This window comes from Algibacter lectus, assembly GCF_004368925.1.
Classification (GTDB): Bacteria; Bacteroidota; Bacteroidia; order Flavobacteriales; family Flavobacteriaceae; genus Algibacter; species Algibacter lectus.
In genome coordinates this window covers 1,342,998-1,458,340 of record NZ_SORL01000007.1, presented here as the reverse complement: position 1 = coordinate 1,458,340, position 115,343 = coordinate 1,342,998, and the positions used below count along the sequence as shown (strand labels likewise).

The 115,343-nt window shown below is 32.8% G+C and carries 109 protein-coding genes (2 of these 109 cut by a window edge); 52 read left to right on the top strand and 57 right to left on the bottom strand.

Annotated features, from left to right (window positions below; all coding sequences use genetic code 11):
* The 5 genes from DFQ06_RS06725 to DFQ06_RS06705 form a co-directional block, all read right to left on the bottom strand.
* Nucleotides 1-2,149 carry the 5' portion of a LamG-like jellyroll fold domain-containing protein gene (locus DFQ06_RS06725; protein WP_133966779.1) on the bottom strand. It extends 4,235 nt beyond the left edge of the window, so only the first 2,149 of its 6,384 coding nucleotides appear in the window; it begins with the start codon at nucleotides 2,147-2,149; its stop codon lies beyond the left edge, outside the window.
* A 182-nt stretch (nucleotides 2,150-2,331) separates the two neighbouring features.
* Nucleotides 2,332-4,998 carry a LamG-like jellyroll fold domain-containing protein gene (locus DFQ06_RS06720; protein ID WP_133966777.1) on the bottom strand — a complete coding sequence of 889 codons (2,667 nt, stop codon included), beginning with the start codon at nucleotides 4,996-4,998 and terminating at the stop codon, nucleotides 2,332-2,334.
* A gap of 559 nt (nucleotides 4,999-5,557) precedes the next feature.
* Nucleotides 5,558-6,577 (bottom strand): UDP-glucose--hexose-1-phosphate uridylyltransferase, encoded by a 1,020-nt coding sequence (locus DFQ06_RS06715; RefSeq protein WP_042498245.1) that lies wholly within the window; start codon nucleotides 6,575-6,577, stop codon nucleotides 5,558-5,560.
* A gap of 23 nt (nucleotides 6,578-6,600) precedes the next feature.
* Entirely contained in the window at nucleotides 6,601-7,749 is a 1,149-nt protein-coding gene (galK, locus tag DFQ06_RS06710) for a galactokinase (protein WP_133966775.1), read from the bottom strand.
* A gap of 17 nt (nucleotides 7,750-7,766) precedes the next feature.
* Entirely contained in the window at nucleotides 7,767-8,645 is an 879-nt protein-coding gene (locus tag DFQ06_RS06705) for an aldose 1-epimerase (RefSeq protein ID WP_052415208.1), read from the bottom strand.
* Between the two features lie 163 nt (nucleotides 8,646-8,808).
* Between DFQ06_RS06705 and DFQ06_RS06700 the strand changes: the two genes are divergently transcribed.
* A complete protein-coding gene (locus tag DFQ06_RS06700; RefSeq protein WP_133967206.1) occupies nucleotides 8,809-10,395 on the top strand; it encodes a solute:sodium symporter family transporter in 1,587 nt (528 codons plus the stop codon).
* Between the two features lie 783 nt (nucleotides 10,396-11,178).
* On the opposite strand, the gene rplS is transcribed toward DFQ06_RS06700, so the two are convergent.
* From rplS to DFQ06_RS06665, 7 genes are all read right to left on the bottom strand, one after another.
* A complete protein-coding gene (rplS, locus tag DFQ06_RS06695) occupies nucleotides 11,179-11,529 on the bottom strand; it encodes a 50S ribosomal protein L19 (protein WP_042502860.1) in 351 nt (116 codons plus the stop codon).
* Between the two features lie 350 nt (nucleotides 11,530-11,879).
* The gene (locus DFQ06_RS06690) at nucleotides 11,880-12,605 is read right to left on the bottom strand and encodes a tRNA-uridine aminocarboxypropyltransferase (protein WP_231961871.1); all 726 of its coding nucleotides are present in this window, start codon (nucleotides 12,603-12,605) and stop codon (nucleotides 11,880-11,882) included.
* Between the two features lie 115 nt (nucleotides 12,606-12,720).
* Nucleotides 12,721-13,353, bottom strand: coding sequence for a hypothetical protein (locus tag DFQ06_RS06685; protein WP_133966773.1), 633 nt, complete (start codon nucleotides 13,351-13,353; stop codon nucleotides 12,721-12,723).
* A gap of 62 nt (nucleotides 13,354-13,415) precedes the next feature.
* Nucleotides 13,416-14,093 (bottom strand): tRNA (guanosine(37)-N1)-methyltransferase TrmD, encoded by a 678-nt coding sequence (trmD, locus tag DFQ06_RS06680; protein ID WP_042498253.1) that lies wholly within the window; start codon nucleotides 14,091-14,093, stop codon nucleotides 13,416-13,418.
* A gap of 138 nt (nucleotides 14,094-14,231) precedes the next feature.
* Complete coding sequence (locus DFQ06_RS06675) at nucleotides 14,232-14,846, bottom strand: tRNA (guanine-N1)-methyltransferase (RefSeq protein WP_133966771.1); 615 nt, start codon at nucleotides 14,844-14,846, stop codon at nucleotides 14,232-14,234.
* 133 nt (nucleotides 14,847-14,979) lie between these two features.
* Nucleotides 14,980-16,428 (bottom strand): glyceraldehyde-3-phosphate dehydrogenase, encoded by a 1,449-nt coding sequence (locus tag DFQ06_RS06670; RefSeq protein WP_133966769.1) that lies wholly within the window; start codon nucleotides 16,426-16,428, stop codon nucleotides 14,980-14,982.
* A gap of 206 nt (nucleotides 16,429-16,634) precedes the next feature.
* Nucleotides 16,635-18,044 (bottom strand): trypsin-like peptidase domain-containing protein, encoded by a 1,410-nt coding sequence (locus DFQ06_RS06665; RefSeq protein ID WP_042502854.1) that lies wholly within the window; start codon nucleotides 18,042-18,044, stop codon nucleotides 16,635-16,637.
* Nucleotides 18,045-18,365: 321 nt separating this feature from the next.
* Between DFQ06_RS06665 and dapF the strand changes: the two genes are divergently transcribed.
* From dapF to DFQ06_RS06640, 5 genes are all read left to right on the top strand, one after another.
* A complete protein-coding gene (gene dapF / locus DFQ06_RS06660; RefSeq protein ID WP_133966767.1) occupies nucleotides 18,366-19,139 on the top strand; it encodes a diaminopimelate epimerase in 774 nt (257 codons plus the stop codon).
* The gene (locus DFQ06_RS06655) at nucleotides 19,136-19,660 is read left to right on the top strand and encodes a GNAT family N-acetyltransferase (RefSeq protein ID WP_133966765.1); all 525 of its coding nucleotides are present in this window, start codon (nucleotides 19,136-19,138) and stop codon (nucleotides 19,658-19,660) included. The genes dapF and DFQ06_RS06655 overlap by 4 nt, the downstream gene beginning before the upstream one ends.
* On the top strand, nucleotides 19,661-20,704 hold the full coding sequence (gene mltG, locus DFQ06_RS06650; RefSeq protein WP_042502850.1) for an endolytic transglycosylase MltG: 1,044 nt from the start codon (nucleotides 19,661-19,663) through the stop codon (nucleotides 20,702-20,704). It begins immediately after the preceding gene.
* 2 nt (nucleotides 20,705-20,706) lie between these two features.
* Nucleotides 20,707-21,615, top strand: coding sequence for a DUF2279 domain-containing protein (locus tag DFQ06_RS06645; RefSeq protein WP_133966763.1), 909 nt, complete (start codon nucleotides 20,707-20,709; stop codon nucleotides 21,613-21,615).
* Nucleotides 21,616-21,725: 110 nt separating this feature from the next.
* Nucleotides 21,726-22,388 carry a hypothetical protein gene (locus tag DFQ06_RS06640; protein WP_042502847.1) on the top strand — a complete coding sequence of 221 codons (663 nt, stop codon included), beginning with the start codon at nucleotides 21,726-21,728 and terminating at the stop codon, nucleotides 22,386-22,388.
* A 12-nt stretch (nucleotides 22,389-22,400) separates the two neighbouring features.
* On the opposite strand, the gene DFQ06_RS06635 is transcribed toward DFQ06_RS06640, so the two are convergent.
* Genes DFQ06_RS06635 through dnaA form a run of 3 tightly spaced genes read right to left on the bottom strand, consistent with a single transcriptional unit; the run spans nucleotide 22,401 to nucleotide 25,014 of the window.
* Complete coding sequence (locus DFQ06_RS06635) at nucleotides 22,401-23,117, bottom strand: SAM-dependent methyltransferase (RefSeq protein WP_074939253.1); 717 nt, start codon at nucleotides 23,115-23,117, stop codon at nucleotides 22,401-22,403.
* 1 nt (nucleotide 23,118) lies between these two features.
* Nucleotides 23,119-23,574 carry a low molecular weight protein-tyrosine-phosphatase gene (locus DFQ06_RS06630; protein ID WP_042502844.1) on the bottom strand — a complete coding sequence of 152 codons (456 nt, stop codon included), beginning with the start codon at nucleotides 23,572-23,574 and terminating at the stop codon, nucleotides 23,119-23,121.
* Nucleotides 23,575-23,586: 12 nt separating this feature from the next.
* Nucleotides 23,587-25,014 (bottom strand): chromosomal replication initiator protein DnaA, encoded by a 1,428-nt coding sequence (dnaA, locus tag DFQ06_RS06625; protein WP_042502842.1) that lies wholly within the window; start codon nucleotides 25,012-25,014, stop codon nucleotides 23,587-23,589.
* A gap of 181 nt (nucleotides 25,015-25,195) precedes the next feature.
* Between dnaA and DFQ06_RS06620 the strand changes: the two genes are divergently transcribed.
* Nucleotides 25,196-25,600 (top strand): acyl-CoA thioesterase, encoded by a 405-nt coding sequence (locus tag DFQ06_RS06620; protein ID WP_042498266.1) that lies wholly within the window; start codon nucleotides 25,196-25,198, stop codon nucleotides 25,598-25,600.
* A 26-nt stretch (nucleotides 25,601-25,626) separates the two neighbouring features.
* Here DFQ06_RS06620 and DFQ06_RS06615 read toward each other — a convergent pair whose 3' ends face one another.
* From DFQ06_RS06615 to DFQ06_RS06600, 4 genes are read right to left on the bottom strand one after another with little or no spacing between them, the layout of a single operon-like run.
* On the bottom strand, nucleotides 25,627-26,235 hold the full coding sequence (locus tag DFQ06_RS06615) for an IMPACT family protein (protein ID WP_074939257.1): 609 nt from the start codon (nucleotides 26,233-26,235) through the stop codon (nucleotides 25,627-25,629).
* Nucleotide 26,236: 1 nt separating this feature from the next.
* Entirely contained in the window at nucleotides 26,237-26,848 is a 612-nt protein-coding gene (locus tag DFQ06_RS06610) for an HAD family hydrolase (protein ID WP_042498269.1), read from the bottom strand.
* A complete protein-coding gene (ribD, locus tag DFQ06_RS06605) occupies nucleotides 26,841-27,872 on the bottom strand; it encodes a bifunctional diaminohydroxyphosphoribosylaminopyrimidine deaminase/5-amino-6-(5-phosphoribosylamino)uracil reductase RibD (protein ID WP_133966761.1) in 1,032 nt (343 codons plus the stop codon). Before ribD ends, DFQ06_RS06610 begins: the two co-directional genes overlap by 8 nt.
* A 2-nt stretch (nucleotides 27,873-27,874) precedes the next feature.
* Entirely contained in the window at nucleotides 27,875-28,330 is a 456-nt protein-coding gene (locus DFQ06_RS06600) for an LEA type 2 family protein (RefSeq protein ID WP_133966759.1), read from the bottom strand.
* Nucleotides 28,331-28,384: 54 nt separating this feature from the next.
* Here DFQ06_RS06600 and DFQ06_RS06595 point away from each other — a divergent pair, with 54 nt between their 5' ends.
* From DFQ06_RS06595 to DFQ06_RS06580, 4 genes are all read left to right on the top strand, one after another.
* Nucleotides 28,385-28,876, top strand: coding sequence for a GNAT family N-acetyltransferase (locus tag DFQ06_RS06595; protein WP_133966758.1), 492 nt, complete (start codon nucleotides 28,385-28,387; stop codon nucleotides 28,874-28,876).
* A gap of 63 nt (nucleotides 28,877-28,939) precedes the next feature.
* Nucleotides 28,940-29,809 (top strand): peptide chain release factor N(5)-glutamine methyltransferase, encoded by an 870-nt coding sequence (prmC, locus tag DFQ06_RS06590; protein ID WP_042502835.1) that lies wholly within the window; start codon nucleotides 28,940-28,942, stop codon nucleotides 29,807-29,809.
* A gap of 160 nt (nucleotides 29,810-29,969) precedes the next feature.
* Nucleotides 29,970-31,973, top strand: coding sequence for an NAD-dependent DNA ligase LigA (ligA, locus tag DFQ06_RS06585; protein WP_133966756.1), 2,004 nt, complete (start codon nucleotides 29,970-29,972; stop codon nucleotides 31,971-31,973).
* Nucleotides 31,974-32,050: 77 nt separating this feature from the next.
* Nucleotides 32,051-32,794, top strand: a complete 744-nt coding sequence (locus DFQ06_RS06580; protein WP_133966755.1) for a hypothetical protein — start codon at nucleotides 32,051-32,053, stop codon at nucleotides 32,792-32,794.
* Here DFQ06_RS06580 and DFQ06_RS06575 read toward each other — a convergent pair.
* The 3 genes from DFQ06_RS06575 to DFQ06_RS06565 are packed head-to-tail and all read right to left on the bottom strand — an operon-like array spanning nucleotide 32,791 to nucleotide 35,265.
* Entirely contained in the window at nucleotides 32,791-33,534 is a 744-nt protein-coding gene (locus DFQ06_RS06575) for a YoaK family protein (protein WP_133966754.1), read from the bottom strand. The genes DFQ06_RS06580 and DFQ06_RS06575 overlap by 4 nt on opposite strands.
* 53 nt (nucleotides 33,535-33,587) lie before the next feature.
* Nucleotides 33,588-34,505 carry a bifunctional metallophosphatase/5'-nucleotidase gene (locus tag DFQ06_RS06570; protein ID WP_133966752.1) on the bottom strand — a complete coding sequence of 306 codons (918 nt, stop codon included), beginning with the start codon at nucleotides 34,503-34,505 and terminating at the stop codon, nucleotides 33,588-33,590.
* A gap of 1 nt (nucleotide 34,506) precedes the next feature.
* Entirely contained in the window at nucleotides 34,507-35,265 is a 759-nt protein-coding gene (locus tag DFQ06_RS06565) for a 5'-nucleotidase C-terminal domain-containing protein (RefSeq protein WP_042502822.1), read from the bottom strand.
* A gap of 58 nt (nucleotides 35,266-35,323) precedes the next feature.
* On the opposite strand from DFQ06_RS06565, the gene DFQ06_RS06560 reads away from it, so the two are divergent.
* The 13 genes from DFQ06_RS06560 (at nucleotide 35,324) to DFQ06_RS06500 (ending at nucleotide 47,859) form a co-directional block, all read left to right on the top strand.
* A complete protein-coding gene (locus DFQ06_RS06560; RefSeq protein ID WP_042498293.1) occupies nucleotides 35,324-35,842 on the top strand; it encodes a DUF6913 domain-containing protein in 519 nt (172 codons plus the stop codon).
* A 1-nt stretch (nucleotide 35,843) separates the two neighbouring features.
* Nucleotides 35,844-36,722, top strand: coding sequence for a 4-hydroxy-tetrahydrodipicolinate synthase (gene dapA, locus DFQ06_RS06555; protein ID WP_042498297.1), 879 nt, complete (start codon nucleotides 35,844-35,846; stop codon nucleotides 36,720-36,722).
* A 137-nt stretch (nucleotides 36,723-36,859) separates the two neighbouring features.
* Nucleotides 36,860-37,660, top strand: a complete 801-nt coding sequence (locus DFQ06_RS06550) for an outer membrane protein assembly factor BamD (RefSeq protein ID WP_074939276.1) — start codon at nucleotides 36,860-36,862, stop codon at nucleotides 37,658-37,660.
* A 14-nt stretch (nucleotides 37,661-37,674) separates the two neighbouring features.
* Nucleotides 37,675-38,004 (top strand): DNA-directed RNA polymerase subunit omega, encoded by a 330-nt coding sequence (locus DFQ06_RS06545; RefSeq protein ID WP_042498299.1) that lies wholly within the window; start codon nucleotides 37,675-37,677, stop codon nucleotides 38,002-38,004.
* A 104-nt stretch (nucleotides 38,005-38,108) separates the two neighbouring features.
* Nucleotides 38,109-39,320 (top strand): bifunctional phosphopantothenoylcysteine decarboxylase/phosphopantothenate--cysteine ligase CoaBC, encoded by a 1,212-nt coding sequence (coaBC, locus tag DFQ06_RS06540; RefSeq protein ID WP_042498301.1) that lies wholly within the window; start codon nucleotides 38,109-38,111, stop codon nucleotides 39,318-39,320.
* Complete coding sequence (gene porD / locus DFQ06_RS06535) at nucleotides 39,313-40,200, top strand: type IX secretion system protein PorD (protein ID WP_042502820.1); 888 nt, start codon at nucleotides 39,313-39,315, stop codon at nucleotides 40,198-40,200. Before coaBC ends, porD begins: the two co-directional genes overlap by 8 nt.
* 57 nt (nucleotides 40,201-40,257) lie before the next feature.
* Complete coding sequence (gene recN / locus DFQ06_RS06530) at nucleotides 40,258-41,910, top strand: DNA repair protein RecN (protein ID WP_133966751.1); 1,653 nt, start codon at nucleotides 40,258-40,260, stop codon at nucleotides 41,908-41,910.
* Between the two features lie 167 nt (nucleotides 41,911-42,077).
* Nucleotides 42,078-42,899, top strand: a complete 822-nt coding sequence (locus DFQ06_RS06525) for an enoyl-ACP reductase FabI (RefSeq protein WP_042502818.1) — start codon at nucleotides 42,078-42,080, stop codon at nucleotides 42,897-42,899.
* A 65-nt stretch (nucleotides 42,900-42,964) separates the two neighbouring features.
* A complete protein-coding gene (locus DFQ06_RS06520; RefSeq protein ID WP_133966749.1) occupies nucleotides 42,965-43,972 on the top strand; it encodes a glycosyltransferase family 2 protein in 1,008 nt (335 codons plus the stop codon).
* Nucleotides 43,969-44,925, top strand: coding sequence for a CdaR family protein (locus DFQ06_RS06515; RefSeq protein WP_162857666.1), 957 nt, complete (start codon nucleotides 43,969-43,971; stop codon nucleotides 44,923-44,925). The genes DFQ06_RS06520 and DFQ06_RS06515 overlap by 4 nt, the downstream gene beginning before the upstream one ends.
* Nucleotides 44,922-45,515 carry a dephospho-CoA kinase gene (coaE, locus tag DFQ06_RS06510; RefSeq protein ID WP_042502814.1) on the top strand — a complete coding sequence of 198 codons (594 nt, stop codon included), beginning with the start codon at nucleotides 44,922-44,924 and terminating at the stop codon, nucleotides 45,513-45,515. The genes DFQ06_RS06515 and coaE overlap by 4 nt, the downstream gene beginning before the upstream one ends.
* A 106-nt stretch (nucleotides 45,516-45,621) precedes the next feature.
* Nucleotides 45,622-47,151, top strand: a complete 1,530-nt coding sequence (locus DFQ06_RS06505; RefSeq protein ID WP_083415833.1) for a sensor histidine kinase — start codon at nucleotides 45,622-45,624, stop codon at nucleotides 47,149-47,151.
* A gap of 3 nt (nucleotides 47,152-47,154) precedes the next feature.
* Entirely contained in the window at nucleotides 47,155-47,859 is a 705-nt protein-coding gene (locus DFQ06_RS06500) for a response regulator transcription factor (protein ID WP_042502810.1), read from the top strand.
* Nucleotides 47,860-48,081: 222 nt separating this feature from the next.
* Here DFQ06_RS06500 and DFQ06_RS06495 read toward each other — a convergent pair whose 3' ends face one another.
* From DFQ06_RS06495 to DFQ06_RS06470, 6 genes are all read right to left on the bottom strand, one after another.
* Nucleotides 48,082-48,750 (bottom strand): hypothetical protein, encoded by a 669-nt coding sequence (locus tag DFQ06_RS06495; protein WP_133966748.1) that lies wholly within the window; start codon nucleotides 48,748-48,750, stop codon nucleotides 48,082-48,084.
* 235 nt (nucleotides 48,751-48,985) lie between these two features.
* Complete coding sequence (locus DFQ06_RS06490; RefSeq protein WP_042502809.1) at nucleotides 48,986-49,639, bottom strand: alpha/beta hydrolase; 654 nt, start codon at nucleotides 49,637-49,639, stop codon at nucleotides 48,986-48,988.
* 82 nt (nucleotides 49,640-49,721) lie between these two features.
* The gene (locus DFQ06_RS06485) at nucleotides 49,722-50,054 is read right to left on the bottom strand and encodes a hypothetical protein (protein ID WP_042498314.1); all 333 of its coding nucleotides are present in this window, start codon (nucleotides 50,052-50,054) and stop codon (nucleotides 49,722-49,724) included.
* A 5-nt stretch (nucleotides 50,055-50,059) separates the two neighbouring features.
* Nucleotides 50,060-51,316: a dihydroorotase gene (locus DFQ06_RS06480; RefSeq protein ID WP_074939292.1), complete on the bottom strand. Its 1,257-nt coding sequence runs from the start codon at nucleotides 51,314-51,316 to the stop codon at nucleotides 50,060-50,062.
* Nucleotides 51,313-53,238: a BatA domain-containing protein gene (locus DFQ06_RS06475; protein WP_133966746.1), complete on the bottom strand. Its 1,926-nt coding sequence runs from the start codon at nucleotides 53,236-53,238 to the stop codon at nucleotides 51,313-51,315. The genes DFQ06_RS06480 and DFQ06_RS06475 overlap by 4 nt, the downstream gene beginning before the upstream one ends.
* A gap of 91 nt (nucleotides 53,239-53,329) precedes the next feature.
* Nucleotides 53,330-54,337 carry a glycosyltransferase family 2 protein gene (locus tag DFQ06_RS06470; RefSeq protein WP_133966745.1) on the bottom strand — a complete coding sequence of 336 codons (1,008 nt, stop codon included), beginning with the start codon at nucleotides 54,335-54,337 and terminating at the stop codon, nucleotides 53,330-53,332.
* A gap of 192 nt (nucleotides 54,338-54,529) precedes the next feature.
* Between DFQ06_RS06470 and DFQ06_RS06465 the strand changes: the two genes are divergently transcribed.
* On the top strand, nucleotides 54,530-56,425 hold the full coding sequence (locus tag DFQ06_RS06465; RefSeq protein WP_133966744.1) for a M61 family metallopeptidase: 1,896 nt from the start codon (nucleotides 54,530-54,532) through the stop codon (nucleotides 56,423-56,425).
* A 385-nt stretch (nucleotides 56,426-56,810) separates the two neighbouring features.
* Nucleotides 56,811-57,188, top strand: coding sequence for a hypothetical protein (locus DFQ06_RS06460; RefSeq protein WP_042498326.1), 378 nt, complete (start codon nucleotides 56,811-56,813; stop codon nucleotides 57,186-57,188).
* Nucleotides 57,189-57,273: 85 nt separating this feature from the next.
* Here the strand turns inward: DFQ06_RS06460 and DFQ06_RS06455 are convergent, their stop codons facing one another.
* Complete coding sequence (locus tag DFQ06_RS06455; protein WP_042498329.1) at nucleotides 57,274-57,798, bottom strand: thioredoxin family protein; 525 nt, start codon at nucleotides 57,796-57,798, stop codon at nucleotides 57,274-57,276.
* Nucleotides 57,799-57,852: 54 nt separating this feature from the next.
* Nucleotides 57,853-58,317: a GNAT family N-acetyltransferase gene (locus tag DFQ06_RS06450; protein WP_133966742.1), complete on the bottom strand. Its 465-nt coding sequence runs from the start codon at nucleotides 58,315-58,317 to the stop codon at nucleotides 57,853-57,855.
* A 157-nt stretch (nucleotides 58,318-58,474) separates the two neighbouring features.
* Between DFQ06_RS06450 and DFQ06_RS06445 the strand changes: the two genes are divergently transcribed.
* From DFQ06_RS06445 to DFQ06_RS06415, 7 genes are all read left to right on the top strand, one after another.
* Nucleotides 58,475-59,359, top strand: a complete 885-nt coding sequence (locus tag DFQ06_RS06445; protein WP_074939302.1) for a chromosome partitioning protein ParA — start codon at nucleotides 58,475-58,477, stop codon at nucleotides 59,357-59,359.
* Nucleotides 59,360-59,515: 156 nt separating this feature from the next.
* Nucleotides 59,516-60,052 carry a hypothetical protein gene (locus tag DFQ06_RS06440; RefSeq protein WP_042502794.1) on the top strand — a complete coding sequence of 179 codons (537 nt, stop codon included), beginning with the start codon at nucleotides 59,516-59,518 and terminating at the stop codon, nucleotides 60,050-60,052.
* Nucleotides 60,053-60,295: 243 nt separating this feature from the next.
* Nucleotides 60,296-60,835, top strand: a complete 540-nt coding sequence (gene pyrR / locus DFQ06_RS06435) for a bifunctional pyr operon transcriptional regulator/uracil phosphoribosyltransferase PyrR (protein ID WP_042498335.1) — start codon at nucleotides 60,296-60,298, stop codon at nucleotides 60,833-60,835.
* A 79-nt stretch (nucleotides 60,836-60,914) separates the two neighbouring features.
* Nucleotides 60,915-61,844, top strand: a complete 930-nt coding sequence (locus DFQ06_RS06430; RefSeq protein ID WP_042502793.1) for an aspartate carbamoyltransferase catalytic subunit — start codon at nucleotides 60,915-60,917, stop codon at nucleotides 61,842-61,844.
* A 2-nt stretch (nucleotides 61,845-61,846) separates the two neighbouring features.
* The gene (locus DFQ06_RS06425; protein ID WP_133966741.1) at nucleotides 61,847-62,179 is read left to right on the top strand and encodes a ribonuclease Z; all 333 of its coding nucleotides are present in this window, start codon (nucleotides 61,847-61,849) and stop codon (nucleotides 62,177-62,179) included.
* Nucleotide 62,180: 1 nt separating this feature from the next.
* Entirely contained in the window at nucleotides 62,181-62,651 is a 471-nt protein-coding gene (locus DFQ06_RS06420) for a DUF3291 domain-containing protein (RefSeq protein ID WP_133966739.1), read from the top strand.
* 5 nt (nucleotides 62,652-62,656) lie between these two features.
* The gene (locus DFQ06_RS06415; RefSeq protein ID WP_074939307.1) at nucleotides 62,657-63,565 is read left to right on the top strand and encodes a ribonuclease Z; all 909 of its coding nucleotides are present in this window, start codon (nucleotides 62,657-62,659) and stop codon (nucleotides 63,563-63,565) included.
* An 18-nt stretch (nucleotides 63,566-63,583) separates the two neighbouring features.
* Here DFQ06_RS06415 and DFQ06_RS06410 read toward each other — a convergent pair whose 3' ends face one another.
* Nucleotides 63,584-64,000 (bottom strand): hypothetical protein, encoded by a 417-nt coding sequence (locus tag DFQ06_RS06410; protein ID WP_042502787.1) that lies wholly within the window; start codon nucleotides 63,998-64,000, stop codon nucleotides 63,584-63,586.
* Between the two features lie 85 nt (nucleotides 64,001-64,085).
* Between DFQ06_RS06410 and pdxH the strand changes: the two genes are divergently transcribed.
* The 4 genes from pdxH to DFQ06_RS06390 all read left to right on the top strand — a co-directional run bounded on the left by pdxH (nucleotide 64,086) and on the right by DFQ06_RS06390 (nucleotide 67,820).
* Nucleotides 64,086-64,733 carry a pyridoxamine 5'-phosphate oxidase gene (gene pdxH, locus DFQ06_RS06405; RefSeq protein WP_074939320.1) on the top strand — a complete coding sequence of 216 codons (648 nt, stop codon included), beginning with the start codon at nucleotides 64,086-64,088 and terminating at the stop codon, nucleotides 64,731-64,733.
* Between the two features lie 174 nt (nucleotides 64,734-64,907).
* The gene (locus DFQ06_RS06400) at nucleotides 64,908-65,402 is read left to right on the top strand and encodes a CAP domain-containing protein (RefSeq protein ID WP_042498346.1); all 495 of its coding nucleotides are present in this window, start codon (nucleotides 64,908-64,910) and stop codon (nucleotides 65,400-65,402) included.
* 501 nt (nucleotides 65,403-65,903) lie between these two features.
* Nucleotides 65,904-67,139: a glycoside hydrolase family 88 protein gene (locus DFQ06_RS06395; RefSeq protein WP_042504487.1), complete on the top strand. Its 1,236-nt coding sequence runs from the start codon at nucleotides 65,904-65,906 to the stop codon at nucleotides 67,137-67,139.
* Nucleotides 67,140-67,304: 165 nt separating this feature from the next.
* Nucleotides 67,305-67,820: a hypothetical protein gene (locus DFQ06_RS06390; RefSeq protein WP_133966736.1), complete on the top strand. Its 516-nt coding sequence runs from the start codon at nucleotides 67,305-67,307 to the stop codon at nucleotides 67,818-67,820.
* 86 nt (nucleotides 67,821-67,906) lie between these two features.
* Here the strand turns inward: DFQ06_RS06390 and DFQ06_RS06385 are convergent, their stop codons facing one another.
* From DFQ06_RS06385 to DFQ06_RS06310, 16 genes are all read right to left on the bottom strand, one after another.
* Nucleotides 67,907-69,322: a purine-cytosine permease family protein gene (locus tag DFQ06_RS06385; protein ID WP_074939327.1), complete on the bottom strand. Its 1,416-nt coding sequence runs from the start codon at nucleotides 69,320-69,322 to the stop codon at nucleotides 67,907-67,909.
* A 50-nt stretch (nucleotides 69,323-69,372) separates the two neighbouring features.
* The gene (locus DFQ06_RS06380) at nucleotides 69,373-70,743 is read right to left on the bottom strand and encodes an FGGY-family carbohydrate kinase (protein ID WP_074939329.1); all 1,371 of its coding nucleotides are present in this window, start codon (nucleotides 70,741-70,743) and stop codon (nucleotides 69,373-69,375) included.
* An 11-nt stretch (nucleotides 70,744-70,754) separates the two neighbouring features.
* Nucleotides 70,755-72,035: a sugar isomerase gene (locus tag DFQ06_RS06375; protein WP_133966735.1), complete on the bottom strand. Its 1,281-nt coding sequence runs from the start codon at nucleotides 72,033-72,035 to the stop codon at nucleotides 70,755-70,757.
* Between the two features lie 168 nt (nucleotides 72,036-72,203).
* Nucleotides 72,204-74,309, bottom strand: coding sequence for a bifunctional aldolase/short-chain dehydrogenase (locus DFQ06_RS06370; RefSeq protein ID WP_133966733.1), 2,106 nt, complete (start codon nucleotides 74,307-74,309; stop codon nucleotides 72,204-72,206).
* A 339-nt stretch (nucleotides 74,310-74,648) separates the two neighbouring features.
* Nucleotides 74,649-75,125 (bottom strand): SRPBCC family protein, encoded by a 477-nt coding sequence (locus DFQ06_RS06365; protein WP_042498351.1) that lies wholly within the window; start codon nucleotides 75,123-75,125, stop codon nucleotides 74,649-74,651.
* 140 nt (nucleotides 75,126-75,265) lie between these two features.
* Nucleotides 75,266-76,378 carry a hypothetical protein gene (locus tag DFQ06_RS06360; RefSeq protein WP_133966732.1) on the bottom strand — a complete coding sequence of 371 codons (1,113 nt, stop codon included), beginning with the start codon at nucleotides 76,376-76,378 and terminating at the stop codon, nucleotides 75,266-75,268.
* A gap of 157 nt (nucleotides 76,379-76,535) precedes the next feature.
* On the bottom strand, nucleotides 76,536-77,159 hold the full coding sequence (locus DFQ06_RS06355) for a toxin-antitoxin system YwqK family antitoxin (RefSeq protein ID WP_159140071.1): 624 nt from the start codon (nucleotides 77,157-77,159) through the stop codon (nucleotides 76,536-76,538).
* Between the two features lie 134 nt (nucleotides 77,160-77,293).
* Nucleotides 77,294-78,280, bottom strand: coding sequence for a Gfo/Idh/MocA family protein (locus DFQ06_RS06350; protein WP_133966731.1), 987 nt, complete (start codon nucleotides 78,278-78,280; stop codon nucleotides 77,294-77,296).
* Nucleotides 78,258-79,970 (bottom strand): sodium:solute symporter family protein, encoded by a 1,713-nt coding sequence (locus tag DFQ06_RS06345; protein ID WP_133966729.1) that lies wholly within the window; start codon nucleotides 79,968-79,970, stop codon nucleotides 78,258-78,260. The genes DFQ06_RS06350 and DFQ06_RS06345 overlap by 23 nt, the downstream gene beginning before the upstream one ends.
* A gap of 116 nt (nucleotides 79,971-80,086) precedes the next feature.
* Entirely contained in the window at nucleotides 80,087-82,612 is a 2,526-nt protein-coding gene (locus DFQ06_RS06340) for a PIG-L family deacetylase (RefSeq protein ID WP_133966727.1), read from the bottom strand.
* Nucleotides 82,613-82,740: 128 nt separating this feature from the next.
* A complete protein-coding gene (gene corA, locus DFQ06_RS06335) occupies nucleotides 82,741-83,808 on the bottom strand; it encodes a magnesium/cobalt transporter CorA (protein ID WP_042504507.1) in 1,068 nt (355 codons plus the stop codon).
* 33 nt (nucleotides 83,809-83,841) lie between these two features.
* Nucleotides 83,842-84,387 (bottom strand): mechanosensitive ion channel domain-containing protein, encoded by a 546-nt coding sequence (locus tag DFQ06_RS06330; RefSeq protein WP_074935723.1) that lies wholly within the window; start codon nucleotides 84,385-84,387, stop codon nucleotides 83,842-83,844.
* 69 nt (nucleotides 84,388-84,456) lie between these two features.
* The gene (locus DFQ06_RS06325; RefSeq protein ID WP_042504514.1) at nucleotides 84,457-85,053 is read right to left on the bottom strand and encodes a Maf-like protein; all 597 of its coding nucleotides are present in this window, start codon (nucleotides 85,051-85,053) and stop codon (nucleotides 84,457-84,459) included.
* Between the two features lie 102 nt (nucleotides 85,054-85,155).
* A complete protein-coding gene (locus tag DFQ06_RS06320) occupies nucleotides 85,156-86,073 on the bottom strand; it encodes a geranylgeranylglycerol-phosphate geranylgeranyltransferase (RefSeq protein WP_074935722.1) in 918 nt (305 codons plus the stop codon).
* A 63-nt stretch (nucleotides 86,074-86,136) separates the two neighbouring features.
* Nucleotides 86,137-86,667, bottom strand: coding sequence for a KdsC family phosphatase (locus DFQ06_RS06315; protein WP_042498367.1), 531 nt, complete (start codon nucleotides 86,665-86,667; stop codon nucleotides 86,137-86,139).
* The gene (locus DFQ06_RS06310) at nucleotides 86,648-87,418 is read right to left on the bottom strand and encodes a Rossmann-like and DUF2520 domain-containing protein (RefSeq protein WP_042504520.1); all 771 of its coding nucleotides are present in this window, start codon (nucleotides 87,416-87,418) and stop codon (nucleotides 86,648-86,650) included. Before DFQ06_RS06310 ends, DFQ06_RS06315 begins: the two co-directional genes overlap by 20 nt.
* Nucleotides 87,419-87,706: 288 nt before the next feature.
* Between DFQ06_RS06310 and DFQ06_RS06305 the strand changes: the two genes are divergently transcribed.
* Nucleotides 87,707-88,093, top strand: coding sequence for a group III truncated hemoglobin (locus DFQ06_RS06305; RefSeq protein ID WP_074935721.1), 387 nt, complete (start codon nucleotides 87,707-87,709; stop codon nucleotides 88,091-88,093).
* Between the two features lie 165 nt (nucleotides 88,094-88,258).
* Nucleotides 88,259-91,447, top strand: a complete 3,189-nt coding sequence (ccsA, locus tag DFQ06_RS06300) for a cytochrome c biogenesis protein (RefSeq protein WP_133966725.1) — start codon at nucleotides 88,259-88,261, stop codon at nucleotides 91,445-91,447.
* Nucleotides 91,448-91,582: 135 nt separating this feature from the next.
* On the opposite strand, the gene DFQ06_RS06295 is transcribed toward ccsA, so the two are convergent.
* Nucleotides 91,583-91,798: a hypothetical protein gene (locus tag DFQ06_RS06295; protein WP_042498369.1), complete on the bottom strand. Its 216-nt coding sequence runs from the start codon at nucleotides 91,796-91,798 to the stop codon at nucleotides 91,583-91,585.
* Nucleotides 91,799-92,124: 326 nt separating this feature from the next.
* Here DFQ06_RS06295 and DFQ06_RS06290 point away from each other — a divergent pair, with 326 nt between their 5' ends.
* From DFQ06_RS06290 to pncA, 7 genes are all read left to right on the top strand, one after another.
* On the top strand, nucleotides 92,125-92,976 hold the full coding sequence (locus DFQ06_RS06290; RefSeq protein ID WP_042504527.1) for a DUF2911 domain-containing protein: 852 nt from the start codon (nucleotides 92,125-92,127) through the stop codon (nucleotides 92,974-92,976).
* A 191-nt stretch (nucleotides 92,977-93,167) separates the two neighbouring features.
* Complete coding sequence (locus tag DFQ06_RS06285) at nucleotides 93,168-93,719, top strand: TetR/AcrR family transcriptional regulator (RefSeq protein ID WP_133966723.1); 552 nt, start codon at nucleotides 93,168-93,170, stop codon at nucleotides 93,717-93,719.
* 51 nt (nucleotides 93,720-93,770) lie between these two features.
* A complete protein-coding gene (locus DFQ06_RS06280) occupies nucleotides 93,771-94,631 on the top strand; it encodes an SDR family oxidoreductase (RefSeq protein ID WP_133966721.1) in 861 nt (286 codons plus the stop codon).
* 9 nt (nucleotides 94,632-94,640) lie between these two features.
* Nucleotides 94,641-94,994, top strand: coding sequence for a DoxX family protein (locus DFQ06_RS06275; RefSeq protein WP_133966719.1), 354 nt, complete (start codon nucleotides 94,641-94,643; stop codon nucleotides 94,992-94,994).
* Between the two features lie 133 nt (nucleotides 94,995-95,127).
* The gene (locus DFQ06_RS06270; RefSeq protein ID WP_133966718.1) at nucleotides 95,128-96,126 is read left to right on the top strand and encodes a metal-dependent hydrolase; all 999 of its coding nucleotides are present in this window, start codon (nucleotides 95,128-95,130) and stop codon (nucleotides 96,124-96,126) included.
* Nucleotides 96,127-96,251: 125 nt separating this feature from the next.
* Complete coding sequence (locus tag DFQ06_RS06265; protein WP_133966716.1) at nucleotides 96,252-97,649, top strand: nicotinate phosphoribosyltransferase; 1,398 nt, start codon at nucleotides 96,252-96,254, stop codon at nucleotides 97,647-97,649.
* A 73-nt stretch (nucleotides 97,650-97,722) separates the two neighbouring features.
* Nucleotides 97,723-98,328, top strand: a complete 606-nt coding sequence (gene pncA / locus DFQ06_RS06260; RefSeq protein ID WP_042498388.1) for a bifunctional nicotinamidase/pyrazinamidase — start codon at nucleotides 97,723-97,725, stop codon at nucleotides 98,326-98,328.
* Between the two features lie 53 nt (nucleotides 98,329-98,381).
* On the opposite strand, the gene DFQ06_RS06255 is transcribed toward pncA, so the two are convergent.
* The 6 genes from DFQ06_RS06255 to DFQ06_RS06230 form a co-directional block, all read right to left on the bottom strand.
* A complete protein-coding gene (locus DFQ06_RS06255) occupies nucleotides 98,382-98,969 on the bottom strand; it encodes a methyltransferase domain-containing protein (protein ID WP_042498392.1) in 588 nt (195 codons plus the stop codon).
* On the bottom strand, nucleotides 98,969-99,265 hold the full coding sequence (gene trxA, locus DFQ06_RS06250) for a thioredoxin (RefSeq protein WP_042498395.1): 297 nt from the start codon (nucleotides 99,263-99,265) through the stop codon (nucleotides 98,969-98,971). Before trxA ends, DFQ06_RS06255 begins: the two co-directional genes overlap by 1 nt.
* Before the next feature lie 13 nt (nucleotides 99,266-99,278).
* Nucleotides 99,279-100,283 (bottom strand): c-type heme family protein, encoded by a 1,005-nt coding sequence (locus DFQ06_RS06245; protein WP_133966714.1) that lies wholly within the window; start codon nucleotides 100,281-100,283, stop codon nucleotides 99,279-99,281.
* Between the two features lie 10 nt (nucleotides 100,284-100,293).
* The gene (locus DFQ06_RS06240) at nucleotides 100,294-100,563 is read right to left on the bottom strand and encodes a heavy-metal-associated domain-containing protein (protein ID WP_042504538.1); all 270 of its coding nucleotides are present in this window, start codon (nucleotides 100,561-100,563) and stop codon (nucleotides 100,294-100,296) included.
* 22 nt (nucleotides 100,564-100,585) lie between these two features.
* On the bottom strand, nucleotides 100,586-100,927 hold the full coding sequence (locus tag DFQ06_RS06235; protein WP_042498398.1) for a rhodanese-like domain-containing protein: 342 nt from the start codon (nucleotides 100,925-100,927) through the stop codon (nucleotides 100,586-100,588).
* A 275-nt stretch (nucleotides 100,928-101,202) separates the two neighbouring features.
* Nucleotides 101,203-102,069 (bottom strand): universal stress protein, encoded by an 867-nt coding sequence (locus tag DFQ06_RS06230; protein ID WP_074935712.1) that lies wholly within the window; start codon nucleotides 102,067-102,069, stop codon nucleotides 101,203-101,205.
* A 593-nt stretch (nucleotides 102,070-102,662) separates the two neighbouring features.
* On the opposite strand from DFQ06_RS06230, the gene DFQ06_RS06225 reads away from it, so the two are divergent.
* The 6 genes from DFQ06_RS06225 to DFQ06_RS06200 all read left to right on the top strand — a co-directional run bounded on the left by DFQ06_RS06225 (nucleotide 102,663) and on the right by DFQ06_RS06200 (nucleotide 112,680).
* Nucleotides 102,663-103,490 (top strand): universal stress protein, encoded by an 828-nt coding sequence (locus DFQ06_RS06225; RefSeq protein WP_133966712.1) that lies wholly within the window; start codon nucleotides 102,663-102,665, stop codon nucleotides 103,488-103,490.
* A gap of 195 nt (nucleotides 103,491-103,685) precedes the next feature.
* Nucleotides 103,686-105,311, top strand: a complete 1,626-nt coding sequence (locus DFQ06_RS06220; RefSeq protein ID WP_159140072.1) for a tetratricopeptide repeat-containing sensor histidine kinase — start codon at nucleotides 103,686-103,688, stop codon at nucleotides 105,309-105,311.
* The gene (locus DFQ06_RS06215) at nucleotides 105,283-105,975 is read left to right on the top strand and encodes a response regulator (protein WP_235833502.1); all 693 of its coding nucleotides are present in this window, start codon (nucleotides 105,283-105,285) and stop codon (nucleotides 105,973-105,975) included. The genes DFQ06_RS06220 and DFQ06_RS06215 overlap by 29 nt, the downstream gene beginning before the upstream one ends.
* Before the next feature lie 251 nt (nucleotides 105,976-106,226).
* Complete coding sequence (locus DFQ06_RS06210; RefSeq protein ID WP_052415303.1) at nucleotides 106,227-107,522, top strand: family 43 glycosylhydrolase; 1,296 nt, start codon at nucleotides 106,227-106,229, stop codon at nucleotides 107,520-107,522.
* 147 nt (nucleotides 107,523-107,669) lie between these two features.
* Nucleotides 107,670-109,922 carry a HEAT repeat domain-containing protein gene (locus DFQ06_RS06205; RefSeq protein WP_162857668.1) on the top strand — a complete coding sequence of 751 codons (2,253 nt, stop codon included), beginning with the start codon at nucleotides 107,670-107,672 and terminating at the stop codon, nucleotides 109,920-109,922.
* Nucleotides 109,923-110,130: 208 nt separating this feature from the next.
* Nucleotides 110,131-112,680, top strand: a complete 2,550-nt coding sequence (locus DFQ06_RS06200) for an adenosylcobalamin-dependent ribonucleoside-diphosphate reductase (RefSeq protein WP_133966708.1) — start codon at nucleotides 110,131-110,133, stop codon at nucleotides 112,678-112,680.
* A gap of 71 nt (nucleotides 112,681-112,751) precedes the next feature.
* On the opposite strand, the gene DFQ06_RS06195 is transcribed toward DFQ06_RS06200, so the two are convergent.
* The 3 genes in view from DFQ06_RS06195 to DFQ06_RS06185 are tightly spaced (at most 42 nt apart) and all read right to left on the bottom strand, a layout consistent with a single transcriptional unit that may run on beyond the window.
* A complete protein-coding gene (locus DFQ06_RS06195) occupies nucleotides 112,752-113,813 on the bottom strand; it encodes a mandelate racemase/muconate lactonizing enzyme family protein (protein ID WP_042498415.1) in 1,062 nt (353 codons plus the stop codon).
* Nucleotides 113,813-114,883, bottom strand: coding sequence for an N-acetyltransferase DgcN family protein (locus DFQ06_RS06190; RefSeq protein ID WP_133966707.1), 1,071 nt, complete (start codon nucleotides 114,881-114,883; stop codon nucleotides 113,813-113,815). Before DFQ06_RS06190 ends, DFQ06_RS06195 begins: the two co-directional genes overlap by 1 nt.
* 42 nt (nucleotides 114,884-114,925) lie before the next feature.
* A protein-coding gene (locus DFQ06_RS06185) for a pyridoxal-phosphate dependent enzyme (RefSeq protein WP_133966705.1) crosses the window boundary here: on the bottom strand, nucleotides 114,926-115,343 show its 3' portion. The gene runs 644 nt beyond the window's last position; only the last 418 of its 1,062 coding nucleotides appear in the window; its start codon lies beyond the right edge, outside the window; its stop codon occupies nucleotides 114,926-114,928.

Below are 115,343 nucleotides of genomic sequence, written 5' to 3'. Positions count from 1 at the left end.
TATTGGTTTGCACATTAATTGAGCTATCAACGCTGTAATAACGAGCACTTTTTACCTCATTTCCAGATTGATCCCAAAGCGCCATAGAGGCATAGCGTATGTTTTTAGACGGGTCTCCTGTTTTTACTTGTGCGTTTACTTGAGCTGCCGTGGCCTGAAATTTAAACCAGACATTGAAATTAGGTCCATCAAACCAATTAGAGCCTTTGGTGCCATCGGGAGAGGCGTTGTAGGTATTATATTCATCATCGCCAGAACACCAACTTGTGGTGTGTGGTACTTCAATAGCACCTTCTTTATAATCGAAATTTACTTCATCATCAACACACAAAGTAAAACTACCAGTATAATTTGTAGAACTGTGGTTATCGACAGATATATAGTACCAATTTCCAATAGTTAAATTGTTAGATTGAACATTTCTGGTGTTAAGCGCATTATTGTAATTTTTGCTCGTAATTTCAGTACCATCTTCCTCCCAAAGCGCTACGTAAGAATAGCGCATATCTCCTGAGGTACCGTCTTTTTTTACTTCAGCATTTACTTGTGTAGATGTGGCTTTAAACTTAAACCATACATTAAAATTTGGTCCGTTAGCCCATGCAGAACCTTTAACTCCATCGGGAGATGCGTGTACTGTTGAATATTTAGCATCAACAGAGCACCAGTCCGCAGTATGTGGTACTTCAATAGCACCTTCTTTATAATCGAAATTAACCTTATCATCAACGCATAGAGTAAAACTACCACGGTGACCTGTAGAGCCGTAAGTGTCTACCGATATAAAGTACCAATTGCCAATAGTTAAATTCGGAGATTGAACATTAACGTAGTCTCCCGTATAATTGAAATTTGTACTATTAATTTCAGTTCCAGATGCATCCCAGAGTGCTAATAATGGGTATCGACCATCACCTAAGGTTCCTCCATATTTTACTTCAGTATTTATTTGTGTTGTTGTGGCTTGAAATTTAAACCAAACATTTGCGCTAGGTTCGCTAGACCATGCTGAGCCTTTAGCTCTATCTGGAGAGGCGTTAACTGTAGTGTATTCAGCATCGGCAGAGCACCAATTTCCAATATGTGGTATTTCGATAGCACCTTCGTTGTAATCAAAATTAACTTTATCATCAACACAAAAGGTGAAGTTACCACGGTTGCTAGAAGCACTATAATTATCTACCGATACATAGTACCAATCTCCAATGGTTAAATTATTGGATTGTATATTATTAATATTGCCAGTATAGTTGAAATTTGTACTATTAATTTCTAATCCAGATGCATCCCAAAGCGCTAACAACGGGTAGCGAATATCACCCAATACGCCGCCATGTTTTACTTCGGCATTTATTTGGGTTGTTGTTGCTTTAAATTTAAACCATACATTGGCATTAGGATCACTAGACCATGCTGAACCTTTAGGCCCATCTGGAGAGCCATTATCTGTAGTGTATTCGGCATCCGAAGAGCACCAATTTCCTGTATGCGGAACTTCAATAGCGCCTTCTTTATAGTCAAAACCAACTTTATCTTCAATACATAAACTAAAAGTGCCTCGATTACCCAGAGCACTGTAGTTATCCACAGAAATATAATACCATTGGCCAATAGTTAAACTATTGGATTGTACATAAATTGAACTAGAAGCATCGGTATAACGCGCACTTTTAATTTCAGCTGTGGTATGATCCCAGAGTGCTAAATACGGGTTGCGCATACTACCGAGATTCAAGTTAATCTTTACTTGTTCAGCTGTAGCTTGAAATTTAAACCAGACATTAAAGTTAGGTCCATTTGCCCATGCTATTCCTTTCGGGCCATCGGCTGTTGCATTAAGTGTAGTGTAAGCGCCATCGGGAGAACACCAACTTGAACTATGCGTAACAGTTGTGGCATCTATTAAATCATTATTAACAGGCACTTGAGAAAAAGCGACAACAGAATATAGGCAACATATTAAAAAGAATATGGGTGATGCTTTTTTTGGCTGTAATGATTTTAGAAAATAATTTGAATGGTTTTTAGATAACTGAGATAAAGATTTTATCAAAAACAATGGATTGTATTTATTGTTTTTTAAAGACAGTTTTTCTAAAAACGAAGGCATAAAAAACCTTCGAGATTTAATCAGATCTGGTTGTTTCATTAAGACGCTATTATCATAATTCTTGAGAGACTAGAGGGAGGGAGCGTCAATATTATGGAAATAAATTCCTATAAACAAATCTGTTTATCTAGATAAATGTGTTTTTATGGGGGTTTATTTTGGTTTTTTTAGTTTTATAGAAAACTATTTTAAGTGTAATAGTTTTTAAATGAGGGAGTTATTTATTTTTTCAATACTTCTTTACTTAAGACACCATGACTTGTTTTTATTTTCAAAATATATACGCCTGGATGTGTTTTCTCTGCCCTATGTGAGAAATTACTTTTTTTTGTTTTAGTTTCAAGATTGAAAACCGATTGGCCAACCAAATTATACATTTGAATTGATTCGATATAAATCGAAGATGGGTTGTTAATTGCGATGCTGTTTTCTGAATTTGAAAAGTACATATCGATTTTATTATTTTCAAATTCTGTATTAGCTAAAGTTGCTTGCTCGATGAACGTAATTTCGAATCTATTTAAATAAGAACCTGCCGCTAAATAAATAGTATAATCGCTTTCTTTTAAATTATGACTAATATTTAATTCTTTATCATATAGGTAGATATTTAAATCTTCTGGAAAATGCTCTATCTCATCAAGACTAATAGTATTCGCTCCATTGGTTTTTGTGTGAATACCTAAAGGGATTTTTGTAGTTTTATCTATAATATCAATACCTTGAATGCTGAATTTTTCATTATTAATGAGCCAATACATATCATCGGATAATTGATCAATATCTTGAGCATCAAACCCTGAATCGTAACCTGAAGTAGCATGCTCATCTGCAGTTACTAGAAGTTGTCTATGTATTTGGTTTACAGAGTTAAAACCTAATCTAAGCTTTGGTCTGTTATCATCTTCCGCAGCTATTTTAGTATGAGATGATTTGGCAGCGACCTTGTTATGGGTATGAAAAGCGCGTTGTCCGTTATTAAATTTAATATCACCAGAAGTTTTTGCCATCATAAAAAATGCCTGACCAACGGGAATATACTGTCTTGAGGCTTCTAAACTTAAACCGTTTTCTGTTGTTACGGGAGCAGTTTCACCTAGCCAAACAGCAGGAACACTACCAGCAAGTGAGTATGTTGCATAACCACCTTGAAAATCACCAAGGCTATGCGTACCGCCACTATAATGTTCTTTGTAATAAATAATACCTGTTGTAACCCCAGAATGCTCTTCGCTGTTGTCCAAAATAAATTGTTGAGCATCAATAGGAGATGGATATGGGTTGCCCACTAAATATTCGTTTCCGGCATAAACTGGTATGTTTATATCTCCATTATTTGGTTTCCCTTCAATTAGATAGTCTTGTACAACTTTTTCACTACCAGTTCCAGTACCTTTCATCGTAAAACCTTCACCTGGCTTTAAAGTACCAGTACTTCTAACGTGTTGCCAAATTGGGATGTTGTTGTTCATTAAGTTACAATATTTCCAAATCCAATAATCCGCAACTGCAGTTTGTGTTCCATTGTAACCCGATCTCAAAAAGCTTATGTTTTTAATAACATCGGTTAACTTATAATTATTATTGTTTGTTACATTATTAGTTTGTCCTACAGGAGAAGACCAGTAATTGTATGTATATATGTCTCCTTCAAGATTTCTGTTTTGTATTATTTTACCTTGGCTAGTATTAGCAAGAGTACTTTCTAAACCTTGTATTAATTGAGACTTTCCTTTTAAATCAATAATGCCATTTAGGTTTAAATACCAGCTCACGTTTAATTCAGAATCGTTTCTAACCACGTAGGTAATTGGGGTTAAATCTGCATCAGTATTGTCTACAATTAATCCCAAGTGTTTTTGAGTATTAGAATAATATACATCGTTGTGTTTAATGTTTACTATAGACCAATTGTATTTTACAGCATCCGATCCATCTATACCTTTTTCAATATTATTTAAAGCATTTTCTAAAGATCCCGATTTTGTAGTAACAAATGGCATTGGTGCAGATTGCTCTTTAACGGTTTCAATATTATGAATTTTTGCATGTATGGTATTATCACTTATTACGTTAGCAGAATCATATAGCACATTATCTTCAATAACGTCCATACGGTAATACCTTTTTAAGTTTTCCCAAGGTAAAACAGTTGATGTGTTGGTTTCTTCATTAAAATCAGTGATGTTTTTAGGTAAAACACTCCCTTTTACTATACCATTATTATCTTCAATTTCTTGATAGATTATTTTACGAAGTTCATTACTAGAAAGGGCTTTATTAAATAAACGAAATTCATCTATAGAGCCATTAAAGTAGTTACTGCTATTACTTGGGTATTTACCAATTGTAAAGTTTGATGTATCGTGTTGTATGTTTCTAGAAGCAGTTGATCTTGTAGCTTCTGCTTCACCATTAATGTATAACTTAAAATCGTTTGGCTTGTGCGTTACTGTAATTTGATACCATTGATTTGTGTTTAATAATGTTTTACTTGTTAATGTTTTTGAATTTGCAAAAGCACTAATACTTTTATTAGCATTAAGTTGAAGGTAAAAAGCTCGCTGACCAGCAATAATTTGAACATCTTCAGATAAACTATCAAGTTTAATCCATGCCATAATTGATACTTCTTCCCAAGAATCTATTACATAAGGCTCTTCAGCATAATCATCCAAACCATCAAAATAAAGTTCATACTTTCCGTTTACGTTTATAGAAGAATCTCCAACAGTAAGGCTTGTTTCTAATAAAGCTATTTTACTAGTCTCCGAAACTTTTGCAATTAAGTTATATGCACTTAAATTTAAAGGTATCGTAAAACTATAAATTACGATTAGGGTTAATGTGAATTTTTTAAGCCAGCTATATTTGTATGTAGTGCTCATAAGTAGGTGAGGTTTTAGTTAACGCTATAAATCCTTAGGGAGAATTTTGAAAGAAGTTAGGGGGAACTTCTTATAGGTTATTTCTATTTTGCTTCTTCTGTTATTTTTGATGAAATATCTTTTGGGTTAATTGAAATTTGGGAATTGTAAAAAAATAGTTTTTGCTATGTTACCCAATGATTCTTTTTAGATCATTTTTATATCGGTTTTTAGTTCGTATTTTATTTCTTACTGCAAACATATAAAACATTCTAATTAAAACGTTGAAATACATTAATTAATCGTTGAAATACATTTTTGTAAGGAAAAATACTCGTTTATGAGTCTTTTTGAGCTAGATTTCATGTAGAAAACAAAAATATAAACAATGAATTTTTTACATATAATTGCTGTTTTTTGTAAAATATCAATTCGATATATTGAATAACTGTTTAAATGAAGAGTAGAATAAAGTAGATTAAATTTGAAGAAAACTGTTAATAGATTTTAACTTTAAGGCATAAAAAAGCCTTTACAATTTTGATTGTAAAGGCTTTTTTTTTGAAAATATTTTAATGATTTAAAGCAAATCGCGAAGCATTTTAACGGCACTCTCTGCGGTAATATCGCGTTGAGGTGAGCCAAACATTTCGTAACCAACCATAAATTTCTTAACCGTTGCACTACGTAATAATGGTGGATAGAAACTCATATGCCAATGCCAATGATCGTTAGCTTCTCCGTCTGTAGGAGATTGATGGATACCACTAGAGTATGGAAATGATGTATTAAACAGCTTATCGTAAGCTTTAGTTATTACCGAAATAGCTTCAGCATATAGTAAAGTTTCATTTCCTGATAATTCAGATATGTTTCTTTGCTGCTTTTTAGGAGCAATCATAGCTTCAAACGGCCAAACAGCCCAAAACGGAATAAGCACAACAAAAGCATCGTTTTCAAAAATAATACGCTCTTGCTTTTCTAGTTCCTGAGCTAAATAATCGCCTAAAAGACTACTTTTATTTTTGTTAAAGTAGTTTAATTGTTGTGTGTTTTTTTTGTCAACTTCGTTTGGTAACGTAGTCTGACTCCATATTTGGCCATGCGGATGTGGGTTACTACAGCCCATTACCGCTCCTTTGTTTTCAAAAATTTGAACGTAATTTATTAAATCGTTTTCAGCAAGTTCATTGTATTCATGTTGCCAAGCAAAAACTACCTTTTCAATTTCGCTAGGTGTCATGTCTGCTAAACTTTTGGAGTGGTCTGGACTAAAACAAATCACTTTACATATACCTTGTTCGCTTTGCGCTTTTAATAAACCATCCTCAACTTTAAAAACTTTAGAGTCGGTTTGTAAGGCTCCAAAATCGTTAGTAAAAATAAAAACATCCTCATAATTAGGGTTTTTCTCTCCGCTTATTCTAGCATTTCCAGCACATAAATAACAGCTTTCATCATAAGATGGGCGTACTTCATTGTTTACAGCTTCGTTTTGTCCTTGCCAAGGGCGTTTTGCACGGTGTGGAGAAACTAAAACCCATTCACCGGTTAATATATTATAGCGTTTATGCGAAAAATCTTGTAAATCGGTAGTCATTATAATGTCTTTTTAATTTTGAATTATTTTATAAGGTATGTCCCGTCTGAAAGTTCTACGGTGTAAATAGAACAATCTTTATCGAACGCTTTTTTATAGGCTGGTGCTACCGAAGTTTTAAAATCTTCTACGGCATTTTTAGCTATTAAATTTATCGTGCAACCACCGAAGCCACCACCCATCATACGTGCGCCTAAAATATTGTTATTCTTTTTTGCGCTTTCAACTAGAAAATCCAATTCGTCACAACTCACTTTATATTGGTATTGTAAACCGTGGTGCGATCCGTAAATTAATTTCCCCAGCATTTCTAAATCACCATTTTGCATGGCTGCAGAGGCTTGTTCTGCACGCTCATTTTCTTGTATTACAAATAAGGCTTTTTGGTAATCTTCGTCTGTAACTTTATTTTTTACTTTTTCGAGATCAGCTTCATTAGCATCTCTTAAGGCTTTTATGTTAAGCATTTTAGAAATACTCTCGCAAACAGATCGGCGATCATTGTAAGCACTATCAGATAAGCTATGCTTCACGTTAGTGTTGATAAGCATGAGCTCATAATTTTCAAAATTAATTTCAAAAGGTTTAGCTTCAATCGAACGGCAATCCAAAAGTAATGCATGGTTTTTGATACCAAACATACTCGCGTATTGATCCATAATACCGCAATTAACACCCACGTAATTGTGTTCTGCTTTTTGCGAAATAAAAATCATTTCGGTTTTACTTAAACCAAGATTAAACAATTCATTTAAACCAAAAACAACACTATTTTCTAAAGCAGCAGATGATGACATGCCTGAACCCGACGGAATATCGCCTCCAAAAACCATATTAAAATTTTCGATGGTTTTACCTAATTTCTGTATTTCTGCAATAACACCTAAAACATAATTTCCCCAACTTTCTTTTACCATAGGAGCAATAGAATCTATTGAAAAAGAAATGGTGTCCTTAAAATCGGATGCAGAAACAGACGATGTGCTATTCTGCGTTTTATTAATAGCAGCAATAATACCTTTATTTACAGCTGCTGGAAATACAAAACCATCGTTATAATCAGTATGTTCACCAATTATATTTATTCTTCCAGGCGAGAAAACCATTAAAGGCTCTTCGTTAAATTTATCTAGAAACTCCTGTTTAATTTGGTTTACTAAAGTTGTGTTCATAATTTCTTAGTATTATGTTAGTTTAGTTTTAGGCTCCAATCTAATTGGTATGTGGCATTTGGCGCTAAGGTTTTTAGGCCAATTTTATTGTTAAAACTATCGGAAACTCCTGTTGTTGGTTCTATTGCAATTACATTAACTAGGGGTGGAGTATAAGCTTGTAAAAAGCAATTTTCTTCGGAAGAGTTTATGCTTAAATTATAATTAGGCGTTGCAAATTCAACTTCGGTTTTATCTAGCTCCCAACAATCATCTAGTTGTTTGTCTTTTAATAACATTTCAGACGGATCTGGATTGTTAGTGGTTTCTGTCGTAATCATACGTTCGCTAAAAACCATTTTTTTAGTACTTTCAAAAGATAGTAAGCTTTCAGATAAATTACTACTTAAAAAATAAGGATGCCAGCCTAAGGTAAACGGAAAGGTTTCACTATCTGTATTTTTTACCTCTACGTTTAAGTCTAGTGTGGTTTCGGTAATTCTATATTCTAACTGAATAGAGTAGGTAAAAGGAAAACCTTCAGATTTTTTATCTTCCTTATATAGTAGTTTTACAGAAGCGCTATTCTCTGTAGTTGTTTCATCTATAACATCAAACGTCTTATCAAAAACTAAGCCGTGCAAGGCATTATTATTTGGTACTTCATTAACAGGAAACTTATACGTTTCATTGTTGTATGTGTAAGTGCCGTCTTTTATTCTATTTGCAAAAGGAAAAAGAATGGACGATGCATAGGTGTTTTTATACTCTAAAGGACCCAGGTTTTTTATTAAAGTTTGTCCAAAAAGTTTTAATTCTTGAAGGCTCGCACCATCGTTTAAGCAAATTTTGGCGAAAATGGTTTTGCTTGAATTTTCTATTTCAAGTGCTGAATGACTGTGTTTTATACTGTACAAAATGTTTTGTTTAAGGTAATTGGTTTTACAAATATAGGAACTAGACTCACAAATACAAGTGATTTATTAAAAATAAATGTATTTTTTACAATTAATAATGATTTATGTTCTTATTTTTAGATATATTTGAATTTTAAATTAAACTAAACCACACAAACATATGATGCAAATTATATCATTTTTAGGCTTTACTGCCTTGGTTGCTATTATATCTTATTTAGCAACACGAAAATCTAACGAAGATTCCTCGGATGGATATTTTTTAGGAGGAAGAAGTTTAACAGGCGTTGTAATTGCTGGATCTTTATTACTAACCAATTTATCTACAGAGCAAATAGTTGGTTTAAACGGATCGGCTTTTAAAGAAGGAATTTTAGTTATGGCTTGGGAAACGTTAGCAGCGATTGCTATGGTGGTAACAGCTGTATTTTTATTGCCAAGATATTTAAAAGGCGGTATAACAACTGTGCCTCAGTTTTTAGAAAAACGTTACGATAAAATGACCAAAACCATAACATCTGGTTTATTTTTAAGTGGTTACGTAGTTGTATTATTACCTATTGTACTTTATTCTGGAGCTTTGGCCATCAATTCGATGTTTAATGTGCCAGATATGTTGGGAGTTTCTAAAACTGCGGCACTTTGGATTACCGTTTGGGGTATTGGTATTATAGGTTCTGTTTATGCCATATTTGGTGGTTTAAAAGCAGTTGCCGTGTCTGATACTATAAATGCTGTCGGTTTGTTAATTGGTGGGCTATTAATTCCATTTTTTGGATTGTTAGCTATTGGAGAAGGAAGTATAGGTGATGGTGTATCAACTTTAATGGAAATTAATCCTGATAAATTTAAAGCTTTAGGAGGTCCGGAGTCGGCTATTCCTTTTGGAACAATTTTTACAGGGATGATGTTGGTGCAGTTGTTCTATTGGGGAACCAATCAAGCTATTATCCAGCGTGCTTTAGGAGCTAAAAACTTAAAAGAAGGCCAGAAAGGATTGTTATTAGCATCGGGAATAAAAATACTCGGGCCATTAATTGTTGTTTTACCAGGTATTATTGCTTTCCATATGTTTGGTGATACTTTAGAGAATCCAGATGAAGCTTATCCAAGATTAGTAACCGAGGTATTGCCAGCGGGCTCAGTAGGTTTCTTTGCGGCTGTTTTGTTTGGGGCTATTTTAAGTTCGTTCAATTCGGCATTAAATAGTTCAGTAACATTATTCGGAATCGATATTTACAAATCTCACATTAATAAAGAAGCAACCGAAAAGCAAACCGTATTTGCAGGAAAATCTTTTGGGATGGTTTTAGCTATTCTATCCATGTGTATTGCGCCTTTAATTGCAAATGCTCCCGACGGATTATTTGGATACTTGCAAGAAGTAAACGGTTGTTACAGTATCCCTATCTTAACTATTATTGTGGTTGGGTATTTAACAAAGTATGTGCCAGCAATTGCTGCAAAAGTGGCTATTATTTCAGGTGTTGTGCTATATAGTTTAAGTCAGTTTGTAGTAAAACCATTTGTAGTAGGTGCCGATAACTATCCGCATTTTTTACATGTAATGGCAATTTTGTTTGTTCTTAATGTAATTATCATGTTAATCATTGGTAAACTATATCCGCGTAAAGAAGCTTTTGTATTAGAGTTTACAAAACAAGTAGATATTACACCATGGAAACATTTAAAAACCGTTGGTATTGCTATCTGCGTTATAGTAATTGGTATTTACGTGTATTTCTCATAGAGAAACATATAAGATTATTAAAAAGCGTTCATTTTTAAATGAGCGCTTTTTCTTTTTATATAGTATTAAGAACACTTAGATCGGGTTGCATAAACTAGAGTAGAGGTATAAGCCCCAAAAGCTATAAAAAACAAAAGCCATATCACTGCAGAACTTAATCTCCTTTGATATGGCTTTTTTGAAATAGTTTTCTTGTTTTCTTGAATTTAGTAATATTTCACTAAGTCGATTCGAATTTTCATCAAAACCTATTCAATTCAAGTTTGCTATTTCAATTGATATACTACTGTAATTTCAAAATGTATTGACCTATTACACTAATATATCGTGGTAATTGTTTTTCTCGATGTTAAAAGGTGATGGTTTGCTTTCGCTGGTATTTCACAATTAACACAACTTATAAAATTCATTTAAACCTTCGTTTCCATGCCTTATTATAAGTAGTCCATTATTAAAACCGCTTGCCATGTGGCATTTGGTGTTTTACAATGTCCTTTTTTTTTGCTACTCACGCATACACCTGAAGTAACAAAATCTTAAAAAACAATAATTTGTAAGAACGTTATCTTATTTAGAATTAAATGTAAATTCAGTGTTGAAGTGAAACCAACTTTCATTGTCATTATCCTTACAGCTAAGATACAACCACAATACTAAATTTAAAAATTTTTAAGACTCTAGTTATCAACAATTTATGAGCTTAGGTTATTAACATTTGTTAATAAAAAAAGCCTTAAGATAAATCTTAAGGCTTTTAACTTACTGTAAAACAGTGTTTTGTAATTAACGTCTACGCTCAGTAATTCTAGCTTTCTTACCAGTTAAACCTCTGAAGTAGTAGATTCTAGCTCTACGTACTTTACCACGTTTGTTAACTTCTATCTTTTGTAATGCAGGTAAATTAACAGGGAAAATACGTTCTACCCCAATAGTACCAGACATTTTTCTAATTGTAAAAGTTTCAGAAGAACCTGATCCTCTTCTTTGAATAACTACACCTCTAAAGAACTGTGTACGTGTTTTAGTACCCTCTTTAATTTCGTAGTATACAGTAATTGTGTCTCCAGCTCCAAACTCTGGAAAATCTTTTTTTGTTACAAACTCGTCTTGAACAAATTTTACTAAAGATTCCATATCTTTATATTTATTTAATTATTAATTCAGAACAACATTCACGATTCTCGCCAGAGGTTAACCCGAAATTGGCTGCAAAGATACTTAATATTTTAAAACCCACAATTAAAATATTAAATTTAAAACACCAATTAGGGTGTTCCCTTGCAGGTCAGGCTATCCGCTATATCTTTTTGAGAAGGTTTTAGCTATGGTGCTATGGTTTTCTTCTTTTTAAAAGTATAGTTATCAATAATAAATTCAGTCTATTTTAAGTTTCTCAAAAAGGATGCCGCTGCTATCCTTAACACAACTACCTACAAACATTTGGCTACCCGAAAGGTCTAAAACTATCAATAGAGATATTGTATCTATTTTTGTTCAAAAATAATATTCCTTTCCGTATTCTTCTTATACATGGTTTTAGGAGTAATCGCTTTATTCGCAGTAGTGCAATAGTTTTTATTATTTGGGTTTAGCATATACTCTAGTTGATGCTCAATCATTTTTTCAAAAGGAATAAGAAAGTCTTTTGTGTCACATTCTTCTAAATCACTATCCTTAAGTAAATTTAATACCGTGTAAACCGACTCAATAGTACTAAGGCAAAGAGATTCTGGTTGCTGCTTGATAATAAATTTTGATTTTATTGTATTATCAAAACTCACTCTTTTTAATTTCTGCAAGTTTCTGCTTAGTTTAAGCATTTTACGAGCGCAAGGCCAGGTGCCATCAATAAGAAATAGGTTTGCATTATTGCCCATAAAAGAATTTATTTCTAAACTTTCTCTTATTGATAAGTTGAAATTATCTTTCCCAGGGTAAAGTAAAAAAGAAGAACTGTTTTCTTTAGCCAGTATGTCGTTTACACGCTTATTATTGGTGAAATCAACACCAACTATAATTTCTGAATTTTCAAGTTGAAGATTTGTTATATGTCCTGTTCCGCTTTTTTCCTTTTTATATTCCTTAGGATGCATAAGAATAATAAAACGAGTTTTAGTCTTTAAAGGACTAATGTGCTCACAAATACATGTACTTGAAGGTCTCATGCACTTGTAACATGTTATTCTTGGGTTTGTTATTTCTGATTGCAAGGTGAGCTTTTTAATTGGCTATAAGGCTTAATGAAAATCAGATGTATCAAAAATACAACGGCCTTTCATTAAACCTAAAATAGTAATTATTTTTATAAGGTGTTGGGCAGATTATTTATTTTTTCAGAGGTTTAATTCCAAATTCATAAAGGTTAATTCCTGTTTTTGTAGGTTTAAACCGTTCTTCAAATTTAGTTCCAATTCCACAAGCCATCAGTAAAGCTTCTCCTTCAATCACCTCAAATATTTCCATTTTGATATTTTTTTCTACGGACCTTTCCAGAAATTTATATCCAGCAGGATTAAGATTGCTCAAAATAAATGACAATTTAAAAAACTCTTTCCAAGTTAAATTATCTTCAATATGTGCTGAAAATAAATTAGCTAATATTTTTGATTTTTTTGTGTCTAAAAATTTTTCGTTTAACAATAAGATTGTTTCTAAAACGTGATTTCGATGATTTGTGTCTTTTTTAAAGTTCTCTTTAAATATTTTTAGTTTGTTTTCATCGATTTTTTTTGAGTGAAATTCTTCTAAAAAAGTCAGTATTTTTTTTACATTATGTCTGTCAACAATTGAAGATGTAATTTTATAAAAGGAAACCAAAGATTTGACAACAGGAATTTCGCTTAAAAGACTTTCATTCGTTAATGTGTCTAATGCTATTTCAGCGTAATCTTGAGTTAATTCCGATGTAGTATTGAAAATTTCTTTCTCAATACTATCTGTTAAAATTTCTTCTCTCAATTTTTATCGGTTTGATTTTTTTGAATTATTCTCTAACTAAACTAATTATGACCACCACCTTTTTATTCATCCAATAAATCGGGTCTCAATTTTTTAGTACGCTCGTAAGCTTGCTCTTCTCTCCATTTTTCAATTTTAGGGAAATTGCCACTAAATAGTAATTCAGGAACTTTCCACCCTTTATATTCTCTAGGTTTTGTATAAATAGGAGGCGCTAATAAATTATCTTGAAAAGAATCGGTTAGGGCAGAAGTTTCATTACCCAAAACCCCAGGTATTAATCTAATTATTGCATCACAAAGCACAGCTGCTCCTAGTTCTCCACCAGAAAGCACATAATCTCCAATAGAAATTTCGCGCGTAATAAATTGATCACGCACACGTTGGTCTACACCTTTATAATGTCCGCATAAAATAATAATATTTTCATGCATCGATAATTGGTTAGCAATACCTTGCTTTAAGGTTTCACCATCGGGTGTCATGTAAATCACCTCGTCGTATTCACGTTGCTCTTTTAATGCCGAAATACACTTATCAATAGGTTCTACCATCATTACCATACCTGCGCCACCACCAAACTGAGTATCATCAATAGATTTATAGTTATCGGTAGTATAATCGCGTAAATTATGAAAATGCACTTCTACTAAATCGGCTTCAATGGCACGTTTTAGAATAGAAGCTTCAAACGGACTTTTTAATAATTCTGGTAAAACGGTAATAATATCTATACGCATGGCTTGTTTTTATCTGCCACAAAGATAAATGAATTGTTTGGTATTTTTAATTAAGTTTTAGAGCATCATAATTAAAGTTCAGTACAAAAAAAATCCGTAATAAAGATTACGGATTTTAAATATTGTATACTGAAGCGTTTAAGCTTTTTTCTGCTTATTTATTTCGTCTTGCAATTGGCGACGTACTTTTTGCTCACGTTCTAGAGCTGTTTTTCTGTGCTCTTCAAACTCTTCTTCTGTTTCTTCTAAGTTTTTCTTTGCAGCACGAGTAATCGCATTACTGTTATTAAACTTGTAGATAAAGAAAAGTAGAAATACTAATAACCCACCAATAATAGACCACATAAGCACGTTGTAACTCGATTTACTCATTTGTAAACCAAATAAAGCCATGTTGTTTTTTTCGGTATTTGTTTTTTCTAAGTCTGTTTGTGTATTAGAAAGGTTTAGTTTTAAATCAGCAATTTCTTTTGCTTGATTTTTAACTACCAATTGGGTGTCTACTAAATCTTTATGCACTGCTTTTAGAGAATCTAAAGTATGTGCTTTAAGCGTGTAAAGCCATGTTTTCTTTACGGTTTTATAATCTTGCCAGCTGTTAGAACGACGAATAACAAATTCAAACTGGTTATCTATTGAACCACTATTTAAAGATAATTTATCTTCTTCTTGTGTTGCATTGGTTTGAGAAAAAGACGAAAGCGTCAATAAAAACGCGCAAGCTATGAAGAACAGTTGTTTAGTAAAATTCATTTCTAAGAATAATTTTTTTATGGGTTGAATTCGGTTTACGAAGTTATGAAAATATGCTTATAATTAGTTAAAAAGCCTCATTAAAATGAGGCTAATTTATATACGGGTAACATTTTATTTTAGATGTTTTAAACTAATAATAGGTAAACCTTCTAACTTTAGAAACATATTTGGCCAATCTAATAACTTGATGGCTATAACCATATTCATTATCATACCATATATATAGTAGAATGTTTTTGCCATCTTTTCTAACAATAGTGGCTTTACTATCGTAAATTGAAGGGGCAGAACAACCCACAATATCGCTAGATACTAGCTCGTCGCTTAACTCATATTTTATTTGTTCAACTAAATCACCTTCCAAAGCATATTTCTTTAAAATAGTATTTACAGCCTGAAGAGATGTTTCTTTTTCAAGTTCTAAATTTAAAATTGCTAACGATCCGTTAGGTACAGGCACACGGATGGCGTTCGATGTTAGCTTGCCTTCTAAGCTTGGTAAAGCTTTAGAAACTGCGGTGCCAGCACCAGTTTCTGTAATTACCATATTTAATGCGGCTGCACGACCACGACGGTATTTTCCGTGAAAATTGTCGACTAAATTTTGATCGTTTGTATAGGCATGAATAGTTTCTAAGTGGCCACTTTTTATACCAAAAGAATCTTCCATAACTTTTAAAATAGGCGTAATGGCATTGGTTGTGCACGATGCGGCTGAGAAAATAGCATGCTTGTCTGGGTTATTCTCTTTATGGTTTACACCGTATACAATATTTGGTATTCCTTTTCCTGGTGCAGTAAGCAATACTTTATCGACACCTTTAGATTTTAAATGTCTGCTTAAAGCTTCTTTATCTCTAAAAGCACCAGTGTTATCAATAACTAAAGCGTTGTCTATACCAAATTCGGTGTAGTCAATATCTTCTGGGTTATTAGCCGAAATAATTTTTACAGTAGTGCCATTAATAATTAAAGCTTCTTTTTTAACATCAATAGAAACGGTTCCAGAAAAATCTCCATGTACAGAATCGTTACGTAAAAGCGCAGCACGTTTTTCTAAAATTTGTGCATCTATAGTTCCTCGTGTTACAATAGCGCGTAAACGCATTTGACTACCTTGGCCTGTTTTGGCCATAAGTTCTCGGGCTACCAAACGACCAATTCTACCAAAACCATAAAGTATCACGTTTTTAGGATCAATACTTCCGTTTTTGTGAGCATCTTTCAATTTTGAAGCAACAAATGCTGTGGCGTTATTATACTTGTTGTCTTCTGATTGAAACTCGAAAGTTAATTTACCAATGTCGAGCTTGGCTGGTGGCACATCGAGCGTTTTAATGGCTTGTGCAATTTCTACAGAATCGAAAACGGAAATTGGCTTTTGTACAAATTTACCCGCATATTCATGAAGATTTAAAATCTGACTCACATTACGGTCTATAAGTTGGTTTCTAAAAAGAACCAATTCTATAGATTTATCGTACCAGAGATCACTAATAATTTTAATGAATTCTACAGTTGCTCGACGTCTGTCGGCCTGAAATGCTAATTCCTTTTCATAAGTTTTGTTAAAGGACATAATTTAAAAAGTTTAGTTGTAGTTTTTTTGCAAAAATACCATATTTCAAACGTTTTCGTAGATTGTTTGATGACTTTTTTTTCTACTGAAATCTTATTGTTATTTCCTTAGTTTTTACACTCAAATATATAAGGTATGGCAAAAAAGAAACCTCTTTAAAACTTTACGCCTTAAAGAGGTTTCACTAACACAAATTCAAACAAGTTTTATTTAAAAAGAACTTCTTTTCTTTCTTTTCGTGTGTTTATATATTCTAGCTTTTTAATGTTATCTAAAATATCTTCACCATATTTTTCCTTTAGTTTTGAAATATCATCTATACTTTCAATTTTAGTGTCGTTAATTCCGGTAATAATATAGCCTTCGGAAATTCCTAAGTTAGAATACAACCATTTATTCTCTGTGTTCTTAACAATTACACCGTAATCTATTTGGTACTTCTCTTTAAAAGAATCTGATAAATCTTGTAAGTCCATTTTCATGAAATTAACGGTAAACATTTCAGTTTTTGTTAAGGTTACCGACACCGATTTTAAATCGTTCTTTCTGTATAATTCTACATTTACTACATCATTCGGGCGCTTTGTTTTAATGTACCCGCTTAAATCTTCAAATTTAGAAATCTCGATATTGTCTAATTTCTTAATAACATCTCCTTTTTTAATACCTGCTTTTTCGGCTCCAGAGTTTTTAATTACTTCGGCAACGTAAACACCTTCGGCGTAATTTACACCCATTTCTTCCGCTACAGCGCTATTAAAAGTTCCGCCTTGAATTCCTAACACGCCATTTTGTACGTTACCAAATTCCATAATATCTTCAATAACTTTACGTGCAATATTACTTGGTACAGCAAAAGAATACCCAACGTAAGAACCAGTTTGAGATGAAATTGCCGTGTTAATTCCAATTAATTCTCCATTAGTATTAACTAGTGCTCCACCAGAGTTTCCTGGGTTTACGGCTGCATCGGTTTGTAAAAAGGATTGAGAACTTTGCCCTGTTAAATCTCTAGATTTTGCACTTATAATTCCTGCTGTTACCGTAGAGGTTAAGTTGAACGGGTTACCAACGGCTAAAACCCATTCGCCAATTTGCACGCTATCTGAATCTCCAAAAGTAACATATGGTAAATCTTCATCAGCGTCAATTTTTAACAGCGCGATATCCGTTTTTGGATCGGTTCCAACAACTTCAGCAGTATACGTTTTATTGTTGTTTAATGTTACCGAAAGTTCGCTGGCGTTTTTAATAACGTGGTTATTGGTAACAATGTATCCATCGGCATTAATAATTACCCCAGAACCTGTACCCATTTGCGCGCGTTGAGGACTTCTTCCTGAAAAGAAATCTTGCAAGGTCATTTGTCCAGAGCTAATAGTTACGTTTTTTACGTGTACCACAGCATGAACTGTATTATCTGCGGCAGTAGTAAAATCGGTATTTTCGGCAGCATTAAGCGCCATGTTTAAATTATTTGTTGGTAAAAAAGTAGGTTGTTCGCTATTTGCTGCAACAACTACGGTGTTATCTTTTTCTAAAAAAACTTTGTACGTACCAAGAGTTATAACACCTCCTAATACGGATACCATTACTAAGGTTAAAATCTTCTTCATATAATCTATAATTTTGAGTGTTTAAAATCGTGTTCCATCTTTTGAACAATTAAAATTAATTATTTACAGAACATGAAATTTATTTTTAACGATTTTTAACGTACACTTTAACGCCTGTTTAACAGAGGTGTAAAGCGCATTTTTATCTTGGATTGTATTATTAAGATATTTGTAATTAATGCTTTAATATAGGTTTTTATAGTTAAAATGTATTACGAAGTTAAAAGCTGTTTGTTACTTTTATTTTGTGTTTTTATGCATTATTTCCTCATTTTCTCAACAGAAAATTACATTCTTTATTCATATATTTGTTGACATATTATGCAACAGACTTTTTATAAATATCAAGGAACAGGGAACGATTTTGTGATGGTTGATAACCGTCAGCAAGCGTTCAATAAAAGAGATACCAAAAATATTGCTTTTTTGTGCGATAGACGTTTTGGGATAGGAGCAGATGGACTTATTCTTCTAGAAAATCACGATACGCTAGATTTTAAAATGGTGTATTATAATGCCGATGGTAACGAAAGTACCATGTGTGGAAACGGAGGTCGCTGTTTGGTTGCTTTTGCAAAACATTTGGGTGTTATTGAAGATAAAGCTGTTTTTGAAGCTATCGATGGTTTACATCATGCTGAAATTGAAGGAGATATTGTGAAGTTACAAATGTTGGATGTTGATGTTGTGGAAAAGTTTGATAATCATGTGTTTTTAAACACCGGATCGCCGCACCATGTTCAATTTGAAGATGCTATTGAGTATTTTGATATTAAGGAAAAAGGTTCTAAAATTAGAAATGGTGAACCTTATTTTACAGAAGGTACAAACGTGAATTTTGTAAAAAAGGTAAATGATGAAGTTTTTAGAGTGCGCACTTACGAGCGTGGTGTAGAAGATGAAACATTATCTTGTGGAACAGGTGTAACGGCCGTTGCTATTGCTATGCATGCTATAAATGAAACTACGGAAACCTTGATTAAATTAAACGTTCAAGGTGGAAAATTGAAAGTAAGTTTCGATGTTGACAATGGTGTTTACAAAAATGTTTGGCTTATTGGTCCTGCAAAATTTGTATTTAAAGGCGAAATATGATAACTCTAAAAGGCGAACATATCTATTTGCGCGCTTTAGAGCCTGAAGATTTAGAATTTATTCATGCTGTTGAAAACGACGAGGCTGTTTGGGAAATTAGTAATACACAAACGCCATATTCTAAGTTTTTAATTAAGCAATATTTAGAGGAGGCTCACCGAGATATTTACGATGTAAAGCAACTCCGTTTAGTGATTTCTACAAATGAAGATAAAGCTATTGGCCTAATTGATTTGTTTGATTTCGATTTTAAAAATGGACGTGCTGGTATTGGAATATTAATTAAAGATGAAGAAAATAGAAGCAAAGGGGCAGGTAAGGAAGCTTTGGCTTTATTGATAAACTACAGTTTCACTCATTTGGATCTTCATCAGCTTTATTGTAATATTTCCGAAGAAAATACTACAAGTATCAAACTGTTTACCAATCAGGGTTTTGAACAAATTGGATTAAAAAAAGATTGGAACTATATTAATGGTTCTTATAAAAACGAATATTTATTTCAGCTTATTAAAAATTAAATGTACATAAAAAAAATACTTATTGCTATTGCTGTTATTGGGCTTCTTGTAGCCGCATTTTTTGCAAACTTTGTTTACAAAGCAATGCTAAGGCCAAATACGGCTTTTAATAATGAAACGGCTTATGTTTATATATCTAGTAATGCAACTTATAGCGAGGTTAGAAGTCAGTTAGAGCCTTTACTTGATGATATTGAGTCGTTTGATGATTTAGCTGAACAAAAAAAATACACCTCTAATATTAGAGCAGGGAAGTTTGCTATAAAAAAGGGAATGACTAATAACGATATTATTAATTCTATTAGAAGTGGTAATATAGCTATTAAGGTATCTTTTAATAATCAATCTACTTTAGAAAAACTGGCAGGACGTGTTTCTAAAGAAATCGAAGCAGATAGTTTGTCTTTGTTGAAAGCTATGACGGATAAAACGTTTTTAGCCGAAAATAAATTCAATGAAGCCACAGCTTTAGGAATGTATTTACCTAATAGTTATGAGGTTTTTTGGAACACCGATGCAGAAGGTTTTAGAAATAGAATGCTTAAAGAATATAAGCGCTTTTGGAATGCTACTAGAACAAAAAAAGCTGAAGCCATTGGTTTAGAGCCTAATGAAGTGATTGCATTGGCCTCTATTGTTTACGAGGAATCGAAGCAAGCTAGCGAGCAACCAACCATTGCAGGTGTGTACATGAATAGGTTAAGAATTGGTATGCCTTTACAAGCCGATCCTACTTTAAAATTTGCTGCATATCAATTACCTAAGTATAAAAACACAGTAATTAAGCGTGTTTTAAATGTGCATAAAGATATAGATTCACCTTATAATACATATCAAAATCGTGGTTTGCCACCAGGTTTAATTGCCATGCCTGATATCTCGGCTATAGATGCGGTTTTAAATTACCAAAAGCATCAATATCTTTACTTTGCTGCAAATGCTAAAAAGTTTGGCTTCCATAAGTTTGCTAAAACTTTAGCGCAGCATAATGTAAACGCTAGAGAATATCAACGCTTTTTATCTGCTCAAGGTATTAATAAATAGTGATGGCTTTTAAAGTGAAGTACGCGCTATTTTTACTTTTAGTGTCGTCGGTTGCCTTTTCTCAAAAAGAATTTAATTCTTTTTTTATACCTAGTGATTCTTTAAATACCTCGCGGCGTAATGTTGTGGTTTATAGTGAAGCTGCACTTGCAAGTATTACTTTAATTGGGTTAAACCAACTGTGGTATGCCGATTACGAGCGTTCAAAATTCCATACCTTAAATGATAATGATGAGTGGTTGCAAATGGATAAATTTGGCCATGCCTTTTCAGCTTATCAAATGGGGAAGCATGGTGCACAGCTTTTAAATTGGAGTGGTGTAAGTGAAAAAGGTCAAATTTTATATGGTGCTACTTTAGGCTTTGGATTTCTTACAGCTGTAGAAATGCTGGATGGTTATTCTGATGAATGGGGTTTTTCTTGGGGTGATATTTTAGCAAATGCATCGGGTACAAGTTTGTATATTGGGCAAGAATTATTGTGGAAAGAGCAACGAATTGCGCTTAAATACAGTTTTCATCAAACAAAATATGCTAAACAAAACCCAGATAAGCTTGGAAACGGGCTATTAGAAGAGGTGTTAAAGGATTATAATGGGCAAACCTATTGGCTTAGTGCTAACATGCATGCGTTCTTTAAGGATAGTAAGATTCCAAAATGGCTCAATCTAGCTGTGGGTTACGGTGGAGAGGGCATGTTGGCTGGTGTAAGTAGTAATGTTAATTATTTGTTAATTAGTGATTTACGGCACAGGCAGGTCTTTTTAAGCCTTGATCTTGATTTAGAACATATAAAAACAAATTCAGCCTTTCTAAAAACTGTTTTTAGTGTTTTTAACATGATAAAATTACCATTTCCAACTCTCGAATTTGGTAAAAAAGGCTGTGTATTTCATCTATTGTACATTTGATTTGTGTCGTTAAACGATTAATTTTGTTAGTTTTAGAAAAAGCCGTACTTTTGCACGCTCAAAATTTCAGGTGAATTTAAATTGTAATTTCACTGAAGAATTTAGACATTATGACAAAGAATATTGCAAGTTACTTAGTCTTGGTACTTTTTACAGTAATTGTGTTAAGTGTGTCGTTTTCATCAAATGATTCGATCGTAGATTTAAGTAAATATTCAACAGCAGGCTTAGAGTTAAATTATACTGTAAGTCTGGACGAAGGTATCAAAGATGATATTTTACTGTCAAACGACGAGGACAATGAATTTTCTCCATTTTTGGGAAAATCATTTGTAGGATTTAAAGAAGCTATAGGCTTTAAAGAATCTAGAGGTAATTACGCTATTGTAAATACTTTTGGTTATTTAGGCAAATATCAATTTGGGACAGAAACTTTAAAGATGATTGGGATTAATAATCCGGAGGCATTTTTAAAAAGTCCTAAATTACAAGAAAAGGCATTTATTGCCAACGCTGCAAGAAACAAATGGATTTTGCGACGTGACATTAAAAACTTTGTAGGGCGCCGCATTAACGGTGTGTTAGTTACAGAATCTGGTATTCTAGCAGCGGCACATTTAGCTGGTCCTGGTAGTGTTAAAACTTATTTAAGGAGTTATGGTTTAGATAACTTCGCTGATGGTTTTGGAACCACAGTACAGTATTACATGAAGCGATTTTCTGGTTACGACACTTCGTTTGTAAAACCAGATAGACGAGCAAAAGCCATCTAAAAGGGGTTTAAATTAGCTTTTATGTATAATGAATAGCGTTGGTCTTTTATGAAGGTCAACGCTATTTTTTTGCCAAGCTGCGGCATTTTTAGTTTTTATAAACTCCGTGTCTAAAGTAATATCGCAAGCCACACAGATATCTGTGTTTTTCTCTAAAATGCTGCTTAAATCTTCTAGCATTTTGTTATTTCTATAAGGAGTTTCAATAAACAATTGAGATTGATTATGTTCGAAAGATAAGCGTTCTAAGCGTTTAATTTCGGCTTTACGCTCAGCTTTATCAATAGGTAAGTAGCCGTTAAAAGCAAAGCTCTGTCCGTTCATGCCAGAACTCATCATAGCCATTAAAATAGACGATGGTCCAACAAGTGGTACTACCTTTATGTTTTTTTCATGAGCTATTTTTACAACATCAGCTCCTGGATCTGCTACACCAGGGCAACCTGCTTCAGATAAAAGGCCTACGTTAATACCTGTTAAACAAGGATTTAAAAAGGCTGGTAATTCGCTAGCTTCTGTACGTTTGTTTAAAAGAAACAATTGTAAAGCGGGTTGTGATTTTGCCGGACATATCTTCTTTATAAATCGACGTGCTGTTTTTTCATTTTCAACAATAAAAACATCAATTTTATCTATAGTATTTTTTACAGTTATAGGCAAAACATCAAGTGGATTATTGTCTCCTAAAGTGGTTGGTATTAAGTAAAGTTGGCCTATAGCAGATGTCATTTTATTCCGAAGTTAAATTATGGGCAATAGTTATGCATGCTTCATTTAGCATGTTGTAAATGTTTTCAAATCCATTGGTTCCTCCGTAATAAGGATCTGGCACATTAAAATCTTGAGCTGGGTAAACTTCGTTTAAAATGAAATTTACTTTAGAAACGTCTTCATTGTTTCTCGCTAGTTTTATAACATTGTTGTAGTTAGAGTCGTCCATAACATAAATAAGATCGAAGGTATCAAAATCGGAAACCGAAAATTGCCTTCCTCTTAAGTTTGAAATATTTATGCCATACTTTTTAGCTACAGCAATAGAACGCGGATCTGGTGCATTACCGGTGTGGTAATTTGCGGTTCCTGCAGAATCTACAATAAAGTGTTTTGGTAGTTTTGCTCTTAAAATACCTTCGGCAAGTGGGGAACGACAAATGTTTCCCAAGCATACCATCAGAATTTTAGTCATTTTAAAACAGTTTTAAACAGAAAGTTTTTTCGAAATATCTTCAACGTATTTTTTAAATTGTTTATCTGTTGAAGATAAGTTGTCTACCGTTTTACATGCGTGTAAAACCGTTGCGTGGTCGCGTTTTCCTATTTGAGAACCAATACTTGCTAACGATGCTTTTGTTAATTTCTTAGCAAAAAACATAGCTAATTGTCTGGCTTGTACAATATGGCGTTTTCTAGTTTTAGATTGCAGTGTATCGATATCCATTTGGAAATAATCCGATACTACTTTTTGAATGTAATCTATAGAAACTTCGCGTTTTGTGTTTTTCACAAACTTCTCAACAATAGTTCTCGCTAAATCAATAGTGATTTCTTTTTTGTTGAAAGAGGATTGTGCTATTAACGAAATAATAGCGCCTTCTAATTCGCGGACGTTAGTTTTTATGTTTTTAGCAACATAATCTATAATGTCTTCTGGCATTTCAACACCATCGCGATATAATTTATTCTTTAAAATAGAAACGCGTGTTTCAAAATCAGGATGTTGTAACTCTGCTGAAAGCCCCCATTTAAAACGAGATAATAAGCGTTGTTCAATATCTTGCATATCAACAGGTGCTTTATCACTTGTTAATATCACTTGTTTTCCATTTTGATGTAAATGATTAAAAATGTGAAAGAAAACATCTTGTGTTCCTGTTTTTCCTGTTAGGAATTGCACATCATCAATAATTAAAACATCTATAATTTGATAGAAATGAATAAAATCGTTTCTATTATTTTTCTTAACAGAATCTATATATTGTTGCGTAAATTTTTCAGCAGAAATATATAAAACCGTTTTTTCAGGATATTTATCTTTAATATCAACACCAATAGCGTGCGCCAAATGCGTTTTACCTAGACCAACACCTCCAAAAATTAATAATGGATTAAAAGATGTGCCACCTGGCTTAGCCGCTACAGCTAATCCTGCACTTCTAGCTAAACGGTTAGAATCACCTTCTAAAAAGTTTTCGAAACTGTAATTAGGGTTTAATTGCGACTCTATTTTTACATTTCTAATTCCTGGAATTACAAACGGATTACGTAATTCGGGGTTTTTATTGTTTAAAGGAATGTCTACATCTTGTGATTTTAAACCACTTCTGTTAGAACTCGGAATTCTTTCTGTAAAAGGTTGTTTGTTGCCATATGTGTTTTCCATTTTAATAATGTAAACTAGCTTGGCTTTTTCACCTAATTCTTTAGTTAGGGATACTTTTAAAATCTTAACATAGTGCTCTTCTAACCATTCGTAGAAGAACTTACTGGGCACCTGAATGCTTAAAGCATTATCAGTTAGTTTAACTGCTATTATTGGTTCAAACCAGGTTTTATAAGCTTGCGGTTGAATATTATCCTTTATGAATTCTAGACAATTATTCCATACCGTTTGCGCAGTTATACTCATTTTAAAGACTCTTGTTGTTTGTTAATTTTATGGATGAAAAAACGAATTTCCATATCCCTCCATTTTGTGCTTGGCAAAGATGTGAACAAAATTCTTAAAAAAAAAATGAATTACTATTGAATAATTGGAATTTTTTCCTCAAGTTTAAGCACATGTCGAAACTACAAAAAATTATTCAAATATGGTCGTGAAATCCGATGAAATACAAATAAGAGTGAGATACGGTGAAACAGACCAAATGGGAGTCGTTTATCACGGAAATTATGCATTATATTTAGAAATGGGCCGTATTGAATGGCTAAGAAAACTAGGCATTTCATATAAAACTATGGAAGAAAATGGAATTATGTTGCCAGTGGTTTCTTTAAATGTAAATTATAAAAAACCAGCAGGTTACGATGACCTAATTAATGTAAAAACACAACTCAAAAAAAGACCCACTGCCAAAATAGAATTTGAGTACGAAATTACAAATGAGCAAGGTGAGCTTTTGTCTACAGCAAGCACGATTTTAGTGTTTGTAGACATGAAAACGAAGCGTCCAACAAAAGCACCTCAATATATTTTAGATATTCTTGAGGGATAAAAATTTTTTATTTTTTTTGAACGGATCTAAATTTGCTTGATTTGTATTTCGAAAAGATGGTTAAATTTTTCAAAAACGGCTTCAGATTCTTTTTTTCTAACGGAAATTGTAATCTGACAGTCTAATTCTAGTTTTTGATTCGTGATATTTAAGTTACGCTCTTTAATAACACGCATTACTTTATTCATGTTTTTATAATCGAAAGTAATGAGGTAATCTATATTAATTGTTTTCTCAATAATTTGGGAAGCTTCTAAAGCAAGTTGCGCGGTGGTTTTGTATGCGTTTATTAAACCACCAACGCCTAGTTTAACGCCTCCAAAATAGCGAACAACTACAATTAAGATGTTGGTAACATCAAAAGATTGAATTTGTCCGTAAATAGGCATCCCAGCGCTGTTGTTGGGTTCGCCATCATCATTTGCGCGGTAACTTATGGTTTCGGCACCTATTTGATAGGCGTAACACCAATGTCTAGCAGAATGATGCTCTTTTTTTAATCCTTCTATATGAAGCTTTACATCGTCTTCATTTAAAATAGGAAAGGCATAGCCAAAGAATTTACTGTTTTTATCTTTAAACAAAACAGGTTCTATAGCTTTGGTAATCGTTTTATAAGTGTCTTTTTCAGTCAAATTAAAATAAGTCGCTTTTGGTTTCAAATAAAGTGCAAACGTCTTCGGTTTCTGGATTTATGTGCCAAGTAGCAAACTTTAATCCTTTTGCAGTTTCAATGTTATCTTGATTATCATCAATAAACAAGCACTCATCAGCATTTAATTTATTTTCGTTTAAAACAAATTCAAAAATATCGGCATTAGGTTTTCTTAAATTTATTTCGTGAGATAAGTAAAAAGCATCGAAACAGTTTTTAAATTCATCGTAGAAAGAAAGACTTTCTTTAATAGAATCTATATGGAGTTCGTTGGTGTTACTCAACAAAATAAGTTTATATTCTCCAGATGCTTTAAGGTTTTTTATAAACTCTAATCTTTCTTTAGGGAAGTGTTTTAGCATGTAATTCCATGTGTAAATCAAATCTTCTTCCGAAAGTTTAGGGAAGTTTTCTTTATAAAAACTTAAAAATTCTTCTGTTGAAATTAAGCCTTGTTCGTAAAAACTATTAAACGCCGTAATTTCCTCAGAAAAAGAATCAATTTCTAAGGTTTCAAAAGCATATTTAGCAGCGCCATCGATATCAAGGTTTATAAATACGTTTCCGAAATCGAAAATTAATGTTCTAATCATTTTTATATATTTTTAAAAGATCTGTAAGTATGTATTCTTCATGAACTAATTGTCCTGAAATATGTGGTGCTTTAACACCAGTTTTAAATGTTGTCTGTCCAGTAAAAACTCGAGCTTCGTCCCAAAGATTTTCGTCTATAAATGTTTGTAATGTTTGTGCGCCACCTTCAATAATTACAGAATTTATGTTATTATTATAAAGTATAATGCTTATCTGTTTTGCTATGTCGGTTTTTGACTCCCAATCTATGTTTTCGGAGTTTTTATTGATGTTTTTTTCGGTAATCCTGATAGTTTGAGCGGCATCATTAAAAATAGTTAAATTATCAGGGAGTCTTTCTGTTTTGTCTAAAACAATTCTAATAGGGTTTTTTCCTGTAAAATCTCGAGTTGTTAAAGATGGATTATCCGCTAGTGCTGTTTGTGTGCCCACTAAAATGGCTTGTTCTTCTGCGCGCCATTTGTGCACCAATTGCCTAGAGTAGGTGTTGGTAATCCAAACTGGTTTTTGTTCATCTTTACTTATTGGAGCAATAAAACCATCGCTAGTTTCTGCCCATTTCAAAATAATATAAGGTCTTTTTTTATTATGAAATGTAAAAAAGCGTTTGTGGTGCGCTCGACATTTTTTTTCTAAAATACCAACAACTACGTTGCATCCAGCTGCTTTTAGTCGTTTTATACCTAAGCCTGCTACTTTTTCAAAATCGTCTACACAACCAATTACTACATTGGGTATTTGGTGTTTAATAATTAAGTCGCTACAAGGAGGTGTTTTTCCATAATGTGCGCAAGGTTCTAGTGTAACATATATGGTGGCTTGTTTTAAAAGCGTTTTATCGTTTACAGAATTCATGGCGTTTACTTCGGCGTGATTTCCACCGTATGTACTTGTATATCCTTCGCCAATAATTTTGTTATTGCAAACAATTACACTACCAACCATTGGGTTTGGGCGTGTGCTTCCTAGTCCGTTTTTGGCAATTTCTAAACAGCGTGTTATGTAGGTTTCGTGTGTATTCAATATTAAAATTTTATTTTAACGTTTTGGGTTTCGTCAACAGCATAACTATGCGAAAAACCAAAGGTTTTATAATTGATTTCTCCTGTGTATTGAATTTTAACCTTTTTGCTAAATAAGCTTCCTAATAATCCACTTAGGTTTTTATTGCTAAAAATACTGTCTGTTGGAATTTGAGCTTTTAACGGAATTGTAAATTCTTTTTTTGCCGGAACACCAAAATGTTCTGCCGATATATGTCCCATTTCATTATCGTTAACAAATATTTTAATGGCATCGGTTTGCAATTCGCCTCCAATATCGTTAGGGTTTAAAAACAGGGCATCGGCTGTAAACGTTACGTTTTTAGATGTTGACTCTAAGATTTTAATGTTTTGTACACCTATAAAAGTCGGTTTTTCGGTTACAGTACAACTTAGAAAAGAGATGAGTAGTGTTGATAAAATTATGAGTTTCTTCATTACGTTTTTTTCGGATTTACTGTATCTTCACCAGACAAAAAGCAAAGTTTTATAGTGAACAAAGATAATATAGTTATTCGAGAAATTGGGCCTAATGACAACGCAGGAATCGAGCAAGTTATCAGGGCGTGTTTTCATGAGTTTAATATTCCTTTAGAAGGTACGGCTTACACCGATCCAGAAACCAAACAAATTTTTCAGGCTTACCAAAATACAAATGATGTTTATTTTGTTATTGAAGTAGATGGTGAAATTTTAGGAGGCGGTGGTTTAAAGCCTTTAAGCGGTTTTGAAACTACGGTTTGTGAAATTCAGAAAATGTATTTTTCATCTAAAATTAGAGGTAAAGGGTACGGAAAACTTTTGTTTTCTAAATGTTTAGAAGCTGCTAAATCTTTGGGATATAAACAATGTTATATTGAATCGTCTACACAGTTAAAAGCGGCTATTCATATTTATGAAACTCATGGATTTAAACATCTAGACAGGGCTCTGGGTGATACTGGGCACTTTTCTTGTGGTGTTTGGATGCTAAAAGATTTATAGTTTTTTAGTTTGAATCAAAATTAACAAGAGTAAATGCACTAAGTATTTCTAATTATTGAAAAAATGAAGTTAAAAGACATTCAGAAAATATTTCACGACAAGTTAGAGCCATTTTTTCAATTAGAAGAAGTCGATAGTTTCTTTTATATTTTAATTGAAACCTATTATAAAGTAACACGTTTACAATTAGCAATGGATCGTGATTTAGAGGTCGAAAACGAGGCGCTTATTTTAGAAGCATTAATGTTGTTAGAGCAACAAATACCTATTCAATATATTTTAGGTGAAACCGAATTTTACGGATTAACGTTTAAAGTAAACGATAACACTTTAATTCCAAGGCCTGAAACTGAAGAGTTGGTAAGTTGGGTGTTAAAATCGGTAGAAGAAAATAAAAGCATAAATATTTTAGATATAGGTACTGGCAGTGGTTGTATCGCTATTTCTATTGCCAAAAACTTACCAAATGCAAAGGTTTTTGCATTAGATGTTAGTGGTGAAGCTTTAAAGGTTGCTAGAGAAAATGCCGAGTTGAACCAGGTAGCTGTTACTTTTATCAATCAAGATATATTATCGGTTGAAGGTGAGCAATTATTAGAAGATGCTAAATTTGATATCATTGTTTCTAATCCGCCTTACGTGCGTCATTTAGAGAAAAAGTTAATGCAAACTAACGTGTTGGAAAACGAACCGCATTTGGCACTTTTTGTTGATGATGAAAATCCGTTGGAATTCTACAAAGCTATTACCGAATTTGCAAGCCATAATTTAAAGGGAAACGGGCTTCTGTTTTTTGAAATAAATGAATATTTAGGAAACGAGATGATTCAATTATTAAAAGGAAATCATTTTAAAGACATCCATTTAAAACAAGATATGTTTAGAAAAGATAGAATGATTAATGGTGTTTTTACGGAGCAAGAAACATTATAATTATATCAATAAATAATTCTATTTTCATTTAAAGAAATAAGAAATTGATGATTTTCAGTAGTTTTCTATTCAGATAGTATTTCCTAAATTTGAAGCGTAAAATAAAAAGTGCTGAATCATTTCAATAGAACATAAATTCAAGCAAAGTATACCCACATCAATGAGCAACATTAAAAAGCAAATTCAGGAATTAAGTGACGAATTACGTATGCACAACCATAATTATTATGTGTTGGATAATGCGACTATTTCCGATTACGATTTCGATATAAAATTAAAAGAACTTCAAGAATTAGAAGCTAAACATCCTGAGTTTACAGATGCTAATTCGCCAACGCAACGTGTAGGTGGTGCCGTTACTAAAAATTTTGAGACCATTAAGCATGCGCAGCGTATGTATTCATTAGATAATTCGTATTCTAAAGAAGATTTGCTCGATTGGGAAGCGCGAATTAAAAAAATGATAGATGGTGATGTTCAATACACTTGTGAGTTAAAATATGATGGTGCATCTATTAGTTTAACTTATGTTAATGGTGTATTGGAAAAAGCGGTAACTCGTGGTGATGGTTTTCAGGGGGATAATGTTACGGCTAATGTAAAAACTATAAAGTCTGTACCTTTAAAATTGAAAGGTGATTTTCCTCCAATATTTGATATTCGAGGAGAAATTGTATTGCCTTTTGAAGGGTTTAATAAAATGAACGAAGACCGGATTGAAATAGGGGAAGAGCCTTATAGAAATCCGAGAAATACAGCGTCAGGAAGTTTGAAGTTGCAAGATAGTGCAGAAGTTGCTAAGCGCCCTTTGGAGTGTTTATTGTATAATTTAACAGGCGGAAATTTAGGTGTTTCTAATCAGTTTGAGAGTTTAGAAAAAGCACGTCAATGGGGTTTTAAAGTTCCTGAAGTTGCTAAACTGGCAAATTCTATAGACGAAGTTTTAGACTTTATAAATTATTGGGATATACATCGTCATGATCTTCCTTTTGAAACTGATGGTGTTGTTGTAAAAGTGAATAGCTTACAGCAGCAAGAGGAGCTTGGTTTTACATCCAAAGCACCACGTTGGGCTATGGCTTATAAATTTAAAGCCGAGCAAGTTTCTACACGATTAAACAGTATATCTTACCAAGTTGGTAGAACGGGAGCCATTACACCTGTGGCAAATTTAGAGCCTGTAGAATTAGCAGGAACAACGGTTAAGCGTGCATCTTTACATAATGCAGATCAAATAGAGAAGCTTGATATTCGTGTTGGTGATATGGTTTATGTTGAAAAAGGTGGAGAGATTATTCCTAAAATATTAGGGGTGGATTTGGCTGAAAGGCCAGCAAATTCTGCGTCTACCGTATATATAACGAATTGTCCGGAATGTGATACACCTTTAGAGCGTAAAGTTGGCGAGGCACAGCATTATTGCCCGAATTATAATGGATGTAATCCTCAAATTATTGGAAGAATTCAGCATTATATTTCGCGTAAAGCGATGGATATTGATGGTTTGGGAGGAGAAACGGTTGCGCTTTTAGTTAATGAAGGTTTAATTACTAATTATTCCGATTTATATGAATTGACTAAGGAGCAAGTTATTCCGCTGGAACGTATGGCAGATAAAAGTGCCGAAAAATTGATTCAAGGCGTAGAACAATCTAAAAACATACCTTTCGAGCGTGTTCTTTTTGCTTTAGGTATTCGCTATGTTGGTGAAACGGTGGCTAAAAAGTTAGCGAGGCATTATAAAAGTATTGATGCGGTTCGAGAAGCATCACAAGAAGCTCTTGTTAATGTTGATGAAATAGGAATTAAAATAGCAGAGAGCGTTTGTTTGTTTTTTGCTTCCGAAGAAAATAATAATATTATAAACCGATTAAAATCTTTTGGTGTTCAGTTAGAAATGTCGGCAGAAGAATTGGTTGGTAAAACGAGTTTACTTACCGGACAATCTATAGTTGTTACTGGAGTTTTTGAAACTGTTTCTAGAAATGAATTGAAGAAGCTTATTGAGGATAATGGAGGGAAAGTTAGTAGTTCTATCTCATCTAAAACAAGTTTTATAGTTGCTGGAGATAAAATGGGGCCTAGTAAAAAAGAGAAAGCAGAGAAGTTAAACGTAGAATTGATTAGTGAGGCTGAATTCTTGCAAAAGATAGGTTTTGAATAAAAATAATCGATTAAAAGCATTTTAACTCTATCAAATTGAGCTATTTGTTTATATTTGTTTCGATTTTAGAAGCAAATATGTACAAGTCAAAAATCTTTATAATATTAATTGCAGCTGTTTATGTTTTTTATGTTGTTTTCGAGTTTAACGGAAATCCAGACTTAGCATTTTACTTCGAATCGCTTATTGTGCCACTAGTGGTTGCTCGCTATGTGGTTTCGGTTAAACCAAAAAACAAGTTGTTTTTGCTGTTTTTTGTGATTTTTGCTGCATCGGATTTGTTGGCTATTTTTGATAAAATTGCCTACCCAGATGTAAATTCTAGTTACTATCAATATGCCTATTATCTGGGGAATAGCTTATATGTTTTGGCTTATTTTATGCTGTTTTTTAAAATGTGTCAGTCTATAAATTTTAAATATGTGTTTAAAAACTTGAAGGTTCATTTGTTTGTTTTAATAGTGCTAGATGTCTACTTAATTTATGTATTATATGCTATTGAGCAGCCTAATCTTCGAACAAATAGTATTTATTTTTTAGAGAATACTTACAATATTATCATTCTATTAGTTTTGTCTTTATCGCTGCTAAATTATTTTTACCGCGATAATGAAAAATCACTTTTCTTGTTTTTTGGAGTGTTATGCCTTGTTTTTTCCGAAGTAATAGATATTGCTAATATTTATATTTCTCAAAGTAGCTTATTAAACTTTTTGGCTACAACATTAGTTTTAGGAGCTTTTTACTTTTTCTACGAGCAATCTCAATTATCGAACGTTAGCCCAAGAGAAGATAAATATTATCCACACTTTAAACCTTAATTAGGGTTTTTTCGTTGGTTGTACTTTCTTTTTGTTTTTATGAGTTGATATCTAAAGTCGTCGTAAAATAAACTTGATAGCAAAATTAATGCCGCAAGTATTAGGGTATTTAATTTTAAATGAACTTCAGAATAAAAAAATCCGCCTATCAAACCTCCTATAAAGAAAGAAGAAATTATATATATACGTAACTTAATATTCTCTTTTAACTTGGCTCGGTCAGGATGAGATTCTGGGAATAATAAATGGGACAAATCTATACCTAAATCTGTAAAAAGCCCTGTGAGGTGTGTTGTTCTTACTACTGCGTTTGAAATTTTAGTAACAAATGAGTTTTGTAGGCCCATTGCAAAAAGCATTGCACAGACTATAAAATTAGGATAAGCTATTTCTATAAAGTTGCTTGTTATCGCAATAGAAATTAAAATTAAGCTTTCTATTAAAGTAGGTATAACAAAAACGTTGAGTTTTTTATTAACCCTATATTTTTCAATTAAAAAGCTTGAAGCAAAAGAACCAAGAAGAAAGGAAAAAATATATAGAAAATAGATGGTGCCTTTCCAAAATTCAAAATTAGCAAGATCGTATATAAAGAGCGCAAAATGCCCTGTTACATTTGTGGTTAATTGCTTAAATGATAAAAATCCGGTAACATTTATTATTCCAGCAGCTAAAGACAAAACAGTGGCAATTTGCAGGTTATGTTTTAAAGTTCTGCTTTTGCCTTGATGTCTAAACATGTGATACTCTTTTTAAAGGTATTCTTAATTTCAGTTCATGGATAAGTATAGCATTAGACAATAATCGAAGTTCCGTTAGCCGATTTGTTTTTATCGGAATCGAAATAGAAATCTATTTTACCTAGATTAATACCATAGCAGCCTACTTGGTTAACAAGTGTGTTTTTACCATCTATATTGTTTACAACAGTTGGTTTCTTTAAAAATGTATGCGTGTGGCCACCAATAATTAAATCGATATCTTTTGTTGCTCCAGCAAGTTTTAAATCGTCTATTTTATCTGGGTTGTTTTTATAATGATACCCTAAGTGAGATAAACAGATAATTAAATCGCAGTGTTCATCTTCTTTTAAAATACGCGTCATTTCTTGGCTTGTTTCAACGGGATCTAAATACTTTGTTTCCTTAAACATGCTTTTGTCTACCAAGCCAGTTAGCTCTATGCCTAAACCAAAAACGCCTATTTTAATACCATCTTTTATAAATGTTTTATAAGGTTTGGTATGTGTATCCATTATAGTGTTAGAGAAATCGTAGTTTGCTGTAATAAAAGGAAACTCAGCATGCGGTAATTGTGCATATAAACCATCGATACCATTATCAAAATCATGATTACCAATAGTTGCGGCATCATATTTTAATTTACTCATTAGTTTAAATTCCAATTCTCCACCGTAATAATTAAAATATGGTGTGCCTTGAAAAATGTCACCAGCATCTAGTAGTAAAGTGTTAGGGTTTTCCTTCCTTATAGCATCTACTAAATTTGCTCTACGTGCAACACCACCCTTGTTTGCATTTCGACCATCTTCAGGTCCAAAAGCATCAATGTGGCTATGTACATCGTTAGTATGTAAAATTGTTATTTTAGATGTTTTATCAAGCGTAGTGAACGATTGAAGTCCCATGCTGCCAAGCGTAACTAATGCAGTTCCAGCGGTGGCTTGTTGTATAAAGTCTCTACGTTTCATATTATTTAATTTGAGTGAATCTATCGTCTATAACCGGGTTAATGGTGTCCAGTTTCATAAACTTATCAATTAGCGCATTTCTTATTTTATAATCTAAAACATATAGACTATCGTTTGTTTTAAAGAAGGTCATGTTATCGCCTCCACTGTATAGATAATCGTTTGTTGCAACATAGTAAGTTTTATCTTTTTCTATGTTTTTACCATTTACTTTAGCTTCAAGAATATTAGAATCTTTGTCTAATGTTAATTTAATTCCAGAAACCGGATGTGCTCGTTTTCCTCGAGATAAGTAAAGCATTATACTATCTACTTGTTCGCCTTTTAGCGCCACAACAACAATGCTGTTTTCAAAAGGCATTAAGCCAAAAGCGGTTCGTTTTGAAACATTTCCTTTAGATAAAATAGAGCGAATACCACCATGATTTAGTAAAACCATATCAATATCTTTTCCTGTTCTACTTTTAAAAATAGGGTTAGATTCGCTATAAACGGCATCGGCCATAAAATTACCAATAGCAGTATTGTATTCGCCATCTTTTTTAGTGTAGGTGTCTGCAGAATAGGCTAAAACGCTATCAAGATCTTTTTCAATTCTGTCTTTAAAAGGTTTTATATAAGCTTCAATCTCACTATTTCCGCCTAAAGAATCTGTAATGGTAATTTGCTTACCTTCAATTTTTGTGAGATGTAATTTTTGATCTTTACACCCTGAAAAAACAAAAATATTTAACAAAATAAATAAATATGTAATCCTCATATATTAAACTAATTTTTTGAATGTACTTTTGCTACCTTTGCGCAAAGGATAAAGGTAAATGATTTTAAAGGGTTTTAAAGAAAAATCTAATAAAAAATACTTGAACAAATTATTATTGGAACGCCAATTGGAGGTTACCGATAGTGATGTTGAGAGTTTAGGGGTGATTCTAAATTTAGATGAAATTGACGATTTTGAGATGTTTAATTCGTTGGCCAATACTCTAAAAGTAAAGTCTAATAAATTGAAAATCATAGCCTTTTCTCAGAGTAAGAAAGAAGATTTAAAGACTTGGGATAATTGTTATAATCCTAAAGATTTTGGTTGGAGAGGTGCAATTAAAAACCCAGAATTAGAAGGGTTTTTAAATACTAAATTTGATGTTTTAGTTAGCTATTATGATACCGATATTTTAGAATTGAAGCTAATTACTGCAAAATCTAAGGCGAAATTTAAGATTGGAATATTGCAAAGTGACGAGCGGGTTAACGATTTAATTATAAAAACAAACTTAAAAGAGTTCGATTTATTTAAAACCGAAACTTTTAAATACTTAAAAATATTAAATAAAATTTAGAATGAATAGTAAGTTTCTTGGAACTGGAGTGGCATTGGTAACGCCTTTTAATGATGATTTAACAGTAAATCATGAAGCATTAACCAATATTGTAAACTTCAATATTGATAATGGCACAGAGTATTTGGTAATTAGCGGTACAACTGCCGAGAGTGTAACAATTACTAAAGACGAAAAGAAAGCTATTGTTGCCACTATTGCTAAAGCTAATAATGGTCGTGTACCTTTAGTTTTAGGCATTGGAGGTAATAATACTATGCAGGTTATTGAAGAAATTAAAGCAACAGATTTAAGTGGTATCGATGCCATTTTATCTGTTACACCTTATTATAGCAAGCCAACTCAAGAAGGGATTTATCAACATTTTAAAGCCATATCAGAAGCTTCGCCTGTAGATATTATATTATATAATGTGCCAGGAAGAACATCTAAAAATATGGATGTTAGTACAACGCTAAGGTTGGCAAACGATTTTAAAAATGTTATTGCTGTAAAAGAAGCAGGAAATAACGTGGCTCAATATTTACAATTAATAAAGAATAAACCAGAAGACTTTTTAGTGATTTCTGGGGATGATGATTTAGCATTATCTATTGTTTTAGCCGGTGGAGCAGGAGTTATCTCTGTAATAGGGCAAGCATTTCCTAAAGATTTTTCTGAAATGATTCGTTTAGGATTAAAAGGAGATAATAAAGCAGCTTACAAACTTCATTTTAAATTAATGAATGTTATCGATTATATATTTGAGGAGAATAACCCATCTGGAATTAAAGCTGTTTTTCAAGCTTTAGGCTTATGTGAAGATACTGTGAGGTTGCCTTTAGTGCCTGCAACAGATGCCTTAAAGCAAAAAATTAAAGATTTTGTAGAAGCTTATTAAATATTTTCTCAGTGTTAAATATAACTTAAACCTTATGATTACTGGGTTTAAGCCTCTATTTTAGCAAAAGTTTGGATTGAAAATAATATTTTTAATATCCATATTATTAACCTAATTTTGCATCCTCTTTTATATTTATGAAAAAGTTTTTTTACATTTTATTAGTATTCACTGTTTTAAGTAGTTGTAGCGAGTATCAAAAGGTTTTAAAATCTGAAGATATTGCCACTAAATTTAAAATGGGTGAAGAATTATATAACGAAGGTAAGTTTGCTAAAGCCAATAGGTTATTTGCTCAAATTGTACCTAATTATAGAGGGAAACCTCAAGCAGAAAAATTGATGTATTTATATTCTAATTCTTTCTATGAAATGGGAGATTATTATGTAGCAGGATATCAGTTCGAGCGTTTTGCATCAAGTTATCCAAATAGTGAAAAGCAAGAAGAAGCTTCTTTTTTAAGTGCAAAAAGTTATTCAATGCTTTCACCAGCTTATACTAAAGATCAAAAGCAAACGGTTGAAGCTATTGAGAAATTGCAAACATTTATTAATGTGTTTCCAGAATCTAAATATGTTGCCGATGCAAATACTTTGGTACAAGAGTTAGATTTTAAATTAGAGAATAAAGCATATAGTATAGCAAAGCAGTATAACTTAATCTCAGATTATGAGGCGTCAATAAAATCATTCAATAATTTTATTTTCGATTTCCCAGGATCTTCTTTAAGAGAAAAAGCTTTGTTTTACAGATTAGATTCTGCCTATAAATTAGCAATGAATAGTGTAGAACGAAAAAAAGAAGCACGTTTAAATCAGGCTAAAGAATTTTACGAAAGCTTTAAAAAGGCTTATGTAAACTCTGAGTTCATTTCGCAAGCAGATGATATGGCAGTAGAATTAAATGGCGCTTTAGAAAATTATAGCACAAAAAGTTAAATAACAAGACCAAAATGGATTTAAAGAAAACCAATGCTCCCGTTAATACGATTACGTATGATAGAAATCAAATAGATGAGCCAACAGAGAACATCTACGAGTCAATTTCAATCATATCAAGACGTGCAGAGCAAATTAATACGGAGATTAAAAAAGAATTAATCGATAAGTTAGAAGAATTTGCTACTTATAACGATAGTCTTGAAGAGATCTTTGAAAATAAGGAGCAAATTGAGGTGTCTAAATTTTACGAAAAATTACCAAAACCTCATTCATTAGCTGTTCAAGAATGGTTAACAGATAAAATTTATTTTAGAAATACAGAAGAAGATACTCAAGAGTAAATTCTTAAATTTCTTTACAATATTTAAACTCCAAACCAATTATAATAATAGGCTTGGAGTTTCTTAGGTTATTAGGTAAATATTAAAATTGAAGCATCTATTTTATGAGTATTTTAAACGGTAAAAATGTACTGTTAGGAGTTACGGGAGGTATTGCAGCTTATAAAACGGCTTCATTAGTTAGGTTATTTGTTAAATCTGGAGCAAACATAAAAGTCGTAATGACGCCTGCGGCTAAAGAGTTTGTTACACCGTTAACCTTATCTACACTTTCTAAAAACCCGGTACATTCTACTTTTACAAATGAAGAAGATGATAATGCTACTTGGAATAATCATGTAGATTTAGGGCTTTGGGCCGATGTTTTTATTGTTGCACCAGCCACAGCAAATACCTTATCTAAAATGATGAACGGTGCTAGTGATAACTTACTTCTAGCTACATATTTATCAGCCAAATGCCCAGTATATTTTGCACCAGCCATGGATTTAGATATGTATAAGCATCCCGCATCATTAGAATCTTTTGAAAAGCTTCAGAGTTTTGGGAATATTATGATTCCTGCTGGAAGCGGAGAATTAGCGAGTGGTTTAGTAGGCGAGGGCCGGATGGCAGAGCCGGAAGATATTGTGTCTTTTATTGAACAAGATATCTTAGGTAAATTACCGCTACGTGGAAAAAAAATATTAATTACTGCTGGACCAACTTACGAAGCCATAGATCCTGTGCGTTTTATTGGTAATCATTCTAGTGGAAAAATGGGTTTTGAAATAGCAAAAGCATCTGCTAACCTTGGAGCAGAAGTGGTTTTAATTTCAGGACCAACACATCAAAAAGTATCACATTCTTTAATAAACGTAGTGCCGGTTGTTAGTGCTGCTGATATGTATAATGCGGTTCATGAGCATTTCAATACTGTTGATGTTGCAGTGCTTTCTGCAGCAGTTGCCGATTTTACTCCAAAAGAAGTTTCTAATCAGAAAATAAAAAAGAAAAGTGATACGTTAACGTTAGAGTTAGGGCGTACTAAAGATATTTTAGCTTCGTTAGGCGATATTAAAACAAGTCAATACTTAGTTGGTTTTGCTTTAGAAACTAACAACGAGCTCGAAAATGCAAAAGGAAAATTAAAAAGAAAGAATTTAAATTTAATTGTTTTAAATTCGTTAAATGATAAAGGCGCTGGTTTTAAAGGCGACACCAATAAAGTTACTTTTATTGATGATGCTGGTAATATTACCGAAAATAGCCTAAAATCAAAAGCCGATGTGGCGATAGATTTGTTAAACAAAATTATTGAAAATATACATGCGTAACATATTAGTTGTTTTATTGTTAGTATTAAGTTTCACGGGTATTTCGCAAGAACTAAACTGTAAAGTGATTGTTAATGCGCAACAAACCGGAAACGAAAACTTTCCTATTTTTAAAACTCTAGAAAAACAACTTACCGAGTTTGTCAATAAAACAAAATGGACTAACCAGAAGTTTGCACCACAAGAGCGCGTAGATTGTAGTATGTTTATTAATATTGTTGAGTATAGCGGAGAGTCTTTTAGTGCAACGTTACAAGTACAATCTTCTCGACCAACTTACGGCTCATCATATAGCTCTCCAATTTATAATTTTAACGATAAGGATTTTAATTTTAGATATTTAGAATTTCAAAATCTAATATTTAACCCAACGCAATACGAATCTAATTTAGTTTCTGTGTTAGGGTTTCATGTATATATGGTTCTCGGTTTAGATGCCGATTCGTTTGCCGAAAAAGGTGGAGATCCTTATTTTAAGCAAGCACAAATTATTACAAATTATTCTCAGCAAAGCAATTCTGCAGGTTGGAAGTTAGAAGATGGTTTACAAAGTCGTTTTGCACTTATCGATAACATAATGTCGCCTACGTTTAAGGAGTTTCGCGAGGTTATGTATACATACCATAGAGAAGGTATGGATGTTATGGCAGAAAATAATAAAAAAGGTAAACAAGAGATTGCATCGGCACTTTCTACATTTAAAGATATGAATAGCCGTAGACCTAATTCTTTTTTATTACGAACGTTTTTTGACGCAAAAGCCGACGAGTTAGAACAAATTTTTAGTGACGGACCAAATGTAAATATTGCAAGTTTGAAAGAAACACTGCAACGTATTGCGCCTATGCACAGTTCTAAATGGAGTAACATTAAGTTTTAGAATAACACTTTTATACTAACAACTAATCATTAAGTCTAACATAAAAGACTACAAAAAATGCTAACATCGCTTTCTATAAAAAATTACGCATTAATCGATCATTTACAGGTTAATTTTAACGATGGTTTTTCTATAATTACAGGTGAAACTGGAGCTGGAAAATCTATTCTTCTTGGTGGTTTATCTTTAATTTTAGGAAAACGTGCCGATTTAAGTAATTTAAAAGATACTTCAAAAAAATGCATCATTGAAGCTGTTTTTAATGTTTCAAACTATAAATTGAAAGGCTTATTTGAAGCGGAAGATTTCGATTATGAAGAGCAAACTATTATCCGTCGAGAAATTTTGCCTTCAGGTAAATCACGAGCTTTTGTAAACGATTCTCCGGTGAATTTAAAAGGTTTACAGGTTTTGGGCGAACGGTTAATCGATATTCATTCTCAGCATCAAACCATGCAGTTAACCGATAATGGTTTTCAGTTTCAAATAATAGATGCTTTAGCTAATAACGATGCTATTTTACAAGATTATAAGGTTGAATTAAAAAGCTATAAAAAACTTCAGAAGGATTTAAAAGAACTTTTAACCTTTCAGGCGGAAGCCATTAAAGAGCACGATTACAACTCCTTTTTATTAAGTGAATTGGTAGAAGCTAATTTAGTTGATGGTGAAATGGAAACGCTAGAGGAGGAGTATGAGACTTTAAATAATATTGAAGGCATACAGGAAAAACTATCGGAAGCACATCAATTACTTTCAGAAGAAGAAATTGGAGTTTTAGGAAGTTTAACGAATTTGAAGAATGTATTTCAGAAGTTGTCAGGTATATCCTCTAAGTACGAAGATTTATTTAACCGCGTTAACAGTAGTCTTATTGAAATGGACGATGTTTTCAGTGAGGTAGATACTTTGCAAGAGGAATTAGATGCCGATCCGGCTAGGTTAGAAGTTGTAGATTCAAAACTTAAAGCCATTCATAATTTAATGCAAAAGCACGTTGCGGAAGATGTTGCAGAGCTTATTCAAATTAAAAATGCATTAGAAGAAAAGGTTTCCGCAACAGAGAGTTTAGATGAAAATATTCAGAAAAAAGAAAATGAAATCTTAACTAAAACCAAGCAAATTAATAAGATTTCAAAAGAAATAAATAAAACACGTGTTGCTGTAATTCCGCAGTTAAAAAAGGAATTAGAAACTATTTTAGCGAGCTTAGGGATGCCAAATGCTCAGTTTAAAATTGAAGCGACATTAAAAGATGCCTTTTTTGCAAATGGCCAAGACGAACTAACGTTTTTATTTTCTGCAAATAAAGGAGGTCAATTTAACGAGCTTAAAAAAGCTGCCTCTGGTGGAGAGTTATCACGAATTATGCTTGCTATTAAATCTGTTTTATCAAACTATATACAATTACCTACCATTATGTTTGATGAAATTGATACTGGAGTTTCTGGTGAGATTTCTAACAAAATGGGAGATATTATGCAGGACATGAGTAAAACCATGCAAGTGTTTTCTATTACACATTTACCGCAGGTTGCAGCTAAAGGACATTCGCATTTTAAAGTCTATAAGGAAGATGTAGACGATGTTACTCGTACCAATTTGGTGAAGTTAAATCACGATGAGCGTATTGTGGAAATAGCACAAATGTTGGGTGGAATAGAAATGTCGTCGTCAGCCATTGCACATGCTAAGGAATTACTGAATTAAAAAAACTAAAGCTTTTAAGTTTTAAAGTTTAAAGTTTAGTATTTTTGCGGCGTTAAATTAATCAATAAATTAAAAATACGGCCCGTATTATAGCCTTGTAAAGGGAGATAACAGCGAAACAAACCAGAACAAACGTTTTGTTGAACTAGGGAAATAAACCAATTAATATGTACAATTTACTAAAAGGAAAAAGAGGAATTATTTTTGGAGCATTAGATGAAAATTCAATTGCTTGGAAAACTGCAGAACGTGTTCATGAAGAAGGCGGAACTTTTGTTTTAACAAACGCGCCAGTTGCCATGAGAATGGGACAGATTAATGAATTGGCTGAAAAAACTGGTTCTCAAATTATTCCTGCTGATGCGACTTCGGAAGAAGATTTACAGAATTTAGTAGAGAAATCTATGGAAATTCTTGGAGGTAAAATTGATTTTGTTTTACACTCTATCGGAATGTCTATTAACGTACGTAAAGGAAAGCATTACACCGATCAGAATTATGCATGGACCCAAAAAGGAACAGATGTTTCTGCAATGTCTTTTCATAAAGTTATGCAAACGCTTTACAAAGCAGATGCTATGAACGAGTGGGGTTCTATTGTAGCTTTAACTTACATGGCTGCACAACGTGTGTTTCCTGATTATAACGATATGGCTGATAATAAAGCATATTTAGAGAGTGTAGCTCGTAGTTTTGGATATTTCTTCGGAAGAGATAAAAAAGTACGTGTAAACACTATTTCTCAATCGCCAACACCAACTACTGCAGGTAGTGGTGTAAAAGGTTTTGATGGTTTTATTGCTTACGCCGATAAAATGTCTCCACTTGGTAATGCTACAGCTTTAGATTGTGCAAACTATACTGTTTCTATGTTTAGTGATTTAACTAAGCGTGTAACACTACAAAACTTATTCCATGATGGTGGTTTTAGTAATATGGGTGTTAGTGACGAAGTTATGAGTGCATTTGTTGCTGCAGAAGAAAAATAGAAAATAAAGATTATATATTATGAAAGCCACCTGTAAAAGGGTGGCTTTTTTGTTACTTTTGTGTTATGCAGTTAGAGTTTTCATTCATAATTCCGGTTTATAATCGACCAGACGAAACCCAAGAACTTTTAGAGAGTTTTGTGGGGTTAAAAACGGATACAAATTTTGAAATTGTTATCGTTGAAGATGGTTCTACTTTATCATCAAAATCAATAGTAGATGCTTTTAAAAATAAGTTAGATATTTCTTATTATTTCAAAGAAAATTCAGGACCAGGAGATTCTAGAAACTATGGAATGCAAAGAGCTAAGGGGAATTACTTTATTATTTTAGATTCTGATTGTATTTTACCACAACAATATTTATCTGAAGTTGAAAAAGGGTTAGAAGCTAATTATGTGGATTGTTTTGGAGGGCCAGATGCGGCACACCAATCGTTTACTAATTTACAGAAAGCTATTAATTTTTCAATGACTTCTTTTATCACTACAGGCGGTATCAGAGGGAATAAAAAAAGTGTGGATACCTTTCAGCCGCGAAGTTTTAATATGGGGTTATCAAAAGTAGCTTTTCTTGCTTCTTCTGGTTTTGGACGTATACATCCTGGTGAAGATCCCGATTTATCTATTCGTTTATGGAATTTAGGTTTTAAAACTACTTTAATTCCTGAAGCTTTTGTGTATCATAAACGCCGCATTTCTTGGAGTAATTTTTATAAACAGGTTAATAAATTTGGAATGGTAAGGCCTATTTTAAATAGCTGGCACCCTTCAACTAAAAAAATAACATATTGGTTTCCTACGTTGTTTTGCTTAGGCTTTGTGTTTGCTGTTTTATTGTTTCTTATTAATATTAATCTTGGCTTAATAGCTTATTCGTTGTATTTCGGAGTTGCCTTTTTATTGGCTTTAGTTTCAACTAAAAACGTTGTGGTTTCAATTTTGGCAATACCAGCAATAATTATCCAGTTTTTTGGTTATGGTTATGGGTTTTTAAAATCAACAATAGCTGTATCCGTTTTAAATAAGGATCCTGAAAATCACTTTCCTAAATTATTCTTTAAATCGAAATGATAAAAAAATTAAAGTCTCATTTATTATCTTCTATAAAAAGTAAAAAAATCAATATTTTTCTACTCTTTCTGGTGTCGGCTTTTATTATCTTGATTTTTAATAAACTATCTAAAGAATATACTAATACTCTCGTGTTTAATATTGAGATGGAGCATGTGCCTCAAGAACATGTTATTTTGAATGATAGCACTAATTTTTTGGCCATTACCTTAAAAACTCATGGTTTTAAATGGTTGAATTATTATATGAGTACACCTAAGGTTAAAATTGATTTTGCTAAAGATGTTTATAGAAAAGATTCGGCTTATGTTTGGCATAAATCGATTAAATACTTAGCAAATACGCAATTTGAAAGTCATGTGGAATTATTAAATATTTTACCAGATACACTTTACTTTAAGTATGGTGTTAATTTGGTGAAAAAAGTACCTGTTAAACTCAAATCGGATGTTAGTTTCTCGTTAGGATATGATGTTGCTGGAGACTATAAATTACAACCCGATTCGGTAACTGTAATAGGGCCAGATGTTTTGGTATCAAAATTAAAATTTATTGAAACTAAGCCAGTAACTTTAATAGATGTAAAAACGGATATTACTAAGAATTTAGAATTGGACCTTCCTAATATGGCCGATTTAAAATTTTCGAGTAAAACATCTGTTTTAAAGGCTACAGTTGAAAAGTTTACAGAAGGAAAATTAAAAATTCCTGTTAATATTATAAATACGCCAGATTCTTTAAGAATAAAATATTTTCCAAAGGAAATTAACGTATCTTATTACGTAAGTTTAAAAAATTTTAATAGCGTTACAGTAAAGGATTTTAAAGTGGTTTGCGATTATAGCAAAGTAACAAAAGGCTCTACGTTAACACCAGAATTAGTTAAAATGCCAGAACAGGTTAAAAACGCAAGAATAAATCAGCAATTAATAGAATTTATTATAACAAAATGATTGTAGTAGGGCTTACAGGTGGTATTGGTAGTGGGAAAACAACGGTAGCAAAAATGTTTAAGGCATTAGATGTGCCTGTATATATTGCCGATGTTGAAGCGAAAAAATTGATGAGTAAGTCTAAAATTATTAAACGCAAACTTATTGAGTTGTTTGGGGAACAAGCTTATTTGGATAACAGTTTAAATAAGCCATTTATAGCCAGTATAATTTTTAACGATAAAAATATGCTAAACCAAATGAATGCTATAATCCACCCAAGAGTAGCTAGGCATTTTGAAAAGTGGACAGCCAAACAAAAGTCAGAATATGTTATAAAAGAAGTTGCTATTTTATTTGAAAATGGAAGCGATAAACTTTGCGATTACATTATTGCGGTAACGGCTCCTGAAGCAACTAAAATAGAGCGTGTTTTGGAACGTGATAATACTTCAGAAGAAAAGGTAAAAGCGATTATGGATAATCAATGGAGCGATGCCGAAAAAGTAAAGCTTTCGCATTTTGTTATCGAAAATATTGACCTCGAAAAAACTAAAAAACAAGTAGCTTCTGTACACGCTCAGATTCTTAAAAAAATACAGAAATCATAGAATTTTAACATTTTTGTTAATGTAAGGTTAAAAGCTATTTTAGTAAATGTTAAAATGTTAATTTTGAATAATGAGCAAACGTATAATTTTCGTTTTAATATTGTTAATGAGTTTATCTTTGATAGGGATAATTTCTATTCAAGCTTACTATATTAACAATTCTGTAAAGAACGAAAAAGAGCGTTTTAGGAGTAGTGTAAAAACGGCACTTTACTATGTTTCTAACACTATTGAAACTAAGGAAGAGGCAGAGTATGTTTACAAACTTCAGAATTTGGTTTTGCAAGGTGTATCAGTAGATACGGCTGCTATTAGAAACTTAAATATTATTCAAGAAGACTCCGATTCAAAAGAAATTGTAGTTTACAGCAGTGGTATTTTAGAAGAAAATTATAAGTTAAGTTCACCACTTTTTGATATGGGTTTAGATACTATAAATGTGAAACGCATTTATAATGAACGCCAAACAAGAGTGTATAGTAATAAGGAATCGGATTTAGACATAAGTTCTAATGATAAATTATTGGTTTTAGAGAAGATGTCTACAACCGATAAAATTTTATTTGAAGACCTTTATAAGGATATTGCACAAAGACGACCAATTCATCAAAGAGTTTCGAGAGAAACGATTGAAGAAATGCTAGCTCGAAAGTTAAAAGAAGATTCGATTAACATTAATTTCGAGTTCGCCATTTATAGTAACGATTTGGCAACAAAAATTCAGAGTGACTCCTTTGATTATGATAAGGCTTCAACTTATTCTGTGCCTATTTTTTCTAATATGAATACGGGAAGTCCGTATAAATTATTGGTAAACTTTCCGGAAGATGGTAAGTTTATTTTATCGACTATTATTGGCATGATTTTGCTGTCTATCGTATTTACGTTAATCATTATTATGGCGTATACAGGAGCGCTTTATCAGTTAATGAAACAACGTAAAATTTCGGAAATAAAAACCGATTTTATCAATAATATGACGCATGAGTTTAAAACGCCCATTGCGACTATAAATTTAGCCCTGGATTCTATTAAGAATCCCAAAATTATTGGAGATCGTGAAAAGGTAATTCGTTATCTAAACATGATTAAAGAAGAGAATAAACGTATGCATGCCCAAGTTGAAAATGTGTTACGTATTTCTAAATTAGAGAAAAATGAGCTAAATATTAGTAAAGAACGTGTTGATTTTCATGAGTTAATAGAAGATGCTATTACACATGTGGAATTGATTGTGGAAGACAGACAAGGCTATATACATACGCACTTGGATGCAGAAAGCACATCGGTTTTAGCAAATGAAACGCACTTTACAAATGTGGTGGTAAATATTTTGGATAATGCTATTAAATATTCGCCAGAAGCCCCAAAAATTGATGTGTATACAGAAAATGTTGGGACTAATATTATATTGAAAATTAAAGACCAAGGTAGCGGAATGAGTAAAGCTGCCGTAAAACGTGTGTTCGAGAAATTTTATAGAGAGCATACTGGAAATATACATAATGTTAAAGGCCATGGACTTGGTTTAGCATACGTGAAGCGCATAGTAGATGACCATCAAGGTTATATAACAGTAGAAAGTGAAAAAGACAAAGGAAGTACTTTTACAGTAAGGCTTCCGTTAATATCGTAAATTATGGAAGAGCATAAAAAAAGAATTTTATTAGTAGAAGATGATCCAAATTTTGGAACCGTACTTAAGGATTATTTAATGATGAATGATTATGACGTAACGCATGCCAAAAATGGTATGGAAGGTTTTGAAAAATTCAAAAAGGATGATTTCGATTTATGTATTTTAGACGTTATGATGCCGTATAAAGATGGCTTTACTTTAGCTAAAGAAATACGTGAAAAAAACACTGATGTGCCTATTGTTTTCCTAACGGCTAAAACCATGAAAGAAGATGTACTTAAAGGTTACAAAGTAGGAGCAGACGATTATTTAAACAAACCGTTTGATAGTGAGGTGTTACTAATGAAGATAAAAGCTATTATTCAAAGAAAAGCAACGGAAACAGTTTCTGATAGTAAGCAATTTGAATTTAAAATTGGTGGCTTCGATTTAAATTCTAAACTTCGTTTTTTAAGCTTTAATGGTGCAGAGCCTGTAAAATTATCGCCAAAAGAAAATGAGTTGTTACGTTTATTAGCACTACATGAAAATGATTTAATGCCTCGTGAATTAGCACTGACCAAAATATGGAGAGACGATAATTATTTCACGTCTAGAAGTATGGATGTTTATATTGCAAAGCTGCGTAAGTATTTAAAATTAGATCCGAAAGTAGAAATACTTAATATACATGGTGAAGGATTTAGATTAGTTGTAAATAGCTAACATTTCAACATAAATAAAATTTAAAAACCTGTCAGTTTATATGAACTGACAGGTTTTTTTATGATATATTTATTCGGGAATTGATGCCTATACTATTTAGTTTTACATGAAGTTAAAAATGAAACACCCTCACTAAAAATTATATTTAGTGAGGGTGTTTTGAAATTATTTAAACTTAGAAAACAGATTTAATCTAATACCTTATAACCTTTACTTGATGCTTTATAACTTAGGTACCGTTACAGTTTTACAACTAAATTGTTCTTCTGGGCAAGCATCGGTAATTAGGCCATAACAAACCTCGTATGTTCCTGGATCTAGGGATATAAAAAAGTTTCCTTGATCAAAACCATCTCCCCAAGCTGTATTTTTATATTCCCCATCTAAATAATATTTTAAATCATAACCAGCTTTAATACTGGTGCCATCTATTACATCAAAATTGGGTTGTATTTGGTAGTATCCTTCAGAAAATAAAGAGATATTAAAATCAGGAATAAAGCAATCGGCGACTTCTATAGTTTCACAGCTAGTTCGTGTTTCTGTACAGTCGTTTGTGGTTAACTCAAAACAAACTTCATGGGTTCCAGGCTCTAAAGTTGTTCTAAATTCACCATCATCCCAAGCAGCACCTAAGGCTTGATATTTATATTCGCCATCTACAAAAAACTTTAAATTATAAGCTTCTTTAATTTCGGTTCCATTTAGTATTTCAAATTCAGGAGAAAACACATAAGATGTTCCAGAGGTGTGTGCTGTAGTGAAAGTAGGCTTAAAACAATCTTCTGATGTGTCATCATCATCTTCACAAGAAGTAACGGTTATACAAGTTAGTATAAGTATAAAGATGGTGCTTTTAAACAATGAAAAGAAACGTGATTTAAATTTCATAACAATTAAGGTTAAGGAGTTAAGTGTTTGCTTTTTTCTTTTTACATGATGTACAAATGTACTTTTTATTGTGTAAAGTTTTTTCTTTCAAATTAGAGCAAATCAAGCATTATTATATATACTTCAATAATTTAAAAACAAAGCAATAAATTAACAATTACACTATCGGTTTTAGGGAAACAAAAAACACTTCAAAGTGAAGTGTTTTTTGTTTTTAGAGAGTTGTGGAACTTTTTTAAATACGAGCAGATAACCATTCTTTTAATTCGTAGAAGTTTTGCGGAGCAACACCGTGCCCAACAGGAAATTCAGAATATTTATGTTTTATGTTTAATTTACTTAAATAAGGCGCGTTTTGTCTTGCCCAATCTACAGGGATAACCTGATCTACACTACCGTGAGAGCAGTAGAAATCTAAATGCGCATAATCTTCTTTTTGAATAGGTTTCGGGAAAATATCTGGATTTACATAGCCACTTAAAGCCACAATGTTTTTTATTTTTTCAGGATAAGTTAAGGCTACAGCATAACTTAAAATACAACCTTGGCTAAAACCTAAAAGTGACACACTATCTTTATTTACTGGGTAGGTTTCAATAGCTTCACCTATAAATTTAGCAATTAAATCTCGAGATAAAATAGCTTGTTCATTATCACTCCATTTTCCTTTTTCAGCATCAAAATTAATAGCATACCAAGCATTTCCATGCGGTTGCATTGGGTAAGGTGCTTTTACTGAAATAATAAAAAGTTCTTTTGGTAATTCATTTGCAAACGAAAACAAATCGTTTTCATCACTGCCATATCCATGTAATAGAATTAATAATGGAGCATTTTCTGTTAAAGATGATTTACGAATTATATGTTCTAAAGATAGATCTCTATTCATTTGTGTATGGGTTTAAACATCAAGAAGTTTCTTGCTGTTTTTAATAGTTACATTTATTTTTAAAATTTAAAAACTCTTGTTTTTATTTGCCAAGGTTAGCAAACATTCTTTGATACAAAGCGCCGACTAAAGGTATAGGTTGGGCTTTTTTACCAACAGCGTTTCCAAATCCAAAAACGAAAAGTACAGCAAAAAATATGTAGAATCCCATAGATACTAACCAACTATCAAAACTACCAACAATATAACCTAATGCAAAAAAGGTTAACCAAAGGCCTAAGGCTTGCCTGATGTGGAAGGTGGCAAATTCACTCTTTTTTTCGTTGTTTAAATAGAATGCTATTATGGTTCCAAATATGGTTAAATAGCTAATTATAGCGTTTTTACGCCCTATTTCAATATCTTGTACTGTCATTTAAATTATGAGTTTATAGAAACTTTATTGTTAGAAATAATACCGTAAACTTTACCTTTTAAAGCTTCACCCTCAAAAATGGCGTTTTTAGATTTCGATATGATGTCATTTTTAGAAAATGTGTATTTTGTATCCGGATTAAATAATGATAAATCTGCTTTGTTGCCAATATTTATCGGTGTGTTTTCTAATCCAAATCTAGATTTTCCTTTGGTTAAAAGATCAATAGTTTTCTTAATAGTGAATATGGATTGAAGTGCTCCAAAGGCCGATTCTAAACCAATAGTACCGTTTTTAGCATGGTCGAATTCAATTTTTTTATGTTCCACATCAATAGGGTTGTGGTCACTGGTTACCATATCGATGGTGCCATCTTTAATACCTTCAATTAAGGCATCAATATCACTTTGTATGCGTAAGGGAGGTAATACTTTAAAATGCGTGTTAAAATCGCTTAATGTTGCATCAGAGAAATATAAGTTATGTATAGCAACGCTACAAGTAATATTTAGTTTTTTCTGTTTGGCTTCGCGTACTAATTCTACTGATTTGGCAGTAGAAATTGTTGGAATATGTAATTTTCCACCGGTGTATTCTAGCAAAAATATATCGCGTGCAATTTGTAATTCTTCTGCCATAGCAGGAATACCTTTTAAACCAAGGGTAGTACTTGTAATGTTTTCATTCATTACACCATGACCTGCAATTTTATTTTCCTGAGGAAAAGCACAAATTAATCCATCAAAATTACTGGCGTATTGCAAAGCAATTTTCATGAGGTTAGGATTAGAAATTGGCTTTTTGTAATCGTAAAAAGCTACAGCTCCGGCAGATTTCATATCGTATAATTCGGCTAAATCTTCTCCTTTACTTCCAACGGTTAAAGCGCCTATAGGTAATAAACTTACGGCATGGTTTTGCGCTTTTGCATTTACAAATGTAATATTAGAGTTAGAGTCTATTACCGGGTTGCTATTCGCATTCATTGCTACTGCTGTAAAACCAGATGCAGCGGCAGTTTTTAACCCATTTTCTATGGTATCACGTTCTTCAAAACCAGGTTCTCCAAAACTCACGCTACTATCAAACCAACCTTGAGAAATGTGTAAATTATCAAGTTGAATTTCTTGGTATTTGTTGGTGTTTTTAATGGATTTAGCAATGGAAGTAATCACGCCATTTTCAATTAATATATCCTGAGTACTGTTATGAAACTCGCTTTTAGAATCTATTATCGTGGCCGATTTTATAAGTATGTTCATTTAAAATATTTTAATATGCACATTTCAGTAAGTAAAAACGCTAGTGCAAAAATAACAAACCATTTCCATAGCGCATTAATTTTTGAGTCACTTTTTATGGTATCGAAAACTTGGGCAACAGAGTTGTTCAGGTTTATGTTTTCTGTGGTAGATAAGTTGGAGTAAAGTAGGTTGCTTTCCGTTCTATCGTAATTATAACTTACGTTTTTAATAACGTCCGTTTTGTTTGTTATACTGTAAATATTCGCGGTATTGGGTGTTTCGGAAGTTTTAATGAGCACTTTGTTATTAAAAAGTTGCTGTTCCGGGATCATGTTTTCCGTTTGGTTACTCAGCGTTAATACGGCATCTTGTTGCAATTGCGTATTGACTTCAAAGCTATTGTTTTTCCCGATGGTATAATATAGATCAGGGATTTTAAAACTATACTTCCCAATATTGTAAAGCGTAGGTACAATTAGCGGCGAATTTTTAAAGTTGGAATGTTCTTTATTCAAGGCCGAAGTAAATACAAAAGTGTTTTTATTCTGAAACAAAAAAGGAGCGCCATCTTCATATTTAAGAATTGACGACAGACTTGCTGAATTTATATTATAAAATCCGTTAACTTTTGGATATTGAAAATTACTAACCTGTTTCTCAAACACCCCATTGTTAAATAAAGGATGAGAGTAATTGATAGTCGTAATGCGTTTTTCGGTTTTATTGAAGTGTATAAAAGTAGATTGAAAACTTTGTAGCAAATTGTTGTAAGTGTCTATAGTAATATTGCTAGAAGGTATAACAACAAGCGAACCACCTTGGCTAGTAAATTGTTTTAGCGCAGCAATTAAAGCATTTGGTATAGTGTTTATTTCATTTAAAACAACCAGGTTTTGTGCTTCTAAAATGTTATAGTTTAACTGGTTTAAAGCAAATGATGTGTAGTTAAACTCACTAACCGTATAAATACGTTTTAAAAAATCATCATTGGCTTCGTTTATCGCTAATACATTAACTTTTTCGGTGTTATTAATATTGAAAAACAAGCTGTTATCAAACTGTAAACTCGCATCATCTATGCTTATTTTACCGTTTATTATTTTATTTGTTGGTAGTGTAAAGGTCGTGCTCGCTTCTTTATCTATACTTACCGATGTTTTTGCAATTAAAGTGTCGTTATTAAAAAGTGAAACGGGTAGATTCTCCAAAGGTTTTCCCGTGTTTTTCAATAGAACACTTAATTGAATTTCAGAGGCTGTTTTGCTTGAAATAAAAGCACTATCAATAGCTATGTTTTCGTTGTTTACAGGTTGGAGTTGAACAAAATAATTTGTTTTCAAAGAATCTTTATCAATTGAAAAACCTTGATTGCTATCCTGAAAATCTGAGATGTAAATTAAGTTTTTTAAGCTACTTTTTTGGTTGCTAAAAAAGGTGTTACTTTTTAAATAGGCCGCTTGAGACGTTAGTGGAGTAGCGGCATACCCCAGTTGTAATAAATCGTTTTTAATACTTTTAATAGTTACGTTTTTATAGACGTTGTTATTGGTTAAAAGTGTTATGTTTTCGTTTTCAGGAACATGCGCTATAATATCTTGTATGGCTCTTTTTAAAAGCTCGCCTTTGTTACCTTTAGCTTGCATGCTAAACGAATTATCTAAATAAATTACCGTTTCCTTTTTCGATTTAAAAGCGTTAGTTTTTGATGTAAAAGGCTGAGCAAAGGCTAATACAAGGCAGGCTAATAATAATAAGCGCGTGCAGAGAATAAGCCATTTTTTAATTTGCGAACTTTTTCGAGCTTGTAGTTTTGCTTCTTTTAAAAAAGCAACGTTGGTAAAATCTACTTTTTCAAATTTACGTAATTGAAATAAGTGAACAATTATAGGGATAAGCAGTAATAATAAGGCGTAAAGAAGTTCGGGGTGTTTAAACTGCATGTTTTTTTATAATTACACAAATATAGAGAATGAAAAAAATAATGCCATCAATTCACGAATATTTTTCTAATAATAGACTCAAAAAATACAATTAACAGAAAAAGACATAATCTTCAATTGGTTTTAAGTTAAGTCCTTTCATATATTCTAAAATATCTTTCTGTTCGGTTTTATTTGCTACAGTAATAATGCTTTGTGCGTGGCCAGTTTCAGCTAAATAATTAAAGGGTTTAAGAATTACGCCATAGATATCGCGACCAATTTTGTTAGGGTTATCGCAAATCCATTCAAAAGGTATCTTTTTTTTAATCAATTTTTTAGCAATGGTTTTTCCTTTTTTTCCGGCTCCCCAAATCACTAAGGTTTTTTCGGGATTGTAATCGAGTTCTAGAAAATATTTCAGCTTAATATCAATAAAATGATTTTCAGCATAATGGATATGTGTGCGCGAAGTACGGGTATTATAATCGCGCCAATTGTGCAAAACTTCATTACAAGGTATACACTTAAAGCCATGTTTGTAAAACCGAAAAGCTAAGTCGTAATCTTCAGGATATAAGTTTGGGTCAAAGGCATCGCAGGCAATAAAATCGCTGCGGTAAACCATCCAGCAAGGCGATGGAATAACACATTCTTTATAAATTTCAGAAAAATTAATTCCTTTTTCAGTTAAACCATTCAACCAAACTTCATAGCTTTTATAGCCATCTTTTATGCCATCTTCAGCAAAATAATTAACTAATCCAACGGCAACATGTTGCGTGCCGTGTGTTATTAAGTTATGTGCTAAAACCTTAATTTTGTTGGGTAGCATAATATCATCGCTATCCATGCGGGTAATAAGTTCGCCACTACTTTTAGAAAATGCGAGTTGCAATGCATCAATAATTCCGTTTCCTATATTCTTATAAAGTTGTATTCTTGCATCTTTAAGCGCGAAAGAGTTTACAATATCAAAACTATCGTCAGTAGAACCGTCGTCTATAATAAGTAATTCCCAGTTGGAATAACTTTGATTTATAATAGATGTTAGGCACGGTTTTAAATACGCTCCGGTGTTTTTAAACGGAATGAGAATACTGACTAATGGTTTTTGCATGTTGCGAATTTAACAAAACCTTAGGAGAATAATATGTAACAGAATGGTAATTTCGATGTCAATTATTTATATCTAAGTAGTCTGCATGAATCTGCTAAAAATTCTATGCGTTTAGTTAAAATAGAGTGATTATAAATCGAGGTTGTGCCAGACCAAATTCATGCACAGCCGTAATTAAATTAAAAGTAAAATATGAATACCAAGTTCCTTTCCGCATCTGTCATGATGGGGCTTTTATTAGCAAGTTGTAATTCAACAAAAAACGCAAAAAACGATTTAGCTGTAAGTACACCAATAGAAACATCTATTAATTTAGATAACGTTACCGATGATAAAGCTCCTGTAGTTATCAATCCAGGGCGTTTTACAGTATCTAGCGTAACTTATAGATTACCAAGAGTGGTACAAGGAACGTATTCTGTTAGCGATTTTGGTAAGTATGTAGACGATTTTAAAGCCATTAACTACAAAGGTGAAAGTATGCCAGTAGTAAATGTAGACGAAAACACATGGACGATTGCCAATGCAAAGGAACTAGATAAAATAACTTATTTAGTAAATGATACTTTCGATATTGAAACCAAAGGAGGTATTGGTGGCGAAGAGCCATTTTCCCCATCGGGAACTAATATTGAGCCAGAAAACTATGTGCTTAACTTACATGGTTTTATTGGGTATTTCGATACTTTAAAAAACAACCAATATAAATTAGATGTTACAGGTTCAGCCGATTTTGTTCGTACATCAGCATTACAAACTGTAAATTCTAAAACTAGTGAAGACGGTAAAAGTGTAACTACAAGTTATTTTGCAACCCGTTATTTCGATATTACCGATAACCCAATGATGTATGGTAAACTCGATGTAGAAGAGTTTATGGTTGGCGATATTAAAATTGTATTAAGCGTTTACTCGCCAAACAACGTGCATTCTGCAGCTTCTCTAAAAGATGTTGTTTTTAAAATGATGCAAGCTCAAAAAGTATTTTTAGGCGATATTAACTCAACACCTCGATACGATATTTATTTGTATTTGTCTGAAGGGACAGAAGAGTCTCCAAAAGGTTTTGGCGCACTAGAGCACCATACATCTACGGTAGTAGTTTTACCAGAAGATATGGACGAAGCTACGCTAGCTAGCAGCATGACAGATGTAGTATCTCATGAGTTTTTCCATATTGTAACGCCATTAAGCGTGCACTCAGAAGATGTTCACTATTTCGATTACAACAACCCAACATTCTCTAAGCATTTATGGATGTACGAAGGTGTAACCGAGTACTTTGCAACCCTTTTTCAGGTAAGTGAAGATTTAGTGTCAGAAGATGAGTTTTTTAATAAAATCATGGAAAAAGTACAAGAATCTCAAAACATGAACGATGCTATGAGCTTTACCATAATGAGTGAAAATGTACTAAAAGCACCTTACAAAGATCAATATACAAACGTGTACCAAAAAGGAGCCTTAATAGGTATGTGTATTGATATTATGCTACGCGAAGAAAGTAACGGTCAACGTGGTATTTTATCTTTAATGAAAGAACTATCTAATAAATACGGAAAAAACAAACCGTTTGAAGATGATAAACTTATTGACGAAATTGTAGCCATGACGTATCCGTCACTACGCGATTTTTTCGATAACCATGTTATTGGCGATATTCCAATTAACTACAACCAATTTTTAGGTAAAGTAGGTTTAGAAATTACCGAAGGTAAAGTAGAAACAGGCTACGTACACAATGCAGGAACCTTATTATTTGGAGCAAATCCAGAAAAAGGAGAAGTTTTCTTTACGGAAGAAGTATCTAAAAACAGCTTCTGGAACGAGCAAGGTGTGCAACCAAACGATGTTTTAAAAGCCGTATCTGGCGAGCCGTTTACAATGCAAAATGCAAACGATTTGTTACAAAAAATGTTTGCTTGGACTCCAGGAACCGATATAAACGTAACCCTAAACCGCGAAGGAAAAGATATTGAAATCAATACCAAAACCACAAAATCGTACACTATGGGTAACGGAGTATTCGAAAAGAAAGATGTTACCGAAGCTCAAAAAACATTACGCGAAGCTTGGTTAAAAGGCTAAACGTAATTACATAAAAAAATTAAATTAAAACGATTGATGAACTGTAAAGTTTATCAATCGTTTTTTTTTATGGCGTTACCCGAAAAGGGTCGGGCTTTCCGCTGTATCTTTTTACAAAGGTTTGGAGTGTTCTGTTTGTAATAGCACTTCAATTAAAACTTGTTTCATCCTTAGTTTATAGGCTTAGCCAATTTGTAAAAAGGATGCCGCATCAATCCCTAACGCGGGTCTGTTTATGGAGAATGTGCTAAAACCTAAACATAAGTTTCATTTTGTAATAAATTTAAGTTTTAGAATTATTTACTTAAAATAGAAGACCAAAAACACACCTGTATAATTGTATTAAAAACTATGGCTTTATAGAGGCATTTTCTATCTTTGCAGCATGAGTGAATTTAAAGATTTTTTTGAAAGATTACAACAAAGTGTAATCGATGATGAGTTTGTAAAACTAACCTTAAGCAGACCTTTAAGAAAAAGCGAAGGCTTAGTAAATGTATATATGCGTTTGTTTGTAGTTGAGGGAAAAACAATCTTTCAATTTAAATACCGCCACACAGAAGAGGAGGTGTACAAGCAATTTTCTTTGCCCGAGGCTATTGCCGAAATAGAAGAATTACTAACCAATTCGTTTAGAGGCGGAACCTTGTTTACCTTAAAGGAAGATTTATTACTTGTTGTTTCTAAAAAGAAAAAGGTATCGTACAGAGAGAATGCGCCAAGTTTTAAAAATAAATTACCAGATGTACCATTAGAATCATAAATAACTGTGGTGTTTACTAGTTTATACAAAACAAAAAAGCTCAAGACCGAAATCTTGAGCTTTTTTTGTTTTTATAATATGTAATCTAACTTTTTAGTACAAACTGCTTTTTAATACTCGCAATATCTTCTTCTGTTATTTTTTTAGCCGATTTCTTTATTTTTTCAATAAAAACATCTGCTTCTTCTTTAGTTCCTGGAGCGCCTAAATTCTGGCCTTTAGCATTGTAAGCATTTGTAATTACATTTAAATCGGCATCTAGAATTACCCAAAAGGGTAAACCTGCTTTTTCGCCGTTATATTTTTTTAGTAAATCGTTAGATCCCGGATTCTCTAAATGTTCCTTTCCTTTAGATTCTTTTACAACAACAGGCACCGTAACATAGTTTGCTTCAAAAAAGGCTTTAGTTTCATCGGCTTTCATGTCTTTCGTCATTTTTTTGCACCAACCACACCAAGAAGCTTCAAACTTTATAAATATAGCTTTGCCTTCTTTTTTAGCTTCGGTCTGCGCTTTATCTAATAAGCTAGAGGTGCTTTCTTGAGCCAAAATAGAGTTGTTAAAAGCAAGTAAACTGGTAACAAAAAGGATTAAAATTTTAATTTTCATGAATAAGTTTTTAAGGTATTATCAAATGTAAAAAAATAATTAGAGTTACTTCTATTAAAAGGCTAATTCCATTTTAATATCGGCGCGTTCGTAATGGTTGTTTTCTTCCAAAGGGATTTCAACAAAACCATACTTTTTATAGACGTAAATGGCGTTTTCTAATTTCCGGTTAGAATAAATAATAAGTTTAGGGATCTGTTTGGTTTTAGCAAAGTGAATAACATTATGCATAAGTTTTTGCCCAATTTTAAATCCGCGATGAGTCGGAGAAACTGCCATTTTGGTTAATTCAAAATTATTAGTGCCTTCCATTTTCATTAAAGCTACGGTGCCAACAATATCATTATTCAATTTTGCGAAAAATATATGGCCACCTTGGTCTATAATATGGGTTTCACAATTTTTAAGTATCATTTCATCGTAAGGTTCTACATAAAAAAGCGATTTTAACCACTCTATATTTAGGTTATAAAAATCTGTTGTGTATTTTTGCTCGAAAGGTATTATTTCTACCGTCATAATTGTTTGTTAGTTCTTTTTAAAAAAGAGAAAACTAAATTACGTTATATTTATTTTTAACAAGGGTATTCGATCCAAAATAATAAGTGGTGCGTATATAGAACAAATGTCGACAGTACATTTAGTATTAAAACTAAAATTTAAATTTATAAAATATATGGAAAATTCTAACAACAGTACAGGGCTAAAAGTGGCTTTAGGGATTGCATTGGTTTTATTTTTGGCAACTGGTTTTTACGCCATGAACCTTAATAAGAAAAGTAACGAGGTAGAGCAGGAGTTAACCGAACAAAAACGTTTGGTAATGAACGATCTTAACACAATGGCTAAACAATATGATGAGGCAATTAGTGAAAATCAAATTTCGAACAAAAATTTAATTGATGCTCGAGGTAGAATTCAAGGATTAATAGATTCTTTACAAATTTCTGAAACTAACGTAAAAAGTTTGTGGAGATACAAACAAAAATACGCATCGTTACAAAAAGAAATGGATGTGTTATTAGCACAAAATGATTCTTTACGTGTAGAGAACTCGTATTTAGCAACATCTTTAGATAGCACAAGAGTGCGTTTAGAAGAGCGTACTATTTTTACAGATTCTTTATTGATACAAAATACGGCATTAGCCGAAGTAGTTAACAATGCCTCTGTTTTAGGTGCTGTAGGTTTAAAAGGTTTTGGCGTTATAGAGCGTGCTTCTGGAAAATTAATTCCAACAGAACGTGCTAGCCGTACAGATAAAATTAGAGTTTGCTTTACGGTTCCTAAAAATGCGTTAGTACAAAGTGGAGATCAAGAATTGTATGTACAAGTTGTAGACCCATTAAACCGTACGTTAGGCTTAAACGAGCAAGTACAGTTCGATGAAACTATTGTAAACTATAGTATGATTAGTAAATTTAACTATGAAAACATAAGTCTTAATGTGTGCGAGTTTGTTGCATCTGAAGGGAAAGAGAAGTTTGAAAAAGGACGTTACGTGGTTAATGTTTATAACGATAAAGATTTAGTATCAAGCTCTGAGTTTAGGCTTAAATAGACTCATTAATTAACACTTAATAGCTGAAACTCAAGTTTTTTAAACTTGAGTTTTTTTTATTTAAAAAACGACTGTTTTTGCGTTTAAACCGATTTATTGGTCGTTTTATCTTATATTTGAAAACTTAAATTAAAAATAAACCCCAAAAAATAACCTATGAAAACTATTAAATTAATTGTAAGCGCATTTCTATTAACCTTAATTGTTGGTTGCGATGCGCTAGATGAATTAACCAAATTTGAAATTAATTACACCGAATCTGTTGTTATACAATCGACCACTGTGGTAGATGTACCTTTTTTCATGGAAACACCAGAAGTTACTACAAACTCGGAATCTACTTTTGAGAATAACAATACCAAGAAAGATTTAATAGAGTCTATTAATCTTACTGATATGGAATTGAAGTTGATCTCACCAGAAGAAGGCAATTTTAATTTTTTGAATTCTATTAATATTTATATTTCTGCGGAAGATGAAGAGGAAATGTTAATTGCTTGGATGGAAGAGGTACCGGAAAATGCAGAAAAGAGTATCATGCTAGAAACGACTAGCGAAGATTTGAAGGTGTATATTAAAAGTGATGCTTATACACTTAGAGTAGAAGCTGTAACAGATGAGTTAATTTCTGAAGACCATAATATTGATGTGAATTCTACATTTTATGTAGATGCTAAAATATTTGGATTATAATATTATTACAAGTAGTTGTGTTGGTTTAAATGGCACTTTGCTTTATAGAACTACCGCTGCGAGCTATGCGCAAGGGATAGCAGTGTAAAGCCCACAGTAAGCCCGATGAGAATCTGGCTTACGAGGACTTGCAACGTATAGCCCGACCCGATAGGGGTGCGCCCAAAATAAAGTTATTGACTAGGGTTTCTACTTATCTTTTTTTGCATTACCTTTGTTTACCAAATACGTTTGGAACACCATATGAGTCAAAAAGTTTTACTTAACGCTAAAGCCATAAATATCATTCTTCACAGATTGGCTTGCCAGCTTATTGAACGACATCACGATTTTTCGAATACCGTTTTAATTGGTTTGCAACCACGTGGTGTGTTTTTAGCGAGCCGATTGGCCAAAATTTTAACCGAAGATTATAAAATTAAAGATATTAAATTAGGGCAATTGGATATTACCTTTTATCGTGACGATTTTAGACGTAGCGATAAACCGTTGGAAGCCAATGCTACTAAAATTAATTTTTTGGTTGAAGAAAAAAATGTCGTTTTTGTGGACGATGTGTTATACACTGGGCGAAGTATTCGTTCGGCTTTAACGGCTATACAATCTTTTGGGCGACCGAAAGAAATTGAACTTTTAACACTTATTGATAGACGTTTTAGTAGACATTTACCGATACAGCCCGATTACCGTGGCCGCCAGGTAGATGTAATTAACAACGAAAAAGTGAAAGTAAACTGGACGGAGCAAGATGGTGAAGACGCGGTTTATTTAATTGAAAAATAGTTTTTTAGTTTTAAAAGAAGCTAGGTAATATACAATTTGAACAACTGGCAACTATTGGGGCCAACTGAATATTAAAATCATGAGCGAATTAAGTGTAAACCACTTATTAGGTATTAAATACCTGAACAAACAGGATATTCAACTTATTTTTGAAACGGCCGATCATTTTAAAGAGGTTATAAACCGACCGATTAAAAAGGTGCCTTCGCTACGTGATATTACCATTGCCAATTTATTTTTTGAAAACTCTACAAGAACAAAATTATCGTTCGAGTTGGCAGAGAAACGTTTGTCTGCCGATGTGTTAAATTTTTCTTCAGCACAATCGTCTGTTAAAAAAGGGGAAACTTTAATTGATACGGTAAACAATATTTTATCCATGAAAGTGGATATGGTTGTAATGCGGCATCCAAACCCTGGTGCTGGTGTGTTTTTATCTAAGCATGTAAACGCAAGTATTATTAATGCTGGAGATGGCGCGCATGAACACCCTACGCAAGCCTTGTTAGATTCGTATTCTATTAGAGAAAAATTAGGCGGTGTTAAAGGGAAAAAAGTGGTTATTGTTGGCGATATTCTGCATAGTAGAGTAGCACTGTCTAACATATTTGCATTGCAATTACAAGGTGCTGAGGTTATGGTTTGCGGACCAAAAACTTTATTGCCAAAATATATTGATAAATTAGGGGTAAAGGTAGAAACCGATTTAAGGAAAGCTTTAAATTGGTGTGATGTTGCTAATATGCTACGTGTACAAAACGAACGTATGGATATTAGTTATTTTCCATCAACACGAGAATATACGCAACAATTTGGAGTTACAAAAGATTTGCTAAATTCGCTAGATAAAGAAATTACCATTATGCATCCCGGACCAATAAACCGTGGCGTAGAGATTACGAGCGATGTTGCCGATTCTGATCAGGCTATAATTCTAGATCAGGTGCAGAATGGGGTTGCCGTACGTATGGCGGTAATTTATTTATTGGCATCTAAAATAAAACAATAGTTATGATTATTGATCAAAAAGAAAATACATCTATTATTACTCAAGAGAAAGCTACGAGTATAGAATTGATAAAAAAAATACAGGCCTTATATCCTAAGTTTAAAAACAATAATATTATTGTTGCTTTAACATCTTTAGAGGCTATAAGTACGGATGAGGTTGCAGAGTTTTTACAAATTTCTAAAACACATCGTGCTTCTAAGCATTCTTTCGTTATTGTATCTAGTAAAATAGATTTAGACGAAGCTCCAGAAGATTTAGCTATTGTACCTACCTTACAAGAAGCTCACGACCTTATTGAAATGGAGGTTATGGAACGCGACTTAGGTTTGTAAAATGAGTAAATTCTATTTAGCCCAAGTAAATATTGCCAAATGTTTGGCGCCACTTAGCGATCCCATTATGCAAGGTTTTATAAATAATGTGGATAAAATGAATGCCATTGCTGATAGTAGTGAGGGGTTTGTTTGGCGTTTAAAAGATGAGGATAAAGATGCTGCTGTTTTAGTTTTTAAAGATGATACTTTAATTATTAACATATCGGTTTGGGAAAGCAGAGAAGCCCTTTTTAATTACACTTACAACTCCGACCATATTGAAGTTTTTAAGCGTAAAAAAGAATGGTTTAGCAAAATTAAAATGATGCATCTCGCGTTTTGGTACGTGCCAGAAGGCTATATGCCAACGTTTCAGGATGCTAAAGATAGATTAGATTATTTAAATGCACACGGCGAAACGCCTTATGCTTTTTCTTTTAAAAGCAAGTTTACGGCAGCCGATGCCTTGCAATATAAAACTTTAAATTAAAATTTATGAAGCTCACTATTTTAGGCTGTTACAGCGCAACTCCAAGAGCTTTAACCAATACTACATCTCAGGTTTTAGAAATTAATAACCATATGTTTCTAATAGATTGTGGTGAGGGTACACAGGTACATTTACGTAAACATAAAATTAAATTCAATAGAATTAAGCACGTGTTTATTTCACATTTGCATGGCGATCACTTTTTTGGGTTAGTAGGTTTAATTTCAACCTTTAGATTATTGAAAAGAGAAGCTGATTTGCATGTTTATGGTCCAAAAGGCATCAAAGAAATTGTAACACTACAAATGAAATTGGCCGATTCTTGGACAAATTACAACTTGTATTTCCATGAGTTATCTTCCAAAGAATCTCAATTAGTTTACCAAGACGATGTGGTTGAGGTACACACCATTCCGTTAGAACATCGTATATACACTAACGGCTATTTATTTAAAGAAAAAGAAGGTGAACGTAAATTAAATGTAGATTTAGCAGAAGAAGCTAATATAAATGTAGCTTACTACAGAAAGTTAAAACAAGGTTTTGATGTTGAGAACGAAGATGGCGTTTTAATAAGAAATGAAAGCGTTACAAGTGATGCTGAAAAACCTAAAAGTTACGCCTTTTGCAGTGATACCGTCTATAAGGAAGATATTGTACCCATTATAAAAGATGTAGATGTATTATACCATGAATCGACATTTTTAGAAAAACATGCACATTTAGGACCAAAAACTAAACATTCCACAGCTAAAGAAGCTGCTAGCATTGCTAAGCAAGCCAATGTGGGCACTTTAGTGTTGGGGCATTTTTCTACACGCTATGGTGGTTTGGATGGCTTTAAAACGGAAGCCGAGGAGGTTTTTGATAATGTAAAGCTAAGTGGAGATGGTAAGGTGTTCGATTTTAGTTAAGAGAGGTTATTTTTAAGGCTATACTTTTAGCTTTTTAAATTTTTGTAGCCAAGTAATACCTTCTTCTAAGGATAAGCAGCGTTTTAATTTTTTTTGTGAAAAGTATTTTTCTAGGGTAGCTACTTTATAGCTAGAGTTTTGGTAAATTATTATTGCACTTGCAATCATAAAGTTATATTCGCTATGAGCTCTTACCCAATTATTTGGATCTACGGAATAATTGTTAATTCTGTTGGAGATAAAACCAATTTTACAATCTTCACCATAAAATTCTAAAATTTTATTAATCATCATGGAGCATTTATCCCAATCAAAATGTACGCCTTCATTCAATTCGGAAATTACAATATTGTTGCAGAAATAGTATGTTCCGAAGGGAAGTTCTATTTCCTTATGTGTCATGCTATTAAAGTATTTTGTTTTTTTAAATTGCATATTTCCAAATTTAACTCTTTAAAAATATGAAAATTCTCACACAATAAAAATTTAAAGAATCTTTTTTTTTCGTTAATTTGTATCTATGGAAAAGGACTTAAGTAACTACAGAAAATCTTACGATAAAGGTGAATTGCTTTTAGAAGAAGTACCAGAAAATCCGTTAGAATTATTTCAAAAATGGTTTCACGAGGTAGATTTACACTTTGCTGAAGATGAAACAAATGCGATGACGGTTTCAACTTTAGGCTTAGATGGTTTTCCAAAAAACAGAGTGGTACTTTTAAAGCGCTACACTTACGAAGGATTTATTTTTTATACTAATTATGAGAGTGAAAAAGGAAAAGCTATAGCAGCGAACCCTAATGTTTGCTTATCATTTTTTTGGCATGGTGCAGAACGACAAATTATTATAAAAGGACGAGCAGAAAAAATTGCTGAGAATATGAGTGATGGTTATTTTGAGTCACGACCTGTTGGTAGTCAGTTGGGTGCATTAGTTTCTAACCAAAGTGAGGTGATTCCAAATCGTGCTTATCTTGAGACTAAACTTTCGGAATTAGAAAAAGAATATGAGGCTAAACCTATTTTAAGACCAAAATATTGGGGAGGCTATATTGTAAAGCCGGTAGAAATCGAGTTTTGGCAAGGTCGTCCTAATAGATTACATGATAGAATTAGATATCAACTTCAGGAAGATTACAGTTGGTTAATAAACCGTTTATCTTCATAAAATAACGTTGAAATACATTTTCTAGTTTGAAAAACATGTATTTCAGCGATTAAAAGCAAATAAAATCGATGAAGTACACGTTGTTTGTCGATTTTAACATTTCTTTAACACTTTCTTTTAAGTAGGCGAATATCTTTGTTAAACCCAAAGCAATAATTCAAAAAATTCCTACTTATGAAATCACTTCTAAAATTTCCGTTAATAGCTCTCATAGCTATGTTTTCTTTTTCTTGTTCCACAGAAAGTATGGATGATAGTGGAGAACAAATCCAAATCGAAGAAACTACTATTCAAGCCAAAAGTATTGAGGTAGAAACTTTAGAATTAATTAACGATTATAGGGTATCTCAAGGTTTAAATGCTTTAGGTGATATGAATATTGTAAAGTCTGTAGCTTATAGCCATACAGATTACATGTTAGAAAATAATGAAATCTCTCACGATAACTTTTTTAAGAGAAGTGAGTATTTAAAATCTCATACGGGAGCTGCAAGAGTTTCAGAAAATGTAGCATATGGTTATAGCTCTGCTCAAACTTTAGTGAAAGCTTGGTTAGCAAGTGAAGGACACCGTAAAAATATTGAAGGTGATTTTACAAACTTTGATATCTCGGCAGAACAAAATGCAGAAGGTAGATGGTATTACACTAATATCTTTATTAAAAAATAAAGTAACTACGTTACTAGAGCATACCTATTTATTTACTAATTAATAGCCATAATGAGTTAAACAGGTAAGTTAATAACAATTTGAAGTGTTGTTATCTAGTTTAAAGTATAAAAATCCTCTGATGAAAATCAGAGGATTTTTTTGTATATAAAATTCAAACTATGCCTATTAAAATTGAATATGTCTTCATGAATTTACAGCTCTAAAACCTTCCAGTCTATTCATTTTATTTTTTTTAATTGCGACTTAACAAGGGGTGCTAAAAAATAATAGTTTTTTTAATGAGTATTTAAAAATTTGTAGGCTTTACGGCACTTTCGGTCAAAATATGACTATAATTTATACTAATTGCGCTATAATTTATGATGTTAAATCTTAATTCTTACTAATATTGAATTCAATAAGAGAGCGATTTGTAATTATGAATTTATACTCATAATTCAATTGCTCAAACCTAAGAAATAGAATAAGAAAAGATTATAGATATTAAATATGAGGCATATGAAATTACAAATTTTAGGCGCATTTTTTGTAACACTCCTAATGGTAAACTGTGGTAAAAAGAAAAGTGAAGTTGCAGTAGAAGCAAGTTTTGATGTTGATGCACAATTAGCGTATTGCGTTGAGCAAACTTCTAAGGCTTTAAAACTAGTACCAGCCGAAGGAAATATACCTAGAAATATAGCTCCAGACAGCAAAGAATGGCGTTATGTAGATTATAAAGATTGGACTAGCGGATTTTGGCCAGGTGAACTTTGGTATTTATATGAGTTTAATAATGAAAAAGAATGGGAAGTATCTGCCGATAAATTTACAGAATATCTTAGACCATTGTCTGTAACACCTGCTTTAGATCACGATTTAGGTTTTCAGGTCTACAATAGTTTTGGAAATGGTTACCGCTTAACTAAAAATCCAGATTATAAAGATGTTATTTTAAAAACAGCCGATACTTTAGCTACATTATTTAATCCTAATGTTGGTACTATTTTATCTTGGCCTAGAGATGTGCCAAACATGGAATGGCCACAGCATAACACTATTATGGACAACATGATCAATTTAGAGTTGTTGTTTTGGGCATCTAAAAATGGGGATAATAAAGCATTGTATGATATGGCTGTTAGCCATGCCGATGTTACTATGGAAAATCATTTTAGACCGGATTATACATCATACCACGTTGTTGTATATGATAAAGATACAGGAGAGAAAATTAAAGGTGTAACACACCAAGGGTATAGTGATAGTAGTATGTGGGCACGTGGACAATCGTGGGCTATTTATGGTTATACCATGGTTTATAGAGAAACTAAAGATCCAAAATATTTAGATTTTGCACAAAAAGTAACTCAGGTATATTTAGATCGTTTACCAGAAGATTTAATACCGTATTGGGACTTTGATGCTCCAGATATTCCAAACACCACTAGAGACGCTTCTGCGGCTGCTGTAGTAGCTTCTGCGTTGCTAGAACTATCAACACTTACTAAAGATGAAAATTTAGCTAAAGAATATAGAAACAAAGGTGAAGGTATGTTAGTAGAACTTTCTAAAAATTACCAAAGTAAAGATATAAATACCGCATGTTTATTGCATTCTACAGGTCATGCACCGGCAGGGTCAGAGATCGATTATTCAATTGTTTATGCCGATTACTATTACGTTGAAGCCTTATTAAGACTTAAAAAACTAAACGAAGGTATTCCTGTTTTAGCAGCTTTGCACAAAATATAAATTACAAAAGAGGTTATTATTTTATAAGAAATGATAACCTCTTTTGTATTTCTTCAATTATTCTCTTGAAACAAAAGGCTTTTCTTTTTTCATTATTGAAAATACTACCTTCGATATAACGCAACCAATTGCTAATAGTTGCATCTTCGGGAAAAGCTCAAGATTATGAAATACAAAATTTACCTTATTGCCTTCGTTTTTATTGGAAGTTTATGTCTGTCTTGCGAATCGGACGACATATCTTATCAAAGTAGTTTTGAAAATAGTCTTGAAGCTTTAGAGACTTTCAAAATAGAGACTAATAACTCATACATATATACTGTGCAAAATGGATCTTGGGTGGGATGGTCTAATGAAACGACAATAACAGTACTTAATGGAGAGGTTACTCAAAGACATTTTAAATATTTTATACCAGAAGGTTTAGATGTTAATTTATCTGAAGAGGAACTAGAGTGGATAGAAAATGGAGTAGAAGTTGGAAGTCATACCTCAGGAGCTCAAGCTTTAACCTTAGATGCTATCTACAATAAAGCTGAAAATGAATGGTTGGTTAAAAGAAAAAACGCTAAAACTTACTTTGAAACAGGGAATAACGGATTAATATCAGTTTGTGGTTATACTCAGGATAATTGTACAGACGATTGTTTTAATGGTATTAGAATAATACACATAGAATAAATTTAGTAATTATTATCATTTATAAATAAAAACGGGTTGAAAAGTTTATTACTTTTCAACCCGTTTTTTTATGTTTTTATAATTAATTATTTCGTCTGCTTTTGGAATTTTTTACTAAAAACTAAAAAGAGTACGCCGCATAAAATCCAAGCGGGTAGTGTTACAAAAGATAAAAATACATCAAACTGTACCGAAATAAAGTAGAAAACACCAAAGCTAATAGCCCAAGCCCAAAACACCGATTTATTAAACGATAAGTTAGCCGCTTCAGCATAGTTTTTTATGATGCCGACTTTTTTATGGAAAAAGTGTTCAAATACAATAATGGCTCCAAAAGGCGCTAAAATAAAGCCGTAAAGCGCAACAAAACCTAAAAGTTTCATTGCAAAAGCAGGAAAAAGTCCTGCTAAAGTTGCTATAGCTCCCGCTAAAAGGGTAACCTTTGCTGTAGATAGTTTTGGTAAAATAGCTTGAAAAGCTAAACCAGCTCTGTAAATTGTTGGATTTGCAGTGGTCCAACCTGCTAAAACAACTGCTATAATACCAAAAACACCTATAGCATTATAAGCTAGAGGTCCTGGTGCTACGGGAGGTGCATCACCATTGCTTAAAAAAGTTAAAGCTTCAGGAGATTTTAAGTAAACGGCATATAATAATGCAGCCGCAATCCATGCCATATAATGACCTACGTACATACCTGCCGCTGTTGCCCAGCCTGCTTTGGCTTTTTTTGCAAATCTAAAAACTGATAAATCCGACATACCAATATGCATGGCACCATTAGCAAACCAAGACCAAATTACAACATGCCAAAACGTGAATTTTATTTGCCCAGGAAAGGGCTCTGAACCTTCTCCCCAAATATTCCAAAAATCACTAAAACTAGTTACACCCAATTGGTTAAGAGCTACTATACCACAAGCTAAAAAAGCGATTACAATTATTGGCGACATTAGGTTAGCAGCTTTGGTAACCATATCGTAACCACGTGCTGCAATTATAGATATAACAGCTCCAATAAGAATAACTATGATTATCCAAGTTGCACCGTTAGGCATGGTATCCGTTAGCTTTGGCATAGGCATATTAAATGGTATGCCTACCGCTGTTGCAGAAACAGTTATCATAGACCCTGCTAAAAAGCAAAATAAAATACCGTTAGCTAAGTTATAACCTGTAACTAGTTTTTTTCCACATATTTTTTCTAACTGAAAATATAAAGTCAATCTGTTTTTAATAGCTATTTCTGCAGTTAAAAATCTCCAACTTAAAACGGCCAATAGATTTCCTATTAATAAACCAATAATTAAATCGAAAGCACTTACACCAGCTGTTAAAAACAAGGGGCCAATCATAAACTCAGTTCCTGCAGCATGTTCTCCGGCATACATGCCAATAAAACTCTTCCATCCTTTTAATTTGGATTTTGGTACTGGGGTTCTTTCAAATTCTCCTCCTGCAATATCTTCAATTACATCTTGTTCTATACTTACTTGGCTCATTTAGTTTAGTTTTATGGAATGGTTAGTTCTGTCTAGTAATTTAGTATGTGTTATTTGATTATAAAGGGGACGTGTTTTTTTAGTGAGTAATTTTTACGCAAAAATTTAGAGTTTAATTTTTTATCTGAAATAGAAATGGCCGCACCCAATGCTGATCCTAATGAAGAATCGGTAGTACGTAATTTCATGTTTCTACAATAATGTGATAGTAATTTTACAAAAAGGTCGTTATCACTAAAACCTCCATCAATATAAAGGCGTTTAACATCATCGTCACCAATAACATCTTTTATACTTTTTATTTGAAGAAGAACAAGTTCCGTCATTAATTGATGATAGGCATATTCAAAATTATCATAGCTTATATGAGTTTCTTTTTGCATATCTTGATCAATTAACCCTTCCCATGTAAACATGTGTTTAAAATCGTGTAATATTTCAGAATAGATATCATAATCAAACTTTACATGACGATGATAATCTTCATCCACATCAAAGAGTTTACTTAGTTTATCTATTTGAATTTTATACTCGTTACCTAAAAATAAACGTGTCGCTTTTACAGGTTTTCCATTAATTCTCATATAATTAATAGAGTCTTCAGCATCGCTATCTTCAACAATAGGATGATCTGTAAATGGGTTTAAAGTAATGCTCCAAGTTCCTGTCGATACTAATACAAACTTCTTTTTTACACTACGCACATAAGGCAATAAAGCCGACGAACTATCGTGAATACCCACACCAATTTTAATGCGTTTCCCGTTGTAGTTCATGTTAATACTCGTTTCTGTAGAAACAATAGTTGGTAAAATTTTATGAAGTTCTTCTTTGTAAACCCAACTGTGATAATCTTTTTTTGTGTAATCCCAAAGCCCAGTGTGGCAGCCAATACTAGTATATTCGCTTAAGGCTATTCCTGTAAAAATAAAACTGAGATACTGCGGTAAATGCAGCGAGTATTTTATTTTTTTGAATATTTCGGGTTTGGTATGTTTTATCCAATATAGCTGTAAACCAGAATTTAAAAGACTTAGATCAAAACAACCAGTTGTTTTTAAAAAATCTTCTCTAGGACCATATTTTTCAACAAATTCGTTAACAATACATTTGTCAATTTGCTTGGTGTAATTATACAGAGGCGTAAGTACTTCTCCGTTTTCATCTAAGTGTACAAAGCTGGCACCATAAGTTGAAAAATTTATAGCTTGAATATTATATTCTGAAGCTTCAAGAATGTTTTGAAACACTTTTTTCAGCCATTCTTGAAGCGCTTTTAGGTTCTCGGTAGGATGTCCATCTTCATCTTGAATTTCATCAAAGCTTATGTATTCCTTATAAACTTCTTTGTAATCACTATCAAAAAGAAAGAATTTTTTATTGGTTTTTCCTATGTCGAATACGGCAGTTACATTTATCATTTTAAAATAAATTATAGTCCTGTAGCAACTGTATTTCTACCACGTTCTTTTATAAGTTCATTTCTAACATCTAAAGCACGGTAAGTATTTATAGGGCTTAATGCTCCGCCACGTTCTAGTCTAGCTTTTTCTAGTAACGGACGAACATCTGTTCTATAAGCGTTTTGTAGAATTTCTTGGCATTTTACCACATCGTGATTTAGTTGTGCTTGTTTTAATTTATTTTGATCTATTAAAAGCGCTTTGGCGTAAGCCTCTTGTATAGCTTCTAGAGATTGAATTAAATCTTCTAACGGGTCTTTTACATTGTGGCTAGCATCAATCATCCAAGCTAAATCTGGATTTGCAGGATTGTTTTCCATACCATAAACCAATTCATTAAAAATTAAGAATAGGGCATAAGGTTTAATGCTTCCAACGGTTAAATCATCATCTCCATATTTGCTGTCATTAAAATGGAAACCACCTAGTTTTGCTTTCGACATTAAGATCGATACAATTTGCTCGATATTACTGTTAGGTAGGTGATGGCCTAAATCGACAAGTGAAAAGGCTTTTTCTCCACAGGCATTAGCAAGCATGAATGAGGTTCCCCAATCCTGAATTACCGTACTGTAAAAGTTAGGTTCGTAAGGCTTATATTCAATAAGCATACTCCAATCTGTAGGAAGGTCTTTGTAAATTTCTTTTAAACTGCTTTCTGTATTTTGAAGCGCTGTTTGAAAGTTAGTTTGTCCTGGAAAGCAAGAGCCGTCCGCCAACCATACGGTTAAACTTTTTGAACCTAATTTATTTCCTATATTTATAACATCTAAGTTATGTTGAATAGCTTGTTGCCTTACAGCTTGGCTAACGTTACTTAGAGAGCCGTATTTGTAACTTTCTTTGGCGTTTGCTTGATCTTGAAAGGTATTAGAATTAACAGCATCGAATTTAATATCTAACCCTGAAGCTATTTCTTTTATCGCATTATAATCTTGAGGAATATCCCAAGGAATATGTAATGATACCGCTCCAGCAGTTTGTGTAAGTGTATGTAAAACACCTACATCTTGAATTTTTTGTTCTAAGCTAGAAGGCTCTCCATAGAATGAAAAACGTCCGAAACGAGTTCCTCCAGCTCCTAATGCCCAACTAGGGATAGCAACCTGAAAGTCTTGTAGTTTTGATATAATTTTATTGACATCTACACCTTTTTTTGTTAAGCTATTCGATAAAAAATCGAAATGCTCTTGGTGCGATGTTAAGTCTTTTTTATTGGTGTCTTGAATATGATTTTGTTCTATTTTCATAATTCTTATTAGTTTAGTTTAGTTTAGTTTAGTTGAAGGTGTTTGAAGCATTAATTATTTGGTTAGCAAAAGAATAACGTAACGTTTAAACGTGTTCTGTTAAAAAAAACTTCCATATATAATTTAATATGCTATGGAAGCTTACACTAAAACTAACTCACATAGTTTTTATCTCACAAAGGCATTGGCCATACCACCATCAACATTAATAATATTTCCTGTAGATTTATCGAGTATGGCAACTAAAGAGAACACACCATTAGCAATATCTGCAGGAGTTATTATTTCATTTAATAAATTTCTTTTTGCATAAAAAGCCGGAAGTTCCTCTACAGTAATACCATTGGCTTTAGCTCGACCAGCGGCCCAAGCACCTTCCCAAATTTTACTACCTACAATAACACCATCTGGGTTTACTGTGTTAACTCTAATTTTATCTTTTCCTAGTTCGGCAGCTAACAAACGCACCATGTGTTGTTGTGCTGCTTTTGCAGTACCATAAGCCACGTTATTTGGGCCAGCTACTAAACCGTTTTTACTTGCAATAGCAATGTAATCTCCACCAAGGGCTTGTTTACGCATTATTGCGGTAGCTTGTTTAGCTAAATCGAATTGACCTTTTACCAAAATGTTTTGTAGAGTGTTCCAATCTTTATCTGTTGTATCTTCTAAAGCTTTAGAAATTGCTAAACCAGCACTATGCACCACGATATCTACACCACCAAATTCAATAACTGCTTTTTTGTAAGCAGATGCAATAGATTCTGTATCAGTTACATCGCAAATAGCATAAGTAGATACATCTCTTTTGTAAGTAGCATGCGCTGTAATTAAGCTTTCTTCGTTAATATCTGTAAGTACAACATTGGCTCCTTCTGCAGCTAATCTATCTGCAATAGCTTTTCCAATACCACCACCAGCACCAGTAACTAAAGCCACTTTTCTAGATAAAGGTTGCTCTTTTGGCATACGTTGTAATTTGGCTTCTTCTAGCAACCAATATTCAATATCGAAAGCTTCTTGCCTTGGTAAAGATGTATAAGCTGTAATAGCTTCTGCACCACGCATTACGTTAATGGCGTTTATATAAAACTCACTAGCAACTCGTGTAGTTTGCTTATTTTTTGCAAAACTAAACATACCAACACCAGGATAGATGATAATTACTGGGTTTGCATCACGAATTGCAGGGCTATTATCTTTTTTACAAGTATTATAGTAATCTACATATTCTTGTCTGTAAGCTTCAAAAGCAGGTTCTAATTTCTTTAAAATGGCATCAGCATCAGATAAATCTTCGTTTTTATCTAATGTTAATACTAAAGGCTGAATTTTGGTTCTTAAAAAGTGATCTGGACAAGAGGTTCCCATAGGCGCCAAGCGTTCCAAATCGTTACTGTTTATGAAATCCATAACCACATCGTTATCAGAGAAATGACCAATCATTCTATTTTCCGAAGCACATAAACCTCTTAATAAAGGCATGATTTGCACTGCTTTTTCAAAACGTTCTTCTTTTGGTAAGCTTTCTACTTTTTGACCTCCAAAAACAGAACCTTTTTCTTCCATTTTCTTCTCAATATATTCCGAAGCCATTTCAATCACTTCTAAACTATTGATGTAAGATTCGTATGATGTTTCGCCCCAAGTAAATAAACCATGAGAACCTAAAACAATACCTCTAATTCCAGGATTATCGGCTAAGCATTTTTCTAACTGTAACCCTAAATCGAATCCTGGTTTTTGCCATGGCACCCAACCCATAGTGTCTCCCCAAATTTCTTTGGTAACTTTTTCACTATCCTGAGCCGCGGCAACAGCAATAAGTGCATCTGGGTGTAAGTGATCAATATGAGCAAATGGTAATAAACCGTGAAGCGGCGTATCAATAGATGGAGCTTTACTATCTAAATCGTAGATACAGTGGTTAAATAACCCCACCATTCTATCTTCATCTTCTAAACCGCCGTAAACATTTTTTAAATCGCGTAATCTTTCGGTATATAAACCTGCAATTCCTGAGCGTGTTAATGTTCCAATATCGCCACCAGAACCTTTTACCCACATTACTTCAACCTCTTCATTTGTTAACGGGTCTTTTTCCATGGTTTTACAGCTAGTGTTACCACCACCGTAATTTGTAATTCTTAGGTCGGCTCCTAAAATATTAGATCGATATAAAAATAAGGCTACTTGATCGTCTCCTAAAGCAGAAGCTTTAGTATCATCCCATAAATAATCTACGTGTTTAAATTTTTTTGTATGTGTGCTCATATTTATTATTGTAATGTTACTATACAAATTTATATAATTAGTAATTTGAGTCCATCCTGCACTGTACTGTAATTTAGTAAAAACATTGAAGTTTCTGCGATTCAAATCCGTATTATTCTTTTTAATAAGTTGAATGTTAACTAATTTAAAAGAGGTTTTATTTTTATTAAAAACAGAGAGTAAAGGTTTTTAGGAACAATAGGTTGTTCAAATAATGAAAGTAAAGAATGTGTGGAAGGTGTTTGTTAAAGGAGGTAGAGAAGTAAAGGACGATTTTTTGTACGGAAATCAGCCAATTTTTTGATTAATCACTAAACCTAATATTATTACTTGCATGATTTATTTAGATATTATTTCTTTCCACCTTTCAGATTCCGCAAACTGCTTTACAATGCGATTTCGTTCAGTGAGTAATTCAATCATATATTTTTTGAGGAACAATTTATCAGCTATTTTACCTAAAACTCCAAAAGGAGATTTGTAATAAAAAAGGTCTGTCATTAAAGTCTCATCATTCAATTCCTTAAAGTGATGTTCGTGTTTAAATTCTTTAAAAGCCCCTTTTACCATTTGGTCTGTAAAGTATTTTGGTCGGTTGTATTCGGTGATTTTGGAAGTCAAGTTTTGATAAATACCAAAGTGTTTTGCTCTCCACGTTACGCTTTCGTCTATTCCGATTAATCCACTCGTTTTTCCTGCGATGGCTTCTTCGTTTGTGTGTTCCGTTGAAATTTTGTGTAAATCGATACTTCGCGAGAGATCAAATACTATGCTTCTAGTAGCTTTTATCTTTGTTTGAAGTTTGATTTTTGGCATTTTGGAGGAGTGGTTAGTATAAGAAAAGGAAGGGATTAAAAACGTACTTACTTTCGGCTTAGGACTTGGCTAAATTTAAAATTTTACCGAACTTTATGGACATGTAATAATTTTTGGTCTAGCTCGTAACCTTTATAATTTCATACATTGTTAACGATTGCCTTTTTATTCTCTAATTCCCAATATTTCAGTTCTTTTTTTAATAAGTTGTGTTTAATTTCTTTTCTACAATTAATAATTAATTCCAAGTTTTTAGTAGACTCACCTAAATCGAAAAATAAAGAATCTTTTAATTTAAAATCACCCCAGCGTTCCTTTCTGTCCATCTTTTGAATCAAATTATAAACTTCTAAGAAATAACTTTCGTTATAATTCCCTTTGTTGAATTCTGCTTTTAAGGTACCAACCAACAACTTTTCCTTTATAGCACTTTTTTGCTTATTTAATACTTCTTCGTGTTTTTCTATAAGAGTAAGCATTTCAGGGTAACTTAAAATATCGACTAGTGGTTTTAAGGCTGTTATTTCATAGTTTTTAAAAGGTGTTTTTTCCGTAAGTTCCATTGCCGCTTCAAGCCCTTTTTGTTTGCTATAATTAGATATAAAATCTGATTTTATCAAATTGGCTTCAGTTTTATGTTTAGCTGGAAGACACTTTTTATAGAAGGTTTTAAATTTATTTAGGTCAACATTGTTTATATATTCATAAATACGAATTTGATATCCAAAGGCACTAGTTGGTTCATCCTTTTTACGATATGAATTGACCTTGTATACAGGCATCTGTTCTATATAATACTCCATATCACTCCATTTTTCAAGCTCTTTCATATATTCAAGTAAACTAATGAACAGATGTTTTTGACCAATATCACTATCAACCTTCAGAATCACTTCTAACATCTGTTTTTCATCTAATTTTTCATTGATAAAAAGCTGTTTTAGTCTATGTATATAATCTAGAAAATAATATCCATATCTTCTATGCTCTTCTCCTTCTGCAATGTTTTTTTGTAATAAATCGATATATTTCTTATACTTATTTTGATACCAAGTATTATCGAAATATCCAATATAGTCACTACCATATATTTCTTTTTCTATAATATTGTTATCCTCTAGTTTGATTTTGTCTAAATGGATAACCAATTCAGAATAATTCCGACTAGTAATTTCTTTAAGAACGAACAAATTGGAATATTCATCATTCTCAAATAAATTCAATATTTCTATACAATAGTTAATCTCTTTCATTTTTGAGGTTATTGCTAACGTGTTGTGTAAGAATAGTTGCGTGGTTAAACCACTAACTTACTAAAAATGGAACGAACCAGAGGGAAATCCGCAGGATTTTTCGAGTAGGCGAGAACCAAGCAATTATTTTTACACGGCTTAAGTTAGCACACGTTTTTTAGTTTTTTATTTCTTGTTTTATATTCCCGTTTTCGTCCCAACGTTTTAAATTTAGAAGTTGAGATTGGCTATCAAATTCTTTTTCTTCTTTTTTCTGTCCACTTTCATACCAAAAATCCCACAATCCGATTGGGTTTGCGTCTTTGAAATATCTTCTGCTTTTTAGTTGTCCGTTTTCATACCACTCCAACCATTTTCCGTCCATGAAACCATTATGTAGTTTCCCTTCTTGCTTTTTTTGTTCATTCGGATATGTTTCGGAAACCGTTTCGTATTCCTTGATAGATTTGATTGTCTTGTCAGTTTTTTGATAGTGGAATTTATTAGGCATAAAACCTGTAGTCTCAATTACTAAATCATTGTTAGATAATGTCAGGATATTATATAATGTTGAGCCAAGTAATAAAGTTTTCTCGGAAGAGAATTTGTAGTTAGCCTTGAACTGTTGTCCGTTTTGGTCAAAATCAACTGTTCCATCTTTCTGGAAGTAAATAATAATTTTCTGGCTATTATCAATTAACTCCCAATTCCCAATTATCTTATCTTCTTTGGTTGATTGTCCGTTGCAAGAAGCTGTGACCATTACAATGAATGCTAATATATATGTCAGTTGTGTTTTCATTCTCATATGTGTGCCAACATAAGTATAACCCTATATTCATGTTTTATTACAGATTTTAAATATAACAAAAATGTCCGATAAGTTAATTACGAACTTATCGGACAGATTTATAATTTATTAAAGAAAATATGCTTTTAATATTCTAGCTTAATAAGTTTTCTAACGGTATCTAAAGCATTTATAAGTTTTTCACTAAACTCGAAAGTCATAACATCACTTTCTGTTTTACCTGCACGTATTAATTCATTAAAATGAATAGCCTCGTAGTTATAACCAATAGTTTTATAACCAAAATCTAAAGTTTTTTCTTCCCCGTTAGCAATTACAGTTACTGTAGTTGGCATATGGAACATGGTATTTATTTTGATAGTAGCGTGTTCGCAATAAAAAACAGCCTCGGTTGGAGTAGGTTCTAAAAGTGTACTTTTTAGTTTAGCAGTTTCACCATTGGGGTAAGTAAAGGTCATGCTGCACGTAGAATCGGCGCCATTTTCAAAAAAAGTAGCATCGGCTTGCATATCTTTCGGAAGCCCTAGAGTAGACAATGCTGCAAAAATTGGGTAAATACCAATATCTAATAAACTTCCACCACCTAAAGATTTGTTGAACAATCTAGACGATGTATCAAAATCACGATGAAAACCAAAATCGGCTTCCATTTTTAGAAGTTTGCCGTAAGTTTCATTTTTCAGCTCCTTTAAAACAAATTGATAATGTGGTAAAAAGTACGTCCAAAGTGCTTCCATGAGCAACACGTTTTTTTCTTTGGCTTTCGCTATCATCGAGCTAACTTCATTAGCATCCATAGCAAATGGTTTTTCACATAAAACGGCTATGCCATGTTCTAGGCATAATAAGGTGTTTTCTTTATGTAAAGCATGCGGTGTTGCTATGTATACAGCATCAATGTTTTTGTCTTTTACTAAGGCTTCGTAGCTGTTATAAGCGTGAGTAGCATCATATTTATCAGCAAACAAATCTGCTTTTTCCTGTGAACGCGAAGCTACAGCGTAAAGTTTAGTATTTGGAATCGTTAATAAATCTGATGCAAATTTATTAGCAATATTTCCTAAGCCAATAATGCCCCAGTTTATAGTTTTAACTTCTGATTGATTTGTCATTTGGAATAAGTATTTGGATGATACATGAAATTGAAATTACAATAGCGCAACCCACAAAATTTAACCATAGAAATGGTAGATTAATCACTTCGTTTAAATCTAATAGATATAGTGCAATAACAATAATTTGTGTTAATAATGCACCAATAAATACGGCATTACCTTTCACAAATTTAAAGAAAAATGCTAGAAGAAAAACACCAAGAACATTACCATAAAATATAGAACCAATAATGTTTACCAACTGAATTAAGTTTTCGGCCAAATTTGCAACACAAGCTACGCCTATAGCTATTATTCCCCAAGCAAAAGTAAACCAGCGAGATGCTTTTACCATCTCTTCTTCGGTTTTTTTGCTAGTATTTCGTTTGTATAAATCTATGGTAGTGGTAGAGCCCAAAGCGTTTAATTCACTTGCGGTACTAGACATGGCTGCACTTAGAATAACGGCTAAAAGTAAACCGATTAATCCACGAGGTAAATTATTTAAAATGAAATGGATAAACACATAATCTTTATCATTGCTTTCTATTTTTATGTTTTCACTTTCCGAAGCTTTATCAATTAAATCTCTGGCTTCTTTTCTTAGTTCATCATTGGCTTCATTTGCTAATGCAATGTATTTTGAAGCATCGGGATTATCAGAATTTAAGAACGATTTAATAATGTTTTGCTTATCGTTAAAAATAGCTGTTTGTTCTGCCTGAAGTGTTTTGTATTCATCGGCATATTTAGATTGTAACACAACCTCCGTAGCGGTTGGGTTAAAGTTTACAGGTGCTTCATTAAATTGATAAAACACAAAAACCATTATACCCACAAATAAAATAAAGAATTGCATCGGTATTTTTAAAAGTCCGTTAAAAATTAAACCCAATTGCATTTCTTTAACCGATTTGCCCGAAAGGTAACGCTGTACTTGGCTTTGGTCGGTGCCAAAATAAGATAACATTAAAAATGTACCACCAATAATACCACTCCAAAATGTATAACGGTTATTTAAATTGAATGAAAAATCTAAAACTTCCATTTTTCCGCTAGCCCCAGCAATATCAAGTGCTTTGCTAAAAGTAATGTCTTGCGGTAGTTTGCTCACAATTAAAAAGAAAGCCACCAACATACCAACAAAAATAATAACCATTTGATGTTTTTGCGTGACGTTTACCGCGCGTGTACCACCAGAAACGGTGTAGATAATAACGAGTAAGCCAATAACAATATTTAGGGTGAGTAAATCCCATTTAAGAACAACAGAAAGTATAATAGCAGGAGCAAAAATGGTGATTCCGGCTGCTAAACCACGCTGAATTAAAAATAGAATTGCTGTTAAGGTTCTCGTTTTTAAATCGAATCTATTTTCGAGAAATTCGTATGCTGTATATACTTTTAATCTATGGTATAAAGGTATAAAAACCATACAAATAACTACCATGGCTATTGGTAAGCCAAAGTAAAATTGAACAAAGCCCATACCATCATTAAAGGCTTGCCCTGGTGTTGATAAAAAGGTGATAGCACTAGCTTGTGTAGCCATAACTGATAAGCCAATAGTCCACCATTTAGAGGTGTTCCCGCCTTTTAAATAATCTTGTACATTACGGCTGCCTCGTGTTTGGTATGTTCCGTAAGCTACTATGGCTATTAGTGTAAAGCAAAGTACGGCCCAATCGATCCAATTTAAAGTTTCCATAAATTAAAAGGCTTTTGTAATTAAATAAAACAGAATAAAATAGATGGCGTTGGCAATTAAAACTACAGAATATAATTTTAACCAAACTGGTTTTTTGGGTTGATTTTCTTCCATAATTAATCGTTTAGTTTTGCTTCTTGTTTTAAATCTTCTTTACCAATAGAAAGCATGTTTGCAAACAGTCTATAAGCACCAGAAACACCAGCAGGGAATTCTCTAAAAAAGCTTAAGCCAGTATAAATAAAGTAGCCATTACCGTGTTTAGCAACAAGTAAACTTCCTTTTTTATCGGTTTCACCTTTATCATGCATAGATAAAATAGGAGTAAAGGCAGGTGCCCAATTACTTGGGAAATATAAACCACGTTCTTGCGTCCAACCTTCAAAATCGTGTTGTGTAATTTTGTTAGGGTAATTTAAAACGGGATGTTCAGGGTTTAAAAATGTAACTTCTGCTGTTTCATCGGTAACTCTATCACGAGAAAGTGTAATATCAAAAGGTGCTAAATTATCAACTTTTAAGCGATGATTGGTGTTGTACTGTACAATCATATTTCCGCCTTGAGCGACAAAATCGAACAATAAATCTTGCTTAAATTTTATTTCTTCAACCGTGTTATAAGCTCTAATACCAACCACAACGGCATCAAAATTACTTAGGGTTTCGGCATTAATTTCGTCTGGTTTTAAAATACGAACTTGATATCCTATTTGTTGTAAACTTTCTGGAACTACATCGCCAGCACCTTGTATGTAGGCAATATTTTCACCCTTCTTTTTAATATCTAAACGTACAATTTTGCTTTCGCTTGGTAGTAAAACCGTTTGGAAGGGAATATGATCGTAATCAATTTCAATTAGTTCTTTGGTGTAATCTTTAACGCCAATGTGAACAATAGGGCTAATATTACCTTCACTTTGGTTTTTAGGAGGAATTACAGTGAAAACTAAGGTTTGCTCTTCGCCTTTATTTTTAATTGAAATTTTTTGGCTTTTAGGGAATATGCTCCAGTCTTTTGGATGACAAATTTCTACAGATCCTTCTAAGTCATTTCGGCCAGCTTTTACTACAACGGAAATATCGTGCTGTGCATCAGAATTTAAAATAATAACCTTTTCGGTGATTTTAGCAGATACTTCTGGGATAATTTCAAACGGACGATACAATTCACCTTTTTCTGGTTTAGAAAAACGATAAACCACATTTTTAGTGAACGTAATAGGTGTATTATTTATAAGAAGATTAAAATCTACTTGGTAAACTCTAGGTGTTTCGGGTAAACCAATTAAACTCGTATCATCTACTTGATACATACCTAAAGTTCCTTTTTTAGTTAACCAATAAGGTGTAGTAGGTGTTTGATGGCTACCAACTTTAAAGGTTTCTTTGAAGTTGAATTTGGTGTTTTCTGTTAATTCAATATGTTTAGAAATATTTACACTATTGGCATTTTTAATGCTTTCCAGTCTAATATTTTGATTGCTTCGGTTTAAAACTTCAAGATCTAAGGTTACGGTTTCGTTTTGAGTTGCCCATGGTGTTTCTGCCGATGCTTCTAAATATAAACCAGCACACATCGATATAATCGACTTTAACGCTTTTGTTTTTTGAGTTTTCCAGTGTTCGTTTTCTATGTTTTGAAGTAATTTATAGGCTTCAATTAATTGCGGAAGATGCTGGGACGGATCTTTAAAATTGAAATTATCCTCCACTTCATATAAAATATCTCCAATAGCTTTTCCGCCTTTTACACGATTCCATGAGGTGTCAATACCTTCAAAAATATCTTTGTTTTCACCTAGAGGATCACCTTTTAAAAACTCAATGTATTCGTTTTGCGATCCACGATCTAACACACGACCAAAACCTTGACATAAATGCTGACTTCTAGCTTGTGCCGCAACCTCGTTATTCGATAAGCCTTTTAACGGATAGTACACACCAATATCAAAAGTTAGCATGTTGCTTTTGTCAACAGCATTAAATTTTTCTTCGCTACCATATGCCCACCAACTTGTATTGTAAAATAGGCGTTTTGGTTGCCATAAATCGGTTTGTTTTAATTGATCGGGATAAGCCGTATTTTTGTTTGCTAAATCAAAAGCTTCTAAACTTAAAATGGCAGAACTGGTGTGATGACCATGTGTGCTGCCCGGAGTTCTATGGTCGAACCTGTTAATAATAACATCGGGTTTAAACTGGCGAATAGCTAAAACTACATCGCTTAAAACTTGATCTTTATTCCATATTTCTAAAGTTTCATCGGGATGTTTAGAGTAACCAAAATCGTTAGCTCTAGAGAAAAATTGTTCGCCACCATCTACACGTCTTGCAGCTAGTAATTCTTGAGTTCTAATAACACCTAATAGTTCTCTTATTTCTGGGCCAATAAGGTTTTGTCCGCCATCGCCACGTGTTAAAGATAGGTAGGCTGTACGGGCTTTAACTTCATTAGACATGTATGAAATTAATCGGGTGTTTTCATCATCGGGATGAGCAGCAACATATAATACCGAACCTAAAAAGTTGAGTTTTTCAATAGATTCGTAAATCTCGGTAGATGTTGGTGTTTTGGGTTTTTGTGCTTGTAAAAATGAAACAGTAAAAACTAGTAATATAAAATAATACTTCGTGCTTTGCATAAAAAAGGTAGTTAGCTAAGCTCCAAATATAGCAAAGATTGAAAGGGTTTAAGTTGGTTTTAATGTTTCTTTAACTTTATGTTTTTATATGAGGAAGTCTATTGAGTTTTTAGACATATTTTGAAGGTTTACAACCATTTTTTCTTCTTAAAATAAATAAGCATTCCTATAAAAATAACAATCATTACACCCCAAAGAATAAAATAAGAATGTTGATAGTGGAGCTCTGGAATATAGTCGAAATTCATACCATAAATACCAGCAATAAAGGTTAAAGGAATAAAAATGGAAGCCATAATGGTAAGTACTTTCATTACCTCATTCATTTTATTACTAATGGTTGTCATGTACATATCCATTAAACTCCAAATCATCTCGCGGTAAATATCTATGTTTTCTGAGACTTGAATAAGGTGATCGTAAACATCACGATAGTAGTTAAGTGTTTGTTTAGAAATTAAAGCATTATCACTTTTTTCAATACGATTTATTACTTCGCGAAGCGGAAAAATAGCGCGGCGTACTTTTAGTATTTCACGTTTTAGATTTTGGATATTCTGACTGACGTCATCTGTGGCATTTCCGTTAAAGATATCAGTTTCAAAATCTTCAATTTTATCTCCTAAGATCTCAATAATATTAAAATAGTAGTCGACCACAGCATCTATTAAAACATAGAGCAAATAATCGGATTCCATGGTTCTAACGCGTCCTTTTGCTGTTCTAATACGTTCTCGAACGGCATCAAAAACATCTCCTTCAGATTCCTGGAAGGATAAAACATGGTTTTTCCCTAAAATAAAACTGACTTGTTCCGATATTATTTTTTCATCCTTATCATAATACAACATCTTTAAAACAACGAAGAAATAATCTTCGTATTCATCAATTTTCGGACGTTGCGAGATGTTTACAATATCTTCTAAAACTAAAGGGTGAAAATTGAAATGCTTAGATAGTTTTTCAATTTCCTTTACATGGTTTAATCCATTTAGATTTACCCATGTTATAGAATCACTTCCTTTAAATTGAAAGGTTTCCGAAACATCGGTTAAATGTTTTTCTGTAAATTGAGTTTCATTATAATCGAAAACTTCAATAAAGAGTTTTTCTGAAGATTTTGAACCTGTATAAATGGCTGTTCCCGGTACTTGTCCTGCTTTTTTCTTGTAGTTATGTTTTCTCGCTTTAGCCATTAAAAATTGTATTTAGATAAAGATATAAATAATTTAAATAGCATCAACACCATCATCAACGGTCTCGTCTATAGCATCTTTTTGTATTAAGGTAACGGCCTTTTGTAGCATTAAGTTATTAGGGTATGTTACTAAGTTTCCATTATCTAATCTTAAATGAATTTGAAAGGCTCTAATGTCTTCAATAATAGCTTTTATAGGGAAATCTTTATCATGAATTTCAATTTTATCACCCACTTTATAAGGGAAGTTGAAAAACATAATAATACCAGAAGTAATGTTACTTAAAATAGACCAAATTGCAAATAACGCAATACCGATAACGGCAAAAACAGAAGAAAAAACAACAGCTAAATCATGTACTTGTGCCCCGAATATAAAGGATTCTATTAAAATAGCAATTAAAAATAAAGTTACGGTTATGTAACGTCTAATTAAGCGTATTCTAGCATCGTTTATACCACTTGTGTGTCCAATTTTTGTAATAGCAAAATGGATTAAGGATCTAATGATTAACAAAACAACAAGCACAATAGCTGTGTTTATTAATTCATTTTTAAACGTTTCAAAAAACTGCATGTTTTAAGGTTTTAAAATTTGCTGCAAATATACGCTAGAAAGCAAAGCAAGACGGGTTTATCTTTGTTTTTAAGCGGGTTGCTCGGCAAGCTTGTTTAAGGTTTGATAAACCAAATGCGTTGGTAAGCCCATAACGTTAAAATAAGAACCTTCGAGCTTGGTAACACCAACTTGTCCAATCCATTCTTGAATACCGTAAGCACCTGCTTTATCAAAAGGTTTAGCTGTTTTTATGTAATACAGAATCTCTTCGTCTGTAAAATCTTTAAAACTTACTTTAGTAACGGAGTAAAGTGTTTTAGATGTTGTTTTTGTTGTAAAACAAACCGATGTAATTACCTCGTGCGTGGCATTACTTAAAGATTTCAAAATTTGGAACGCATCAGCTTCATCCGTTGGTTTGCCTAAAGCTTTGTTGTTATGCCAAACTATGGTGTCGCTGGTTATTAAAATATCATTTGGTTGCAATTCATCTTTAAAGGGGGCCGCCTTTAATTGCGCTAAATAATCGCTAATTTCAAAATGCGTTAATCTATTTGGGAATTCTTCTTTAACAGGCTTTAGCCTTATTTCAAAATCTAAACCAAGATCTTTAAAAAATTGCTGCCTACGTGGCGACCCTGAAGCTAGAATAATATTGTAATTTTTAAGTTTCTCTTTAAGCATATGTTTAAAAGTTTCAGCGTGAACAACTGAGGTATATTAGTAGTTAATAAAACCTATTTATTTACGGTTTTACACGTGTATTCCAAAACTATTAGGAATCGTTTAATTTTTCAAGTTAAAATAGTAAATTAACAAGGAAAGTACGCCAAAAAACATCACCAATTTTATTAAACTACTTATTAAGTGATAGTCTTTTTTCGATTTAGCACTAAACAATTTAATACTTGTAAAAATTAGCGGACCTACAATAAAAAAGACAAAGTAACCCGTAGAAAGCATATCTTTATATAGCGAGTTTACAATGTAGTAAATAAGAATTAAAACCGGAATTAACGATAGCACAAACAAAACATTACCCGTTCTATCTCTACCAATAGCAATAGGTAAGGTGTTCATGCCTGCTTTGTAGTCACCATCAATATCTTCCACATCTTTAGCTATTTCTCGTATTAAATTGAGTAGAAATGCAAACACGGCATAATCAAAAATAATTTTAAAAAATGTAAGTTGAATGTCCCTGTTCTCTAAAGTAAGTGCGGGCAGTAGTTCAAAAATACCAACAATTAAAACACTTAGAGCAACAAGAATGGAAATTACAATGTTACCTATTAGAAGTGTCCGTTTTAAATATGTAGCATAAACGTATAGCAAAGCCGAAATAATAACAAAAAGGGAGAAAAAAGCACTTTTACCAACAGCGTGAGATAAGTAAAAACCAACGCCAACGCCAATAAAATTTAAGACTATAAAAAGGTTGTAAGCCGTTTTTTCGGAGATAGAATTGCCAACAATAAGTTTATGTGGCTTATTTACAAAATCGGTTTCAATATCGTAAATATCATTAATAATATTTCCTGCGGCGGCAATACAAATAGTAGCAAAAATTAAAAGAGAAATGCCAATGCCATCCAAACTAATAGCAACCCCAAAAGGTTCTAGAAGCGCATACTTAACTAATAATTGCGTTAAGGCAATCATTAATAAATTCTTCCATCGAATAAGATTTAAGACGTTAAGCATTTATCAAATAAAATGAATAATTAAAAAAGTAAAACTGCGAGGTCGGATAATGAAATTTACAAATTAGTCAAACTGTGCGCTATAAAAACCGCTCCATTTTCCTTGTACTTTCAAAACCTGTTCAATAACATCACGCACCGCGCCCTTTCCGCCTTTTTTATGCGAAATATATTTAGAAATACTCTTAATTTCCGGAACAGCATCTTGCGGACAGCAAGGCAGGCCAATACCTTTCATTACGGGGAAGTCAGGAATGTCGTCGCCCATATAAAGCACGTTTTCCGATTTAATATCATTAGTTGTTAGGTAGTCATCTAGTTGCTCAATTTTATTTTTCGCACCCAGATAAATATCCTTAATACCTAAACCTTCCAAACGTATACGAACGCCATCATTTTTTCCGCCAGAAATAATGCATAAGTTATAACCCTTATCCACGGCAGATCTAATAGCATAGCCATCTTTAACGTTCATGGTTCTTAGCATTTCACCGTTGGTTAAAACCGAAACCGTACCATCGGTAAGTACACCATCTACATCAAAAACAAAGGTGGTAATATGTTCCAAATACTCTTTATAGCTTTTTTCTTCCATGTGTTTTCTGTATTGATGCTGTAAGCAGTTCGTAAATCTTTTTATGTTCAATATTGTTATCCAATATTTTTAAATGTTTTTTAATTGTTTTTTTGTCGTGGCGTTTTGCTGGGCCAGTTTGCGCTCTAAAAGGCGATAAATGCTCAATTTTTTTAGCAGTTTCTAAAATCAATGGCTTTAAAATATCAAACTCGGCCCCTTCGCTCTCCGTAATTTCATGACCAATTCTATATAACTGATTCGTGAAATTATTAACAAAAACCGCAGCCAAATGTAACACGCGCCTTTGGTCGCTATTTACCTTCTGTATAGGGCCACCTAAACTTAAGGCTAATTCCTTTAACATTGGGTAACTATCCTTGTAAATTGTTTCAATACACATCGGCACATTTGCAAAATCAAGTTCTGCACCTTTAGTAAAACTTTGTAACGGGTAGAGTACACCACGTCTGTGTTTTTTATCTAAATCGTAAACCCCAACACCTCCAGAAGTATGCACAACCACACGATCTTCAAACGGAAGTTGTTCCGATAATTCTGCAATAGCATCATCACTAACCGCCAAAATATACACATCGGCAACCTTTAAATTCGATAAATCGTCCGTAATATCAACCTCATTGCTATGCTCCGAAATCGAATCTAAACTCCTGTTATACCATTGAGAAACAGTTACATTATCTGCCTCGCGAAAACCTCTATACAAATGGCTAGCTACATTGCCAGCTCCTAAAATTACTACTGAAATCATCTTGCAAAAATACTAAGCAATTACCAATTTCAAATTAATAAATCAAAATAATTTGCGCGTGCCCCAAGGGTCGGGCTATCACTACTCGCTCCCTTCTAAGGTCGGGGAGCTCAAACAGGCCGTTCAATCCCTCACACCTTATCCGCCAAGTCTTGGGTTTTCATTAAAACACAGCTTTCCAAAACACTTTAGTAACACGGTTTGCTGTTAAAGAATAAAAAGTATTCATATTAATGTAATCGCCTATTGAGAAGAGATAAGTATTAAAATAAATCTTAAATTTGAATTATGAAAAAAGACCTAGAAACCCGCGACGATATTTACTTATTGGTGTCATCCTTTTACATAAAAGTAAGGAAAGACGAGGTGTTAGCGCCTTTTTTTAACGATGTTATAAAAGATTGGGATGCGCACCTAGAGCGTTTAACAACCTTCTGGGAAGCCAGTCTGTTTTTAAAAACAAAATACACAGGCAATCCTTTAGAAACGCATATTAAAGTAGATGCCGATAATAAAAACACAATTACTGAGCAGCATTTCGGACTTTGGTTAAACCTATGGCTAGAAACCATCGATGAACTTTTTGAAGGCGATTTTGCTCAAAACGCCAAATTTAAGGCACGTAAAATGGGCTCATTCTTATATCTAAAAATTTTTGAAGCTAGAATGGGGTAGTGCCTCATGTTTTTGGCTTTCATTTTTCATCTAAATCAATATTAAATGAAGTAAGATATTCTTAGCGCATTTCTACCTACTTTATTCCAATATTTTATAACAGTTTTAACACTTAAGAATAAACTTAAATTCTTAAATTTGCACGACCTTAAAAAGGCCTTTATCATGCAAAAAAAACTAGCCAACATTCTTTTTTCAACACGTTTAACTTCAGTTTTATTTATAGCTTTTGCGGCGGCCATGGCAACTGGTACATTTTTAGATGCCGGACAAGATATGTCTCCAACGCCATACTCACGTAATTTAATTTACAATACATGGTGGTTTGAAGGTATTATGGTGTTTTTCGTGATTAACTTTTTAGGTAATATAGTTCGTTTTAGATTGTACAAAAAAGAAAAGTGGGCAACCTTCATTCTTCACTTAGCATTTATATTTATACTTATAGGTGCATTTATTACGCGTTATGCAAGTTTTGAAGGCATGATGGCTATTCGCGAAGGTGACACAGAAAATTCGTTTCTTTCTCAAAAAACATATATAACAACTTACGTAGATGGTGATTTTCTAGTAGATGGAGTAGCGCAACGTCGTGTTCTAGAAACCGAAGTAGATTTTTCTGGGCGTTTAGAAAACGATTTCAATTTAAATACAGAATACAACAAACAACCTATAAATATAAAATTAGAGAAGTTTATTGTTGGGGCAGAAGAAGATATTATTCCTGACGAAAACGGAGAGTCTTATTTAAAAATAGTAGAAGCAGGAGTTAATGGTCCACATAATCATTTCTTAAAATTAGGTCAAGTATCTAGTGTGCACAATGTGTTATTTGCATTAAATAAACCAACCGATGGTGCTATAAATATTACTTTAGAAAACGATAACCTAACTATTAATTCACCTTTTGATGGAGAATACATGACCATGGCAACACGTGCTCAGGGGTTACTTGTAAAAGATAGTATACAGCCGCTACATTTACGTTCCGGGTATTCTATTGGTAACATGCAAATTGTATTTCCAAAACCTGTTGTAAAAGGTGTCTTTGATGTGGTGAAAAAAGCAGAATTCCTTAAAAACGATGAAGATGGTTTGGTTTTAAAAGTAACTGCCAATGGAGAAACTAAAAGTGTGGGTTTACTTGGTGGTAAAGGCACAAACAGTAGCTTTAAGCAAATTAAAGTAGGCGGATTAGATTTCGCTTTTAAATATGGATCTAAAAAAATTGAATTGCCATTTTCTATTAAATTGAACGATTTTGAGGCCGAACGTTATCCTGGAACAGAAAGAGGTTACTCTGCATATTCTAGTGAGGTTACGGTTTTAGATGAGCGTGAAGAAGATTTTGATTACAAAATTTTTATGAATAATATTTTAGATCATGATGGGTATCGCTTTTTTCAATCGGGTTTTGATCCAGATGAAAAGGGAACTATACTTTCTGTAAACCATGATTATTGGGGATCATTAATTACCTATATTGGTTACTTTATGCTTTATTTTGGCATGATGGCTATTTTGTTTTCTAAGCATTCTCGTTTTGGCGATTTAGAAAAACAACTCAAAAAGTTAAAAGCTAAAAAAGCTAAGACTTTGGCAGTTGTGCTATTATGTTTTGGATTGCAAGGTTTTGCTCAAGAGCATTCGGCAAACGATGGGCACAACCACAGCAACAAGCCAACAAAAACACAGATAGATTCTGTTTTAAGAGCTAATATTACTCCAAAAGAACATGCCTCTGAATTTGGAAATTTGGTTATTCAGGATTTAAGCGGACGTATGATGCCTGTAAACACTTATGCATCGGAAATGCTTAGAAAATTAAGCAAGCATGACTCTTATGAAGAGTTTGATGCTAATCAAGTGTTTCTGTCTATTCAAGAAAGTCCACAGTTATGGTACAATGTGCCAATTATTTATTTAAAAACTAAAAAAGCCGATTCTATTCGCCATATGATTGGTGTAGATTTAGATGAGCAATATGCCACGTTAGCGGATTTTTTCACCGAAAGGGGAGAATATATTTTAGCGCCTTATTTAGATGAAGCCTACAAAGCACAAGTGCCAAATGGTTTTCAGAAGGAATTTAAAGAAGCCGATCAACGTGTAAACTTATTGTTTAATACAGTTGAAGGACGTTCATTAAAAATATTCCCAATTCCAAATGATGATAACCACAAATGGATTTCTAATTTCGAATTCAAAGAAGATCCAACCGTTATAAAAGATTCACTTTACAACAATTTTGTGAAAAGCGGATTCCTGGCATATTTATATACTTTAAATGCTGCTAAAAAATCTGGAGATTTCTCTGAAGCTTCAAAACTTCTAAAGGCTTTTAAAGATACACAGCACAGATATGGTGGTTCGGTAATGCTTAGCGATCAAAAAGTAAAAACAGAAGTTCTATATAATAAGTACGATATTTTTAAAAAATTATTTAGCTGGTACATGTATGCAGGTACAATAATGTTTGTCTTGTTAGTTTTTCAAATATTTAAATCACATAGTAAAGGTTTAAGCACGGCAATTAAAGTATTCAAGTTTATCGTTATCGGTTTGTTTGTGCTGCATACAGCAGGTTTAATTGTACGTTGGTATTTGTCTGGTCACGCGCCGTGGAGTGATGCCTACGAGTCTATGATTTATGTAGCTTGGGCTACTATGTTGTTTGGATTACTGTTTGGAAGAAAGAGTGATTTAACCATGGCTTCTACCGCTTTTGTAACCGCAATGATTTTAATGATTGCGCATTGGAACTGGATGGATCCTGCTATTGCTAATTTACAACCGGTTTTAAATAGTTATTGGTTAATGATACACGTGGCAGTAATTGTTGCGAGTTATGGACCATTTACATTAGGTATGATTTTAGGTGTGGTGTCGTTATTCTTAATGATTTTCACCAATAAGGAGAATAAAGAAAGAATGCTCCTTAATATTAAGGAGTTAACAGTAATAAACGAAATGGCCTTAACCGTAGGTTTGGTTATGCTTACCATAGGGAACTTTTTAGGAGGTATGTGGGCTAATGAAAGTTGGGGACGTTATTGGGGTTGGGATCCAAAAGAAACTTGGGCACTTATTAGTATCATGATTTATGCCTTTGTAATACACATGCGTTTAGTACCAGGATTACGCGGACGTTGGTTTTTTAACCTTTGTTCTATAATCGCTTTTGCAAGTATATTAATGACGTATTTTGGAGTAAACTTCTACTTAGCAGGTTTACATAGCTACGCTAGTGGCGATCAAATTGTAAGTGTTAAGTTTATACTTATTGCTTGTGCAATTGTAGCTGTACTTGGGGCTTTTGCTTACCGAGGGCATGTAAAATATTATAAAAAATAGAATAGGCAAGAATTTAAATCTTGTCAATAAAAAAAGCAGTATTTCATAAGTTATGAAATACTGCTTTTTTATGAAGTAAATTAATGCTTCCTAAGTGTTTTTGCTAGCAATAAAAATACTAACAAGACCTTGTTCTTAAGGTCTACCTTTTAATCTTTTTTCAATTTTTTGTTTAACTGCAGTCAATCGCTTCATTAAGTCCATTATTTCTTGGTCTTTATCAACCTTGTATACGTCGTTTAGACTTAAAATAAGGTCTTTAACCTCTCTCGAAGCTTCTATTCGTTCACTGGTAGTTTTAAAAGTATGTTTGCGTTGTTCAAATTCAACCGCTTTTTCAATTAGTTCCATATATAATAATCGTTTTTCTAGTAATTTTTTTGGAGTAAAACACGTTGTGTATTATTCACAATTCGACAATATAATAAAATATTATAAATTTTTTGATTTTACAGCAAAAATTTAGCTAAATTTTAATGATTGAGAGGGTTATATATTCAAATTAAGGGTTTTTATAGTTTATTCTGAAAAAAAAAGAGTTGTTTATAGAACTTATCAAAATGGTATTTTTTACCTTATTTAAAGCTTTTTTACTAATATTATTTTTTTAAGCTTTTGTTAACAATTATCGGTCTTTTGATGTGTAATTTTATAGCATATTAATAATCAAAACTAAGATGAAAAAACTACTATTAATTTTATTAGCATTTACTACGGTTTACACAGTAAATGCACAGATTGAAACGCCACAACCAAGTCCAAAAGCAAAATTTGAGCAAAAAGTGGGATTAACGGATATTACTATCGAATATTCTAGACCGGGAGTTAAAGGACGTAAAGTTTTTGGAGATTTAGAGAGCTTTGGAACTATTTGGAGAACAGGAGCAAATGAGAATACTAAAATAACATTTAGTAATGATGTTGAAGTTGCAGGAAAAGCATTAAAAGCTGGTACCTATGCTTTATTTACACGATTAATTTCGGCTACAGAATGGGAGTTTCTTTTTTACACCGATACTAATAATTGGGGAACACCTCAAAATTGGGATGATAGCAAAGTAGCTGTATCTGCAAAAGTAGCTGTAGAACCAATTCCGTTTGTAGTAGAGACATTTACTATTGATATTAATAGTATAACTAATAATGGAGCTAAGCTTGAGTTACTTTGGGAGAACTCTTATGCTGCAGTACCATTTACTGTTCCTACAGAGCAAACCGTTTCAAAAGCTATCGATAAAGTAATGGCTGGTCCTGGTGAGGGAGATTATTATGCTGCAGCTGCTTATTATTTAGCTGAAGGAAAAGACATGAAAAAAGCAACAGAATGGATTGATAAAGCTGTTGAGATGACTAAAGATAATCCTCGTTTTTACTACTTACGCAGACAAGCATTAATTCATGCTGCAAACGGTGATAAAGCAGGTGCTATTAAAGCTGCAAAAGAATCATTAGTTTATTCTAAGAAAGCCGGTAACGATGGTTATATTAAAATGAACACAGCTTCTTTAAAAGAATGGGGTGCTATGTAAAATAGTTTTACTGTTATGTAATTAACAGGCCTTAATTATAATATTGAAAAACTCAACGGTACTATATCGTTGAGTTTTTTTATGTTTAGAATTTGGGGTTGGTAAGCTATTTAAATATTGATTTTGTTATCAAAGTTAAATAATTATTAGACCAATTGGAATATTCATTCCAATTGGTTTATATTTGCAATGTGAATAAGAAAGAATCCATATTATTAGCAGCTCTTAGCCTTCTTACAGAAAAAGGAGTTCATAATACACCTATGTCAGCTATTGCAAAAGCAGCAGGTACAGGCATGGGAACTATTTATAACTACTTCCCAAACAAAGAGTTATTGATCAATGAGATTTATGTAAATATAAAGGAAAGTGAAAAATCTGTTTTTATAGACTTTAGTTTAGAGAAGCCCATTAAATCACAGTTTGAGAATTATTTCAGTTCAATTATTGACTTTTTTATCAATAATCCATCATATTTTAAATTTATGGAGCAATTACAAGCTTCACCCATAATCACTGACGAAAGTAGGGCAGTGGGTGAGAAATCAGTAGCTCCTGTATTAAATTTATTAGTGAAAGGAAAAGAAGAACGTATTATCAAAAATATTGAAATAGATGAAATGCTGATATTCATTGGTGGCGCTATTTTATCCTATTTAAGATGGTATTTTAATCAACCCGAAGTAAAACCGGTATCTCTTGAAAACCAAATACGAATGGTTTGGGACGCAATTAAAGAGTAAAAAAAATTTATTTAACAACTGGAGTGAATATTCATTCCATAAAATTTAGTTATGAAAAAAAGCATATTAATTACAGGAACGTCAACAGGTGTAGGATTCGAAAGTTCAATTCTATTTGCGAAGAACAATTACAAGGTTTATGCAACCATGCGAAATCTAAAAAAAGCAGAAGCATTAAAAAAGAGAATAGAAGAAGAAAATTTAGACATTGAATTGTTATCTTTAGATGTAACAAGCATCGAATCTATTCAATCTGCTGTTAATATCATTATAGAGAAAGATGGTAAAATAGATGTGTTGCTAAATAATGCAGGAGCAGGTTTTGCAAAAACTACCGAACAATCTACAGAAGAGGAAATTAGATGGGTTACCGAAGTTAATTACCATGGTGTTGTATTCTGTACGCAAGCCGTGCTCCCTTTTATGAGAAAACAAAAAAGTGGTCAAATTATTAGTGTCACTTCAGTTGGTGGTTTAGTTGGGCAGCCTTTTAATGAGTTATATTGTGGAGCCAAATTTGCTGTAGAAGGCTTTATGGAGGGTTTGGCGACTTATGTTAGTGATGCTTTCAATATTGAAATTACATGTGTAGAACCAGGAGGAATAGCTACCGAGTTTATGACATCTGCTATTGAAAAAACAGCTAAAGAGGGACAATTTGCAACAGGTGAATATTTACCAATTTTTGAAAGATATATGGCAGGAAATCAAAAAAGAGCTGAAGAAAGCACAGAGCAAGTTTACCAAACAGGCGCCGAAGTTGCCAATGTGGTTTTAAATGTGGCACAAAATGAAAACCCACCATTAAGAATTCGAACTTCGCAATGGGCTGAAGATTTTTGTGAATTAAAAACAAAAGCAGATCCGGATGGAACTAAAATCGTGAACCAAATAAAAAATAGCTTTCTATAAATACTACTTATGAAAATAATATATTGGTCCTCTACAGTAATAGTTTCTGTTTTTCTTCTGCTAAGTTCTTATTCTTATATCTTTAGTAAAAGCACCATTGATGGGATTAAGGAATTAGGTTTTCCTGATTTTTTTAGAATAGAATTAGCAGTGCTTAAATTTATAGCTGCAATTTTATTAATAATACCAATGGCACCGTTACAATTGAAAGAATGGACTTATGCAGGGGTAGGCTTGTTTCTTCTAACCGCATTAGTCGCTCATATCAAGCATAAAGATTCAATTTTTATAATGGTATTGCTAGTTGTTTTAATGGGGGTTTTAATGGTTTCAAATATTTATATGAATAAATACAATAGATAACGCACCGTAAAATAAATTATTAGTGCAAGCCTACTTTTGGGTAAGCTTGTACATTTTCAAACAGGTAATTTTAGCTAAATTAGATGTTTAAACTCATAACAATTTTTATAATTAGTCTACTTTTACAACCTATATGGATTCATTAACTCAAATTGTATTAGGAGCTGCTATAGGCGAGGCTGTTTTAGGTCGGAAAGTTGGAAATAAAGCTATGCTTTATGGTGCTATCGCCGGTACTATTCCCGATTTAGATGTGTTTGCCTCATTTTTTACAGACACAGTTTCTGCGCTTGCCATACATCGCGGATTTACACATTCTATTGTGTTTTCCGTGCTTTTTGCTCCTATTTTCGGGGGGCTTGTTTCTAGGTATGAAACTTATAAGAATTTTAAAGATTGGTCTTGGTTGTTCTTTTGGTCGTTTGTTACGCATCCTATTTTAGATGCACATACCACATGGGGAACTCAGTTGTTTTGGCCTTTCGATTTACGTTTGGCTTTCAAGAATATTTTTGTTATCGATCCGTTATACACCATACCTTTTTTAGTTTTTTTAATTTTGGCTATGCGCCAAAAGCGTACCACCAAAAAACGACGCTTGTATAACAACATGGGCTTAATTTTAAGCACATCTTATTTAGTGATAACTTTGCTTTTAAAATGGGTTTCTTATACTAAATTTGAAGCTGCTTTAAACAATCAAAACATTGCATATTTAGAAATTGATACGAGACCTTCACCTTTAAACACCATACTTTGGAGTGCAAATGTGCAAACTGAAGATGCTTATTTACTTGCTAATTATTCGTTTTTTGACACACAACCCATCACTTTTGAAAGCTATCCTAAAAATCATGAATTATTAGGTAATCTTGTTGAAGACGAAAGTGTAAAACGTATGATTGCTATTTCCGAAGGCTGGTATACTATCAATAAAAAAGATAATGTGTTTTATTTTAATGATTTACGGTTTGGATTGTTGAGTTTAACGCCCAAGGCTGAAAATTTTGTATTTAAATATAGAATGGATGTTGATGTTTCTGGAAAGGTTACTTTTACTGAAGAACCTAAAGATAATCGTGATGGAAAAAAGCTAATTTCTGAATTATGGCAGCGATTAAAAGGAAATTAATTTCAGTTTTTTTAGTAAAACATCACCATTTTTTCGTGTAAATCTTTTTCAGTTAATTTCTTTCGCATTTGATATAAGAAATCTTTGCTATTTTGAATATCTTGTCAATCAAAATTAAAAATCTCATGAATATTACTGCTGCATATACCGATCTATACCAAATCACAATGGCTCAAGTCTATTTTGAAACCAAACCCGATGGACGAGCGGTATTCGATTATTATTATCGACATAATCCATACAACAGTGGCTATTCCATTTTTGCTGGATTGGAAGATGTATTGGATATTCTTGAAACTTTGAAGTTCTCAGATTCAGATATTTTATATTTAAAAGAAAAAGGCTTCGAAAATGAATTTTTAGAGTATTTGAGAAACTTTAGATTTAGAGGAAATATTCGTTCTAGTAAAGAAGGTGATGTTGTATTTCCAAATCGCCCGATATTACAGGTGGAAGCAAATATTATTGAGGCTCAAATTATAGAGACCGTTTTACTCAATATTCTTAATTTTCAAACTTTAATTGCAACTAAGGCGAGTAGAATTAGGCGCAGTGCTAAAGATGAAATTCTATTAGATATGGGCTTACGTCGCGCTCACGCCACGGGTGGTTACTATGCTTCTCGAGCAGCTGCTATTGGCGGTTTTGATAGTACAAGTAACGTTAAAGCAGCCGAAGATTATAATATTCCATCATCTGGTACTATGGCACACTCGTTTATTCAAAGTTACGATAGCGAATTAGAAGCTTTTAGAGATTTTGCAAAAGTGCGTCCAGAAAACTGTGTGCTTTTAATAGATACTTATAATACGCTTAAACTAGGACTTCCAAATGCGATTAAAGTAGCAAAAGAAATGGAAGAAAGAGGCGATAAATTGTTAGGAGTACGTTTAGATAGTGGTGATTTAGCGTACTTATCTAAAAAAACAAGAACAATTTTAGATGAAGCTAACTTGGAGTATGTAAAAATTGTAGCGTCTAATCAGTTAGATGAATATGTTATTAAAAGTTTGAAGGAACAAGGCGCACCAATTGATATTTTTGGAGTTGGTACCAATTTAGTCACCGGAAAACCAGATGCTGCTTTGGATGGTGTTTATAAACTATCGGAGTACAATGGAACGCCAAGAATTAAACTTTCTGAAAATATTATAAAGGTGTCATTACCTTTTAAAAAGCAAGTTTACCGTATGGTAGATGCTAATGATATGTTTTATGGAGCAGATGCAATTGGACTTTTTATTGAAGATGAGGTTTCCCAAATGGAACACCCTTTTGATATTACTAAAAAATTAGATTTGAGTCCATTTGAACACGAACCACTTTTAGAAATGGTTATGGAAGAGGGAAAAAGAGTAGTGCCAACACGCACGGTTACCGAAATTTCAAAATATTCTCAATCTCGTTTAGAGCAACTTCCTAATGAATATAAGCGTTTTCAAAATCCGCATATTTACAAAATAGGTTTAAGTCCTTCGCTTAAGGAAGAACGTGATGCTTTAATAAAAGAACATAAAATATAAATTGAGCAGAAGAGATTAAAAGCGATACAGAGTTTTTGTTCTTTTAAAACGGTCGATAATAAAAAGTTATATTATGAAAACGCTTCTAATAATTGATGTACAAAACGATTTTATGCCTGGTGGATCGCTTCCCGTTCCCGAAGGTAATCATATTGTACCCGTAATTAATAGTATTCAAAATCACTTCGATTTGGTTGTGGCTACACAAGATTGGCATCCAGAAAATCATATTAGTTTTGCTGCTAATCATGAAGGGAAATCTAATTTTGATGAAATTCAAGTTCATGGAAAACCACAAATCTTATGGCCTGTTCATTGCGTGCAAGGTACTTTAGGTGCAGAACTTCATGCCGATTTAAAGACTAAAAGTTATGAAGCTATTTTTAGAAAAGGAACAGATAAAAGTATTGATAGTTATAGCGCTTTTTATGATAACGGACATTTAAAATCGACTGGCTTAGCAGGTTATTTAAAGGAAAAGGGCACAACAGAACTTTACTTATGCGGATTAGCATCGGATATTTGTGTTTATTTTTCTATTTATGATGCTGTTGAAGCTGGATTTGATTGCTTTTTTATTGAAGATGCTTCTAAAGCACTCGATAATGAAGGGTTTGTTGCTATAATGGAAAAAATGATTGCTATGGGCGTGAAAATTATAAATTCTGAAACTATTTAAATCCTTTTTATTCTGAAGAATAATTATAGGTTTTTTAGAATTTCTTATAAAATTTAATGATCAAGTTTTTTGAGCCTGATAAATAATTCTCGTCCTGCTCTTGTTTGATGAGAATTATAGCATCCATTCATCAATGAAACATCAAAATAAGGTTTGAAATATTCTAAATATTCAGCTTTAGAACCACCAAAAGGCGGGCGTGTTTCATTTAAAGGTACATTGAACAATAAGCCTATAATTAGTCCTGTTTTGTTCAATAAGTTAAAGGCTTTTTCCGCGTAAGCGTGTCTTAAATTAGGGTTTATGGCGCAGAAAAAAGTTTGTTCCATTATGATATCGAATACCATATCAATATCGAAAAAATTACCATGAATAAGATGATTTTCAGGAAAAGATGGAACTCTTAATTTTAAATTTTCTAAGGCCGTTTTCGATAAATCTATAACATAAACATGTTTAAAACCTTTGTTGTGTAGATATTCGGCTTCATGAGAATTACCACCACCCGGAATTAAAATTTTTAAATCTTTATTGGTTAAACCATCGAAATAAGCTTTCAAAGGCGGAGATATTTCACCTAAATCCCAACCTGTATCATGTAACTTGTATCTGTTATCCCAAAAACTCTCGGTTAAATCCATTAATACGATGCGGTAATAACATTAATAAGTTCGCTTTTTTGAAGCACGCCAGATTGTCTCCAAACTTGTTTTCCTCTTTTAAACAAAAGCATAGTAGGTACGCCTCTTACTTGGTATTTTTCAGCAATAGCTTTATTTTTATCAACATCAATTTTAATAATAGAAACTCTGTCTTTTAAATTATCTTTTACGTCTTTTAGAATAGGAGTCATCATTTTACAAGGTCCACACCATTCGGCATAAAAATCTACTAATACGGGAGTTTCTTGGTTTATTAATTCTGAAAATTTGTTCATACCTTACTTTGTTTTATTTATCGAAAGTAATATTCCAAATACCTCTAACTTCATTAATTTGATAACCGATGGCTTTATCCTGTGGGTATAAATTATTTAGTTTCAATAATACCGGGTTTTGAATGTCGCTATTTGGTTTTCCGTGACATTGTAAGCACATGGTATTTGTAGAAATAGGTAAGTACACCTGTACTTTACTGTCTGTTAAGTCTACTATGGGTTTTGGTTCTATATTATTTTCAATATCGTTTTTAAAGGCCTTAATATACGCTAATTCTTTTTTATTTGCTTGATTATTTTGATTTCTAGGTTTATCGGAAACGCGTTTAATTGTTGCATTTTGTGCTACCGACATACTATCGGTTAATGGGTAGGCTTTTATGTTACAAAAAGCGACGGCATCTAATGTGCCTTTTTTTTGAATAGTTCCCATTAAATTTTTACCTAAGACTGCCTTAGTAGCCAATGCATATTTTAGACCGCGCTCGGCATAATTTAATGTGTCTGTAGAGGTGTTTTGAATTGATTTTCTCATACTTTGTACGTTACGTTTGCGCATACTTTGAGGGCGTTGTTTACCTTGCTGTTCATTAAAATGAGCATCAAACCAATCGGGTTGGTCAATATCAAAATCATACATGTAGTCGGCTATTTGCACGATGGTTTCTTCAGGAAAAGATAGCTTCGGCATAACCCCAAAACGTTTAACAGCACCAAACATTTTAGCATCTTCTGTGTTTGGGTTTTTAGTCCAAGATTGCATGTTTTTAATAAATTCTGCTTTTGTGGTTTGGCTATTGATATAGTGTTTTTTTATTGCAATCATTGGTGGGCCAACTCTGTTTTTCTGACTTGCAGATGGGCTATGGCAAGCGTAACAGTTATTTTCCATGAGCTGTTTTCCTGGATGATTGTTAGATGCTCTAGCTTCATCGAAAGCAGAGTATGCTTTGTTTTTAGAATTATTACAGCTAAAAAGGAATACAATTAATACCGATAAGACTAGTAAGTGCTTCATGTTTATAGTTTTATTTAGTAAACTTACCAGTTGCACAACTCACAAAAGATTTTGCTTTAGTAGCTAAATTATTATGGTCTTCTATAGATGGGTAGCCTAAAGATTTTAGTTTATTTTTTACGGCAAGTGCATCGGCTTCGTTTATGTAATTGAATGATACTTTACTATCATCGGTATGCACAATAATATTTGTAATGTTTTCAATTTCTGCTAATTTTGATGTGATTGTATGCGCGCAGCCACCACATTTTAAGTTTTGCACTATTATTGACGTTTTCATATTTAATGTGTTTTTCACTGTTTTATTTGTAATTCAATATACCTCCTCTTAGATCGTAGATTTTCATGAAGCCCATACCTGCTAATTTATTAGCGCATCGTTTGCTTCGAGCACCACTTCTACAATATAAGTACACGGCCTCGTTTTTGTTTAACTTGCTAAATTCTAAATTAAATTCTTCTGATGATGAGTCTATATTTATAGCATTTTGGATGTGTCCGGAATTAAATTCGTCGGGAGTTCTTACATCTACTAATTGCACTTTTTTACTTTGCGTTTGTGCTTTAAATTCTAAAATATCTAGAACTTTAATGATATTATCCTTATCAGATTTAGAGCAAAACAGTGTTGAAAATATTGACATAATTATAATTTTGTTTCTATTATTAACAGTATAATGGAGTAAAATTAATCTATTAGGCAAGTTTGGTTAGTAACCTTTGTTACATTAAGTATATTGTGACGTTCTGATCTGTAAGTCGCTGTAACAAGAATTAGAGACTCGTTTATTTACCATTCAAAATTTTGGTGTAAATGGTTTTAAAATGTATTAATAATAAGATATTTAAAAACATCTGTTACAGGTATTCTATAGCAGATGCTTTTTTTAAGAAAAAGGATATGTTGTTTACTAATAAACTAGGCGATAACGGCCTCTTTTGTTTTAGTATTTCGTTTACTAAAAGCAATAACAGGTATATCTACTCTAGTTTTTATTTCCTTTACCAAATCTTTACGAAACGGATTATCTAATCTAAACTCATGTTTACGCTCCAGCATGGCTAACATACTTGCATTTTCACTGTTAATTACACTTATAATACCCGATTTTATTTTATCGGAGGCTATGGTTTTAAAAGTCATATCGTCATAAGAAACCTGTTCTAAGAGCATATTTTTAAATTGTTCCATTCTTTCTCTAGCGGTTGTAGTATCTGTATGGTAAATATGTACTATTTCAATAAGAGCTTCAAATGGACGCACAATTTCTATAAGTTTTGTTATAGGAATAATATCTTGTTGCTCGAAATCTGTGGCATAAACAATGGTAGAAATGCATGTGTAATCAATTCCATTCGGAATCATCATAACCGGGAAATTAACACGATCTAATAATTCGTTAGCTATATTGCTGGCAAAAAATCCGCGGTGGCTGTGGTCATCTTTCATGCCTAAAATCACAAGGTCTGGCGATAATTTTTTAGCCGTATCAATAATGGCATCTTCTACTGAAGTGTTTTCAACAGCATGAATTTTTATTGGTGTTTCTCTAAATTCATTTTTAAGATGTGTTTCACAGAATTTTTTAACAATATCTTTTTTTTCTTGCTTCATTCGGTTCTGTAATTTTTCAATTGGTTGTATTACGGAAAGATGAATAGGAGGAAAATCATAAACGTGTAAAACGTGTAAATCGGCTTTCATTATGTAACTAAAACGATAAGCATATTTTAATGCGGAAGCATCGTTTTTAGTACAATCTGTGGCATATAGAATAGTTTTCATAATCTTGGGTTTTTAACATCTTAAAGTTATTGGTTTTCATTGCTTAAAAAAATGATATTTATCATGTTATCTAAAAGTGAGGTACATAGAAATCTATAAATGTGTTAGTTTTATTTCTTTTAAAAACAAGTTAATATGAAAGTGAAAACAAAAAAATAAATTTATTTTTCAAAACTGATATTTGTCATGTTTTAGTACGGGTTTAGACTGTAATTTAGCGGTATAATTGTACGTTCTTTAAAAATCAGTAGTCATAAATTTTATAACGTATTTAGACTACTATGGATTGCTAGATGAGGTTTGTTTTCGTAATACTTAATAACGTTCAATAAGGTGTATTAGGTTTTAGTAAGAGTTAATAAATGTAATCGAGCAGTTCAAAAAAAATGAAATGGGAGTTTTAAAGTCCTGTTTCTTAGTAAAGTTATAGTTGGTTAGTTCGCATTATCTCAGTAATGTGTAAAAAGGGGAGTGTTTGTTTAAAACGTTCCCTTTTTTTTGCGCTTAATTTTGAGATGAAAGTGAAATAAACTGATAAATATCATTTTTTATTTGATGCTAAATACTTAATTTTAAGTATGAAAATTTAAGTTATGAGAAAGATTTTACTACCTACCGATTTTTCTGATAACGCATGGAGCGCTTCTCTTTATGCGCTCAACTTTTTTGAACAAGAAATCTGTACCTTTTATTTTCTAAATTCGGTTGCGCTTACGCGGAATATGCTATCCAACCTTTCAGATAGATTAATAAAAGAAATGTCTGCCGTAGCAACTCAAGAACTTTTAGATCTAAAGGAATTGGCAGAAACTAGCGACCCCAATACAAAGCATACATTTGAAACTATTTTAAGTACCCAAGATCTATATAAAGCCGTTGGCCATGCTTGTGAAACCCACGATATAGATTTGGTGGTTATGGGAACAAAAGGAGCAACGGGCGCAAAAGAGTTTTTCTTCGGAAGTAAAACAGTAAACGTAACAATGTCTATTAAAGCATGCCCTGTATTATTGATACCAGAAGAGTTCGATTTTGTTCCGCCTAAGCAAATTGCTTTCCCTACAGATTACAATCGGTTTTATAACCTAAAAGAGGTAAAGCCTTTAAAAAGTCTAGCCGATTTGTATCAACCTAAAATTAGAATTGTACATATCACTGAAGAAAAGGAACTTAGTAATGTTCAGAGTTTTAATTTAAGAATGTTAAAAATTTATTTTAAAAATTACGATTTCAGTTTACATTGTATGCCAAAATATGCCGAGAAAGCTAAAGAAATTAACGATTTTATAGAAGAACTCGATATCGATGTACTAGCCATGGTGAAATATAAACATAGTTTTATTGAAAAAATAATAAACGAACCTGTGATAAAAGAACTCGGGTTTCATTGTAAAATTCCATTTTTGGTTATTCCTGAATAATGACACATTTAATTATTATTAAATATGATTATAAATCCAATATTCTGTAGATTATTTCTGGTTATTATGTAATCGTTTTCAGTTAATATCTATTTTTATTCTTAACTACAAATAAGTTGTTATTTTTGAAGAATGAAAGTCAATAAAACTTCATTTCTTTTCTTCTGGTTTATAGCCTTAAATATTTTTTGTTTTGTGAGCCATAACTTGGTTGCTCAGAATAAAAAAGACAGTACATTATTCTACTACAAATCTATTACCGAACTTAAAGATGTAAATTATATAGGTAAATCTTTCGAGTTTTTTCAAAAAAAAGCAGATCAGCAATTACTAGCTGGCAATAATATTAAAGCCGCCTATTATTTAGAATTAATAGCACTTGGGCAATTTAAAATGGGATTTCCTTACGAGAGTGAAGTTGCTAGTGTAAAGGCTTTGAAATTGTTAGATGCTGTAAAAGATAAAGCTAAATCTAATGATGCCAAAGGACGATTATCTAACCAATTAGGGATGATTTATCGTAGACTAGAAGATTTTGAAAATGCTAGACGTTACTATAACCAAGCTTTAGAATTAAATAAAAAAACAAAAGATAAAATTGCTATTATTACTAATATTGGTAATACCTATGCCGACCAAAACAATTTCAATAAAGCTACGGAAACTTTGTTGTTGTTTTATAATGATGCTTTGGGGCTAGAAGCCTCTGAAATTAAAGCAACTTATTTTGATAATTTTGGATATTTCAACTTAAAAATAAAGAACAATAGAGCTTTAAAAGAAATGCAAAAGGCTCTAAAAATGAGACTCGAATTAGGCGATTTATCAGGTCTTTTTTCTAGTTACCGTCACTTATCTCTTTTTTATTCCGAAAAGGGAAATAGAACAAAGGCGCGTTATTTTGCAAATAAAGTAAAATCACTTTCCGATAGTATCCAAACACCAGCCTACCAACTCGAAGCTTTGGCTTTAAAACTAAATCTCGAAAATAATTCTGATTTTAAAAAATATATCGATTTAAATAAACAGCTAATAAGTGAAAAACAGCTTAGAGAAAATAAGTTTGCAGCCATAAAATATAATTTAGGTAGAAACGAACAATTACTAGAAGAAAATGAAACCAAGCTTTTAGTTAGTGAGTTTGAAAAAGAAAAAGAAATAACCTATAAATGGCTGTATTTAACACTATGGGTTTTGGTTATTATATTGTCTATTTTAATATTTATAGCATTAAAATCAAAACACAGAGAAGACCGAGTTAAAGAAGTTTATGTTACCGAAAAACGGATTTCTAAAAAAGTGCATGATGAGGTTGCTAATGATGTTTATCAGGTTATGACGCGGCTTCAGTACGACGAAAGCAGTGAAAAAGAAGAACTTCTAGATGAGTTAGAACATATTTATAATAAAACTAGAGATATCTCACGAGAAAGCGGAACCATTGATTTGGAAACAAATTTTAGTTTTGTTTTAAACGATTTATTATTGGTTTACGAAACGGAAGGTTTGGTTATTATTACCAGAGGTTTAATGGATATAAACTGGGATATTATTTCTGAAATAAAAAAAACAACCATTTATCGGGTGCTGCAAGAGCTAATGACTAACATGAAAAAGCATAGTGAAGCCACTCTTGTATCTATTTCTTTCAAAAAAAATAAAAATATTTTAGAGATAAACTATATGGATAATGGGGTGGGAGCCGAGTTAAATAGACTTGGCGGCCTTGAGAATGTGGAAACCCGTATTCATGCATTAAGAGGAACCGTTATCTTTAGCACCAAAATAGGTAATGGGTTTAAAGTTAACGCACGGATATAGTATGTTTAATAAAGTTTTAATTTCGGACGATTTAGGGGTTATAAACCAAGGAGTTTCTACAATTTTGAAAAATTTGAATATAGAAAATGTTTTTAAAGTTCAATATTGCGATGAAGCTTACTTAAAAATAAAAAAAGCAAAATTAGATAACGAACCCTTTGATTTGCTTATCACAGATTTATCTTTTGTGTGCGACCATAGAGAGCAAAAACTAAAATCTGGTGAAGATTTGATAACATTAGTTAGAAAAAAACACCCAGATGTAAATGTAATAGCTTATTCTGTAGACGATAGATTGCAACAAGTTAGACGCTTGGTAGCTTTAGGGATTAACGGCTATGTTTGTAAAGGGCGTAATGGTGTTAGCGAGCTGTCTCAAGCGGTACAAAGTGTGTACGAAGGTAAGCGGTATTTTTCACCCAAAATAGCCAAGGCTTTAGACAATAAATCTAATTTAGAGATAGATATTTTTGATGTTGAATTACTCCGTAATATCTCAATAGGTAAGTCTCAAGAAGAAATAAGTGCTATTTTTAAAGAAAAAGGAGCTTCGGCATCTAGTTTAAGCTCTATTGAAAAAAGATTGAACAAACTTAAAATTCAATTAAACTCGAAAAACACCATACATTTAATAGCCATAGCTAAAGATTTAGGATTAATTTAAAAAAAAAAATAGGGCTTTTACGGAAACCCGTAAAGATTAACCCTACAGTAGTAGTATTTTTGTAATAGCTATTAATAAAGCTGTAGGGAGCTTTTAAACTCTGTGTTGTTAGGGCACAGAGTTTTTTTTGTGTTTGTTTGTTAGAATTAATTAAATTTTGTCTCCGTTAAAGCGCCTTTCCTTTTTGTGAACGCTGTCTTGCTTTTTTGCTTATTTGTTATATTAGCAAACCACAACTAGACTAAACCACCATGCTGAAACCATTTTTGTTTTTATCTGTTATTTTTTCATTGCTTGGGAACGCTCAGAACCCAATAACGAAATCACAAGGTGTGTCCGATCCTCACATTCGGGTGTTTAATGATACTATTTATTTGTATAGTGGACACGATTCAAATCCTACAGATAAAATATGGGATATGAAAGATTGGCGGGTTTTCTCCTCTACTAATTTAATAGATTGGAAAATGGAACAAGCTATTTCTCCTAAAAATAATTACATGGCCGATAATAGTTCCGATTGCTGGGCCAGCGATGCGGCGACTAGAAATGGTAAATATTATTTCTATTTTTCCGATAGAAAGCGCGGTATTGGTGTAATGAGTGCTAATAAACCAACCGGTCCGTTTACAGATGCTTTAGGGAAACCACTGGTTTCTCCAATGCACGATCCCACAATTTTTATTGACAATGATGAGAGCAAAATACCATATATTATCTATGGCGATAAATCCGATGCATATTACATTGCGAAGCTTAATAATGATATGATTTCTACTGCTGAAGAACCTAAACCTATTATAATAAAGGGTGCGTCTTGGGAGCAAGCTCCCGAATGGATGGATAAAAATTATTTGTTTAAGCATAATGATACTTACTATTTAAGTTGGGGACGCGAGTATGCTACATCCAAAAATATTTACGGACCTTATAAAAGTTCAGGAGCTTTTGGAAAAGGGCATCATCTAGATGAATTTGCACACGGAAGCTTCTTCTGGTGGAAAGGTCAGTTTTATCATATTTGGTGTTATTATATTGAAAATGGCTTTAAATTTAGAGAAACCATTATCTCCTATTGTCATATTGCGGATAATGGAGATATTGTTACAGATACTAAGTTTTTAGATGAACATTTTAAAAATGGAGTAGGTCAATATGATGCGTCTTGGAATAAAATTGAAGCCGAATGGTTTTATGATAAATCTGAAGGTGTTGAGAAAAAAGGAACTCGAGATGAAGGTTTTTGGTTGTCTAATATTAAAAATGGAGCTTGGGTGAAATTTGCAAATGTGAACTTTTCAAACAAGGCATCAAAAATTAAAGTTACTTTAAAGAACATCCAAGGTAAAGGGCATATTGAAATACGCAAAAATAGTATTTCGGGTTCTATAATCGGGCAAATTGAATTGGAATCTACCAAAAATGAAGAGCCACAAGAACTTCTTTCAATTATAAAAAAAATGAAAGGTAAAAAGGATATATACCTGAAGTTTTCCGGAAATAAAGCATTTAAAACAGAACTAGATTATTTTAAATTTGAAGAATAAAATAATTGTTTAATCAGAATTGAAATTACATTTAGTAATCTCCGTTAAAAAATTTAGTTTAAGAAAATATCTTCTTTTAAAACATGATATTATTTAGGTTTTAAGCTCTAAAATTCATTTAATTTTAGAGCTTAAAATTATGTGATATTGAAATTTACAAACATAGCAAGTGCTGTTTTATTGGTCGTTTTTACGCTGTTTTCCTGTAAAGAAAAAACATCGGAATATGTTGCAGCTTCAGGCGATATAGATAATATTTTTGCATCAACTGCTCAAATTCCGGACAATCATTTTTTAGGAGATCAAAGTTGTAAATCATGCCATGCCAATCAATTTAAATTGTGGCAAGGTTCTCATCATGACAAGGCCATGCAAGTGGTTTCAGATTCTAGTGTTTTGGGAAATTTCAATAATGTAAAATTTAAAAGCCAAGGCGTTACGTCTCATTTTTATAAAAAAGGAACCGATTTTTTTGTTAATACCGAAGGTCCAGAAGGCACTTATCAAGATTATAAAATAGTATACACTTTTGGTGTTACACCTTTACAGCAATACATTGTTCAGTTTCCAAACGGACATTATCAATGCTTAAGAACGGCTTGGGATACCGAAAAAGACAAATGGTTCGATTTGTATCCAGACTTTAAAGTTGTCCATTCCGAGTGGTTGCATTGGTCTAGAGGCGGATTAAATTGGAACAATATGTGTTCCGATTGTCATTCCACAAATGTTAGAAAAAATTACGATTTCGAGTCGCATAGTTATGATACTAAATACGCCATAATTAACGTGAGTTGCGAAGCCTGCCATGGGCCAGGGAAAACTCATGTGGAGCAAGCTAATTTAAAAGGAAAAGACTATAAGTTTACGGGAGATTTAAAAATGTCGGTTGGCACGGATCCAAAAGATTTAGTAGGTCAATGTGCACGATGCCATATGCGGAGAGAGCAGGTGTCCGAGTATTTTAACTTTGAAGGTACCATGCTAGATCATTATTTTCCGGAGCTAATTAATCAAAGAACCTACCATCCAGATGGTCAAATTTTAGATGAAGATTATGTTTACGGTTCCTTTGTACAGAGCAAAATGTATCATAGTGGTGTAACCTGTATTAATTGTCATGATGCGCATTCATTAGAGCTTAAATTTGAAGGCAATAATCTATGTGCACAATGCCATGTTCCGGAAACTTACAACACGCCTAGCCATCATTTTCATTCAAATAATTCTGAAGGGGCAAAATGCATTAATTGCCACATGACGGGTAAATATTATATGGGAAATGATTTTAGAAGAGATCACAGTTTTAGAATTCCGAGACCAGATTTAAGCTTAAAATACGGAACACCTAATGCATGTGTGCAATGCCATGCCGATAAAGATGATGCTTGGGCTTGGGAGCAATTTAAACAACAATATGGTGAGCCCGATTATAAACATTTTTCAGAACTTCTTGCTCCTGGTTTAGTCGGTACAGAAAACGGGTTAAATAATTTACTAGAATTAGCCAAAGACACCTTGTATCCAGATATTGCAAGGGCTTCTGCTGTTAGTGGTTTAAATAATTATTTCGATGCAAATACCGTCGATAATTTAATTAGTTTTTTAGATGATAAATCGGCACTTGTAAGAGGTGCAACTTTAGATGTGTTAGGCTCAGTAGATTCTAAAGAATATGTAAATTATTTGCTGCCAATGCTTAAAGATGATAAGCGCTCGGTAAGAGTTAAGGCCTTTTATACCTTAGGTTTTTTAGATGAAATTCAAATACCAGAAGAATACAAAGCGGTATATAAAAAAGTTAGGAAAGAATTTGATACTAAATTAAGTAGCACAGCAGATTTTGTTGGAGGAAGAATAAAAAGAGCAGATTACAACTTGCAAAAAGGTGATTTACAAGCCGCCATTCGAGGTTATGAAAGTGCTTTAGAAATTGACAATATTAATAACATCGTGAGAACCAATTTGGCTAATTTGTATTATAGAAATCACGATTTTCTAAAAGCTGAAGTGGCTTATAAAAAAATTATAGAATTAGAACCTGATTATGCAGTAACGTATTATTCGTATGCATTGCTATTGGCCGAATTAAATAGAATAGACGATGCTATAGAACAAATGAATTTAGCTATAAAGCATGGTCCGGAAAATATTAGGTTTTATTATAATTTAAGTTTACTCTACGATAAAGTGAATAATTTAGAACAAGCTGAAAAAATAGCAGTACAAGGTTTAAAATTAGATTCTAACAATGAGAGTTTGCTTTACGTGCTCGCTTATATTTATAACAAAGGAAATCAAAGAAATAAGGCAATAAATATAGCTTCTAAATTGGTGCAATTATTTCCAAATAACACACAATATGCAGGTTTCTATAATCAATTAAATAGAGCTAATTAGCCTTGTTTAGGGGGTAAGGTGTTTTTATTATTTTTTTGATAAATTGAAATTAGTTGTTAGCTTTTTATCTATTGTTGTTTTGTAATTATTTAAAAATAAGAGTAGTGCAAAATTTTATTGAAAACTTTATGATAATTGTCATCTTTTAGGTTTTTGTTTTTGAAGACATTTAGTACGTCTTATATCAATTTAAATCTTCCAGAAAAACATGAATTCTCAAACATTACAGAAGCCCCGAAAAACATATTCTAAAGACGAGGCTTTACAAGCAGCACGTAATTATTTTAAAGGTGATGAATTGGCCGCTAGTGTGTGGTTAAATAAATATGCATTGAAAGATTCGGCTAATAATATTTACGAGAGTACTCCAGATGAAATGCATAAAAGAATTGCTTCAGAAATAGCACGAATAGAGAAAAAATATGATAACCCACTTTCAGAATCTGAGATATTTAAAGTCATTAAAAACTTTAAATATATTGTGCCACAGGGAAGCCCGATGGCAGGAATTGGAAATCCTTTTCAAATAGCCTCTTTATCGAATTGTTTTGTTATAGGAAATAATGGGGAATCCGATTCTTATGGAGGCATCATGAAAATAGACCAAGAGCAAGTACAATTAATGAAGCGTAGAGGTGGCGTTGGTCACGATCTATCTCATATTCGTCCTAAAGGTTCTCCTGTAAAAAATTCAGCATTAACCTCGACTGGTATTGTGCCGTTTATGGAGCGTTATTCCAACTCAACAAGAGAAGTAGCTCAAGATGGGCGCCGAGGTGCATTAATGTTATCTGTGTCTATAAATCATCCAGATGCAGAAGCTTTTATTGATGCCAAATTGGAGCAAGGTAAAGTAACAGGAGCAAATGTTTCGGTTAGAATTGATGATGCTTTTATGCAAGCGGTAAAAACCAATAGTAGCTACGTGCAAAACTATCCTGTAAATAGTAAAAATCCACTTTATACTAAAACGATAGAAGCTCATCGCATTTGGAAGAAAATTGTGCATAATGCATGGAAATCGGCAGAACCTGGGGTTTTGTTTTGGGATACTATTATTAGTGAGTCTGTACCAGATTGCTATGCCGATTTAGGATACAAAACCGTCTCTACAAATCCATGTGGAGAAATTCCTTTATGTCCTTACGATTCTTGCAGGTTATTGGCTATTAATTTGTTTTCTTATGTTGAAAATCCATTTACAAAACAGGCTGAATTCAACTTTAAGTTATTTAAAAAACATATCGTTATAGCACAAAGAATGATGGATGATGTAATTGATTTAGAGTTAGAAAAAATTGATAAAATTTTAGCTAAAATCGATTCAGATCCAGAGCAAGATGATGTAAAAGCTATAGAAAGAAACCTTTGGATAAATATTAAGCAAAAAGCTACGGAGGGCAGAAGAACTGGCATTGGTATAACGGCAGAAGGAGATATGTTAGCTGCTTTAGGTATTCAATATGGAAGTGAAGCTGGCAATACATTTTCCACGGAAGTGCATAAAACATTATGCATTGAAACCTACCGAGCTTCGGTAACATTAGCAAAAGAACGAGGAACTTTTGCCATTTTTGATGCAGACCGCGAGAAAGAGAATCCGTTTATTTTACGTTTAAAAGAAGCAGACAGCCAATTGTATTATGAAATGTTAGAGTATGGACGTCGAAATATTGCTTTGCTAACCATTGCTCCAACAGGGACAACGAGTTTAATGACGCAAACATCCTCTGGCATAGAGCCTGTTTTTATGCCTGTTTATAAACGAAGAAAAAAAGTAAACCCAAATGATAAAGATGCTCGTGTAGATTTTGTGGATGAGGTTGGCGATTCGTGGGAAGAATATATTGTTTTTCATCATCGTTTTAAGCAGTGGATGGAGGTTAATAATATAAATTCTTCAAAACATTTTACACAACAGGAACTCGATAAATTAGTAAAACAATCGCCTTATTATAAAGCAACATCGAATGATATTGATTGGAAAAGTAAAGTCGCTATGCAAGGCGCCATTCAAAAATGGGTAGATCACTCAATAAGTGTTACTGTTAATTTACCAAATAATGTTAGTGAAGATTTGGTGGGCGAGTTGTATTTAAAAGCATGGGAAGTAGGCTGTAAAGGTGTAACTGTTTATCGTGATGGTTCTCGAGCGGGTGTTTTAATAGCGACAGATACTAAAGAAGAAGAACAAGCTGTAAACGATAATTTTTCAAAAAAACGCCCATTAAGTTTAGAAGCCGATGTGGTTCGTTTTCAGAATCAAAAAGAAAAATGGATTGCTTTTGTGGGCTTGGTAGATGGTAGACCTTATGAAATTTTCACGGGTTTAACCGATGATGAAGATGGTATTATAATTCCGCGTTGGGTGGATAAAGGATTTATTATTAAAAATAGAAATGATGATGGATCTTCACGTTACGATTTTCAATATAAAAATAAACGAGGTTACAAAACAACCATAGAAGGCTTGTCTCATAAGTTTAATCCAGAGTTTTGGAACTACGCTAAACTTATTTCCGGAACCTTGAGACATGGTATGCCCATTGATAAAACAGTAGAATTAATACAAAGTTTACAGTTAGATTCAGAATCGATTAATACCTGGAAGAACGGTGTGCAACGCGCATTGAAACGCTATGTGAAAGATGGCACTAAGGCTAAAGGACAAACCTGTGAGAATTGTAATTCCAACGAATTAATATATCAAGAAGGTTGTTTAATTTGTCAAGATTGTGGAGCATCTAAATGCGGATAACTATAAAATAATAGGCATAAAAAAAGTGATAATTAAAGGAAGATATTTTCTTTAATTATCACTTTTTTATTTTAGTCTTTAATTCGTCCTAATCCGGCTGCTTTACTTGGGTATAAAATACCTTTGTCTAGCTTAAATAAGCCTTTAAAAGGATCAGCAATCATATCTAAATGCCCATCTAGATCGGCAAACTTTATATTTTGTCTAGAAAGTGCAAAGTGCAATCCTGCCGAAATACCTAATCTACACTCGTCTATACAACCTACCATAGCTTCTAAGCCCGCAGATTGAGACACCGAGTTAATATGCATGGCTTCGCGAATACCACCAACTTTCATCAGTTTTATATTCACCATGTCTACACGTTCATTTTGAGCTAAACGAAACGTGTCTTTTAGGGTTTTTACACTTTCATCTGCCATAACGGGAATACCAGTATTTTTGGTTACTTGGCCAAGAAGTTCGTCCATACCTTCTTTGGTTGGCTGTTCAAAAATTTCGATACCTACTTTTTTAGTCCCTTCAAAAAATGCAATGGCTTCTTTTACAGTATAACCTTGGTTTCCATCGAAGCGCAATTGTGTACTTGGGAACATATCACGCAAGCGTATCATTTTTTCTATATCTTCTTCTACGGAAAGTCCGCCTTTAATTTTCAGAATAAAAAAACCTTCTTTTACATAATCTCCGGCAATGCGCAAGGTATTTTCAATAGGAAGAATACCTAATGTAATACTTGTTGGAATGCTATGACGATAACCTCCTAAAAATTGATATAAAGGTGTATCGATTTTTCTAGCAACTAAATCCAGTAAAGCCATGTCTACCATAGCCAAGGCTGATGATTTTCGTTTTAGAAGTGGTTTTAAATCATGCAGAATCTCGGTACTCATAAAGCTATTTTTTCCTTTTAAAAAAGGAATGATAATATCTTTAATGTCTTGCTCAACTTCTTGAGGAGATTCTCCTGTAACCACAGCGTCTGGTGCCGCACAACCATAACCAATAGCTAGTGTATCTGTTTCAATTTTAAGAATGAAATTTACAGCTTTCGATATGGTTTCGTAAGCGATAGTATAAGGCTCTGAGAGCTTTAAATCTAGACGCTCATATGATACATTGGTTATTTTCATTACAGTTTAGAATCTAACAATTCTACTAGTTCATCCGTGCCATGTGCTAAAACATCAAATGCAGGTAAACCTGTTTGTTTAGTGATAGCTTGGCATGCAGGTGTAATTTCTTCAGCCGTCATACCTTCATGGTTTACAGTAATAGCCAATACTTTTACACCAGAAATAGTTTCGATAGCTTGAATTTGTTTTTTTAATGTATGCAATTTATAGCCAGGAAAACCATCGTATTCCTTACGCGTAGGTGCATGTTGTAAGATAACATAATCTGGACGCCCAGCAGCCAGAATTTCGAAACCACCAGGATAAGCAGGGTTCATTAAACTACCTTGACCTTCGATTACAATAACATCTGGTTTTTCATTTTTGTAAGCGCTAACAACGGCGTGTTCTATTTCACCCGAAACAAAATCGTTAATACAACTATCCATAATCATGCTGTATTTAGCACCTTGCATCCAAGCAGTTTGCCCAGTACCAATCATTTCTGCACTGCGGCTTGCTTTACGTAAACCTTGAACAATTAACCATGCTGTGGTACGTTTGCCAATAGCAGAATCTGTACCTAAAACAGCCAGTTTTAAGCAGTCTACTTTTTCAATGTCTCCAGAGAAAAAATGCAGGGTATCACGATCTGGTGTTTTGCGTACATCACGAATGCGGCTACCTTTTTCTTTAGCTATTTTTACAAGCTCTTCATCGTTTGTTAAAAAATCGTGTAAACCACTATCTACGTTCCAGCCTAAGGTAAGTGCTTGTTTTATGGTAGCTTTAGCTTCTTGCGGTAATCTTCCTCCATCGGGAGCTAGGCCTATAACCAAGGTTTTAGGTAAAGCACCAGTGTTTTTTAATTCTTTAATAGCAGAAGTTAAATCTTTAAAAATTATAATACCATTCTTTTTTCCGTCTAATGTTTTCCCAGCATCTTGACCTTCATATTTGCTATCAATAACGCCAACAACTTCGTAGCGTTCGGTAAAACGTACTAAGCCGTGAGCCGTTTTGCCATTAGGTGTATTAAATGCGCCTTCACAATATACAAGTGCGCGTCCGTCTATTTTCTTTTTCATCTTTAATTTAGTTTTTAAAATATGCTTAACTAAGCGTATTTATTAGTTTTTTGCTGTTAAGACTGCCACAAAGCGGTCGGGTTCAAAATTTAGTTTTTCATCGAGTTCTAGCAATCCAATAAGTCCTGTGGTTGAGGCAGGTAATATTTTTAACCCTTCTTTTTTTAGAAGAAAAGTTGCCATCTCTTTCATTTTTTTGTCACTTACGTTAAAAGCATCTCCTTCAGATTCTTTTAATGCAAATAAAGCTTCATCTCCATCAAAACTATGCCAATTTATAAGCGGTTCGTTATATATAGTTTCTTTTATAGCCTTGGGGTCTAAATCTTCACAAGAGCTTAATCCTTTTTTAAAAGAACTCACAATTGGGTTTTTATGTGAGGATGAGGCTGCTATCATTTTTGGTATACGCGATGTTTTACCACGCTTGTAAAGCGTAACAAAACCTCTATAAATTCCA

Excerpts from the sequence above, each read along its gene's own strand:
- DFQ06_RS06280 (WP_133966721.1), top strand. The coding sequence starts at position 93,771 with ATGAAAAAAAGCATATTAATTACAGGAACGTCAACAGGTGTAGGATTC.
- DFQ06_RS06580 (WP_133966755.1), top strand. The coding sequence starts at position 32,051 with ATGTACAAGTCAAAAATCTTTATAATATTAATTGCAGCTGTTTATGTT.
- trxA (WP_042498395.1), bottom strand. The coding sequence starts at position 99,265 with ATGAACAAATTTTCAGAATTAATAAACCAAGAAACTCCCGTATTAGTA.
- DFQ06_RS06340 (WP_133966727.1), bottom strand. The coding sequence starts at position 82,612 with ATGCAAAGCACGAAGTATTATTTTATATTACTAGTTTTTACTGTTTCA.
- DFQ06_RS06245 (WP_133966714.1), bottom strand. The coding sequence starts at position 100,283 with ATGAAGCACTTACTAGTCTTATCGGTATTAATTGTATTCCTTTTTAGC.
- DFQ06_RS06380 (WP_074939329.1), bottom strand. The coding sequence starts at position 70,743 with ATGATAAATGTAACTGCCGTATTCGACATAGGAAAAACCAATAAAAAA.
- recN (WP_133966751.1), top strand. The coding sequence starts at position 40,258 with ATGCTAACATCGCTTTCTATAAAAAATTACGCATTAATCGATCATTTA.
- prmC (WP_042502835.1), top strand. The coding sequence starts at position 28,940 with ATGAAGTTAAAAGACATTCAGAAAATATTTCACGACAAGTTAGAGCCA.
- DFQ06_RS06545 (WP_042498299.1), top strand. The coding sequence starts at position 37,675 with ATGGATTTAAAGAAAACCAATGCTCCCGTTAATACGATTACGTATGAT.
- DFQ06_RS06630 (WP_042502844.1), bottom strand. The coding sequence starts at position 23,574 with ATGACTAAAATTCTGATGGTATGCTTGGGAAACATTTGTCGTTCCCCA.
- DFQ06_RS06465 (WP_133966744.1), top strand. The coding sequence starts at position 54,530 with ATGAATACCAAGTTCCTTTCCGCATCTGTCATGATGGGGCTTTTATTA.
- DFQ06_RS06370 (WP_133966733.1), bottom strand. The coding sequence starts at position 74,309 with ATGAGCACACATACAAAAAAATTTAAACACGTAGATTATTTATGGGAT.
- DFQ06_RS06265 (WP_133966716.1), top strand. The coding sequence starts at position 96,252 with ATGAATATTACTGCTGCATATACCGATCTATACCAAATCACAATGGCT.
- DFQ06_RS06640 (WP_042502847.1), top strand. The coding sequence starts at position 21,726 with ATGACAAAGAATATTGCAAGTTACTTAGTCTTGGTACTTTTTACAGTA.
- pdxH (WP_074939320.1), top strand. The coding sequence starts at position 64,086 with ATGGAAAAGGACTTAAGTAACTACAGAAAATCTTACGATAAAGGTGAA.
- DFQ06_RS06550 (WP_074939276.1), top strand. The coding sequence starts at position 36,860 with ATGAAAAAGTTTTTTTACATTTTATTAGTATTCACTGTTTTAAGTAGT.
- DFQ06_RS06415 (WP_074939307.1), top strand. The coding sequence starts at position 62,657 with ATGAAGCTCACTATTTTAGGCTGTTACAGCGCAACTCCAAGAGCTTTA.
- DFQ06_RS06200 (WP_133966708.1), top strand. The coding sequence starts at position 110,131 with ATGAATTCTCAAACATTACAGAAGCCCCGAAAAACATATTCTAAAGAC.
- DFQ06_RS06385 (WP_074939327.1), bottom strand. The coding sequence starts at position 69,322 with ATGAGCCAAGTAAGTATAGAACAAGATGTAATTGAAGATATTGCAGGA.
- DFQ06_RS06715 (WP_042498245.1), bottom strand. The coding sequence starts at position 6,577 with ATGACTACCGATTTACAAGATTTTTCGCATAAACGCTATAATATATTA.
- DFQ06_RS06480 (WP_074939292.1), bottom strand. The coding sequence starts at position 51,316 with ATGAACATACTTATAAAATCGGCCACGATAATAGATTCTAAAAGCGAG.
- DFQ06_RS06475 (WP_133966746.1), bottom strand. The coding sequence starts at position 53,238 with ATGCAGTTTAAACACCCCGAACTTCTTTACGCCTTATTATTACTGCTT.
- DFQ06_RS06210 (WP_052415303.1), top strand. The coding sequence starts at position 106,227 with ATGCTGAAACCATTTTTGTTTTTATCTGTTATTTTTTCATTGCTTGGG.
- DFQ06_RS06355 (WP_159140071.1), bottom strand. The coding sequence starts at position 77,159 with ATGAAAACACAACTGACATATATATTAGCATTCATTGTAATGGTCACA.
- DFQ06_RS06675 (WP_133966771.1), bottom strand. The coding sequence starts at position 14,846 with ATGAATTTTACTAAACAACTGTTCTTCATAGCTTGCGCGTTTTTATTG.
- DFQ06_RS06560 (WP_042498293.1), top strand. The coding sequence starts at position 35,324 with ATGATTTTAAAGGGTTTTAAAGAAAAATCTAATAAAAAATACTTGAAC.
- DFQ06_RS06345 (WP_133966729.1), bottom strand. The coding sequence starts at position 79,970 with ATGGAAACTTTAAATTGGATCGATTGGGCCGTACTTTGCTTTACACTA.
- DFQ06_RS06445 (WP_074939302.1), top strand. The coding sequence starts at position 58,475 with ATGGAAAATTCTAACAACAGTACAGGGCTAAAAGTGGCTTTAGGGATT.
- rplS (WP_042502860.1), bottom strand. The coding sequence starts at position 11,529 with ATGGAATCTTTAGTAAAATTTGTTCAAGACGAGTTTGTAACAAAAAAA.
- DFQ06_RS06255 (WP_042498392.1), bottom strand. The coding sequence starts at position 98,969 with ATGGATTTAACCGAGAGTTTTTGGGATAACAGATACAAGTTACATGAT.
- DFQ06_RS06375 (WP_133966735.1), bottom strand. The coding sequence starts at position 72,035 with ATGAAAATAGAACAAAATCATATTCAAGACACCAATAAAAAAGACTTA.
- DFQ06_RS06310 (WP_042504520.1), bottom strand. The coding sequence starts at position 87,418 with ATGATTTCAGTAGTAATTTTAGGAGCTGGCAATGTAGCTAGCCATTTG.
- DFQ06_RS06525 (WP_042502818.1), top strand. The coding sequence starts at position 42,078 with ATGTACAATTTACTAAAAGGAAAAAGAGGAATTATTTTTGGAGCATTA.
- DFQ06_RS06365 (WP_042498351.1), bottom strand. The coding sequence starts at position 75,125 with ATGCCAAAAATCAAACTTCAAACAAAGATAAAAGCTACTAGAAGCATA.
- DFQ06_RS06360 (WP_133966732.1), bottom strand. The coding sequence starts at position 76,378 with ATGAAAGAGATTAACTATTGTATAGAAATATTGAATTTATTTGAGAAT.
- DFQ06_RS06440 (WP_042502794.1), top strand. The coding sequence starts at position 59,516 with ATGAAAACTATTAAATTAATTGTAAGCGCATTTCTATTAACCTTAATT.
- mltG (WP_042502850.1), top strand. The coding sequence starts at position 19,661 with ATGTACATAAAAAAAATACTTATTGCTATTGCTGTTATTGGGCTTCTT.
- DFQ06_RS06230 (WP_074935712.1), bottom strand. The coding sequence starts at position 102,069 with ATGAAAACTATTCTATATGCCACAGATTGTACTAAAAACGATGCTTCC.
- DFQ06_RS06635 (WP_074939253.1), bottom strand. The coding sequence starts at position 23,117 with ATGACATCTGCTATAGGCCAACTTTACTTAATACCAACCACTTTAGGA.
- DFQ06_RS06455 (WP_042498329.1), bottom strand. The coding sequence starts at position 57,798 with ATGAAAATTAAAATTTTAATCCTTTTTGTTACCAGTTTACTTGCTTTT.
- DFQ06_RS06290 (WP_042504527.1), top strand. The coding sequence starts at position 92,125 with ATGAAAAAACTACTATTAATTTTATTAGCATTTACTACGGTTTACACA.
- dapA (WP_042498297.1), top strand. The coding sequence starts at position 35,844 with ATGAATAGTAAGTTTCTTGGAACTGGAGTGGCATTGGTAACGCCTTTT.
- DFQ06_RS06330 (WP_074935723.1), bottom strand. The coding sequence starts at position 84,387 with ATGCAGTTTTTTGAAACGTTTAAAAATGAATTAATAAACACAGCTATT.
- DFQ06_RS06190 (WP_133966707.1), bottom strand. The coding sequence starts at position 114,883 with ATGAAAAAGAAAATAGACGGACGCGCACTTGTATATTGTGAAGGCGCA.
- DFQ06_RS06350 (WP_133966731.1), bottom strand. The coding sequence starts at position 78,280 with ATGACAAATCAATCAGAAGTTAAAACTATAAACTGGGGCATTATTGGC.
- DFQ06_RS06700 (WP_133967206.1), top strand. The coding sequence starts at position 8,809 with ATGCAAATTATATCATTTTTAGGCTTTACTGCCTTGGTTGCTATTATA.
- DFQ06_RS06215 (WP_235833502.1), top strand. The coding sequence starts at position 105,283 with ATGGGTTTAAAGTTAACGCACGGATATAGTATGTTTAATAAAGTTTTA.
- DFQ06_RS06470 (WP_133966745.1), bottom strand. The coding sequence starts at position 54,337 with ATGCAAAAACCATTAGTCAGTATTCTCATTCCGTTTAAAAACACCGGA.
- DFQ06_RS06505 (WP_083415833.1), top strand. The coding sequence starts at position 45,622 with ATGAGTTTATCTTTGATAGGGATAATTTCTATTCAAGCTTACTATATT.
- DFQ06_RS06645 (WP_133966763.1), top strand. The coding sequence starts at position 20,707 with ATGGCTTTTAAAGTGAAGTACGCGCTATTTTTACTTTTAGTGTCGTCG.
- ligA (WP_133966756.1), top strand. The coding sequence starts at position 29,970 with ATGAGCAACATTAAAAAGCAAATTCAGGAATTAAGTGACGAATTACGT.
- DFQ06_RS06670 (WP_133966769.1), bottom strand. The coding sequence starts at position 16,428 with ATGTCCTTTAACAAAACTTATGAAAAGGAATTAGCATTTCAGGCCGAC.
- DFQ06_RS06410 (WP_042502787.1), bottom strand. The coding sequence starts at position 64,000 with ATGCAATTTAAAAAAACAAAATACTTTAATAGCATGACACATAAGGAA.
- DFQ06_RS06570 (WP_133966752.1), bottom strand. The coding sequence starts at position 34,505 with ATGAAACGTAGAGACTTTATACAACAAGCCACCGCTGGAACTGCATTA.
- DFQ06_RS06520 (WP_133966749.1), top strand. The coding sequence starts at position 42,965 with ATGCAGTTAGAGTTTTCATTCATAATTCCGGTTTATAATCGACCAGAC.
- DFQ06_RS06620 (WP_042498266.1), top strand. The coding sequence starts at position 25,196 with ATGGTCGTGAAATCCGATGAAATACAAATAAGAGTGAGATACGGTGAA.
- DFQ06_RS06235 (WP_042498398.1), bottom strand. The coding sequence starts at position 100,927 with ATGTCAATATTTTCAACACTGTTTTGCTCTAAATCTGATAAGGATAAT.
- ccsA (WP_133966725.1), top strand. The coding sequence starts at position 88,259 with ATGCAAAAAAAACTAGCCAACATTCTTTTTTCAACACGTTTAACTTCA.
- DFQ06_RS06420 (WP_133966739.1), top strand. The coding sequence starts at position 62,181 with ATGAGTAAATTCTATTTAGCCCAAGTAAATATTGCCAAATGTTTGGCG.
- DFQ06_RS06575 (WP_133966754.1), bottom strand. The coding sequence starts at position 33,534 with ATGTTTAGACATCAAGGCAAAAGCAGAACTTTAAAACATAACCTGCAA.
- DFQ06_RS06195 (WP_042498415.1), bottom strand. The coding sequence starts at position 113,813 with ATGAAAATAACCAATGTATCATATGAGCGTCTAGATTTAAAGCTCTCA.
- DFQ06_RS06460 (WP_042498326.1), top strand. The coding sequence starts at position 56,811 with ATGAGTGAATTTAAAGATTTTTTTGAAAGATTACAACAAAGTGTAATC.
- DFQ06_RS06295 (WP_042498369.1), bottom strand. The coding sequence starts at position 91,798 with ATGGAACTAATTGAAAAAGCGGTTGAATTTGAACAACGCAAACATACT.
- DFQ06_RS06600 (WP_133966759.1), bottom strand. The coding sequence starts at position 28,330 with ATGAAGAAACTCATAATTTTATCAACACTACTCATCTCTTTTCTAAGT.
- coaE (WP_042502814.1), top strand. The coding sequence starts at position 44,922 with ATGATTGTAGTAGGGCTTACAGGTGGTATTGGTAGTGGGAAAACAACG.
- DFQ06_RS06270 (WP_133966718.1), top strand. The coding sequence starts at position 95,128 with ATGGATTCATTAACTCAAATTGTATTAGGAGCTGCTATAGGCGAGGCT.
- DFQ06_RS06240 (WP_042504538.1), bottom strand. The coding sequence starts at position 100,563 with ATGAAAACGTCAATAATAGTGCAAAACTTAAAATGTGGTGGCTGCGCG.
- DFQ06_RS06425 (WP_133966741.1), top strand. The coding sequence starts at position 61,847 with ATGATTATTGATCAAAAAGAAAATACATCTATTATTACTCAAGAGAAA.
- DFQ06_RS06655 (WP_133966765.1), top strand. The coding sequence starts at position 19,136 with ATGATAACTCTAAAAGGCGAACATATCTATTTGCGCGCTTTAGAGCCT.
- DFQ06_RS06225 (WP_133966712.1), top strand. The coding sequence starts at position 102,663 with ATGAGAAAGATTTTACTACCTACCGATTTTTCTGATAACGCATGGAGC.
- DFQ06_RS06305 (WP_074935721.1), top strand. The coding sequence starts at position 87,707 with ATGAAAAAAGACCTAGAAACCCGCGACGATATTTACTTATTGGTGTCA.
- galK (WP_133966775.1), bottom strand. The coding sequence starts at position 7,749 with ATGAACACAACTTTAGTAAACCAAATTAAACAGGAGTTTCTAGATAAA.
- corA (WP_042504507.1), bottom strand. The coding sequence starts at position 83,808 with ATGGCTAAAGCGAGAAAACATAACTACAAGAAAAAAGCAGGACAAGTA.
- DFQ06_RS06495 (WP_133966748.1), bottom strand. The coding sequence starts at position 48,750 with ATGAAATTTAAATCACGTTTCTTTTCATTGTTTAAAAGCACCATCTTT.
- DFQ06_RS06325 (WP_042504514.1), bottom strand. The coding sequence starts at position 85,053 with ATGCTTAAAGAGAAACTTAAAAATTACAATATTATTCTAGCTTCAGGG.
- coaBC (WP_042498301.1), top strand. The coding sequence starts at position 38,109 with ATGAGTATTTTAAACGGTAAAAATGTACTGTTAGGAGTTACGGGAGGT.
- DFQ06_RS06485 (WP_042498314.1), bottom strand. The coding sequence starts at position 50,054 with ATGACAGTACAAGATATTGAAATAGGGCGTAAAAACGCTATAATTAGC.
- DFQ06_RS06450 (WP_133966742.1), bottom strand. The coding sequence starts at position 58,317 with ATGACGGTAGAAATAATACCTTTCGAGCAAAAATACACAACAGATTTT.
- DFQ06_RS06500 (WP_042502810.1), top strand. The coding sequence starts at position 47,155 with ATGGAAGAGCATAAAAAAAGAATTTTATTAGTAGAAGATGATCCAAAT.
- DFQ06_RS06320 (WP_074935722.1), bottom strand. The coding sequence starts at position 86,073 with ATGCTTAACGTCTTAAATCTTATTCGATGGAAGAATTTATTAATGATT.
- DFQ06_RS06565 (WP_042502822.1), bottom strand. The coding sequence starts at position 35,265 with ATGAGGATTACATATTTATTTATTTTGTTAAATATTTTTGTTTTTTCA.
- DFQ06_RS06515 (WP_162857666.1), top strand. The coding sequence starts at position 43,969 with ATGATAAAAAAATTAAAGTCTCATTTATTATCTTCTATAAAAAGTAAA.
- DFQ06_RS06400 (WP_042498346.1), top strand. The coding sequence starts at position 64,908 with ATGAAATCACTTCTAAAATTTCCGTTAATAGCTCTCATAGCTATGTTT.
- DFQ06_RS06315 (WP_042498367.1), bottom strand. The coding sequence starts at position 86,667 with ATGGAAGAAAAAAGCTATAAAGAGTATTTGGAACATATTACCACCTTT.
- DFQ06_RS06395 (WP_042504487.1), top strand. The coding sequence starts at position 65,904 with ATGAAATTACAAATTTTAGGCGCATTTTTTGTAACACTCCTAATGGTA.
- dnaA (WP_042502842.1), bottom strand. The coding sequence starts at position 25,014 with ATGAGTATAACTGCGCAAACGGTATGGAATAATTGTCTAGAATTCATA.
- dapF (WP_133966767.1), top strand. The coding sequence starts at position 18,366 with ATGCAACAGACTTTTTATAAATATCAAGGAACAGGGAACGATTTTGTG.
- DFQ06_RS06720 (WP_133966777.1), bottom strand. The coding sequence starts at position 4,998 with ATGAGCACTACATACAAATATAGCTGGCTTAAAAAATTCACATTAACC.
- porD (WP_042502820.1), top strand. The coding sequence starts at position 39,313 with ATGCGTAACATATTAGTTGTTTTATTGTTAGTATTAAGTTTCACGGGT.
- DFQ06_RS06490 (WP_042502809.1), bottom strand. The coding sequence starts at position 49,639 with ATGAATAGAGATCTATCTTTAGAACATATAATTCGTAAATCATCTTTA.
- DFQ06_RS06275 (WP_133966719.1), top strand. The coding sequence starts at position 94,641 with ATGAAAATAATATATTGGTCCTCTACAGTAATAGTTTCTGTTTTTCTT.
- trmD (WP_042498253.1), bottom strand. The coding sequence starts at position 14,093 with ATGCGTATAGATATTATTACCGTTTTACCAGAATTATTAAAAAGTCCG.
- DFQ06_RS06610 (WP_042498269.1), bottom strand. The coding sequence starts at position 26,848 with ATGATTAGAACATTAATTTTCGATTTCGGAAACGTATTTATAAACCTT.
- pncA (WP_042498388.1), top strand. The coding sequence starts at position 97,723 with ATGAAAACGCTTCTAATAATTGATGTACAAAACGATTTTATGCCTGGT.
- DFQ06_RS06390 (WP_133966736.1), top strand. The coding sequence starts at position 67,305 with ATGAAATACAAAATTTACCTTATTGCCTTCGTTTTTATTGGAAGTTTA.
- DFQ06_RS06665 (WP_042502854.1), bottom strand. The coding sequence starts at position 18,044 with ATGAAGAAGATTTTAACCTTAGTAATGGTATCCGTATTAGGAGGTGTT.
- DFQ06_RS06430 (WP_042502793.1), top strand. The coding sequence starts at position 60,915 with ATGAGCGAATTAAGTGTAAACCACTTATTAGGTATTAAATACCTGAAC.
- pyrR (WP_042498335.1), top strand. The coding sequence starts at position 60,296 with ATGAGTCAAAAAGTTTTACTTAACGCTAAAGCCATAAATATCATTCTT.